This is a genomic window from Ensifer sp. LBL, assembly GCF_050435225.1.
GTDB lineage: Bacteria > Pseudomonadota > Alphaproteobacteria > Rhizobiales > Rhizobiaceae > Ensifer.
The window spans coordinates 171838-282582 of record NZ_JBNDJY010000006.1 but is presented as its reverse complement, the minus strand read 5'-3'; the positions used below and the strand labels follow the sequence as shown (position 1 = coordinate 282582).

The 110745-nt window shown below is 63.3% G+C and carries 112 protein-coding genes, 1 tRNA gene and 2 riboswitches (2 of these 115 cut by a window edge); of the genes, 58 read left to right on the top strand and 55 right to left on the bottom strand.

All coding sequences use genetic code 11. From position 1 onward, the window contains the following. From rlmH to OKW20_RS24400, 5 genes are all read left to right on the top strand, one after another. Positions 1-302, top strand: partial view of a 23S rRNA (pseudouridine(1915)-N(3))-methyltransferase RlmH gene (rlmH, locus tag OKW20_RS24420; protein WP_429176354.1) — the 3' portion only. 181 nt of this gene lie to the left of the window's left edge; 302 of the gene's 483 nt are visible here — the last part of the coding sequence; its start codon lies beyond the left edge, outside the window; the stop codon is at positions 300-302. A 159-nt stretch (positions 303-461) separates the two neighbouring features. Further along, positions 462-1859: a murein hydrolase activator EnvC family protein gene (locus tag OKW20_RS24415; RefSeq protein ID WP_246810891.1), complete on the top strand. Its 1398-nt coding sequence runs from the start codon at positions 462-464 to the stop codon at positions 1857-1859. Continuing rightward, positions 1849-3171, top strand: a complete 1323-nt coding sequence (locus tag OKW20_RS24410; RefSeq protein WP_043619997.1) for a S41 family peptidase — start codon at positions 1849-1851, stop codon at positions 3169-3171. Before OKW20_RS24415 ends, OKW20_RS24410 begins: the two co-directional genes overlap by 11 nt. Positions 3172-3416: 245 nt before the next feature. Beyond that, the gene (locus tag OKW20_RS24405) at positions 3417-4631 is read left to right on the top strand and encodes a divergent polysaccharide deacetylase family protein (RefSeq protein ID WP_429117085.1); all 1215 of its coding nucleotides are present in this window, start codon (positions 3417-3419) and stop codon (positions 4629-4631) included. A gap of 52 nt (positions 4632-4683) precedes the next feature. After that, on the top strand, positions 4684-5205 hold the full coding sequence (locus OKW20_RS24400) for an RNA pyrophosphohydrolase (protein WP_043620001.1): 522 nt from the start codon (positions 4684-4686) through the stop codon (positions 5203-5205). Positions 5206-5281: 76 nt separating this feature from the next. Here OKW20_RS24400 and bfr read toward each other — a convergent pair whose 3' ends face one another. From bfr to OKW20_RS24375, 5 genes are all read right to left on the bottom strand, one after another. Beyond that, complete coding sequence (bfr, locus tag OKW20_RS24395) at positions 5282-5773, bottom strand: bacterioferritin (protein ID WP_043620003.1); 492 nt, start codon at positions 5771-5773, stop codon at positions 5282-5284. Further along, positions 5739-6050: a (2Fe-2S)-binding protein gene (locus OKW20_RS24390; RefSeq protein ID WP_034803108.1), complete on the bottom strand. Its 312-nt coding sequence runs from the start codon at positions 6048-6050 to the stop codon at positions 5739-5741. The genes bfr and OKW20_RS24390 overlap by 35 nt, the downstream gene beginning before the upstream one ends. Before the next feature lie 358 nt (positions 6051-6408). Further along, positions 6409-9777 (bottom strand): error-prone DNA polymerase, encoded by a 3369-nt coding sequence (locus OKW20_RS24385; RefSeq protein ID WP_429176349.1) that lies wholly within the window; start codon positions 9775-9777, stop codon positions 6409-6411. Further along, entirely contained in the window at positions 9774-11327 is a 1554-nt protein-coding gene (locus OKW20_RS24380; RefSeq protein WP_429176566.1) for a DNA polymerase Y family protein, read from the bottom strand. Before OKW20_RS24380 ends, OKW20_RS24385 begins: the two co-directional genes overlap by 4 nt. Continuing rightward, on the bottom strand, positions 11242-12195 hold the full coding sequence (locus OKW20_RS24375) for an ImuA family protein (protein WP_429176346.1): 954 nt from the start codon (positions 12193-12195) through the stop codon (positions 11242-11244). The genes OKW20_RS24380 and OKW20_RS24375 overlap by 86 nt, the downstream gene beginning before the upstream one ends. Before the next feature lie 169 nt (positions 12196-12364). On the opposite strand from OKW20_RS24375, the gene OKW20_RS24370 reads away from it, so the two are divergent. Further along, positions 12365-12799, top strand: a complete 435-nt coding sequence (locus OKW20_RS24370; RefSeq protein WP_043620007.1) for a metallopeptidase family protein — start codon at positions 12365-12367, stop codon at positions 12797-12799. Between the two features lie 281 nt (positions 12800-13080). On the opposite strand, the gene OKW20_RS24365 is transcribed toward OKW20_RS24370, so the two are convergent. Both OKW20_RS24365 and OKW20_RS24360 read right to left on the bottom strand, forming a co-directional pair. Beyond that, a complete protein-coding gene (locus tag OKW20_RS24365) occupies positions 13081-13287 on the bottom strand; it encodes a DUF1737 domain-containing protein (RefSeq protein ID WP_043620008.1) in 207 nt (68 codons plus the stop codon). After that, positions 13284-14189, bottom strand: coding sequence for an HpcH/HpaI aldolase/citrate lyase family protein (locus OKW20_RS24360; RefSeq protein WP_429176344.1), 906 nt, complete (start codon positions 14187-14189; stop codon positions 13284-13286). Before OKW20_RS24360 ends, OKW20_RS24365 begins: the two co-directional genes overlap by 4 nt. A 125-nt stretch (positions 14190-14314) precedes the next feature. On the opposite strand from OKW20_RS24360, the gene OKW20_RS24355 reads away from it, so the two are divergent. From OKW20_RS24355 to OKW20_RS24315, 9 genes are all read left to right on the top strand, one after another. Further along, complete coding sequence (locus OKW20_RS24355; protein ID WP_043620010.1) at positions 14315-14569, top strand: hypothetical protein; 255 nt, start codon at positions 14315-14317, stop codon at positions 14567-14569. Between the two features lie 209 nt (positions 14570-14778). After that, positions 14779-15195 (top strand): VOC family protein, encoded by a 417-nt coding sequence (locus tag OKW20_RS24350; protein WP_429176341.1) that lies wholly within the window; start codon positions 14779-14781, stop codon positions 15193-15195. Positions 15196-15350: 155 nt separating this feature from the next. Then, positions 15351-15956, top strand: a complete 606-nt coding sequence (leuD, locus tag OKW20_RS24345; protein WP_291160301.1) for a 3-isopropylmalate dehydratase small subunit — start codon at positions 15351-15353, stop codon at positions 15954-15956. A gap of 9 nt (positions 15957-15965) precedes the next feature. Then, a complete protein-coding gene (locus OKW20_RS24340) occupies positions 15966-16346 on the top strand; it encodes a RidA family protein (RefSeq protein ID WP_429176338.1) in 381 nt (126 codons plus the stop codon). Positions 16347-16449: 103 nt separating this feature from the next. After that, positions 16450-17289 carry an AAA family ATPase gene (locus OKW20_RS24335; protein ID WP_034802731.1) on the top strand — a complete coding sequence of 280 codons (840 nt, stop codon included), beginning with the start codon at positions 16450-16452 and terminating at the stop codon, positions 17287-17289. Continuing rightward, the gene (locus OKW20_RS24330; protein WP_429176335.1) at positions 17286-17735 is read left to right on the top strand and encodes an NUDIX hydrolase; all 450 of its coding nucleotides are present in this window, start codon (positions 17286-17288) and stop codon (positions 17733-17735) included. The genes OKW20_RS24335 and OKW20_RS24330 overlap by 4 nt, the downstream gene beginning before the upstream one ends. A 251-nt stretch (positions 17736-17986) precedes the next feature. Beyond that, positions 17987-18064: riboswitch (SAM riboswitch) on the top strand. Between the two features lie 61 nt (positions 18065-18125). Beyond that, positions 18126-19052, top strand: a complete 927-nt coding sequence (gene metA / locus OKW20_RS24325) for a homoserine O-acetyltransferase MetA (RefSeq protein WP_043626110.1) — start codon at positions 18126-18128, stop codon at positions 19050-19052. Between the two features lie 6 nt (positions 19053-19058). Beyond that, complete coding sequence (locus OKW20_RS24320; RefSeq protein WP_429176331.1) at positions 19059-20243, top strand: vWA domain-containing protein; 1185 nt, start codon at positions 19059-19061, stop codon at positions 20241-20243. A 194-nt stretch (positions 20244-20437) separates the two neighbouring features. Continuing rightward, a complete protein-coding gene (locus tag OKW20_RS24315; protein WP_429176564.1) occupies positions 20438-21454 on the top strand; it encodes an aldose epimerase family protein in 1017 nt (338 codons plus the stop codon). Between the two features lie 206 nt (positions 21455-21660). Here the strand turns inward: OKW20_RS24315 and OKW20_RS24310 are convergent. Continuing rightward, positions 21661-21735: transfer RNA gene (locus OKW20_RS24310), tRNA-Gly, on the bottom strand. Between the two features lie 251 nt (positions 21736-21986). Between OKW20_RS24310 and OKW20_RS24305 the strand changes: the two genes are divergently transcribed. From OKW20_RS24305 to OKW20_RS24290, 4 genes are all read left to right on the top strand, one after another. Next, complete coding sequence (locus OKW20_RS24305) at positions 21987-22496, top strand: prolyl-tRNA synthetase associated domain-containing protein (protein ID WP_429176329.1); 510 nt, start codon at positions 21987-21989, stop codon at positions 22494-22496. 58 nt (positions 22497-22554) lie between these two features. Next, entirely contained in the window at positions 22555-23529 is a 975-nt protein-coding gene (trxA, locus tag OKW20_RS24300) for a thioredoxin (RefSeq protein ID WP_429176326.1), read from the top strand. Between the two features lie 192 nt (positions 23530-23721). Then, a complete protein-coding gene (locus OKW20_RS24295) occupies positions 23722-24402 on the top strand; it encodes an LON peptidase substrate-binding domain-containing protein (protein ID WP_034802753.1) in 681 nt (226 codons plus the stop codon). 10 nt (positions 24403-24412) lie between these two features. Then, positions 24413-24601 (top strand): Trm112 family protein, encoded by a 189-nt coding sequence (locus OKW20_RS24290; protein WP_192451013.1) that lies wholly within the window; start codon positions 24413-24415, stop codon positions 24599-24601. A 242-nt stretch (positions 24602-24843) separates the two neighbouring features. On the opposite strand, the gene OKW20_RS24285 is transcribed toward OKW20_RS24290, so the two are convergent. Continuing rightward, positions 24844-26058 (bottom strand): ubiquinone biosynthesis hydroxylase, encoded by a 1215-nt coding sequence (locus OKW20_RS24285; protein ID WP_429176322.1) that lies wholly within the window; start codon positions 26056-26058, stop codon positions 24844-24846. 84 nt (positions 26059-26142) lie between these two features. Between OKW20_RS24285 and tesB the strand changes: the two genes are divergently transcribed. The 7 genes from tesB (at position 26143) to OKW20_RS24250 (ending at position 36157) form a co-directional block, all read left to right on the top strand. Next, positions 26143-27027: an acyl-CoA thioesterase II gene (gene tesB, locus OKW20_RS24280; RefSeq protein WP_043624878.1), complete on the top strand. Its 885-nt coding sequence runs from the start codon at positions 26143-26145 to the stop codon at positions 27025-27027. Between the two features lie 235 nt (positions 27028-27262). Further along, positions 27263-27601 carry a P-II family nitrogen regulator gene (locus OKW20_RS24275; protein WP_034802765.1) on the top strand — a complete coding sequence of 113 codons (339 nt, stop codon included), beginning with the start codon at positions 27263-27265 and terminating at the stop codon, positions 27599-27601. Between the two features lie 27 nt (positions 27602-27628). After that, positions 27629-28984 carry an ammonium transporter gene (locus OKW20_RS24270; protein ID WP_043624874.1) on the top strand — a complete coding sequence of 452 codons (1356 nt, stop codon included), beginning with the start codon at positions 27629-27631 and terminating at the stop codon, positions 28982-28984. Positions 28985-29219: 235 nt separating this feature from the next. Continuing rightward, the gene (locus OKW20_RS24265) at positions 29220-31877 is read left to right on the top strand and encodes a DNA translocase FtsK 4TM domain-containing protein (protein ID WP_429176319.1); all 2658 of its coding nucleotides are present in this window, start codon (positions 29220-29222) and stop codon (positions 31875-31877) included. A gap of 206 nt (positions 31878-32083) precedes the next feature. Next, positions 32084-32746 carry an outer membrane lipoprotein carrier protein LolA gene (locus tag OKW20_RS24260; RefSeq protein ID WP_043625657.1) on the top strand — a complete coding sequence of 221 codons (663 nt, stop codon included), beginning with the start codon at positions 32084-32086 and terminating at the stop codon, positions 32744-32746. Positions 32747-32932: 186 nt separating this feature from the next. Continuing rightward, entirely contained in the window at positions 32933-33739 is an 807-nt protein-coding gene (locus tag OKW20_RS24255) for an exodeoxyribonuclease III (RefSeq protein ID WP_429176316.1), read from the top strand. Positions 33740-33973: 234 nt separating this feature from the next. Further along, positions 33974-36157 (top strand): TonB-dependent siderophore receptor, encoded by a 2184-nt coding sequence (locus OKW20_RS24250; protein ID WP_429176313.1) that lies wholly within the window; start codon positions 33974-33976, stop codon positions 36155-36157. 19 nt (positions 36158-36176) lie between these two features. On the opposite strand, the gene OKW20_RS24245 is transcribed toward OKW20_RS24250, so the two are convergent. Together OKW20_RS24245 and OKW20_RS24240 are read right to left on the bottom strand one after the other, a co-directional pair. Further along, positions 36177-36632 carry a cyclic nucleotide-binding domain-containing protein gene (locus OKW20_RS24245; RefSeq protein ID WP_043625643.1) on the bottom strand — a complete coding sequence of 152 codons (456 nt, stop codon included), beginning with the start codon at positions 36630-36632 and terminating at the stop codon, positions 36177-36179. A gap of 119 nt (positions 36633-36751) precedes the next feature. Then, a complete protein-coding gene (locus OKW20_RS24240; protein ID WP_034802783.1) occupies positions 36752-37435 on the bottom strand; it encodes a response regulator transcription factor in 684 nt (227 codons plus the stop codon). A 143-nt stretch (positions 37436-37578) separates the two neighbouring features. Here OKW20_RS24240 and OKW20_RS24235 point away from each other — a divergent pair, with 143 nt between their 5' ends. Beyond that, positions 37579-38127 (top strand): L,D-transpeptidase family protein, encoded by a 549-nt coding sequence (locus tag OKW20_RS24235; protein WP_429176562.1) that lies wholly within the window; start codon positions 37579-37581, stop codon positions 38125-38127. Between the two features lie 18 nt (positions 38128-38145). Here the strand turns inward: OKW20_RS24235 and OKW20_RS24230 are convergent, their stop codons facing one another. The 5 genes from OKW20_RS24230 to rplS all read right to left on the bottom strand — a co-directional run bounded on the left by OKW20_RS24230 (position 38146) and on the right by rplS (position 42768). Then, a complete protein-coding gene (locus OKW20_RS24230) occupies positions 38146-38682 on the bottom strand; it encodes a SixA phosphatase family protein (RefSeq protein WP_429176310.1) in 537 nt (178 codons plus the stop codon). A 129-nt stretch (positions 38683-38811) separates the two neighbouring features. Next, the gene (gene leuC, locus OKW20_RS24225) at positions 38812-40221 is read right to left on the bottom strand and encodes a 3-isopropylmalate dehydratase large subunit (RefSeq protein ID WP_043625634.1); all 1410 of its coding nucleotides are present in this window, start codon (positions 40219-40221) and stop codon (positions 38812-38814) included. Positions 40222-40464: 243 nt separating this feature from the next. Beyond that, entirely contained in the window at positions 40465-41286 is an 822-nt protein-coding gene (locus tag OKW20_RS24220; protein WP_429176308.1) for an amino acid ABC transporter permease, read from the bottom strand. 9 nt (positions 41287-41295) lie between these two features. Next, the gene (locus tag OKW20_RS24215) at positions 41296-42105 is read right to left on the bottom strand and encodes a transporter substrate-binding domain-containing protein (protein ID WP_192451023.1); all 810 of its coding nucleotides are present in this window, start codon (positions 42103-42105) and stop codon (positions 41296-41298) included. A 126-nt stretch (positions 42106-42231) separates the two neighbouring features. Then, on the bottom strand, positions 42232-42768 hold the full coding sequence (rplS, locus tag OKW20_RS24210) for a 50S ribosomal protein L19 (protein ID WP_429176305.1): 537 nt from the start codon (positions 42766-42768) through the stop codon (positions 42232-42234). A gap of 327 nt (positions 42769-43095) precedes the next feature. Between rplS and OKW20_RS24205 the strand changes: the two genes are divergently transcribed. Then, on the top strand, positions 43096-43842 hold the full coding sequence (locus tag OKW20_RS24205) for a sulfite exporter TauE/SafE family protein (RefSeq protein ID WP_429176302.1): 747 nt from the start codon (positions 43096-43098) through the stop codon (positions 43840-43842). On the opposite strand, the gene trmD is transcribed toward OKW20_RS24205, so the two are convergent. From trmD to OKW20_RS24175, 6 genes are all read right to left on the bottom strand, one after another. Next, positions 43824-44516: a tRNA (guanosine(37)-N1)-methyltransferase TrmD gene (trmD, locus tag OKW20_RS24200; RefSeq protein ID WP_429176299.1), complete on the bottom strand. Its 693-nt coding sequence runs from the start codon at positions 44514-44516 to the stop codon at positions 43824-43826. The genes OKW20_RS24205 and trmD overlap by 19 nt on opposite strands. Positions 44517-44527: 11 nt before the next feature. Then, the gene (rimM, locus tag OKW20_RS24195) at positions 44528-45091 is read right to left on the bottom strand and encodes a ribosome maturation factor RimM (protein WP_043625617.1); all 564 of its coding nucleotides are present in this window, start codon (positions 45089-45091) and stop codon (positions 44528-44530) included. 145 nt (positions 45092-45236) lie between these two features. Continuing rightward, a complete protein-coding gene (gene rpsP / locus OKW20_RS24190; protein ID WP_043625614.1) occupies positions 45237-45599 on the bottom strand; it encodes a 30S ribosomal protein S16 in 363 nt (120 codons plus the stop codon). A 37-nt stretch (positions 45600-45636) separates the two neighbouring features. Continuing rightward, the gene (locus OKW20_RS24185; protein WP_429176296.1) at positions 45637-45972 is read right to left on the bottom strand and encodes a chorismate mutase; all 336 of its coding nucleotides are present in this window, start codon (positions 45970-45972) and stop codon (positions 45637-45639) included. 13 nt (positions 45973-45985) lie between these two features. After that, positions 45986-47551, bottom strand: a complete 1566-nt coding sequence (gene ffh, locus OKW20_RS24180) for a signal recognition particle protein (protein ID WP_429176293.1) — start codon at positions 47549-47551, stop codon at positions 45986-45988. A gap of 255 nt (positions 47552-47806) precedes the next feature. Next, positions 47807-48289, bottom strand: a complete 483-nt coding sequence (locus tag OKW20_RS24175; RefSeq protein ID WP_429176291.1) for a MarR family winged helix-turn-helix transcriptional regulator — start codon at positions 48287-48289, stop codon at positions 47807-47809. Positions 48290-48367: 78 nt separating this feature from the next. Between OKW20_RS24175 and OKW20_RS24170 the strand changes: the two genes are divergently transcribed. The 6 genes from OKW20_RS24170 (at position 48368) to OKW20_RS24145 (ending at position 54784) form a co-directional block, all read left to right on the top strand. Beyond that, positions 48368-49363: an MBL fold metallo-hydrolase gene (locus OKW20_RS24170; RefSeq protein WP_429176288.1), complete on the top strand. Its 996-nt coding sequence runs from the start codon at positions 48368-48370 to the stop codon at positions 49361-49363. A gap of 110 nt (positions 49364-49473) precedes the next feature. Then, entirely contained in the window at positions 49474-50385 is a 912-nt protein-coding gene (gene dapF / locus OKW20_RS24165) for a diaminopimelate epimerase (RefSeq protein WP_429176285.1), read from the top strand. Beyond that, complete coding sequence (gene mtaB, locus OKW20_RS24160) at positions 50382-51656, top strand: tRNA (N(6)-L-threonylcarbamoyladenosine(37)-C(2))-methylthiotransferase MtaB (protein WP_429176282.1); 1275 nt, start codon at positions 50382-50384, stop codon at positions 51654-51656. The genes dapF and mtaB overlap by 4 nt, the downstream gene beginning before the upstream one ends. Positions 51657-51674: 18 nt before the next feature. Next, a complete protein-coding gene (gene ftsY / locus OKW20_RS24155; protein WP_429176278.1) occupies positions 51675-53453 on the top strand; it encodes a signal recognition particle-docking protein FtsY in 1779 nt (592 codons plus the stop codon). A gap of 108 nt (positions 53454-53561) precedes the next feature. After that, complete coding sequence (locus OKW20_RS24150; RefSeq protein WP_156134322.1) at positions 53562-54194, top strand: septation protein A; 633 nt, start codon at positions 53562-53564, stop codon at positions 54192-54194. A 5-nt stretch (positions 54195-54199) separates the two neighbouring features. Further along, positions 54200-54784, top strand: a complete 585-nt coding sequence (locus OKW20_RS24145; protein ID WP_402326064.1) for a DUF2585 domain-containing protein — start codon at positions 54200-54202, stop codon at positions 54782-54784. A gap of 280 nt (positions 54785-55064) precedes the next feature. On the opposite strand, the gene OKW20_RS24140 is transcribed toward OKW20_RS24145, so the two are convergent. From OKW20_RS24140 to ccmA, 5 genes are all read right to left on the bottom strand, one after another. Continuing rightward, complete coding sequence (locus OKW20_RS24140; protein WP_043622321.1) at positions 55065-55673, bottom strand: DsbE family thiol:disulfide interchange protein; 609 nt, start codon at positions 55671-55673, stop codon at positions 55065-55067. Beyond that, positions 55670-55846 (bottom strand): heme exporter protein CcmD, encoded by a 177-nt coding sequence (gene ccmD / locus OKW20_RS24135; RefSeq protein ID WP_082006145.1) that lies wholly within the window; start codon positions 55844-55846, stop codon positions 55670-55672. The genes OKW20_RS24140 and ccmD overlap by 4 nt, the downstream gene beginning before the upstream one ends. After that, a complete protein-coding gene (locus OKW20_RS24130; RefSeq protein ID WP_429176275.1) occupies positions 55846-56613 on the bottom strand; it encodes a heme ABC transporter permease in 768 nt (255 codons plus the stop codon). Before OKW20_RS24130 ends, ccmD begins: the two co-directional genes overlap by 1 nt. A 164-nt stretch (positions 56614-56777) precedes the next feature. Beyond that, the gene (ccmB, locus tag OKW20_RS24125; RefSeq protein ID WP_192451037.1) at positions 56778-57437 is read right to left on the bottom strand and encodes a heme exporter protein CcmB; all 660 of its coding nucleotides are present in this window, start codon (positions 57435-57437) and stop codon (positions 56778-56780) included. 63 nt (positions 57438-57500) lie between these two features. Beyond that, the gene (gene ccmA, locus OKW20_RS24120; RefSeq protein ID WP_429176272.1) at positions 57501-58151 is read right to left on the bottom strand and encodes a heme ABC exporter ATP-binding protein CcmA; all 651 of its coding nucleotides are present in this window, start codon (positions 58149-58151) and stop codon (positions 57501-57503) included. A 270-nt stretch (positions 58152-58421) separates the two neighbouring features. Here ccmA and acnA point away from each other — a divergent pair, with 270 nt between their 5' ends. The 3 genes from acnA (at position 58422) to OKW20_RS24105 (ending at position 62810) form a co-directional block, all read left to right on the top strand. Beyond that, on the top strand, positions 58422-61112 hold the full coding sequence (acnA, locus tag OKW20_RS24115) for an aconitate hydratase AcnA (protein ID WP_043622309.1): 2691 nt from the start codon (positions 58422-58424) through the stop codon (positions 61110-61112). A gap of 205 nt (positions 61113-61317) precedes the next feature. Next, positions 61318-62091: a DUF1223 domain-containing protein gene (locus OKW20_RS24110; RefSeq protein ID WP_043622306.1), complete on the top strand. Its 774-nt coding sequence runs from the start codon at positions 61318-61320 to the stop codon at positions 62089-62091. 314 nt (positions 62092-62405) lie between these two features. Continuing rightward, entirely contained in the window at positions 62406-62810 is a 405-nt protein-coding gene (locus tag OKW20_RS24105) for a DUF2794 domain-containing protein (RefSeq protein ID WP_034802844.1), read from the top strand. A 117-nt stretch (positions 62811-62927) separates the two neighbouring features. Here OKW20_RS24105 and OKW20_RS24100 read toward each other — a convergent pair whose 3' ends face one another. The 4 genes from OKW20_RS24100 to OKW20_RS24085 form a co-directional block, all read right to left on the bottom strand. Next, complete coding sequence (locus OKW20_RS24100; RefSeq protein ID WP_192451042.1) at positions 62928-63482, bottom strand: GNAT family N-acetyltransferase; 555 nt, start codon at positions 63480-63482, stop codon at positions 62928-62930. Between the two features lie 122 nt (positions 63483-63604). Then, complete coding sequence (locus OKW20_RS24095) at positions 63605-64351, bottom strand: Bax inhibitor-1/YccA family protein (protein WP_402325893.1); 747 nt, start codon at positions 64349-64351, stop codon at positions 63605-63607. Between the two features lie 221 nt (positions 64352-64572). Next, positions 64573-67125, bottom strand: a complete 2553-nt coding sequence (locus tag OKW20_RS24090) for an ABC transporter permease (protein WP_429176269.1) — start codon at positions 67123-67125, stop codon at positions 64573-64575. Then, positions 67122-67847 (bottom strand): ABC transporter ATP-binding protein, encoded by a 726-nt coding sequence (locus OKW20_RS24085; protein WP_429176265.1) that lies wholly within the window; start codon positions 67845-67847, stop codon positions 67122-67124. The genes OKW20_RS24090 and OKW20_RS24085 overlap by 4 nt, the downstream gene beginning before the upstream one ends. 66 nt (positions 67848-67913) lie before the next feature. Here OKW20_RS24085 and OKW20_RS24080 point away from each other — a divergent pair, with 66 nt between their 5' ends. Together OKW20_RS24080 and thpR are read left to right on the top strand one after the other, a co-directional pair. Further along, complete coding sequence (locus OKW20_RS24080) at positions 67914-68555, top strand: arylesterase (RefSeq protein ID WP_429176262.1); 642 nt, start codon at positions 67914-67916, stop codon at positions 68553-68555. Between the two features lie 114 nt (positions 68556-68669). After that, positions 68670-69260, top strand: a complete 591-nt coding sequence (gene thpR / locus OKW20_RS24075) for an RNA 2',3'-cyclic phosphodiesterase (RefSeq protein WP_043622298.1) — start codon at positions 68670-68672, stop codon at positions 69258-69260. Here the strand turns inward: thpR and OKW20_RS24070 are convergent. Further along, positions 69197-69673, bottom strand: a complete 477-nt coding sequence (locus OKW20_RS24070) for a low molecular weight protein-tyrosine-phosphatase (RefSeq protein WP_429176251.1) — start codon at positions 69671-69673, stop codon at positions 69197-69199. The genes thpR and OKW20_RS24070 overlap by 64 nt on opposite strands. 85 nt (positions 69674-69758) lie before the next feature. Between OKW20_RS24070 and OKW20_RS24065 the strand changes: the two genes are divergently transcribed. From OKW20_RS24065 to OKW20_RS24035, 7 genes are all read left to right on the top strand, one after another. Next, positions 69759-70076: a 4a-hydroxytetrahydrobiopterin dehydratase gene (locus OKW20_RS24065; protein WP_043622291.1), complete on the top strand. Its 318-nt coding sequence runs from the start codon at positions 69759-69761 to the stop codon at positions 70074-70076. Between the two features lie 49 nt (positions 70077-70125). Continuing rightward, complete coding sequence (locus OKW20_RS24060) at positions 70126-70503, top strand: YkvA family protein (RefSeq protein ID WP_429176248.1); 378 nt, start codon at positions 70126-70128, stop codon at positions 70501-70503. A 399-nt stretch (positions 70504-70902) separates the two neighbouring features. Next, positions 70903-71406 (top strand): invasion associated locus B family protein, encoded by a 504-nt coding sequence (locus OKW20_RS24055; RefSeq protein ID WP_113535432.1) that lies wholly within the window; start codon positions 70903-70905, stop codon positions 71404-71406. Positions 71407-71640: 234 nt separating this feature from the next. After that, positions 71641-72876, top strand: a complete 1236-nt coding sequence (rlmN, locus tag OKW20_RS24050) for a 23S rRNA (adenine(2503)-C(2))-methyltransferase RlmN (protein WP_429176244.1) — start codon at positions 71641-71643, stop codon at positions 72874-72876. 140 nt (positions 72877-73016) lie between these two features. Further along, positions 73017-73970 carry an ABC transporter substrate-binding protein gene (locus OKW20_RS24045; protein WP_043622288.1) on the top strand — a complete coding sequence of 318 codons (954 nt, stop codon included), beginning with the start codon at positions 73017-73019 and terminating at the stop codon, positions 73968-73970. A gap of 214 nt (positions 73971-74184) precedes the next feature. After that, positions 74185-75063, top strand: coding sequence for an ABC transporter permease (locus OKW20_RS24040; protein ID WP_043622284.1), 879 nt, complete (start codon positions 74185-74187; stop codon positions 75061-75063). Next, positions 75060-75854 (top strand): ABC transporter ATP-binding protein, encoded by a 795-nt coding sequence (locus OKW20_RS24035; protein ID WP_043622281.1) that lies wholly within the window; start codon positions 75060-75062, stop codon positions 75852-75854. Before OKW20_RS24040 ends, OKW20_RS24035 begins: the two co-directional genes overlap by 4 nt. Before the next feature lie 261 nt (positions 75855-76115). On the opposite strand, the gene OKW20_RS24030 is transcribed toward OKW20_RS24035, so the two are convergent. Further along, positions 76116-76757 (bottom strand): LysE family translocator, encoded by a 642-nt coding sequence (locus OKW20_RS24030; RefSeq protein WP_043622278.1) that lies wholly within the window; start codon positions 76755-76757, stop codon positions 76116-76118. Between the two features lie 171 nt (positions 76758-76928). On the opposite strand from OKW20_RS24030, the gene OKW20_RS24025 reads away from it, so the two are divergent. Continuing rightward, on the top strand, positions 76929-78146 hold the full coding sequence (locus OKW20_RS24025) for an argininosuccinate synthase (protein WP_034802869.1): 1218 nt from the start codon (positions 76929-76931) through the stop codon (positions 78144-78146). 61 nt (positions 78147-78207) lie between these two features. Here the strand turns inward: OKW20_RS24025 and OKW20_RS24020 are convergent, their stop codons facing one another. From OKW20_RS24020 to OKW20_RS24000, 5 genes are all read right to left on the bottom strand, one after another. Beyond that, positions 78208-79446: a multidrug effflux MFS transporter gene (locus tag OKW20_RS24020; RefSeq protein WP_429176239.1), complete on the bottom strand. Its 1239-nt coding sequence runs from the start codon at positions 79444-79446 to the stop codon at positions 78208-78210. Next, entirely contained in the window at positions 79443-79946 is a 504-nt protein-coding gene (locus OKW20_RS24015; protein WP_043622328.1) for a MarR family winged helix-turn-helix transcriptional regulator, read from the bottom strand. Before OKW20_RS24015 ends, OKW20_RS24020 begins: the two co-directional genes overlap by 4 nt. A 159-nt stretch (positions 79947-80105) precedes the next feature. Continuing rightward, the gene (locus OKW20_RS24010; RefSeq protein WP_043622272.1) at positions 80106-81932 is read right to left on the bottom strand and encodes an ABC-F family ATP-binding cassette domain-containing protein; all 1827 of its coding nucleotides are present in this window, start codon (positions 81930-81932) and stop codon (positions 80106-80108) included. Positions 81933-81935: 3 nt separating this feature from the next. Further along, positions 81936-82586 carry a thiamine diphosphokinase gene (locus tag OKW20_RS24005; protein WP_043622326.1) on the bottom strand — a complete coding sequence of 217 codons (651 nt, stop codon included), beginning with the start codon at positions 82584-82586 and terminating at the stop codon, positions 81936-81938. A gap of 84 nt (positions 82587-82670) precedes the next feature. Beyond that, positions 82671-83156 (bottom strand): GNAT family N-acetyltransferase, encoded by a 486-nt coding sequence (locus OKW20_RS24000; RefSeq protein ID WP_429176235.1) that lies wholly within the window; start codon positions 83154-83156, stop codon positions 82671-82673. Between the two features lie 133 nt (positions 83157-83289). After that, a riboswitch (TPP riboswitch) is annotated at positions 83290-83408 on the top strand. Between the two features lie 51 nt (positions 83409-83459). On the opposite strand from OKW20_RS24000, the gene thiB reads away from it, so the two are divergent. The 4 genes from thiB to OKW20_RS23980 all read left to right on the top strand — a co-directional run bounded on the left by thiB (position 83460) and on the right by OKW20_RS23980 (position 88649). Further along, positions 83460-84488 carry a thiamine ABC transporter substrate binding subunit gene (gene thiB, locus OKW20_RS23995; protein ID WP_429176232.1) on the top strand — a complete coding sequence of 343 codons (1029 nt, stop codon included), beginning with the start codon at positions 83460-83462 and terminating at the stop codon, positions 84486-84488. A 7-nt stretch (positions 84489-84495) separates the two neighbouring features. Continuing rightward, positions 84496-86121: a thiamine/thiamine pyrophosphate ABC transporter permease ThiP gene (thiP, locus tag OKW20_RS23990; RefSeq protein WP_429176229.1), complete on the top strand. Its 1626-nt coding sequence runs from the start codon at positions 84496-84498 to the stop codon at positions 86119-86121. Next, positions 86118-86837 (top strand): thiamine ABC transporter ATP-binding protein, encoded by a 720-nt coding sequence (thiQ, locus tag OKW20_RS23985; RefSeq protein ID WP_429176223.1) that lies wholly within the window; start codon positions 86118-86120, stop codon positions 86835-86837. The genes thiP and thiQ overlap by 4 nt, the downstream gene beginning before the upstream one ends. Before the next feature lie 300 nt (positions 86838-87137). Beyond that, positions 87138-88649 carry a M48 family metalloprotease gene (locus OKW20_RS23980; RefSeq protein WP_192451061.1) on the top strand — a complete coding sequence of 504 codons (1512 nt, stop codon included), beginning with the start codon at positions 87138-87140 and terminating at the stop codon, positions 88647-88649. A 194-nt stretch (positions 88650-88843) separates the two neighbouring features. Here OKW20_RS23980 and OKW20_RS23975 read toward each other — a convergent pair whose 3' ends face one another. The 8 genes from OKW20_RS23975 to OKW20_RS23940 form a co-directional block, all read right to left on the bottom strand. Next, positions 88844-89710, bottom strand: coding sequence for an RNA polymerase factor sigma-32 (locus tag OKW20_RS23975; RefSeq protein ID WP_429176220.1), 867 nt, complete (start codon positions 89708-89710; stop codon positions 88844-88846). A gap of 308 nt (positions 89711-90018) precedes the next feature. After that, entirely contained in the window at positions 90019-90588 is a 570-nt protein-coding gene (locus OKW20_RS23970; RefSeq protein ID WP_034802893.1) for a CarD family transcriptional regulator, read from the bottom strand. 410 nt (positions 90589-90998) lie between these two features. Beyond that, positions 90999-91337, bottom strand: coding sequence for a ferredoxin FdxA (gene fdxA / locus OKW20_RS23965; RefSeq protein WP_034802896.1), 339 nt, complete (start codon positions 91335-91337; stop codon positions 90999-91001). 270 nt (positions 91338-91607) lie between these two features. Continuing rightward, complete coding sequence (locus tag OKW20_RS23960) at positions 91608-92021, bottom strand: RNA-binding S4 domain-containing protein (RefSeq protein ID WP_429176204.1); 414 nt, start codon at positions 92019-92021, stop codon at positions 91608-91610. Positions 92022-92029: 8 nt separating this feature from the next. Then, positions 92030-95086 carry a helicase-related protein gene (locus OKW20_RS23955; protein ID WP_429176202.1) on the bottom strand — a complete coding sequence of 1019 codons (3057 nt, stop codon included), beginning with the start codon at positions 95084-95086 and terminating at the stop codon, positions 92030-92032. Positions 95087-95740: 654 nt separating this feature from the next. Continuing rightward, a complete protein-coding gene (locus tag OKW20_RS23950) occupies positions 95741-96466 on the bottom strand; it encodes a beta-ketoacyl-ACP reductase (protein WP_192451064.1) in 726 nt (241 codons plus the stop codon). Positions 96467-96483: 17 nt separating this feature from the next. Continuing rightward, positions 96484-96843 carry a hypothetical protein gene (locus tag OKW20_RS23945; protein WP_429176199.1) on the bottom strand — a complete coding sequence of 120 codons (360 nt, stop codon included), beginning with the start codon at positions 96841-96843 and terminating at the stop codon, positions 96484-96486. Between the two features lie 13 nt (positions 96844-96856). Continuing rightward, positions 96857-98038, bottom strand: coding sequence for an acetyl-CoA C-acetyltransferase (locus OKW20_RS23940; RefSeq protein ID WP_429176196.1), 1182 nt, complete (start codon positions 98036-98038; stop codon positions 96857-96859). A gap of 223 nt (positions 98039-98261) precedes the next feature. Here OKW20_RS23940 and phaR point away from each other — a divergent pair, with 223 nt between their 5' ends. Next, positions 98262-98840: a polyhydroxyalkanoate synthesis repressor PhaR gene (gene phaR / locus OKW20_RS23935; RefSeq protein ID WP_043622245.1), complete on the top strand. Its 579-nt coding sequence runs from the start codon at positions 98262-98264 to the stop codon at positions 98838-98840. A 93-nt stretch (positions 98841-98933) separates the two neighbouring features. Here phaR and OKW20_RS23930 read toward each other — a convergent pair whose 3' ends face one another. The 5 genes from OKW20_RS23930 to mtgA form a co-directional block, all read right to left on the bottom strand. Then, positions 98934-99335 carry a hypothetical protein gene (locus OKW20_RS23930; RefSeq protein ID WP_429176193.1) on the bottom strand — a complete coding sequence of 134 codons (402 nt, stop codon included), beginning with the start codon at positions 99333-99335 and terminating at the stop codon, positions 98934-98936. Positions 99336-99492: 157 nt separating this feature from the next. Next, complete coding sequence (gene rpmF, locus OKW20_RS23925) at positions 99493-99678, bottom strand: 50S ribosomal protein L32 (RefSeq protein ID WP_034802928.1); 186 nt, start codon at positions 99676-99678, stop codon at positions 99493-99495. 145 nt (positions 99679-99823) lie between these two features. Further along, complete coding sequence (locus OKW20_RS23920; RefSeq protein ID WP_429176191.1) at positions 99824-100471, bottom strand: glutathione S-transferase family protein; 648 nt, start codon at positions 100469-100471, stop codon at positions 99824-99826. Continuing rightward, positions 100468-101202 carry a DUF1868 domain-containing protein gene (locus OKW20_RS23915; RefSeq protein WP_429176188.1) on the bottom strand — a complete coding sequence of 245 codons (735 nt, stop codon included), beginning with the start codon at positions 101200-101202 and terminating at the stop codon, positions 100468-100470. The genes OKW20_RS23920 and OKW20_RS23915 overlap by 4 nt, the downstream gene beginning before the upstream one ends. Before the next feature lie 102 nt (positions 101203-101304). Continuing rightward, positions 101305-102078: a monofunctional biosynthetic peptidoglycan transglycosylase gene (gene mtgA / locus OKW20_RS23910; protein ID WP_192451069.1), complete on the bottom strand. Its 774-nt coding sequence runs from the start codon at positions 102076-102078 to the stop codon at positions 101305-101307. Positions 102079-102223: 145 nt separating this feature from the next. On the opposite strand from mtgA, the gene OKW20_RS23905 reads away from it, so the two are divergent. The 3 genes from OKW20_RS23905 to OKW20_RS23895 all read left to right on the top strand — a co-directional run bounded on the left by OKW20_RS23905 (position 102224) and on the right by OKW20_RS23895 (position 104925). Beyond that, positions 102224-103138, top strand: a complete 915-nt coding sequence (locus OKW20_RS23905; protein ID WP_429176185.1) for a polyprenyl synthetase family protein — start codon at positions 102224-102226, stop codon at positions 103136-103138. Positions 103139-103142: 4 nt separating this feature from the next. After that, positions 103143-104198 (top strand): histidinol-phosphate transaminase, encoded by a 1056-nt coding sequence (gene hisC / locus OKW20_RS23900; protein WP_429176183.1) that lies wholly within the window; start codon positions 103143-103145, stop codon positions 104196-104198. 85 nt (positions 104199-104283) lie between these two features. Beyond that, positions 104284-104925, top strand: a complete 642-nt coding sequence (locus OKW20_RS23895) for a LysE family translocator (protein ID WP_192451072.1) — start codon at positions 104284-104286, stop codon at positions 104923-104925. A 31-nt stretch (positions 104926-104956) separates the two neighbouring features. On the opposite strand, the gene ispG is transcribed toward OKW20_RS23895, so the two are convergent. The 4 genes from ispG to OKW20_RS23875 all read right to left on the bottom strand — a co-directional run bounded on the left by ispG (position 104957) and on the right by OKW20_RS23875 (position 108753). Beyond that, positions 104957-106210, bottom strand: a complete 1254-nt coding sequence (gene ispG, locus OKW20_RS23890; protein ID WP_034803175.1) for a flavodoxin-dependent (E)-4-hydroxy-3-methylbut-2-enyl-diphosphate synthase — start codon at positions 106208-106210, stop codon at positions 104957-104959. A gap of 163 nt (positions 106211-106373) precedes the next feature. Further along, on the bottom strand, positions 106374-107558 hold the full coding sequence (locus OKW20_RS23885; protein ID WP_429176180.1) for an MFS transporter: 1185 nt from the start codon (positions 107556-107558) through the stop codon (positions 106374-106376). Between the two features lie 29 nt (positions 107559-107587). After that, positions 107588-107974, bottom strand: a complete 387-nt coding sequence (locus OKW20_RS23880) for a VOC family protein (protein ID WP_429176178.1) — start codon at positions 107972-107974, stop codon at positions 107588-107590. After that, on the bottom strand, positions 107971-108753 hold the full coding sequence (locus tag OKW20_RS23875; protein ID WP_429176175.1) for a DeoR/GlpR family DNA-binding transcription regulator: 783 nt from the start codon (positions 108751-108753) through the stop codon (positions 107971-107973). The genes OKW20_RS23880 and OKW20_RS23875 overlap by 4 nt, the downstream gene beginning before the upstream one ends. A 273-nt stretch (positions 108754-109026) precedes the next feature. On the opposite strand from OKW20_RS23875, the gene OKW20_RS23870 reads away from it, so the two are divergent. From OKW20_RS23870 to OKW20_RS23860, 3 genes are all read left to right on the top strand, one after another. Then, positions 109027-109800, top strand: a complete 774-nt coding sequence (locus OKW20_RS23870; RefSeq protein WP_429176173.1) for an amino acid ABC transporter substrate-binding protein — start codon at positions 109027-109029, stop codon at positions 109798-109800. A gap of 104 nt (positions 109801-109904) precedes the next feature. Beyond that, positions 109905-110585, top strand: a complete 681-nt coding sequence (locus tag OKW20_RS23865; protein ID WP_429176170.1) for an amino acid ABC transporter permease — start codon at positions 109905-109907, stop codon at positions 110583-110585. Beyond that, a protein-coding gene (locus OKW20_RS23860) for an amino acid ABC transporter ATP-binding protein (protein WP_429176168.1) crosses the window boundary here: on the top strand, positions 110582-110745 show its beginning. It continues 598 nt past the right edge of the window; 164 of the gene's 762 nt are visible here — the first part of the coding sequence; its start codon is at positions 110582-110584; the stop codon falls past the right edge of the window. The genes OKW20_RS23865 and OKW20_RS23860 overlap by 4 nt, the downstream gene beginning before the upstream one ends.

The following is a 110745-nucleotide window of genomic DNA, read 5'->3' as shown; positions in this document are numbered from 1 at the left end:
CACAGCTCGAAAAGGCGCTGGCCGAAGGCAGCCTGCTCGTGCTTTTGGACGAACGCGGCAAGGCGCTGGATTCGGAAGGCTTCGCATCGCTTCTCGGAACATTCCGCGACAGCGGCAAGCGTGACCTGATGGTCGCGATCGGTGGCGCCGATGGCCTCGATCCGAGCCTCCACGCCCGCGCCGATGCGGTGCTCAACCTTGGGAAGATGACATGGCCGCACCAGCTCGTGCGCATCCTGATCGCCGAACAGCTTTACCGCGCCGTCACCATTCTCTCCGGTCACCCCTATCATCGGGTCTGAAGCAACGGGACTACCGCGCCGGAAGCCGCAACCGCTACACGCCGCGATAACGAGAATATGCTTGGTCGTGCGCGCCAAATCAGATTAGGTTTTTTCCTCATATTTTCGGATGGACGCACGCAACGGATGACGCCCCGAGGCAGGACCAGCGTTTTCGGCATGGGAAGAGACGACGCAGGACGGCTTGCCCGTAAAGCGGCGGCCTTTGCGCTTGCGCTTGCAATCGGCCTGCCGGCGAGCGCCCAGGAGGCCACGCCGCCCGCCGCCGCCGCGACCGGTCAGGAACAGGGTCCGCCCGATCCCGCTGCCGACCTCACGCTTCGCCGCAACAGCACGCGCAGCGAACTGGATGCGCTGTCGAAGACGATTACGCTTTCCCAGGAGCGCGCCAATGCGCTGACGGAAACCATTGCCGAGATAGACAAGACCAACGAGGCGCTGCGCGCCGCGATCGTCGAGTCCGCGAAGAAGCGCCAGGATCTCGAGCAGCAGATCGTCGACGGCGAGAAGAAGCTGAGCGACCTGAGAACCAAGGAAGATACGGTCCGCCGCTCGCTGCGCTCCCGCCGTGGCGTGCTTGCCGAAGTGCTCGCCGCCCTGCAGCGGATGGGGCGCAACCCGCCGCCGGCGATCCTGGTGACGCCCGAGGATGCGCTCGGCTCCGTGCGCAGCGCCATCCTGCTTGGCGCCGTCGTGCCCGGCCTGCGCAAGGAAACCGAAAACCTGGTGGCCGACCTCAAGGCGCTCGCCGATATCCGCGCCGGCATCGACCGGCAGCGCGAAGACCTGACGGCGGCAATGACCGCCAATGTCGAGGAAGAGCGTCGCATGTCGATGCTGGTCGCCGAGAAGGAGAAGCTGCGTCAGTCGAGCGCCACCGAGCTTGCCGCCGAGCAGCGCAAGGCGCAGGAACTGGCCTCGCAGGCGACCAATCTACAGGGCCTGATCGGCTCGCTCGAGGATCAGATCTCCTCCGTTCGCGAGGCTGCAGAGGCGGCGCGCGCCCAGGAGGAAGAACGCCGGCGCATGAGCGAAGCCGAGCGCGAAGCGGCGCGGGAATTGGCCCGCAACGCGGTGCCTGACAAAAACCGCATTGCGCCCGCATATGTGTTTTCGGAGCTGAGGAACAAGCTTGCCTATCCGGCTGCGGGATCGCTGTTGCGCAAATTCGGCGATGCAGACGGCACGGGGCATTCCCTGCAAGGGATCATGTTGGAAACCAATCCCGGCGCGCTGGTGACCGCGCCGTCAGATGGCTGGATCGTCTATGCAGGCAATTTCCGCAGTTATGGACAGATGATCATTCTCAACCCGGGCGACGGCTATCACGTCGTGCTTTCGGGGATGGAGAAGGTGAGCGTGCAGACTGGGCAGTTCGTCGTGGCCGGAGAACCGCTGGCGACGATGGGCGCAAAAAGAGTGGCGAGCGCTGCGGCCTTGGCGCTGGAAACGGACCGGCCGACGCTTTACATTGAATTCCGAAAAGACGGAAAACCGGTTGATTCCCGACCTTGGTGGACCGCAGCAGAGGTTGGAAAGGCGCGAAATGATACGTAGGGCTTCACTTGTTCTGGTCGGGGCGCTGATGGGCGCGACCGCGATGGGCGTGGTTTATTCGGCTGTCGTTCCGGCCGTCGCTGCCAACACCTCGACCTACCGCGAACTGGCAATCTTCGGCGACGTTTTCGAACGCGTGCGGGCGCAATACGTGACGCCGCCGCAGGACGACAAGTTGATCGAGAACGCCATCAACGGCATGCTTTCCTCGCTCGACCCGCATTCGAGCTACATGAACTCGGCTGACGCCGAGGACATGCGCACCCAGACCCGCGGTGAATTCGGCGGCCTCGGCATCGAAGTGACGATGGAAGACGACCTCGTCAAGGTCACGAGCCCGATCGACGACACGCCCGCAGCGCGCGCCGGCGTGCTTGCCGGCGACTTCATTTCCAAGATCGACGGTGCGGACGTTCGCGGCCTGAAGCTCGAGGACGCGGTCGAAAAGATGCGCGGCGCCATCGGCACCCCGATCAAGCTGACGATCCTGCGCAAGGGCGCGGACAAGCCGATCGAACTGACGATCGTGCGCGACGTCATCGCCGTTCGCGCGGTCAAGTTCCGCACCGAAGGCGACGTCGGCTACCTGCGCGTCATATCCTTCACTGAAAAGACCTATGACGACCTGAAGAAGGGCATCGAGAAGATCAAGGCGGAAGTGCCGGCCGACAAGCTGAAGGGCTACGTGCTCGACCTGCGGCTCAACCCGGGCGGTCTGCTCGACCAGGCGATCAACGTCTCCGACGCCTTCCTGGAGCGCGGCGAGGTCGTTTCGACCCGCGGCCGCAACCCGGACGAGACCCGCCGCTTCAACGCCACGCCGGGCGACCTGACCGATGGCAAGCCGGTGATCGTGCTGGTCAACGGCGGCTCGGCCTCCGCTTCGGAAATCGTCGCCGGCGCCCTGCAGGACCTGAAGCGCGCAACGGTGCTCGGCACCCGCTCCTTCGGCAAGGGTTCGGTCCAGACGATCATCCCGCTCGGAGAAGCCGGTGCACTGCGTCTGACGACCGCGCTCTACTACACGCCGTCGGGCAAATCGATCCAGGGCACGGGCATCACGCCTGACATCAAGGTCGAACAGCCGCTTCCGCCGGAACTGCTCGGCAAGGTCGAGGCTCAGGGCGAGTCCGATCTGCGCGGCCACATCCAGGGCCAGAGCGAGACCGACGAAGGCTCCGGCTCGGTCGCCTATGTTCCGCCGGAAACCAAGGACGACCTGCAGCTGAACTACGCGCTCGACCTTCTGCGCGGCAAGAAGACGGACCCGTCCTTCCCGGCGAGCCCCGAACAGGCGCAGCTGAAGAAGTAAGCCTGACAGACACGAAACAAAGCGCCGCATGTTCACCCGAACATGCGGCGCTTTGCGTTTGGCCCATGGCTGGGCCGGCCGATGCACTGGTCAAGCCTTCGCCACTAAATTATAGGGTTAGCAAGCGCTGCCGCGGCCACTGATTCTTCGAAGGCATACGGCGTGCGACGGGAGAGGATCGGCACGCGTCCTGGCGCCGGCCTCGCTCCAGCGGCAACATCCCACAGCTCGACCGAGGCTCCGTTTTGGGAACTGATCTCAATGCACCGCTCGGCCAGAACCGGCGGGCCAAGCCAGCGTCGAAGCGCAATCCCCGACGGCTGCTCGGGTTTTCTCTTGCCGGCCTTTGCATCGCCGCGGTGATTGGCCTTTCCGCCTGGAACACGCTTTCGCCGGACGGTTTGCGGCGTGATCCCGCGTCGCCGGTCGCAACCGCCGAGAAGGCGAAGAGCGCGGGCGACAAGGCATCCAACCCGGAAAGCGGGCGGACGGGCGTCGGCTCCGGAACGATGACGCCGGGAACGGCCTATTCCGGCGCCGATGTCGAGCACACGCTCACCGATGACGGCTCCACCGTCACGACGTTCTCGCCACGCAGCCGCGACGGCAAGGGCCCCGCACTGATCAATGTCGGTCCGATCCGCGGCCAGGATCCGCGCATGGCGGCGATGCCCAATGACGACCTGCTGGAAGAAAGCCCCGCCGGGCGGCTGCCGATCATCGGCCCCGACGGTCTGCGTCCGCTCGATCAATATGCACGCCCCTGGTCGGGTGCGCGCGGCACGCGCATCGCACTTGTCGTCGGCGGTCTCGGCCTCAGCCAGACGGGAACCCAGAAGGCGATCCGCGACCTGCCGGGCGAGGTGACACTCGGCTTTGCCACGGCCGGAAACAGCCTGCAGCGCTGGATGCAGGAAGCGCGCCGGAGCGGCCACGAGATCCTGCTGCAATTGCCGATGGAGCCGTTCGACTATCCGGCCAACGATCCCGGCCCCAATGCGCTGCGCGTCGGCCTCAGCGAAAAGAAGAACCTCGCGGAACTGCACCGCAACCTCGCCGAGATCACCAACTATACCGGCGTCATGAATTATCTTGGCGGCCGCTTCCTGTCCGATGCCGATGCGCTGGAGCCGGTCATGCGCGATCTCGGCAAGCGCGGCCTGCTGTTCCTCGACGACGGGACTTCGGCGCAATCGCTTTCCGGCAAGGTTGCCGGCGCCTTCGACGTGCCGCACGGCTTTGCCGACTTGACGCTCGACAGCGAACTCAGCCGCGGCGCGATCCTGCGCAAGCTCGACGAACTCGAGCGCATCGCGCGCCGTAACGGGACGGCCATCGGCGTCGCTTCCGCCTTCGACGAAAGCGTCGGCGCGATTGCCTCCTGGGTCAGCGAGGCGCAGGCCCGCGGCATCGAGATCGTCGGCGTTTCCGCGCTCGTCAAGGATCCGCAACAGAACTAGCTTAAAGCCGTCCCGATGGGACCAATCGACGTTTGCAAAGAAGAGGCAGCCGATGAGCAAGGACAAGAAACTGAAGGCGGACGACCTTCCCTATCGCCCCTGTGTCGGCGTGATGGTGCTGAACCGGTCGGGCCTTGTCTGGGCCGGCCATCGCATCGCCGTCGGCAATTCCGAATATGACGGCTCGCCGCAGCAATGGCAGATGCCGCAGGGTGGCATCGACAAGAACGAAGATCCGCTGAAGGCGGCCTATCGCGAGCTTTACGAAGAGACCGGCATGAGCACTGTCTCGCTGCTTGCGGAAGCGCCCGGTTGGATCAACTACGATCTGCCCGAACACCTGATCGGCATCGGCCTCAAGGGCAAGTATCGCGGCCAGACGCAGCGCTGGTATGCCTTCCGCTTCGAAGGCGAGGAAAACGAGATCGCCATCAACCCGCCACCGGGCGGGCACGAACCGGAATTCGACGCCTGGGAATGGAAGCCGATGCGCGACCTGCCGGAGCTAATCGTGCCGTTCAAGCGCAAGGTCTACGAGGAAGTGGTCGCGGCTTTTACGCATCTGGCGCCGTGAACCGGCGCTGCCCGCGCCTGAAACGACAAAGGCCGGCGAGATCGCCGGCCTTTGTATTACTAGGCTTTCACCAGGCTCAGTCGGCTTCGGCCTCGTTGGCAGGCGACGCATTGAGCTGGCCGTATTTCTCTTCGCCGATCTTGTCGAGCAGCTCGAGCTGGGTTTCGAGGAAGTCGATATGGCCTTCCTCGTCAGCGAGCAGCTCTTCGAAGAGCTTCATGGAGACATAGTCTCCGGCGGCATGACAGATGTCGCGGGATTTCTTGTAGGCGGTGCGGGCGTCGTATTCGCCTGCGAGGTCCGCCTTCAGCACTTCCTTGACGTTCTGGCCGATGCGCAGCGGCGCAACCGTCTGCAGGTTGGGATGGCCTTCGAGGAAGATGATGCGCGCGACGAGTTTGTCGGCATGCTGCATCTCCTCGATGGATTCGGCCCGCTCCTTCTTGGCGAGAAGCGTATAGCCCCAGTCTTCGAGGAGGCGGTAATGCAGCCAATACTGGTTGACGGCACCGAGTTCGAGATAGAGCGCTTCGTTAAGCTGCTCGATGACTTTTTTGTCGCCTTTCAAGATCCGCCCTCCGGTTGTCGTCGTGGAATTGTCTGAGGCGGGTCATGAAATCAAATATCTCTGCGTCCGTCGAGTCGCGGTGCGCGTGATATTGCTCGGTGGTGCGGATGATGATGTCGACGACATTGGGGAAACAGCCGCAGCAACGGCCACGTTTTTCCATCGCGTGGTAGACTTTCGCCGGCACGATCAGCTGCCAACAGTCCTCGTCGAGGAGACCAATGATCGTGTCCTCGATCTCTTTTTCCGTGATGAAATTGCAGCTGCAAACCAGCATGTCGTCTCGCCTGTCGTACGCAACGCCCTGTATCAGCGCATAAAGCAAAACAGGACATTTAGTGTCAACTAAAAACTCCGCGAGCGGAAGTTGCGGGTGGATTAGAACGACTCTAAACTTGACAAAAAACTTCGCCTTTTCAGAATTTTAGAGATTCCTGAGCGACTGATCTTGCAAACCCTGAATGGGTCACGAGGCGCGCAGCCTGCGACATTTTTACACACCTTCTATCACGACCGCGGGAATCCTACCCGTGACCTGCGCCGGAAGCATTCCATGGAATCCTTCCGGCGACCCGGCAGCGCTTTACCAGACAGCCCCACTCACTTGAGAGGCGGCAAAGCCTAACCGGAGCCTTTCAATGGAAATTGCGCCCCTTCGGCATCACGTCGGCCACCTCGGCTGTTGCCCGATCCGGATCGCTGGAACTGCTGCCGGAGTGGCGGGGCATCGGCAGGCGCTGGTCGCCTTGTGCCCGCTTCATGCGCGCGTCACCGGTCGGTCTCAGCGCCTCGTCGGCACGCTCGCTTGCGCCGAACCGCCGCGCTTCCTTGCGCAGCAGCCCGAGCATCGGCGTGATGTCCTCGATGTGTTCGGCGACCACATGGATGACGCTGCTTTCGCGCTGCAGCCGGCCGCGAATCTTGACCAGACGCGCACCCATGACCACCGGCCGATAGGTCGCAAACACCTTCGGCCAGACGATCGCATTGGCAACACCGGTCTCGTCCTCGATCGTCATGAAGATGACGCCCTTGGCCGAACCCGGGCGCTGGCGAACGAGCACCAGCCCGGCAACGGTCACCCGCCGCCCGACCGGGGCGGTCGCAAGCATGCGGCTCTGGACGATCCCCTGCGCGGCAAGCGTATCTCTGAGGAAGGAAACCGGATGCGCCTTCAGCGAGAAGGAGAGATAGCGATAGTCGTTGATCACCTGCTCACCCGCCAGCATCTCCGGCAGGATCATGGCCGGTTCCGGCCGCAACTCCTCTCTCGCAGCCCCCTCGAAGAGCGGCAGCCGCTCGGCAGCGCTTTTTTCATCGAGCGCCTTCACCGCCCAGAGCGCCTTGCGACGATCGAGCCCGATCGAGCGGAAGGCATCCGCGTCGGCAAGCCTTTCGAGCGCGGAGCGGGAGAGGCCGGAGCGCAGCCAGAGATCGCGCACCGTTGCGTAACCGGCGCCCCGGTTGGCGACGAGCTTATCCTCGATCTCCTCCTGCTTCAGCCCTTTGATCGAGCCGAAGCCGAGACGCATCGCCTTCTTCGTCCTGATCACATCCTGCATCTCGCGATGGCGCGGCTCGATGGCTCTCTTGTCGAAGCCCCCCTCTTCAAGGTCCGCATCCCAGACCGAGTGGTTGATGTCGACGGGCAGCACCCGGACCCCATGCTCGCGCGCATCGCGCACCAGTTGCCCCGGCGCGTAAAAGCCCATCGGCTGGGAGTTCAGGAGCGCCGCGCAGAAGACATCGGGATAATAGGTCTTGAGCCAGGAGGAGACATAAACGAGCAGCGCGAAGGACGCGGCATGGCTCTCGGGAAAACCATATTCGCCGAAGCCTTCGATCTGCTTGAAGCAGCGCTCGGCAAAATCGCGCGGATAGTTGTTGCTGACCATGCCCTCGATCATCTTTTCATGGAAGGTATGAATGGTGCCGGTGCGTTTGAAGGTCGCCATCGCCCGCCGCAACTGATCGGCCTCGCTGGGCGAGAAACCGGCAGCGGTGATGGCAATCTGCATCGCCTGCTCCTGGAACAGCGGCACGCCAAGCGTCCGCTTCAAAACGACCTCTAATTCAGGGCTCGGATACTCGATGGGAATCCTGCGATCCCGCTGCTCCCGGCGTTTCAGATAGGGATGCACCATGTTTCCCTGGATCGGTCCGGGCCGGACGATCGCCACCTCGATGACGAGGTCATAGAAGATACGCGGTTTCAGCCGCGGCAACATGCTCATCTGCGCCCGGCTTTCGATCTGGAAGACACCGATCGTATCGGCGCGGCAGATCATGTCGTAGACGGCGTCCTGATGATCCTTGAAGAGCTGATGCAGGTTCTTCTGCTCATTGTAATGCCGATCGAGCAGGCCAAATGCCCGGGCAATGCAGGTCAGCATGCCGAGCGCCAGAACATCGATCTTCAGGATCTTCAGCGTGTCGAGGTCGTCCTTGTCCCACTCGATCATGAAGCGGTCGGGCATCGCCGTGTTCATGATCGGCACCACCTCGTCGAGCCGGTCGCGGGTCATGACAAAGCCGCCGACATGCTGGGAGAGATGGCGCGGGAAACTCATCAGCTCGGTGGCGTAGTCGAGCACCTTCACCGTCGTCGGGTCTTTCGTATCGAGACCGGCAGCCTGCGCCTCGCGCTCCGAGAGATCCGCGACGGACCAGCCCCAGACAGAACCGGCGAGCGCCGATTGCACATCCTCGGAAAAGCCGAAGGCCTTGGCGGTCTCGCGACCGGCCGAGCGCGCCCGGTAGCTGATGACCGCGGCCGTCAGCCCGGCATGTTCCTTGCCGTAGGTGCGGTAGATATGCTGGATCACCTCTTCCCGCTTCTCGTGCTCGAAATCGACGTCGATGTCCGGAGGCTCGTCGCGCTCGGTCGAGAGGAAGCGATCGAAGAGCAGGGTGGTCTCACACGGGTCGACCTCGGTGATGCCCAGGCAGTAGCAGACGGTGGAATTCGCCGCCGACCCGCGGCCCTGACACAGGATATGAACGCTGCGCGCAAACTGCATGATGTTGCGCACCGTCAGGAAGTAGGGCTCGTAACGCTTGCTGGCGATCAGTTCGAGCTCGTACTCGATCTGCGTCGACACCTTCTTGGGGATCTCACCGGGATACCGCTCGCGTGCGCCTTCCATGGTCAACCGCCGCAGGGTCTGCGTCGGCGTCTCGCCCGGAATGCTCTCATCCGGATATTGATATTCGAGGTCCGACAGCGAAAACTTCAGCCGTCCGAAGAAGTGTCCGGTATTGGCGATCGCTTCCGGATAGTCGCGAAAAATGCGCGCCATTTCGGCGGGCGTCTTCAGATGCCGCTCGGCATTGGCGTGCAGCCGATAGCCTGCCGAGGCGATCGTCACATGCTCGCGGATGGCGGTGACGACATCGGCAAGCGGCCGTCGATCGGCGGCATGGAACAGCGGACTGTTGGTGGCGACGAGCTTGACGGACGCATGGCGGGCAATGGTCGCGAGCCCGGCAAAGGCAAGCTGGTCGAAGCCGTCATAACGCGGCACCAGCGCCAGATAGAGCCGGTCGCCCAAATGCGGTTTCAGCCGCTTGAGGAAATCGGCAAGCAGGGTTGCCTCCGGCGCACCGATGACAGGACCCGGCAGCACCGCGAGAAGCAAATCCTCGCCCCATTCGATGAGATCGGTCTCGTAGAGCGTACAGGTACCCTTCTTGGCGCGCAGGTTTCCAGCACTCAGCATCCTGCAGAGATTGCCCCAGCCGCGGCGGTTTAGGGGGTAGGCGAGCACGTCGGGCAGGTCTTCGGCAAAGGAGAGCCGCGCACCGGGCTGGAAGGCCGACTTCTCCACCTTGGCCTGCGCATGGGCGCGCACCACGCCGGCGACCGTGTTGCGATCGGCAATGCCAAGGCCGCCAATACCGAGGCGGCTCGCCGCAACGACCATCTCACCCGGATGGGAGGCACCTTCGAGGAAGGAGAAATTCGACCAGGCGCCGATCTCGAAATAGGGAGCAACGTCGCTCATGCGAAGACTCCATGCATGAACCAGCGCGGCGGGGCGCTCGCGCCATAATGACCCTCGCGAAACAGCCAGAACCGCCGGCCGCTATCGTCCTCCACCCGGAAATAGTCGCGTTCCAGCGCCGGCTCGCCATCGAGCCACCATTCGCCGGCGATCCGCTCCGGCCCTTCGGCCCGCGCGATGCGGTGCAGCGTGCGCCGCCAGCGAAAGCTTCTCGGCGGCCCCTCCGGCACCTCGGCCACCGCCTCCACCGGCTCGGGACTTGGAAAGAGCCGCTGCGGCCGGGCGGCAGCCGCAAGCAGGGTCACCGGAATGTTTTGCGCCGGTTCCTCAGCCCTGCCGATCAGCGCCAGGTCCGTGAGCGGCCGGAAGCTTGCCGCCCGCTCCGGCACATGGCTTTCCGAGAGCGCCGGCACCATCAGGCTTTCTGCGCCGAACCGCGCCATGACCCGATCGGCGAAGGCGGCAAGCGGACGCGCGCGATCCGGCGTGCCGGAGAAATCCTCCTGCATCACCTCGTATTTTTCGCTCTTCGGCACCGAAAGCCGGAGGATTTCAAAGCCGAAGCCGGCATCGAGATCGTCGTGCACCGCCTGCAGGCGCTCGCGGAAAAGACCGGCGACACGCCGCGGATCGTTGAGCGGCGAGGAGGTACCGGCGGCGATGCGGAAGACCGCACCGTCAACGCGGAAAAGCAGAAGCTCGAACAAGCGTCCGCCCTCGCCGCGCTTCTCCAGCTCCGGTTTCAGCCGCAGTGCCAGTTCTTCCGTCAGGCCCAATATATCGTCTTCACCCTGGACCGGCTCGCCGAGCCGCCGCTCTGCCGAAAGGGCTGCGACCGGCAGCCGTGGCGACAGCGGCTCGTCCTCGCGCCCGAGCGCCTGGTCGAGACGCAGAAGCAGGGTTGCGCCGAACCGGCGAGCAAGCGGCGCACGCGGCGCCTCGATCAGGTCGCCGATCTGCTTGAGTCCGACCCGGCCCAGTGTTTCGATCGTTTCCCGCGGCAGCCGGAGTGCTGCCATCGGCAACGGCGCCAGCGCCCGCGCCGCCTCGTCCTCGGCAAGGATAGCGTCGGAGCCGAAACGCGCCACCGCCCAGGAGAGCCCGGCGGACGAGGAGATCGCCGCCCGGGCCTCGACGCCCAGATGGAAAAGGCGAGCGAGCAGATCGTCGAGCAGCGCCTTTTCCCCGCCGAGAAGATGGGCGCAGCCGGTGATGTCGAGAAAGAGACCGCTGTCGCCATCAAGCGCGACGAGCGGCGTGTAGCGGCTGCACCAGTCCGCCAGCCCTGCAAGCAGCGCCCGGTCGGCGGCGGGATCGGCCGGCAGCACGTCGATCTCGGGACACATGGCCCGCGCTTCGGCGACACCCTGGCCGATATGAAACCCACGCCTTTCAGCAAAACCATCGAGCGCAACGAGACGCATCGCGCTCTTCACCTTGTCGGCGAAGACGACGGGCGGGTGTTCAGGACGCCCGCGGGAAAGCCACGAGTTCCCCCAGCGCTTGCGCGCGACCCGATCGGCCGGAAGATGCGGAAAGGCGAGCGACAGAATGCGCTGGTTGTGGATCTGCCGCAGCAGCGGCTGGTAGGGGCTCGACGGGGTAAAGGCGGCGGTCATGGGGGTTCCACTCCAGGAAGAAGCCGAGCGGCGCAGGAGCCCTGCTCTTCTCGGCAATGACGTGAAAGACGGGATGGCCGATGCTGCCGCGAAGCATCGATCCATCCGGTAGCGGTCGCTCGCGCGCCGGCGCCGGCTCGACGAGGAAGCGGAAGAAGGCGCTGCTCGCCTCCTCGTGTCCGGATTGGCGCAAAAGCAGAAGCGGGACGTGGCCGGCGCGCGAGCGCACATGCAGGCGCCGGCTCTCGCTGAGTGCCAGGGCAGCCGGGTTGCCGCGAATTTCGAGGATGACGGCACAGAAGCTCGGCACGGAAAGTGCAGCCTCGGCGATCCAGAGCGCGTCCTTTATCGTGCGCGGCAGGCTGAAGACGAGGCCGCGGACATCGAGGCCAAAGGCCTTCAGACCCAGCCCATAGGGCATGCCCGCCTCGGTGGAAGCCATCGACTGGCTGATCCAGAGAACGGGGGCGGACGGCTCGCCCTTTTCAAGCCGCGCCCGTTGGCAGAGCACGCCGAGTGCTGCGGCAAAACCGGCGGCAGCACCCGCATCGCGCGTCTCGGCATTGCGGATTTCCGTCATGCCTTCGAGCGGCAGGCCGCCTTCGAGAAGATCGTCCAGATCGGGAACGCCAAGCGCCAGCGCCTTGCGGCCAGGCTCGTCTTCTTCCCGCTGACGGAAGCCGCCGGGATCGGCCGCCTTGGCGGTGCGCACGACGCCCGGAAGCCGACGGTTTTCGATCCTGGCTATGGTTTCTCGGAGCGAAAGTACCGTCTCCCGCTGCACGGCTGTGTCGGCCATGACGGTCAACTCCCATCAGTATGTTCATGTTATGTTCTATTAGATTCCAGAGCTTCATAAATGAGTCAACAGCCAATTCTAAGAATTTATTCCTGTCCCTGTGGTCAAAGAATTCAACACTCGAAAAACAAAGGCAAAATCGCTATATGGAGGGCAACAAGGAGTGCCTATGGCCCGCATTGACCAGACCGATGATTGGCGGGAACGCCACGCACCGACGCTTACCACATTCGAGCAGCTTGCGCTGGAGGCCTATGGCCACCTGCCGCAGGAATTCCGCCAACTGACGACCGACCTTGTCATCGAAGTTGCCGACTTCCCGAGCGACGACGTTTTCGAGGACATGGCACTGGAAACGCCCTTCGACCTGCTCGGCCTCTTCGAAGGCAGCGGCATCAGCGAACGCTTCACCATGGAAACCGGCCAGTTTCCGAACCGCATCACCCTCTATCGCCGCCCGATCATCGACTACTGGGCGGAGAACGAGGAGACGCTCGGCGACATCATCACCCACGTTCTGATCCACGAGATCGGCCACCATTTCGGCCTCTCCGACGACGACATGGAACGGATCGAGGCCAGCGTCGAGCACGTCGGCGGCTAAGCAATTCCAGGAAAGTTGAAGCGGTTTTCCGTCCGGGATTGCGTGACTTAAAGAGCAGGGCTTACCGTTTCGCTTTGCCCCTCATCCGGCCTGCCGGCCACCTTCTCCCCGCAAGCGGGGCGAAGGAGACTCGCGGCACCCACTCGCCTCAACAATACGCCCCCGACATCCCGCCGACGGCAACTCCGTTCCGCGACATCGTGAGCTGGCACGTCCCCTCTCCCCGCCTGCGGGGAGAGGGCTAGGGTGAGGGGCAGCCGCCGATACTGACGGCAGCGCCACTACTGTTCCGACAGCTTGATATCCGGGGTGTAATCCTTGCCCTCGACCTCCTTGACCACCGCCTGGCCGCACTGCATGTGCTGCGTATCGGCATTGAAGGCGTAGGTGGGCGAGCCGTGCAGGCTCCAGCCCTGGTTCAGCGCCGCCGTCACCTTGTGGCAGAAGGTGGCGTCGTCGGGACCGGTCAGGAAGCGGTAGAGTTTCAAGATCTTGTCTTTCGTTGTTCGATGAGGTCCGCCTTGGCGGCAAGCGTTACGGCCTGGTCGAGATGCAGCCGCTCGACCATGCGTCCGCTCAAATTGATGACGCCCTTGCCGGCATTTTCCGAGAGCGCAAAGGCGGCGATGATCGCGCGGGCCTCGTCAACGGCGACCTGCTCGACGCCGAAGCGCTCGTTCGCCGGGCCGATCTGCGCCGGATGGATCAGCATCTTGCCGTCATAGCCCATGTCGCGGCCCTGCCGGCATTCTTCGTCAAAGGTGGCAGCGTCACGAAAATCGTTGAACACGGCATCGATGACATCGAGCCCGCCGCCACGCGCGGCAAGCAGGATCTGCATCAGCCAGGGGATGAGATAGGGCCGGCCCGGACGATCCGGAACGCCGGTCTCCTTGCGCAGGTCGTTGAGGCCGACGACGAAACAATCGAGCCTGCCGCTGAAGGTGCGGCCGGCCTCGGCGATAAGAGGCGCGTTGATGACCCCGCGCGGCGTCTCGATCATCGCCCAGAGGCGCAACGTCTCCGGCGCATCGTTCTCGTCGAGCCAGTCGGCCGCCGCCTGGATATCCGCCGGGCTTTCGACCTTCGGCAACAGGATGGCGTCGGGATTGGCCGCAAGCGCTGCAGCAAGATCGCCCTGGCCATAGTCCGAGCCGATCGCATTGATGCGGATGACGATCTCGCAATCCGGCCGGCTTGTCGTCAGATAATGCACCAGCGCCGCACGCGCTTCCACCTTGCACTCGGGCGCTACCGCATCCTCGAGATCGAAGATCGCAGCATCCGTCGCAAGTTCCGCGACCTTGGCAAGCGCGCGGGCATTGTCGGCCGGCACGCAAAGCACCGAGCGGCGCAGGCGTACCGGGTGATGTTCGCTCGATTTGTTCATGCTTCAGTTGTGCCCGCCTTTGCTGCGTTCCGCAAGACGAGGCGAACCGCCGCACCCCTTTCGAGGGCCCGCCTCTTGCAAGTCCGAAGGCGAGCCCCCACATCGCCATCAGAAAGGTGACGATTATGCAAAGCATTCGCTCTGTTCTCTTTACGGCCGCAGCCCTGACCATCACGTTCGCGGCCTTTGTACTTACCGCCTCGCTGGCGCTCGCCCTTGCCGGCATCGCCGCCGTTGTCGTGGTCGGCAGCGCCATTGCCACCCGGCTGAACTTCAGGCCAGCCCGCGCCACGGTGCGCCCGGCTGCCGCGGGCCCCGCCCAGGGCCAGCGCGAGATGCGCATCTGGAACGACGGTCGCGGCACGATCATCGACCTCTAATTCCCGGCGGTCGGAATCGATTTCCAGCGATCTTGGTACCCCGCAATCGGGCCGATCGACGATCGGCTCGAACCCTGTTTGCGTCCCTTGAAAACCGTCTTTCAGCCGGCTGCAATTTTTTTTCGACCCCATGTCGGATCGACCATTCCATGTCCGTCCTTGAGGCAGGCCAGCACGGTCCTGGCTCTTTAAACAGGATGGAGAACGATATGGATACCCAGACGCAGCAGCCGGCACCGGTCCTGAACGGCCTTCTGCCCTATCTTCAGGTCGATGGCGCCGCCAAGGCCTCCGAGTTCTACCAGCGCGCCTTCGGCGGCAAGGAAGTCAACCGGCATCCGCTCGACGAGCAGGGCCGCACGATGCACATCCATCTCTATATCAACGGCAGCTCGCTGATGCTGGCTGACGCCTATCCGGAATACGGCCATCCGCTGGAAAAGCCGCAGGCCTTCACCCTGACGCTGACTGTCGACGACATCGATGCCTGGTGGGATCGCGCCGTTGCTGCCGGCGCCGAGGTGGTGATGCCGATCGAACTGATGTTCTGGGGCGATCGCTACGGCCAGCTCCGCGATCCCTTCGGTGTTCTCTGGGCCATGAACAGCCCGGTGAAGGCAGGCTAAGTCCCTGCAGACAATCGAAATCCGGACGAAGCTCTCGCCGGGCGGGCATTTTCACCCACCCGGCGACGCCTATTTGAACAGATTTTCCTTCATTTCGGCGCAAAACTCATCTAAACGCTAGCGCAACATTCTTCTGAAATCGAAGGCCTGAAGTTATGGAAAAATTCGTCAAGCTCACCGGTGTCGCCGCCCCCCTCCCCGTCGTCAACATCGACACGGACATGATCATTCCGAAGGATTACCTGAAGACGATCAAGCGCACCGGCCTTGGCAAGGGCCTCTTCGCCGAAGCCCGCTACAACGAAGACGGCTCGGTCAACCCGGATTTCGTCCTCAACAAGCCGGCCTACCAGAACGCCAGCATTCTCGTTGCCGGCGACAACTTCGGCTGTGGCTCCTCGCGCGAGCATGCTCCGTGGGCGCTGCTCGACTTCGGCATCCGTTGCGTGATCTCCACGTCCTTTGCCGACATCTTCTACAACAACTGTTTCAAGAACGGTATCCTGCCGATCGTCGTCAGCCAGGCTGACCTCGACAAGCTGATGGACGACGCCTCGCGCGGCTCCAACGCCATCCTCTCGATCGACCTGGAGTCCCAGGAAATCACCGGCCCGGACGGCGGCTCGGTCAAGTTCGAGGTCGATGCTTTCAAGCGTCACTGCCTGCTGAACGGCCTCGACGACATCGGCCTGACGCTGGAAAAGGCAACCGCCATCGACAGCTTCGAAAAGACCGTCGGCGCCGCGCGCCCCTGGGCTTAAAACGAAGATATGGCGCGCAAGCTCATCTCCTCGGGTTCGCCCTTCGAAAAGACGGCAGGCTATTCGCGTGCCGTCGCGATGGGCGACTGGTGCTTCGTCTCCGGCACGACCGGCTATGACTACGCCACCATGACCATGCCCGAGACAGTGGAGGAGCAGGCGCGCAATTGCCTGAAGACGATCGAGGGCGCGCTGAAGGAAGCGGGCTTCTCGATGAAGGACGTTGTCCGCAATCATTACTACGTCACCGATGCCAGCTTCGCCGACCGGGTGTTCTCGATCTTCGGCGAAGTTTTTGGCGAGATCCGCCCGGCCGCAACCATGATTGTCTGCGACCTGATCCGCCCGGAAATGCTGATCGAGATCGAGGTCACTGCCCTTCGCGGCTGACCCCTTGATCGCACCTACCCTCAAAACGATTCCGATTTAAGCCATTATGCGATAGTCCATAGGGCATGACTTCGCCTGACTTACGCTGAACCGGAAGACGCCCATGCAATTTCAAGGCACCGCCGACTATATCGCCGACAAGGACCTGATGATCGCCGTCAACGCTGCGATCCGGCTGGAGCGGCCGCTGCTTGTCAAGGGCGAGCCCGGCACCGGCAAGACCGAGCTTGCCCGCCAGATCGCCGCCGCCCTTGGCCTGGAACTGATCGAATGGAGCGTCAAGTCGACAACGAAGGCGCAGCAGGGCCTTTACGAATATGACGCCGTGTCGCGGCTTCGCGACAGCCAGCTCGGCGACGAGCGCGTCAACGAGGTCCGGAACTATATCCGCAAAGGCAAGCTCTGGCAGGCCTTCGAAGCCGATCGCCGCGTGGTGCTTCTGATCGACGAGATCGACAAGGCCGACATCGAGTTTCCGAACGACCTCTTGCAGGAACTCGACCGCATGGAATTCCATGTCTACGAGACCGGCGAGATGATCGGCGCCCGTCACCGCCCGATCGTCATCATCACTTCCAACAACGAGAAGGAACTGCCGGACGCTTTCCTGCGTCGCTGCTTCTTCCACTATATCCGCTTTCCCGACGCGGACACGCTCGCCCGTATCGTCGAGGTGCACTATCCCGGCATCCGCAAGACGCTGCTCTCGGCCGCGCTTGCTGCCTTCTACGACATCCGCCAGGTGCCGGGCCTGAAGAAGAAGCCTTCCACGTCCGAGGCGCTCGACTGGATCCGCCTGCTCGTCGCCGACGAGGTCGATCCGGCAGACCTCAGGGCCGACGCCAAGACCATGCTGCCGAAGCTGCACGGCGCACTTTTGAAGAACGAGCAGGACGTGCATCTCTTCGAACGCCTGGCCTTCATGGCGCGCCGCGACGGATGAACCCAGATGCCCACAAGGTCCTGATCTACGCCACCTGGCAGGACCGCCTGCTGGTCTTCGACGAGCCGGATTTCCCCGACATCGCGCTGCAGGTACCCGGCGGCACGATGGAGCCGGGCGAAAGCCCGCAGACATCGGCCTTGCGAGAGTTCGTCGAGGAAACCGGGCTGACGCCGACGGAGGCGCTCACCCATCTCGTCACGCAGGACTACCACTACCCGAAAGACGGCAGGACAATCTGTCATCGGCGACACTTTTTTCACGTCGCGCTTACCGGAGAGCAGCAGCAGACGTGGATACATCAGGAAATGACGCCTTTTGGCGGCGGTGACCCGATCCGCTTTCGTTTCTTCTGGCTGGGTATCGATGAGGCGAGGAACCGGCTCGGGTATGGAATGCGGGACGCACTACACCTGCTGCAAAGTAGCCCCTCTCCTCGGGTTTAACCCGAGGACTAACCCTCTCCCCGCAGGCGGGGAGAGGGGACGCGGACGACGGCTGGCTCCAAGCCGAGACGTGCGGATAGCGAACCCGGCTACCAAGCCAAACGACCGGCTGAGCTTGACTTGTGGAACGATCGGGTGCGGCAAGGCCCCTTCTCCCCGCCAGCGGGGAGAAGGTCGCGGCAGCGGGATGAGGGGCCGTCTCCGCCCCGCCCGAATCGTTTTCCTTGACCCCCGCGCCCCTGTCGCGCTATCAAATTCTTCGTGGTGATTTGGCCGGCCGGCTTGCAGCCACGTTAAACAAGTCGCTAAAGGGCCGAGGAAAGTTGGATTTCCGAGGACCGGTCGCGATCAATCGCCGCCGGTTTTTTTGTATTGATCGAGTGGAAGCCCATGCCCATCAAGATTCCCGATACGCTGCCCGCCTTCGAAACCCTCGTGCATGAGGGCGTGCGGGTGATGACCGAGACCGTGGCGATCCGTCAGGATATCCGCCCGCTCCAGATCGGGCTCCTGAACCTCATGCCGAACAAGATCAAGACGGAGATCCAGATGGCGCGCCTGATCGGCGCCTCGCCGCTGCAGGTGGAATTGTCGCTGGTGCGCATCGGCGCTCACCGGGCCAAGAACACCTCGGAAGATCACCTGCTCTCCTTCTACGAGACCTGGGAAGAAGTGCAGGGCCGCAAGTTCGACGGCTTTATCATCACCGGCGCGCCGGTCGAGACGCTCGAATACGAGGACGTCACCTATTGGGACGAGCTGAAGCGCATCCTCGACTGGACCGAGACCAACGTGCATTCGACGCTCAACGTCTGCTGGGGCGCAATGGCGGCGATCTATCACTTCCACGACGTGCCCAAGTATGCGCTGAAGGAAAAGGCCTTCGGCGTCTACCGCCACCAGAACCTCAATCGTTCCTCCGTCTACCTCAACGGCTTCTCCGACGATTTCGCCGTCCCGGTCTCGCGCTGGACCGAGGTCCGCCGCGCCGACATCGACAAGGTGCCGAGCCTCGAAATCCTGATGGAATCGAAGGAGATGGGCGTCTGCCTGGTGCACGAGAAGAAGGGCAACCGGCTCTACATGTTCAACCACGTGGAGTATGATTCGACCTCGCTGTCGGACGAATACTTCCGCGACGTGGATGCGGGCGTGCCGATCAAGATGCCGCACGACTACTTCCCGCACAACGATTCGACCCTGCCGCCGCAGAACCGCTGGCGCAGTCATGCGCATCTCTTCTTCGGCAACTGGATCAACGAGATGTACCAGACGACGCCGTATGATGTCGCGGAGATCGGCGCCGGGAAAAGCTGAGGTCAGATGTTCATTCCCTTCTTCCTCGAACTCAAGGCGGCGAAGGTCCCGGTCACGCTCCGGGAATTCCTGTCCTTGATCGAGGGGATGGAGGCGGGCATCGCCACCTTCGACGTCGAGGCCTTCTACTATCTGGCGCGCACGGCACTGGTGAAGGACGAGCGCCATATCGACCGCTTCGACCGCGTGTTCCAGCATTGCTTTTCCGGTCTTGAAGCCGTCAACCCGATGGAGGCGGGCGAAGAGGCCGTCATCCCCGAGGACTGGCTGCGCAAGCTCGCAGAGAAGCATCTGAGCGAGGAAGAAAAACGCCTGGTCGAGGCGCTCGGTGGCTTCGATAAGCTGATGGAGACCTTGCGCCAGCGGCTGCAGGAACAAAAGGGCCGGCACCAGGGCGGCTCGAAATGGATCGGCACCGCCGGCACCTCGCCCTTCGGCGCCCATGGCTACAATCCCGAGGGTGTGCGGATCGGCCAGGATCAGTCGCGCCACCGCCGCGCCGTCAAGGTCTGGGACCGGCGCGAGTTCAAGGACTACGACGACACGGTCGAACTCGGCACGCGCAACATCAAGGTGGCGCTGAAGCGCCTCCGGCGCTGGGTGCGCCAGGGTGCTGCCGACGAGCTTGATCTCGGTGGCACGATCCGCGCCACCGCCGAACACGGCTATCTCGACGTGGTGACAAGGCCCGAGCGTCGCAATGCCGTGAAGCTCCTGATGTTCTTCGACATCGGCGGCTCGATGGACGATCATATTCGTATCGTCGAGGAACTGTTTTCAGCGGCTCGCAGCGAGTTCCGCCACATGGAGCATTTCTACTTCCACAACTGCGTCTACGAGGGCCTGTGGAAGGACAATCGCCGCCGGCGCGTCGACATTACCCGTACGACCGAAGTGCTGCGCACCTATGGCGGCGACTACCGCGCGATCTTCGTCGGCGACGCCTCGATGAGCCCCTATGAGATCAGCCACCCCGGCGGCTCAGTCGAGCATTGGAACGACGAGGCAGGCGCCCTCTGGCTCTCGCGTCTGACGGCGCATTTTCCGCGCTCGATCTGGATCAACCCCGTGCCCGAACAGCACTGGAGTTACACCCAGTCGATCGGCATGGTGAAGAGCCTGTTCGAGGGGCGGATGTTTCCTTTGACGCTTGCCGGCCTTCAGGATGCGACCAAGCAGCTGTCGCGTTGAACGCGCCACGAAAATCTTGAGCGCCGTGTGCCCTTGAACAGCCGCCAGGGTCGCCGTAGCGCTTTGAATGGCTTGCATGTTTTCGTACCGCAGCGGAGACGATTTAACGGCACATGCAGTGAGAATTCCAGTTGCCGCGCTCTTTGAAATGACGCAGGTTGCTGCGATCGCGAAGAGGGGAGTAAGCGGTGAACATGCATCAGAACACGGAAATCTTCGGCCACCTGCCATCCGGCGAGCCGGTCCATCGTGTGGTGCTTTCCGGTGGCGGCCTCACCGCCCATGTGCTCACCTGGGGTTCGGTGATCCAGGACCTGCGCCTGGAAGGCCACGAGCCGCCGCTGGTGCTCGGCTTTACCGACCTCGAAAGCTATCTGGCCCACTCGCCCTATCTCGGCGCTACGCCCGGCCGCTGCGCCAATCGCATCGGCAACGGCCGCTTCACCCTCGATGGCGAGGCCTACCAGCTCGAATTGAACGAGAAGGGCGTCACGCATCTGCACGGCGGCAGCGACAATATCGGCAAGCGCAACTGGACGATCGTTCGGCACACGCCCGACAGCGTCACGCTCGCCATTACCGACCCGGATGGCCGCGCCGGCTATCCCGGCAATTGCAAGGTCACCTGCACCTACCAGCTGAAGCCCGGCGGCGTCCTGAGCGTCGTCTACGAGAGCGAAACCGACCGAGCGACGCTCGCCAATGTCTGCCAGCACAGCTATTTCAATCTCGACGGCAGCGCCGACGCCCTCGGTCACGACATCATGATCGCCGCCGACCACTATCTGCCGACCACCGAACGCCAGGTGCCGACGGGTGAGATCCTTGCCGTCGAAGGCACCGCCTTCGATCTCAGGGAGATGACGCGGCTCAGCCGCCAGACCGAAGGCGAGCGCGTCGCCTACGATCATAATTTCTGCCTTTCGAACGAACGCATGGCGAAACATTCGGTGGCGCTTGCCCGCAGCATCGATTCGGGCGTTACGATGGAAGTGCTGACGACCGAGCCCGGGGTCCAGCTCTATACCGGCGCCAAACTGAACATTCCCGTCCCCGGCCTCGAAGGCCGCCGCTACGGCCCCTTCGCCGGTTTCTGCCTGGAAACCCAGATCTGGCCGGATGCGGCCAACCATCCCGGCTTCCCGAACGCGGTGCTGCGCCCCGGCGAGATCCGCCGGCAGGAGACGGACTACGTGTTCATGAAGAGCTGAGCGCGCTCGCGCGCACGTGTTGACAATCTGCAATGAATGAAAGGCGGGGAAGCGGCCGAAAGGACTGCCTCTCCAAATACCGGCGTTGTGTTCGGCAGAGCGCGCGTATTCGCACGGCACAGTGTCCGGTCGCGAAGCGCTGGGCGCCTGACGGCAAATGCCGTTCATTTCGAAAACAACTGTGAAATGAAGTGGTTGGGAGAAATTGGAGCGGGTGAGGCGATTCGAACGCCCGACCCCAACCTTGGCAAGGTTGTGCTCTACCCCTGAGCTACACCCGCTCATCATCCAAGGTCCGGGGGTAGTCGGTGGACCGTGGCGTCGGCGCTGTCTTGCGGCGACGGGCGGTATATGGCCTAAGCGATTTTGGAATGCAACAGGGAAATGACGAGAAATCGAATATTTTTTGGGAGACCCCTCGCAAAGCCCGGAAATGCCGCGTTTTCGGCTGGCCTCGCCGCCTGTGAGATTGCGTCCTGACGGGCTTCTCCCCTAAAGCTGAGACGAAACGAGTGCCCAAGGGATGAGAATCATGCGTGAATCACAGCCGAAAACCGCCGAAGACCTCTTCAATTTTCTCGATGGACTTGGAATCGAGCATAAGACGAAGACCCACGCGCCGGTTTTCACCGTGGCCGAATCGGTTGCGCTTCGCGACGAGACGCCCGGCGGCCACACGAAGAACCTCTTCGTGAAGGACAAGAAGGACAACTATTTCCTGCTGACCGTCGAGGAGCACGCGACGGTGGACCTGAAGACCGTGCACCAGGTGATCGGCGCGGCAAGCAAGGTGTCCTTCGGCAAGCCGGAGAAGCTGATGGAATATCTCGGCGTCATTCCAGGTGCGGTGACCGCCTTCGGCGCGATCAACGACACCGGGGGCAACGTCAAGGTCATCCTCGACGAAGCGCTGATGACGTTCGATATCGTCAACTGCCATCCGCTTTCCAACGACGCCACGACCGCGATCGCTTCGAAGGATCTTCTGCGCTTCATGGAAGCGACCGGACACGAACCGCTTGTCTTGAAAGTCACGGCCTGACATACGATCTTTGGCGCGAATGCAGTAAGCTGGCGGACGAGCCGGCGAGGAGAGAAGAATGACGGGCAGCGACAATCCCTATGCAGGGTCTTTCGGCACTCAGATGACGGCCTCGGCCTCCTTCGGCCAGCCGGCGCCGGCGGCCGCGTCGGGCGGCGACCTGATCAAGGAAACCACCACTGCCAACTTCACCAAGGACGTGCTCGAAGCCTCCAGGCAGCAGCCGGTTCTCGTCGATTTCTGGGCGCCCTGGTGCGGTCCCTGCAAGCAGCTGACCCCCGTCATCGAAAAGGTGGTCACGGAAGCCGCAGGCCGCGTCAAGCTCGTCAAGATGAACATCGACGATCATCCTTCGATCGCCGGCCAGCTCGGCATCCAGTCGATCCCGGCCGTCATCGCCTTCGTCGGCGGCCGCCCGGTCGACGGCTTCATGGGCGCGGTACCTGAAAGCCAGATCAAGCAGTTCATCGAAAAGATCGCCGGCCCCGCCGTTGACGACAGCAAGGCCGAGATCGAAGCGGTTCTCGCCGACGCCAAGGCGCTGATCGATGCGGGCGATGCCGAGAACGCCGCCGGCCTCTATGGCGCCGTGCTGCAGGCCGATCCCGAAAACGTCGTTGCGATTGCCGGCATGGTCGATTGCATGATCGCGCTCGGCCAGCTCGCCGAGGCCCGCGAGGCGCTGTCCAGCCTGCCGGAAGACCTTGCCAAGGACGCCGGCATTGCCGCCCTCGGCAAGAAGCTCGACCAGATCGAGGAAGCCCGCAAGCTCGGCGATCCGAACGAATTCGAACGGCGTCTCGCCGCAAACCCCGATGATCACGAGGCGCGCGTGCTGCTCGCCAAGATCCGCAACGTCGAGGGCGACCGGATGGCTGCGGCCGACCATCTGCTCACGATCATGAAGCGCGACCGGGCTTACGACGACGACGGCGCGCGGCGCGAGCTGCTTTCCTTCTTCGAGGTCTGGGGCCCGAAGGATCCGGCAACCATCGCTGCCCGGCGCAAGCTCTCGTCGATCCTGTTCTCCTGAGCCGTCAGACATGTTTTTGAAAGGGGCGCTATCTGCGCCCCTTTTCGTAAGCGGATCCGATCACGATCCATCTTCACCTGTGAAGATCGACAGGCTCGTCCCTTGAGATTTTCAGGCAGCGCACCATCTTTTGATCTGGTTGATCACGCTTCCTTGGCGGGGCAAAGCGAATACCGGCAGGGTCTATCGGAAATGCACGTCGGAAATGCACGCTATCTTGGTCCGAAGGACTTGCCGGAGATCATTCCGGTGTTTCCGCTGACCGGTGCATTGCTGCTTCCCGGCGCCCAGCTTCCCCTCAACATCTTCGAGCCGCGCTACCTCGCCATGCTCGATGACGCCCTTTCCGGCAACCGCCTGATCGGCATCGTACAGCCGTCCTTCTGCGAGGGCCGCAACGACACCGCCACCGGACCGATGCAGGCGCTCTGCGAGGTCGGCTGCATTGGCCGCATCACTTCCTTTGCCGAGACCGGCGACGGCCGCTACATCACCTCGCTCACAGGCGTGTGCCGCTACCGGCTGTTTTCGGAAGTCGGCGGTACGCGTGGCTACCGTCGCTTCCGCATCGGCCCCTTTGCCGCCGATCTCGAAAATCGCGACGACGAGACCCTCGTCGACCGGGCAGCGCTTCTGGCCGCCTTCAAGGCCTATCTCGAAGCCAACAAGCTGAAAGCCGACTGGGAAAGCGTCGAGCGGGCGAGCAACCGCACGCTCGTGAACTCCATGGCGATGATGTCACCCTATGGCCCGGCGGAGAAACAGGCGCTGCTCGAGGCCCCCGATCTCAAGACCCGAGCCGAAACCCTGATCGCCATCACCGAAATCGTGCTTGCGCGCGACTTCGGCGATATGGACAGCATTTTGCAGTGAGCGACGGACAATGGATATCAATGCCAGCAAGGTCGACCCGAAACTGCTCGAACTGCTCGTCTGCCCGCTGACCAAGGGCCGTCTCAGCTATCATGCGGAAGCCGGCGAGCTGATCTCGGAAAAGGCGCGCCTCGCCTATCCGATCCGCGACGGCGTGCCGATCATGCTGATCTCCGAGGCGCGCAAGATCGAGGATTGAGGCCGGCAGCGATTTCAATCGGCGCATGGCCCCTCATCCGCCTGCCGGCACCTTCTCCCCGCAGGCGGGGAGAAGGACATGTGCGGCTCTGCTCACACGTCAGCAGCAAAGGTTGTTTTATCCGCTTGTTCCGCGATGGCCTACACCAAGCGATGGTGTGTCAGTAGCTCTCGTCCCCTCGCCCCGCCTGCGGGGAGAGGGTTAGGGTGAGGGGCGAATTTCTTGCGGGACGTGGTGGACCCTCAGATCGGCTGACCCGACAACAGCCGCGGATCGGTCTCGCCGGCAATACCGGCCGCCTGCCGGATAAAGAAGCTCTTCAGAGAAGGCATGCGGTCGACGAGGCCAAGGCCGAAATCGCGGGCGATCCTGACCGGAGTGATGTCGTTGGAAAACAGTCGGTTGAGCACGTCGGTCGTCACACCCATGCGGAACGTGTCGAAGCGTCGCCAGCTCTGGTAGCGCTCGAGCACCGCGAGCGAGCCGATATCGAGCCCGAGACGATCCGCCTCGACGATGGTCTCGGCCAACGCGGCCACATCCTTGAAGCCGAGATTGAGCCCCTGCCCAGAGATCGGGTGGATGCCATGGGCCGCGTCGCCGGCAAGCGCGAAGCGCGGCTTGACGAAATCACGGGCAAGCGTCAGCCCGAGCGGGAATGCCCGCCTGCCGCCGACCACCTTCAGGTGCCCGAGCTTGTGGCCGAAGCGACGCTCCAGTTCTTCCTCGAACAGGAAATCGTCGCCCTTGACCAGGCGTTCGGCGTCCTCGGTGCGCTCGGTCCAGACGAGCGACGAACGGTTGTTCTTGAGCGGCAGGGTGGCAAACGGCCCGGCCGGCAGGAAATGCTCCTCCGCCGTGCCCTCATGCGGCCGCTCGTGCTCGACGGTCGTGACGATGCCGGATTGGCCATAATCGAACTCGACGGTCTTGATGCCTGCGGCATCGCGCAGCTTCGAGCGCACGCCGTCGCAGGCGACCAGAAGACGGGCCTGCAGCTCTTCACCACCGGCAAGCGTCACGGCCACCGCATGGTCGCCGCTCTTGAAGCTCTCGACCATGGTCGACTGGCGATTGACGACGCCGAGCGCCTCGCAGGCGCGGCGCAGCGCGCCGACCATCGCCGTGTTCGGCACCATATGGGCGAAGGGACGTCCCTCGCCGCCATCGCCGTCGAAGGTCAGGAACACGGGGCGCACCGGATCAGCCGCCTTCGAATCGGTGATCACCATGCGGCGGATCGGCTCGGCCTCCGGCGCGATCTCATCCCAGACGCCAAGCACGTCGAGCATGCGCTCGGCCGCGGACGCAACGGCGGAAGCGCGCTGGTCCTTTTTCCAGGCATCTTCCGGCGCGCCGTCGATCAGCATGACGTCGAGATGCGGCGCCGCCTTCTTCAAGGACACCGCGAGCGAAAGGCCGACATAGCCGCCACCGGCAATCAAGACATCGAGCATCGGCTTTCTCCGTCGCACTTGAGCATCGTTTTATGTCTATATAGATCAATGCCATCGACGTTCCTACCATCGGAGAAAGCCGAAATGTCGCGCCCCACCGAGACCGCCACCCCCATGGATGCGCTGCTGGCCATTCTCGATCTCGAAAAACTCGAGGAAAATCTGTTCCGGGGCTTGAGCCCACAGGTCGGCTGGCAGCGGGTCTTCGGCGGCCAGGTGATCGGCCAGGCGCTGGTTGCCGCCCAGCGCACCGTGGATGCGGACCGCTTCGTCCACTCGCTGCACGCCTATTTCATGCGGCCGGGCGACCCGTCGGTGCCGATCATCTACGAGGTCGACCGCATCCGCGACGGTACGAGCTTCGCCACCCGCCGGGTCGTCGCCATCCAGCATGGCAAGGCGATCTTCTCCATGTCCGCCTCTTTCCAGTACGACGAGGACGGTTTCGACCACCAGATCGACATGCCTGATCTCGCCATGCCCGAGACGCTGCCGGGCGAGCAGGAGCTGAAGGAAAAGTTCCTCGTGCATGCGCCCGAAGCGATCCGGCGCTACTGGGAACGGCCACGGCCGATCGAGATCCGCCCGGCTTCGTTTCACCACTATTTCACCCGCGACGACGGCAAACCGATCCAGGATGTCTGGGTCAAGGCGGTCGGCACCGTTCCGGACGAGCGCCATATCCAGGCGGCGATCCTTGCCTATCTCTCCGACATGACGTTGCTCGACACCTCGCTTTATGCCCACGGCACTTCGGTCTTCGACCGCAACCTGCAGGTCGCAAGCCTCGACCATGCCATGTGGTTCCACCGCCCCTGCAAGATGGACGACTGGCTGCTCTATACCCAGGACAGTCCGAGTGCACATGGTGCCCGCGGGATGACCAGAGGCAGCCTTTTTACGCGTTCCGGCGTGCTGATCGCCTCCGTCGCCCAGGAAGGGCTGATCCGGAAAAAGGCATCTGAATAGGAAATAAGCAGAAGCTTCATTCTGCCTATTTTTTAATCTTCTAAAGTGCCGATTTTTTGATGCGCCGCAGCATTCGTGCTGCGGCTTTCTTTTTTTCTATTTGTTTTCATCCACTTAAGACAGCCGTTCGAATCTGGCACGCCCCTTGAATGTCATAGTTCGGTTGCACGGCGCTTGGGGCGCTCCGCAGCAAGGAGAGACGGCCTCCGCCGGAGGCGAACAAGGATGAAACCAGATGAAAATTGTGATGGCCATTATCAAGCCGTTCAAGCTCGATGAGGTTCGCGAAGCCCTCACTGCTGTCGGCATCCAGGGCCTGACCGTGACCGAAGTCAAAGGCTACGGCCGCCAGAAGGGACATACCGAAATCTACCGCGGCACCGAATATGCCGTGAGCTTCCTGCCGAAACTGAAGGTCGAGATCGCCGTTCCTTCGGAGCTCGTCGACAAGGCCGTTGAAGCGATCGCCGCAGCCGCCAAGACCGGCCAGATCGGCGACGGCAAGATCTTCGTCTACGCCATTGACCATGCCGTGCGCATCCGCACCGGCGAAACCGATTCAGAAGCGTTGTAAATCACGCCGTTCAGGGAGCACTTCTCGATGTCATCCAGCAAACTTACCACCTCTCTTGGACGCCTCGGCGCACTCGGCGCCGCCTTGCTTGCGCCGGCCATCGCCTTCGCACAGGAAGCAGCTCCGGCCGCAGCCGCCGCAGCGCCGGTCCCCGACAAGGCCGATACCGCCTTCATGTTCTTCTCGACGCTTCTCGTCTTCTTCATGCTGATCCCCGGCCTCGCACTTTTCTACGGCGGCCTCGTACGCGCCAAGAACATGCTGTCGGTGCTGATGCAGTGCACCGTGATCGGCGCGGCGATGATGATCGTCTGGGTCGTCTACGGCTACTCCTTCGCCTTCGGCGGCTCGACCAGCCCCTACTTCGGCGGCTTCGCCAAGATGTTCCTTGCCGGTGTCACCGGTGAGAGCACGGCGGCAACCTTCTCGGAAGGCGTCGTCATTCCGGAATACATCTTCATGCTGTTCCAGATGACCTTCGCGGCGCTGACGCCGGCGCTCATCGTCGGCGCGTTTGCCGAACGCATCAAGTTCTCGGCCGCGGTGCTCTTCTCCATCCTCTGGGCCACCTTCGTCTACTTCCCGATCGCCCACATGGTCTGGGACAGCAACGGCCTGCTCTTCGGCATGGGTGCCCTCGACTTTGCCGGCGGCACCGTCGTTCACATCAATGCCGGCGTTGCGGGCCTGATCGGCGCGATCATGGTCGGCAAGCGCACCGGCTACGGCCGTGACATGATGGCACCGCACTCGATGACGCTGACGCTGGTCGGTGCTGCCATGCTCTGGTTCGGCTGGTTCGGCTTCAACGCCGGCTCCAACCTCGAGGCCTCGGGCGGCGCGGTTCTCGCAACCGTCAACACCTTCCTCGCAACCGCAGCCGCAGTCCTCTCCTGGTCGGTCGTCGAAACCATCACCCGCGGCAAGGCCTCGATGCTGGGTGCAGCCTCAGGCATGATCGCCGGCCTCGTCGCCATCACGCCGGCCGCCGGCATTGCCGGCCCGATGGGCGCGATCGTCATGGGCGTACTCGTCTCGCCGCTTTGCTACTTCTTCGTCTCGGTCGTGAAGAACAAGTTCCACTATGACGACACCGCAGACGTCTTCGGCGTCCACGGCGTCGGCGGCTTCTTCGGTGCGCTTGCGACCGGCATCTTCGCCTCCTCGTCGCTCGGCGGCATCGGTTATGCCGACGGCGTAACCATGGGTGGCCAGTTCATGACCCAGCTGACCGCGGTCGCCATCACCATCGTCTGGTGCGGCGTCGTCTCGGTCATCCTCTACAAGCTGGTGGACTCGATCGTCGGCCTGCGCGTCTCCGTCGAAGCCGAACGCGAGGGCCTCGATCTCTCGTCGCACGGCGAAGCCGCCTACCACAGCTAAGCGGATCGCGGCGCCGGCAGTCCGGCGCCGTCTACAGTCCCGTCGCGATCCGCCCCACGCGGCTCGCTCTTGGCCCGGATCGGAAGCTCCGGGCCTTTTTCGTGCCGATCGATCCGGCTGCGACTGCTATTTTAGCGCCAACTACGCATGGTTAATGTCGCATTAACCGTACACCGCTTAGGTTGATTCCATGGCGCGCAATGCGCCGTGAAGATCGAGACGGGCAGCAGGCAACATGAGCAGAAGCAATCCGGCAGCGCTTGACAGCCGTTCCAACCGGTTCGTGCTAACCACCTTCGTTTGGCGACAGATCGCGTCGCTGGCGGGCTTTGCGCTGTTCGGCGCATTGGCGCTGGCCGTCGCAGCGCTCTCAACGTGGAATGTCGCCGATCCAAGCTTCTCCTACGCCACCTCACAAGCGCCGACCAACGTGCTCGGTTACACCGGTGCTGCCTTTGCCGACATCTTCATGCAGTTCTTCGGCCTGGCCAGCGTGGTCGCCCTCCTGCCGGCCGTCGCCTGGGCCCTGGTGCTGATCGGCGGCAAACGTTTCGACAAGGTCTTCAAGCGCCTCGGTCTCTGGTTCGTCGGTTCCGTGCTTGCCGGCGCAGCACTCAGCTGCGTTCCCGCCCCCATCACCTGGCCGCTGCCCAACGGCCTCGGCGGCGTCTTCGGCGACATGATCCTGCGTTTCCCGGCGCTCTTTACCGGCGCCTTCCCGACCGGCACGCTTGCGACCATTCTTGCCTGTATCTTCGCCGTCCCCGCCGCCTGGTGCCTGGTCTATAGCGCCGGCCTGATCGGCGTTAGCGACGAGGAGGACGAAGAGGAAATCGCCGAGCCGACGCCGAGCAAGGCGCGCACCGTGCGCGACGAACTGGATGAGGACGACAGCGAAGGCCCCTTCACCCTGCTGATGGGCTCCTTTGCCCATATGCGCTACACCATGCACGCGCGCATGCGCCGCATCTTCGGCATGAGCGGCACCCGCGCCACGCCCAAGCGCCAGTACGACGAGCCCTACGATTTCAACAACGACGAGTTCGGCACGCTGAACGAGCCCGCCCGGCCGAAGCCGATGGCCGCCGGCGACCGCATCGAGCCCTCGCTCGACCGCTCCGAGCGCCGCATCCTCACCCCGCCGCCGATCATGGCCGACGACGAGGATGACGACATGCCCTTCGACATCGACGAGCGCCGCCCCGCCGGCATTCTGCCCGACGACGAAGACTACGATCCGGCTGCCGACTGGGCGCCGAAGGCGGCACCGCCGAAGCAGGGCCTGCCCAAAGGCGGCTCGCGCGTCGTCACGCCGGGTCCTCGCCCGAAGACCGGCCAGCGGATCGAACGCGAAGCCCAGCGCTCCTTCGTCGAAGACAACGACGGCAACTTCACGCTGCCGCCGATGCATTTCCTCGCCGAGCCGAAGAACGTCAGCCGCGACGCCTCGCTCTCGCCCGATGCGCTGGAGCAGAACGCCCGCATGCTCGAAGGCGTGCTCGAAGACTTCGGCGTCAAGGGCGAGATCATCCATGTTCGCCCCGGCCCGGTCGTTACGCTTTACGAACTGGAACCGGCGCCCGGCATTAAGTCCTCCCGCGTCATCGGCCTTGCCGACGATATCGCCCGCTCGATGAGCGCGATCGCGGCCCGCGTCGCCGTCGTCCCCGGCCGCAATGCCATTGGCATCGAACTGCCGAACCAGAGGCGCGAAACCGTCTATCTGCGCGAACTCATCGGCTCGCGCGACTTCGAAACCTCCAAGGCCCGTCTTGCCATGGCGCTCGGCAAGACGATCGGCGGCGAGCCCGTCGTTGCCGATCTCGCCAAGATGCCGCATCTGCTCGTCGCCGGTACCACCGGCTCGGGCAAATCGGTCGCGATCAACACCATGATCCTGTCGCTGCTCTATCGGCTGAGCCCGGATCAGTGCCGCCTGATCATGATCGACCCGAAGATGCTCGAACTCTCCGTCTATGACGGCATCCCGCACCTGCTTTCGCCTGTCGTGACCGACCCCAAGAAGGCGGTCGTCGCACTGAAGTGGACGGTGCGCGAGATGGAAGAGCGCTACAAGAAGATGTCGAAGATCGGCGTGCGCAACATCGACGGCTTCAACAGCCGCGTCGAGCAGGCGCTTGCCAAGGGCGAACAGATCACCCGCACGGTGCAGACAGGCTTCGACCGCCAGACCGGCGAAGCCATGTACGAGACGGAAGAATTCGATCTGGCGCCGATGCCCTACATCGTCGTCATCATCGACGAAATGGCCGACCTGATGATGGTCGCCGGCAAGGACATCGAAGGCGCCGTGCAGCGACTCGCGCAGATGGCTCGCGCCGCCGGCATCCACGTCATCATGGCGACCCAGCGCCCCTCGGTCGACGTCATCACCGGCACGATCAAGGCGAACTTCCCGACGCGCATCTCGTTCCAGGTGACCTCGAAGATCGACAGCCGCACGATCCTCGGCGAACAGGGTGCCGAACAGCTGCTCGGCATGGGCGACATGCTCTACATGGCCGGTGGCGGCCGCATCCAGCGCGTCCACGGCCCCTTCGTCTCCGACACTGAGGTCGAAGAGGTTGTCGCCTATCTGAAGACGCAAGGCGTGCCGCAATATCTCGATGCCATCACTGAGGATGACGACGAGGATGGCGAGGGCGGCGGCCCGGCCGGCACCTCCAATCTCGCCGATTCCGACGATCCCTACGACCAGGCGGTCGCCGTCGTTCTGCGCGACGGCAAGGCCTCCACGTCCTACGTGCAGCGTCGCCTCGGCATCGGTTACAATCGTGCCGCATCGCTGATCGAGCGCATGGAGCAGGAAGGCATCATCGGCCCGGCGAACCACGCCGGCAAGCGCGAGATTCTCGTTCCGACCGAAGAGTAAGCCAGCGGACGGCAAGGCGATTCCAGCAGATTCGCGTCAAGCGAAGGCATTGAAAGAAAAGACGCCCGGCGGACGCGGGCAGAGGCCCCACACAAACGGCCAAACCGGTAACAGTCATGTGAGAGCGCGAGCGAAAAAGCTCGAAAATGGCGCCTTGAAGGCGCCGCACTTGCGCTCCAGATGATTCGTAAATGAAGGAGACCGAGATGACAGAGACTAAGACTGGCGAGCGCAACCACCCGGTGATGTCGCGCCGCCTCTTCGTGTGCGGGCTTGCAGCACTTGGCGGCATCGGCGGCACCGGTCTCAACCTCGGCCAGGCCTTCGCGCAGGCCCCGAGCGCAGCCCAGAAGATCGCCGACCATTTCTCCTCGGTGAAGACCATGGCTGGCGAATTCGTGCAGTTCGGCCCGCGCGGCGAGCAAACCGGCGGCAAGTTCTATATCCGCCGTCCCGGCCGCATCCGCTTCAACTATGAGGCCCCCTCGCCGATGCGCGTCATCGCCGACGGCAAGTCCGTCGTCATCGGCAACATGAAGCTGAAGACCTGGGACATCTATCCGCTGTCGAAGACACCGCTCAATCTGCTGCTGAGCGAGCGGATCGACCTGACCGGTAAGATGGTGCGTGGCGTCAAGGAAGAGTCCGACCTCATCACCATCGTGCTCGGCGACCGCTCGATCTTCGGCGATTCGACCATCACCATGATGTTCGACCCGAAGACCTACGACCTGCGCCAATGGACAATCACCGACGCCCAGAAGAAGGACACCTCGGTGATGATCTTCAACGTCCAGACCGGCATGGCGCTGGACGACAAGGTCTTCCAGATCCCCTATGACGAGGTCCGCAACAAGAAGGGCGGCTGAGCAACCTCAATCGCTGGATTGTCGATACGAGGCCGCCCTCCAGTGGTGCGGCCTTTTTTCATGCCATGCCTCCCCTCCATTCCTTGTCCCGGCGCGCCGGACCTGCTTAAAGCTCGGGTCAAACATCCATCCCGAGCCGGCCTTCCCTTCGCAAGCGTCCGGCCCCAGCCGATCAGGGAATGACGCATGGCCCTTTCCGTCGCCACTTGGAACATCAACTCCGTTCGCCTGCGCATGCCGCTGGTCGAGCATCTCTTGAAGACCTGGCAGCCCGATATCCTCTGCCTGCAGGAAACCAAGTGCCCGAACGACCAGTTTCCCTCCAAACCCTTGAAGGCGCTCGGCTACAATCATATCGAGATGCACGGCCAGAAGGGCTATCACGGCGTGGCGACGATCTCGCGCCTACCGCTACATGAGCTTAGCGACCGGCGCGACTATTGCGGCGTCGGCGACGCCCGCCACCTCTCGGTCGTATTCGAGGCCGGCGGCAAGAAGATCCGGCTGCATAATTTCTACGTGCCGGCCGGCGGCGACGAGCCGGACCGCAGCATCAACCCGAAATTCGGCCACAAGCTCGATTTCGTCGAGGAGATGAAGCTGCTGCACGCGGAAGCCGAAGCCGGCATTTCCTCGATCCTCGTCGGCGATCTCAACATCGCGCCGCTGGAAGACGACGTCTGGTCGCACAAGCAGCTCCTGAAGATCGTCAGCCACACGCCGATTGAGACCGAGGGGCTGACCACGGTCATGAACGGCGGACGCTGGGTCGATCTGATGCGCCAGCACACGCCTTCCCCGACCAAGCTCTACACCTGGTGGAGCTACCGCGCGAAGGACTGGGAAGCCGCCGACCGCGGCCGCCGGCTCGACCATATCTGGTCGTCCGCCGACCTCGCGCCGGTGCTTAAGAACGTCGACATCCTGAGGGAAGCGCGCGGCTGGGAGCGCCCCTCCGACCACGTGCCCGTCATCGCGTACTTCGACATCTAGGACATCATTTTCCGGGCGGCGGCACGCGCCTCCGGTGGCCACCGCTCCATCAAGAAAAACATGACTAAAAGAATCATATTTTTCTTGATGCGCATTTCCAAACGGACTATCCCTCTTGTCGGGCGGCGGGGACACCGCCTCCGGCAGCCACTTGGCTGCCATTTTCACTGATATTCGGGTGCTTTGCTCTGGCTTTTGCCGGAAGGTTTTCGTGCGCCCGCAAGAGGGCCAGACATGTCGAAGACCTTGCCGATCACCTTCCTGCGCGCCTCGCGCCGCACGCTCTCCGCAACCACAGTTCTGGCCGCGGGCGTCGTCGCCGTGATCCTTTCGCCGACAGCGACCCATGCGCAATCGGCCGAAAGCCAGAAGACCACCCGGCTGGAAAAGATCGAAGCGACGGCCGGCAAGGTGGCTGCGACGATCGCCGAGGACAACGACACGATCGTGCCGACACGCAACGTCTCGGCGCTGAAGACCGACACGCCGCTGATCGAAACGCCCCGCTCCGTCTCGGTCGTCACGCGCAAGGAGCTCGAAGAGCGCGGCGTGCAGGACATGATCCAGGCAACGCGCTATGCCGCCGGCGTCACCACCGGCGCCTTCGGCTTCGATCCGCGTTTCGACCAGATCTATCTCCGCGGCTTCGAGACGACGACGACCGGCGATTTCCGTGACGGCCTGCGCCAGCCCTACATGAACTACGGCACCTTCCCGACGGAGGTCTACGGCCTCGAGCGGATCGAGATCCTGAAAGGTCCGGTCTCGGTCATGTATGGTGCTGCCGGCGTCGGTGGTATCGTCAACCGCATCTCGAAGATGCCCGATGAGGAGACCCACCGCGAGGTCGAGCTGCAATACGGCACGATCGGCCGCGCCCAGGCCGCCTTCGATGTCGGTGGGCCGGTAACGGCCGAGGGCGACGTCCTCTACCGCATCGTCGGGCTTCTGCGAAACGGCGAGACCAATTACGACGTTGCCGACGACCGTTACCTGCTGCAGCCCTCCCTCACCTGGAAGCCGGACGAAGGCACGTCGCTGACCGTCTACGGCCTCGGGCAGAAAGGCGAAAGCGACGCCAGCCCGCGTGTGCTCGAGCATGACGGCCGGTTGCTGCGCTACAGCGACCCGGACTACGACTACCAGAAGGTCGGCCAGGTCCAGGCGGGTTACAAGTTCGAGCACGAATTCGACAACGGCCTGACCTTTCGCCAGCACGGGCGCCTCAGCGATCTGGATTTGAAGGCCCGTTACCTGCAATTCGGGACAGAGGTGGCGCCCGGCGTGTTCGACCGTTCGCCCGTCGCCATCAAGGACGACCAGCGCGCCTACCAGATCGACAACCAGCTCGAAGCCGCCTTCGACACGGGTGCGGTCTCGCACACGCTGCTGACCGGCCTCGACTACACCTGGATCACCTCCGACTTCGGCCTCGGCTTCGGCGCCGTCGATCCGGCCTATCGCTTCGATCTCAACAACCCGACCTTCGGCGTCGGCGGTCCGACGCCGGCGCTTACCAGCTTCAGCGGGCGGGACCTGCGTCAGACCGGCATCTATGTCCAGGATCAGCTGGAATTCGGCAACTGGCGCGCCGTCGGCGGTCTTCGCTACGACTGGGTCGACCAGACCAGCACCGACAAGAACACCGGCGCTGTCGACCGCAAGGACGATGGCGAACTCACCGGACAGGCGGGCCTGCTCTACCTCTTCGACAACGGCATTGCGCCCTATGCCAGCTACAGCACCTCCTTCGTGCCGCGCACCGAGCTTTCGGCCGATGGCCGCGTGCTCGATCCGACGACCGGCAAGCAGGTCGAACTGGGCGTGAAGTACCAGCCGGAAGGCGAAGCCTATTCTCTGAGCGCGGCCTATTACCGGATCGTCGAAAGCGGCGCGCCACAATATGTGTCCGACCCGTCCCTTCCCGTCGGCTACTACTACAAGTCGGCCGGCGAGGTGACGACCAACGGTTTCGAGGTGGAAGGACGCCGGGAGTTCGACAACGGCCTGAGCTTCATCGCCGCCTATAACTATAACGACGCCGAAATCACCGGAAACGTCGATCCGTCGCTGATCGGCAACGTGCCGTCGACGAAGCCGCGCCATGTCGCATCGCTGTGGGTGAACTATCTCCTGCCCGAAGACACACAGCTTGCGGGCCTGAGCCTCGGCGGCGGCGTACGGCTGGCGTCAAGCTCCTACACATCCGATGCCAACACCGCCAAGAACGGTGGCGCCGTCTACTTCGACGCCTCGATCGCCTATGACTTCGGCGTCAACAACCCCGAACTCGACGGATTGTCGCTCGCCGTCAGTGCCACCAATCTCGGCGACCGCCGCGAAGAGGTCTGCACCGATGGTTATTGCTATTTCGGCCAGGGTCGCACGGTGCTCGGTTCGCTGAAGTATCGGTGGTAACGGGGAACCGGAGCGCGGTTCAGGCAAAACGGCCGGCGAGCGCGCCGGCCCGGCGGATCATCGCCTGCAGGTTTTCGCGGATACGCGCTTCGACGAGCTCGGCCACTTCGGGATATTCCTCCAGCATGCGGCGGAAGAGCGGCCGATTGATGCGAATGACTTCGCTGTCTTCCTCGGCCGTCGCCGTGAACTTGCGCTCGACCATCGAGATCAGCGCCAGCTCCGACAGAAGCGCCCCGCGGCTGACCGTCGACACCGCCGTCTCGGCACCGTCGACACCGACCTTCGACAGGGACAGGCTGCCGCTGGCGATCGCATAGGCGCAATCGGCCGGCGCGCCCTCTCGAAACAGCTCCTGTCCCTTGAAGATGCGGCGTCGTTCCGCGCCGAAGGCGATCAGCCTCAGCTTGTCCTCGCTGATATCGGCAAACAGCGGCACGTTGGACAGAAGCACGATATCGTCGTTGAGCGCCAAGCGGCTAACCTCCCACAGTCACGTTGGTGCCGGCCTAGACCGGATCGCGCACGCAACCCATGCAAACAGCAGTCTACGGAGAACGCGCGAGAAGCGGTTTTCCACCCTGCGCACCCCGGCTACGGAACGATCTTGTAGCCGCCGTTCTCTGTCACCAAAATCTCGGCATTGGAAGGGTCCCGCTCGATTTTCTGGCGCAGACGATAGACGTGGGTTTCGAGCGTGTGGGTGGTCACGCCGGAATTGTAGCCCCAGACTTCTTCCAAGAGCACGTCGCGCGTCACTACCTTCTGGTCGGCGCGGTAGAGATAGCGGATGATCGCCGCTTCCTTCTCGGTCAGCCGGATCTTCTGGCCGTTTTCGAGCGTCAGCAGCTTCTGGCTGGGCTTGAACGTATAGGGCCCGACGCTGAAGGTCGCGTCCTCGCTCTGCTCGTGCTGGCGCAGCTGCGCGCGGATGCGGGCGAGCAGCACGGCGAAACGGAATGGCTTCGTCACATAATCGTTGGCGCCGGCCTCAAGCCCGAGGATCGTATCGGAATCGGTATCGTGGCCGGTCAGCATGATGATCGGCGCCTTGAAGCCGCCCTTGCGCAGCAGCTTCACCGCTTCGCGGCCGTCCATATCCGGCAGGCCGACATCCATGATCAACAGATCCACCTGCTGCGCCCGCGCCGTCTGGATGCCCTTGCCGGCAGTCGCTTCCTGGATGAGGTCGAATTCCTCGTAGAGCGAGAGCTGCTCGACCAGGGTCTCGCGCAGGTCATTGTCGTCATCGACAAGAAGAATGGTACGGGTCGCCATGGGACAATTCCTGTTTGCTTCCGTTTTCAAACTAGCTCAAATGCCTGTGTTGGCAAGCGAACCAGCGTTGCCACGTCTTTATATCCGTAACCGTGCTTATGGTGCCCCCCAAATCACGGGCAAAGCAAAAATCCGTGAGAATGATGCGCAAGAAAACGTCGGGAAGAAGACCAGCCAAATCTGTCATCACCGTGCGCGCCGCACCGCGCGATCGCAAGCGGGCGCTCGTTTCGTTCGACGGCCGCGTCGAGCACGCCGCCATCGGGCGAAGCGGCATCACCAGCCTGAAGCGTGAGGGCGACGGCGCCACGCCACGCGCCGCGATGAAGCTGATCGGCGGCTATGTCAGGCGCGACCGGCTCCTCCTGCCGCCGACGCCGCTGCCGACCCGGACGACGCGCACGGGCATGCTGTGGTGCGACGCGACGCGCCACGCGCTCTACAATCGCCCGGTCAAGGCGCCCTTCACGCCGAGCCATGAGGAGATGATGCGTGACGACGGGCTCTACGACATCTGCCTGGTGATGGACTGGAACCTTCTCGCGCGCCGGCGAAATGCCGGTTCGGCGATCTTCTTCCACCTGATCCGGCCGGGCTACGAGCCGACGCAGGGCTGCGTCGCCGTCAGCCTGCCGGCGATGCGCCGGCTGATCCCGCATATGCGCCGCGGCACCGTCGTGAAGGTAATCTGACCTCGACGTCCGGTCGGCTCAATCGAGCGAACGCGGCGTCACGAAGCGCGCGAGCCTGGCGCCGCCGGACAAAAGTTCGCGCCAACCCGCCGCTTCGAATTCTAGGACGGCAAGGGCGGCCGTTGGAAACTTGTCCGCCATGCGCATGCGCAGATCCGCATCGCCGGAGCCGACGAGCTCGTGCGCCAGGTCCTCCATGCCGGGATTATGGCCGACGATCAGCAGCGTCCTGATGGCCGGGTCGGTTGCGCGCAGGACACTGAGGATCTGGGCGGCGTCCACCTCGTAGATCGCCCGGGTGTTTTCGACCGCGATGCCGGGCGTGAGGGCGGCAGATACCAGCTTCCAGGTCTCCTGCGCCCGTTTCGCCGTCGAGACGAGGGCGAGATCCGGCACGAGCGCATGCCGCGCCATGTAGCCCCCCATCAGTGGTGCCGCCTTGCGGCCGAGCTCGCCGAGCGGCCGGTTGATGTCGGCGACGCCATCCGGCCAAGCGGACTTGGCATGGCGCAACAGCAGCAGACGGTAGCGTTGAACAGGCAGATCGTCGCTCATCCCATCCTTCTCCCAAGATGCCTCCGCCAGATAGCTTAGCGTATTTCCGGCGCACGCGTGGGAAGAGCGCCAAATAAAAAAGGCCGCCCCGAAGGGCGGCCATCAACGCCGGACAAGCTCAAGTCCGGCTTATTTCCATTCGCGGATATCGACGAAATGACCGGCCACCGCAGCCGCTGCCGCCATGGCCGGCGAGACCAGATGCGTGCGACCCTTGAAGCCCTGACGGCCTTCGAAGTTGCGGTTCGAGGTGGAGGCGCAGCGCTCGCCCGGCTTCAGCCGGTCGTCGTTCATCGCCAGGCACATGGAGCAGCCCGGCTCGCGCCAGTCGAAACCGGCTTCCTTGAAGATCTTGTCGAGACCTTCGGCCTCGGCCTGTTCCTTCACGAGGCCGGAGCCCGGAACGATCATCGCCGAAACGGTCGAGGCGACCTTGCGGCCTTCGACGACCTCGGCCACGGCCCGGAGATCCTCGATTCGGCCGTTGGTGCACGACCCGATGAAGACGCGGTCGACGGCGATGTCGGTGATCTTCGTGCCCGGCTTCAGGCCCATATAGTCGAGCGCGCGCCACTTGGAGGCCCGCTTGTTCTCTTCCTGGATCTCGTCCGGATTGGGAACGATGCCCTGAACCGAGATGACGTCTTCCGGCGACGAGCCCCAGGAGACGATCGGCGGCAGGTTGGCGGCATCGAGCACGACGACGCGATCGTAGTGCGCGCCCTCGTCCGTGTGCAGCGTCTTCCAGTAGTCGAGCGCCATGTCCCAGGCCTTGCCCTTCGGAGCGCGCGGCTTGTCCTTGATGTAGTCGAACGTCGTTTCGTCAGGCGCGATCAGGCCGGCGCGGGCGCCACCTTCGATCGTCATGTTGCAGATGGTCATGCGGCCTTCCATCGACAGCGAGCGGATCGCTTCGCCGGCAAATTCGATGACGTGGCCGGTGCCGCCGGCAGTGCCGATCTCGCCGATGATGGCGAGAATGATGTCCTTGGCCGTAACGCCCGGCGGCAGCTGGCCGTCGACGCGCACCAGCATGTTCTTCGCCTTCTTCTGGATCAGCGTCTGGGTGGCGAGCACGTGCTCGACTTCCGACGTGCCGATGCCGTGGGCCAGCGAACCGAAGGCGCCGTGCGTCGAGGTGTGGCTGTCGCCGCAGACGATCGTCATGCCCGGCAGGGTGAAGCCCTGCTCCGGGCCGACGATGTGCACGATGCCCTGGCGCTTGTCGTTTTCCGAGTAGTACTCGACGCCGAAGTCGGCGGCGTTCCTGGCGAGCGCCTCGACCTGGATGCGGCTTTCCTCGTTCTTGATGCCGAGGTGGCGGTCGGCCGAGGTCGGAACGTTATGGTCGACGACAGCGAGCGTCTTTTCCGGCGCGCGAACCTGGCGGCCGGCCATGCGCAGACCTTCGAAGGCCTGCGGACTCGTCACTTCGTGAACGAGGTGACGGTCGATGTAGAGAAGACAGGTGCCGTCGTCCTGTTCGTTGACCAGGTGATCGTCCCAGATCTTGTCATAGAGGGTACGCGGTGCGCTCATGGCGGTATATCCATCGAGTTTTCAAAAAAGGTAGGAAAGCCGGCGGCAAGGCGGCCGGAAGCACTGATCAGGAGATCAGGATAGGCGGCTTGTAAGCGCCCCGTGGACGCGCGCAAAGAAGCGTGCCGGCAGGCGCTTGTGGTCCTGCAGCACGACGATTTTCTGCTCGCTACATCCGAATTTGGATTCCATGGCCGTGTTCATATCAATTTTCTGACAGGTCGGCAATTGCTGGAAACGGACTCAGCGTTGCTCTGCGCGCCTGAGCCGCCGCTCCAGCCCGCGCAATCCCAGCGACAGACCGATGGTCAGCACGAGATAGACATAGGCAACGATCGAATAGGTCTCGAAGAAGCGGAAGGAGCCGGAGGCATAGACCTTGCCCATCTGCGTGATGTCGGCAACGCCGAGCACCGAGACGAGCGATGAGTCCTTGACCATGGCGATAAAGTCGTTGCCGAGTGGCGGCAGGATCACGCGGATTGCCTGCGGAAAGACGACGAGACGAAAGCGCTGGTAGCGTGAAAGCCCGAGTGCCTTGGCGGCTTCGATCTGCCCCTTGTCGACCGAGAGGATGCCGGCCCGGAACACTTCGGCAATAAAGGCCGAATAGCCGATCATCAGCGCCAGGATGGCCCGCCACATCAAGGAGATGTCGCGCACGACGACCGGCTCCATCCAGCCGGCGCTGATCAGCGGTGCTGAGATGAAGTTGGCCGCGACGACGAGCCCCGGCGCGCCGACGAAGGCAATGTAGAACAGAAGCACCAGGATCGGCACGCCGCGGATCACTTCCGTATAGAAGCGGGCGATCTGCCGAAGCGGCGAATGTTCGGAGAGCGCCATCAGCGCGATGCCGAGGCCGAGCGTCGTCGCCAGCACGAAGCCCATGAGGGTCACGAAGACCGTGACGCCAAGGCCCTTGAAGACGACGGTGAAGACTTCCGAGAAGATGTCATTGCTGATGATCACGGCGGCGAGCGCCACTGCGATCACGACAAGGGCGACCAACCACCAGGGATAGTCGCCCTTGCCGGACATGTCTGAAGATTGTGGAGCGGCCATAGCCTGCTATCAGCCGCCCATCTTGTATTCGAGGAACCACTTCTTATCGAGGGCGTCGAAGGTACCGTCTTCCTTCAGCGCCTTGATCGCGGCGTTGACCGGAGCCACGAGATCCGAGCCCTTCGGGAAGATGAAGCCGAAATCCTCGGTGCCGAGCGGCCCACCGACGACCTTCAGCTTGCCTTCGGAGGAATCGACATAGCCCTTGGCGGCGACGCTGTCGGTCAGGACCACGTCGACGTCGCCGGCCTTCAGCGCCTGTACGGTCGCGCCGAACGTCTCGAACAGCTTGATGCGCGGGTTCTGCTCGTTGCCGTCGAGCATTTCGTAGACGGCGGTATAGAACGGCGAGGTGCCCGGCTGCGCGCCGACGAGACCGTCGGCAAAGGCGCCGAAGCTCTTACCATCGTTGAAGCGGGCCTCGTCGCTGCGCACCAGCATGAACTGCTGCGAACGCATGTAGGGGTCCGAGAAGTCGACCTTTTCCTTGCGGTCGTCCTTGATGGTGATGCCGGTCATGCCGATCTGGTACTGGCCGTCATGCACCGCCTGGATCATCGCGTCCCAGCTGGTGTTCTGGTATTCGACCTTGAAATTCAACCGCTTGGCGATCTCGTTCATCGCGTCGTATTCCCAGCCCTTGGCTTCGCCCGACTTCGGATCGACGAACTGCAGCGGCGGGTAGGCGTTCTCCGTGACGACGACAACCGTCTTGCCGCCGAGGTCCGGCAGGTCGCTGGCAACAGCCGGTGCAGAAAATGCGAAAGGTACGGCAAGTGCGGCTGCGATGCCCGCAAGCACATGGCGACGGATTGTCATTGGAGGGCTCCCGAAAATTGTGGCAGCGGAAAATGTCACAAATTCAGACGGAAAGACAAGCGCTTCGTACCAAAAAAGAAAGGCGGCCCGAGGCCGCCTTCCCAACAATCCGATAGGATTGAAAACTTATTCCGCTGCGGCTTCAGCTGCCTTGGCGGCCTCTGCTGCTGCCTTGGCTTCAGCGGCTTCGGCTGCTGCCTTTTCGGCGGCCAGCGCCTGAGCTGCTGCAACCTTTTCAGCCTCGATGCGTGCCTTTTCCTCGGCAATCGCCTGACGCTCGGCTTCGTTCAGCTTGCGGGCGCGCGTGCCGGTGTTCTCGACGATACGAGCCGACTTGCCGCGACGATCGCGCAGGTAGTAGAGCTTGGCGCGACGGACCTTACCGCGGCGAACAACTTCGACGCTCTCGACGAGCGGCGAGTAAACCGGGAATACGCGCTCGACGCCTTCGCCGTAGGAGATCTTGCGAACGGTGAAGCTTTCGTTGATGCCGCCGCCCGAACGAGCGATGCAGACGCCTTCATAGGCCTGAACGCGGGTACGGTTGCCTTCGACAACGCGGACGTTGACGCGCAGCGTGTCGCCTGCGGAGAATTCCGGGAGCGTGCGCTTGGCGGCAATCTTGGCGGCCTGTTCGGCTTCCAGCTGCTGGATGATGTTCATCGGTCTAACCTTTCAAGTTCTTCTGAAACAGCCAGAGCGCTCTCGATGAACCTGTCGGGCCAGCCTTCAGGTCTTGCCGGATACCGGCAGGAGCGGATTCGCCATTCTTTGTTTTGGTCGACGGGCGTGAAACCCGAACCGGGGCGGCACATACACCAATCACACTGCCTTGTCATCCCTGAAGGCCGTAATTTCTAAGGCATCCGCGCCAAGGAAGGCGAATTTATCAGAAAATGCGCAAACACACCCGGTGCGATTGTCCGATGCAACGGACTTGCGGCCGTCACAACCACCAGCTATCCCGAGCATGAGGGGTCGGGGGAGACCATGAACATCTTCGAAATACTCATGCTGTTTGCGGCCGGCTTCCTGTCCGGCGTCGTCAATGCCATCGCCGGCGGCGGAACGTTCCTGACCTTCGGGGCGATGACGCTTGGCGGGCTCTCGCCGATCGTCGCCAACGCGACCTCGTCGATCATCCAGTTCCCGGGCTATATCACCTCGGCGCTTGCCTATGCCAAGGAAATCCGGGCCGACAAACGCTATGCGATCCTACTCGGGGTGATCTCGGCAATCGGCGGTCTTGCCGGCGCGCTGTTGCTCATCTCGCTCTCCAACGCCTCCTTCCGCGCGCTTGTGCCCTGGCTGCTGCTGGCGGCAACGGCGATCTTCGCTGCCGGACCGCTCCTGAAACCCAAAGCCCGCGTCGACGAGCATGCGATCAATCCGGTCGGCATCGGCGCCCAGTTCGTCACCTCCATCTATGGCGGCTTCTTCGGCGCCGGCATGGGCATCATGATGCTGGCGGTGCTTGGGCTTGCGACCGGCGGTGGCTATCACCGGCTGAATGCGCTGAAGAACTTCATCTCGATCGTGATTGCCGCGATTGCCATCGTCGTCTTTGCCGCCGGTGGGGTCGTCTCCTGGCTGCATGCGGCGATCATGGTGCCGGGAGCCGCCCTTGGCGGCTACAGCGGCGTCTGGGCGGCAAGGCGCGTGCCGCAAGCGGTCATCCGCGCGCTGGTCGTCGCCGTCGGCCTGCTGCTGGCCGCCTATTATTTCTTCACGGGCTGATCAAGAAGATCGGGCCGACGCTCGGCGGTCAGCCGACGCGCCTCCGCTTCACGCCACTTGGCAATGGCGCCGTGATTGCCCGAGGTCAGCACCGCCGGGATTTCGCGGCCTTCGAAGACCTGCGGGCGGGTATAATGCGGGTGCTCCAGCAGCCCGCCTTCGAAGCTCTCGTGCACGCCGGAAAGCTCATTGCCCATGACACCCGGCAGGATGCGCACAACAGCATCGAGCACCGTCAGAGCCGCCGGCTCGCCGCCCGAAAGAATATAGTCGCCTATGGAAACTTCCTCGAGGCCGCGGGCATCGATCACCCGCTGGTCGACGCCTTCGAAGCGGCCGCAGACGATGACGACGCCGGAGCCGGCGGCGAGTTCACGTACCCGCGCCTGTGTCAGCGGTCGGCCGCGCGGGCTCATCAGCAATCGCGGCCGGTCGTCGTTCTCCGAGACACGATCGATCGCGCGCGCGAGCACATCGGCTTTGAGCACCATGCCGGCGCCACCGCCGGCCGGCGTGTCGTCGACGGTGCGGTGTTTGTCCTCGGCGAAATCGCGGATCTGCACCGGCTCGATCGACCATTGGCCACGCTCCAGCGCCTTGCCGGAAAGCGAGGCGCCGAGATGGCCCGGAAACATTTCAGGATAGAGCGTCAGGATGGTGGCACGAAACGTCATTGCCGCAGTGCTCACTTGCGCTTTGCGGAAAACGGGCTGCCCGGATCCTGGTCCTTGTCGTCCGAAAGGCCGGCGGCCACCGGATCGACCAGCAGACGCCCGGCTTCCAGGTCGATCTCCAACACCGACCATTCGGTAAAGGGGATCAACACCGGACGTCGGCCCGGCCCCTTCAGCTCGAGCAGGTCGCCAGCGCCGAAATCGAAGACGCCACTGACCTTGCCGTAGCTCGTGCCATTGCCGTCGATCGCTTCCAGACCTTCGAGATCGGCATAGAAGAACTCGTCCTCGTCAAGATCGTCATCGTGCAGGTTGTCGCGCTCGATGAACAGATCGAGGCCGTTAAGCGCCTCGGCAGCGTTGCGATCGTTGACGCCGCGAAAACGCACGATAACGACGTTCTTCGCCTCGCGGATTTCCAACACCTCGAACACACGGCCGTCGGCGCTGTGCAGATTGCCATACTCTCCGAGCGCGGTCGGATCATCGGTAAAGGACTTGACCCTGACCTCGCCGCGCAGGCCCTGCGCCGCGCCGATCGTCGCCATCAGAACCGGGTTTTCGAGTTTGCTCATCGTCCGCGTCCGTTTCGGTATATCTCGGTGCACATAACGGAAAACGGGCGGCATGGAAATGCCACCCGTTTCCTTAAGTCACGGCCAGCCGGAAAGGTGCGTCGGCAGATGTCCGCCGATCACTCTCCAGACCGTTCGCAGGCTCTTATTCAGCAGCAGCAGCAGCGGCGTCTTCAGCCTTCTGCTTGGCTTCAGCAGCGCGCTCCTGGGCCTTCTTGCCCGGGACGCCCTTGGTCGGGTTGCTGCGAGCCGGACGCTTTGCGAGGCCAGCCTGGTCGAGGAAGCGCAGAACGCGGTCGGTCGGCTGGGCGCCCTGGGCGATCCAGTGGTTGACGCGCTCGGCGTCGAGCTCGACGCGCTTTTCGTCGTCCTTGCCGAGCATCGGGTTCCACGAGCCGATCTTCTCGAGGAAGCGGCCGTCACGCGGGCTGCGGGCGTCGGCAACGACGATCTGGTAGTAAGGACGCTTCTTGGAACCGCCACGGGCGAGACGAATTTTCAGTGCCATTTGAGTAACTCCTTGCAGGCTTTCTTGACCGCTTCGTTCAAGCGGAATGGTTTGTGCCGACGGTGCCCGCGGAATGCGAGCGATCGGCGGCGATGGCTTCATGATGCCGGATGACTTCCTTGATGATGAAGTTCAGGAACTTCTCGGCGAAATCCGGATCCAGATTGGCATCCTTGGCCAGGCGGCGCAGGCGTTCGATCTGGTATTCTTCGCGCGCCGGGTCGGCCGGCGGCAGTTCGTGCTTGGCTTTCAGAACGCCGACTGCCTGGGTGCAGCGGAAGCGTTCAGCCAGCATGTGGACGAGCGCGGCATCGATGTTGTCGATCGACTGCCGGTAACCCGCCAATTCCTTTTTGATTTCGGGATCAATCATGTCTTAGCGATCCTCACTTCTTCTTCGGCAGGCCGGGAAGGCCGGGGAAGCCGCCACCGAGCCCCGGAAGCTTGGCGCCGCCGAGGCCAGGCAAACCACCACCGCCAAGGCCAGGCATGCCGCCCGGCTTCAGACCGGCCGCTTCCGCCTGCTTCTGCAGGGCTTCGAGCTGCTTCGGGTCGAGCTTCGACAGATCGGGCATGCCGCCGCCACCAAGGCCGCCAAGGCCCATCTTGTTGGCAAGGCCGCCCATCATCTGCTTCATCATGCCGCCTTTGCCCTTGCCGCCCATCATCTTCATCATGTCCGCCATCTGGCGGTGCATCTTCAGAAGCTTGTTGATGTCGGCGGCATCGGTGCCGGAGCCGCTAGCGATGCGCTTCTTGCGCGAATGCTTGAGCAGGTCCGGGTTGGCGCGCTCGGCCTTGGTCATCGACGAGATGATGGCGAGCTGGCGCTTGAACAGGCTGTCGTCGAGGCCGGCGGCGGCCATCTTGTCCTTCATGCCGGCCATGCCGGGCATCAGGCCCATGATACCGCCCATGCCACCCATCTTCTGCATCTGGCCGAGCTGGTCGGCGAGGTCGTTCAGGTCGAACTTGCCCTTGGCCATCTTGGCGGCCATGGCGGCCGCCTTCTCGGCGTCGATGTTCTCGGCCGCCTTCTCGACGAGCGAGACGATGTCGCCCATGCCGAGAATACGGTCGGCGACGCGGCGGGGATGGAACTCTTCGAGTTCGCCCATCTTTTCGCCGACACCGATGAGCTTGATCGGCTTGCCGGTGACCGCGCGCATCGACAGCGCTGCACCGCCACGGCCGTCGCCGTCCATACGGGTAAGCACCAGGCCGGTGATGCCGACGCGTTCGTCGAAGTTGCGGGCGAGGTTGACGGCGTCCTGACCGGTCAGCGCATCGGCGACGAGCAGAATCTCATGCGGATTGGACTTCCGCTTGATCTCCGCCATCTCGATCATCAGCGGCTCGTCGATATGGGTACGGCCGGCGGTGTCGAGGATAACGACGTCATGACCGCCGAGCTTGGCAGCCTGGACGGCGCGCGCGGCGATATCGGTCGGCGACTGGCCGGCGATAACAGGCAGCGTGTCGACGCCGGTCTGTACGCCGAGCTGGCGAAGCTGTTCCTGGGCTGCCGGACGACGCGTGTCGAGCGAAGCCATCAGGACCTTCTTCTTGTCCCTGGTCTTCATCCGGCTGGCGATCTTGCCGGTGGTCGTCGTCTTACCCGAGCCCTGCAGACCGACCATCATGATGACGACGGGCGCCGGCGCATTGAGGTCGATGGTGACGCCCTCGGAGCCGAGCATCTCGACGAGCTGGTCATGGACGATCTTGACGACCATCTGGCCGGGCTTGATCGACTTCAGGATCTCGGCGCCGACGGCCTTTTCACGAACCTTTTCGGTGAAGGAGCGCACGACGTCGAGCGCGACGTCGGCTTCGAGCAGCGCACGGCGAACCTCGCGGAGCGCAGCGGAAACATCGGCTTCCGACAATGCGCCGCGGCCGGTCAGTCCATTCAATATGGAACCAAGGCGGTCCTGGAGGCTCTCGAACATTCTCACTTCCTTCTGGTTTCCGGTGGCGATCAACTCGCCGGAAACGTGGGTTCCTTCGCGCAGAAAACAAGGCGCAAAGCCAAAAACCACCCGAGGGCGCCACGCGCTGTCGGGTGTTGACCTCCGGGTTCTCTTTATACCTTTACGGGACCCGGTCGGTGGCTTCGAAGACTTGAGCTTGCGAAGGAATTGGCGCGGATAAACAGGAAAGCGCGGCAAAAGTCAAGGACCGCAGGCAAATGAGGCACTTTCGCCTCAGAGCGCCTCGCCCTCGTCGGCCTCGTCCAGTTCGCCGGCCAACTGCTCGAAGGCGGTCGACACCCGCGTCATCACCCGAAGCGCGGCCACCACTTCGGTCTGGTTGATATCGCCGAGCAGGGCATGCAGCAACTCCACCTCGCGGCGATGGATTTCCTCGAACAGGTCGCGCCCGGCGGCGGTCGGCGCGCAAAGATAGGCGCGGCGATGCTCCGGATTCGGCCGTCTTTCCAGCAACGCCTTGTCCGTCAGCCCATTGACGACCCGCAGGACGAACTGCCGTTTCATCGACAGGCGACGCGCCGCCTCCGGCACCGTCAGCGGCGTTTCGTAAAAAAGTTCGAGAACCGCCCGCTCCGCCACTGATATGCCGGCACCATCGAGCATATGTTCTGCCGAGCGCTGCATGTTGAGATGGATGGAGCGGACCAGCTTCAGGGTCTTGTAGAGACGTTCTTGCGGGTCGAATCGAACGAGCATGGAAACACGATAGCAATCCAGTTGCTGTCTTCAAGAATTTATTAAACCTTGACCTTTCAACCAAGGCGAACCGCCCGGATGAAGACACGCAATCCTTATTACCAAGGTCCCGTCTCCGATCATTTCGACGGCACCCACTTCTTCAACCCCGACGGCAAGCCGCCCAAAGGCGCCGCCGACCTATTGCGCTGGCAGTTCGGCGGCGGCAAGGTCCGCTGGCCGGCACACAATCCGAGCCCGTTTGCGCAAGTGAAGCCCGAGGCGAGCGTCGAAGGCGAGCGCCTGCGCGTGACGATGGTCGGCCATGCGACGCTGCTCATCCAGGTGCATGGGTTCAACATTCTCACCGACCCCGTCTGGTCGCGCCGCGCCAGCCCCCTCACCTTCGCCGGCCCACAGCGCCACAATGCGCCCGGCATCGACCTCGACGACCTGCCGCCGATCGACATCGTGCTCGTCACCCACAATCACTACGATCACCTCGACGTCGAGACGCTGGCAGCCCTTCACGAGGAACATGCTCCCCGCATCATCACCCCGCTCGGCAACGACACGATCATCCGCCGCGTCGTTCCCGAGGCAGAAATCGACGTCGTCGACTGGGGCAACCGGCTGGACTGCGGCGATGACATCATCATCCATACCGAGCCCTGCCATCACTGGTCGGCCCGCGGCTCGCGCGACCGACGCATGGCGCTGTGGGCTGCCTTCGTGCTGGAGACGCCGGCCGGCAAGATCTACCACGTCGGCGACACCGGCTTTCACGACGGCATCAATTATCGCGCCGCCCGCGAGAAACACGGCGCCTTCCGCCTCGCCAATCTGCCCTTCGGGGCCTACGAGCCGCGCTGGTTCATGCAGGACCAGCACCAGAACCCGGAGGAAGCGGTGCGCGGCATGGTCGACTGCGCCGCCGCCCACGTCGCCGGCCACCACTGGGGCACGTTTCGCCTGACCGACGAAGGGGTCGAGGAGCCACGGCAGGCGCTGGAGCGGGCGCTCGATGCGGCCGGCATCCATCGCAGCCGCTTCCGGCCAATGCGCCCCGGCGAAATCTTCGACGTTCCGGCTTGAGCCATGGCCGGCGAATGAAGGCGGCACTGGTATTTTCCGGGCTTTTCCGCCATATACAGCCCGAATGAAGGATGGCCCGCCCGGAGCGGGCCCGTTTGGACAATCGCGACATGACCGACAACGTGCAATTTGCCAGGATGAACGGGCTTGGAAACAAGATCCTCGTCGTTGACATGCGCGGTCGGAAGGATCGGGTGACGCCGGCCGCTGCGATCGCGCTCAATGCCGACCCGGCAACCGCCTTCGACCAGATCATGGCGATCCACGACCCCAAGGCTTCTGGTACCGACGCCTGGATCGACATCGTCAATTGCGACGGCTCGATGGCGCAAGCCTGCGGCAACGGTACTCGCTGTGTTGTCCAGGCGCTCGCCGCCGAGACCGGCAAGAAGGCCTTCACCTTCCACACCATAGCCGGCATCCTGAATGCAACGGAGCATGAAGACGGCACGATCTCGGTCGACATGGGCAAGCCGGTCTTTGCCTGGGACAAGATCCCGCTTGCCGAAGAGTTTGCCGATACGAGCCGCATCGAACTGCAGATCGGCCCCATCGACAATCCCGTCCTGCATTCGCCCTCGGCAATGTCGATGGGCAATCCGCACGCGATCTTCTGGGTCGACAAGGACCCGATGTCCTTCGACCTCGATCGTTTTGGCCCGCTGCTTGAAAACCACCCGATGTTTCCCGAGCGCGCCAACATCACGCTGGCACAGGTGCTTTCGCCCTCGTCGCTGCGCACCCGCACCTGGGAACGCGGCGCCGGGTTGACGCTTGCCTGCGGCTCGGCGGCTTGCGCGGCAGCCGTCAGCGCTGCGCGCACCGGTCGCACCGGCCGCAAGGTGACGATCGACGTCGCCTCAGCCCCTGCCCCGGCCAAGCTGACCATCGAATGGCTGGACAGCAACGACCATGTCGTCATGACGGGACCGGCCGAATGGGAATGGTCCGGCACGCTGAACCCGACGACCGGCATCTGGCAGCGCGACGCGGCCGAAGCCGGCGGAGCCCGGGCGCTTTGAGCGGCGTCGAGGTCATAACCTTCGGCTGCCGTCTCAATACCTACGAATCCGAAGTGATGCGGGCGGAAGCCGAAAAGGCGGGGCTGAACAATGCCATCCTCGTCAACACCTGCGCCGTCACCGGCGAGGCCGTGCGCCAGGCGCGCCAGGCGATCCGCCGTGCCCGGCGCGACAATCCGCATGCCCGCATCATCGTCACCGGCTGCGCCGCGCAGACAGAGAAGCAGACCTTCGCCGAAATGGCCGAGGTCGACGCCGTGCTCGGCAACGAGGAGAAGCTAAAGAGCGCCTCCTATCGTTCGCTGCCGGATTTCGGCGTCTCGGCGGAAGAAAAGCTGCGGGTCAACGACATCATGAGCGTGCGCGCCACCGCGCCGCAGATGGTCAAGCACATCGACGGCCACGTGCGCGCCTTCATCCAGGTGCAGAACGGCTGCGACCATCGCTGCACCTTCTGCATCATCCCCTATGGCCGCGGCAATTCCCGCTCCGTGCCGATGGGCGCCGTGGTCGATCAGGCCCGCAAGCTCGCCGAAACCGGCTATTGCGAGATTGTGCTGACCGGCGTCGACGCGACGAGCTACGGCGCCGACCTGCCGGGCACGCCGACCCTCGGGATGCTCGCCAAGACGCTCCTGAAGCAGGTACCGGAAATTCGCCGCCTACGCCTTTCCTCGATCGACGGCATCGAGGCCGACAAGCACCTCTTCGACCTCATCGCCGACGAGGCGCGCTTCATGCCGCACCTGCACCTGTCGCTGCAGCATGGCGACGATTTGATCCTGAAGCGCATGAAGCGTCGCCATTCGAGCGCCGACGCTCGCGCTTTTGCCGATCAGGTCCGCCGCCTGCGCCCGGAGATCAGCCTCGGCGCCGACATGATTGCCGGCTTCCCCACCGAAACCGAAGGCATGTTCGAAAATGCCGCGAGGCTGGCCGACGACTGCGGCATCGCGCATCTGCACGTCTTTCCCTATAGCCCGCGTCCCGGCGCGCCGGCGGCACGCATGCCGCAGCTCGACCGCGGTCTCGTCAAGGATCGCGCAGCCCGCCTCCGCGCCGTCGGCGCGACACTCTACGCCCGCCATCTCGACGGCATGGTCGGCAGCGAGCAGACGATCCTGGTCGAGAACAACGGGCTTGCCCACACACAAAACTTCACGCTCGTCGACGCGGCTGGCCTGACGCCCCGTGCGCTTGTCCCGGTCTTAATCACCGGCCACAATGGCAAGCATCTGACGATGCAGGTAAAACAGATGGCTGCGGCCTGATTTATGCGGAATTCCTGAATGGCAATGGGTTTCATCAAGAGGATCTTCACCTTCGGCAAGGGCGCGGTGGAGGAAACGAAGCCGCCGGAAGGTGTGCCGGAGGAGACCATCGTCTCTGCGCCCGAAGCGGAACAGCCGTCTCGGCCGTCCACGGAAAGTCCCGAAGCGGCCGCCCCCGTCGTTCAGGCAGAGGTCATCGAAGAAGCGGGTTTCGAGCCGCCCGTCGAGATCGAAACCTTGCCACTCTCCGACAGCGATCCTGTGCTGGAAGCCGAGATCGAGACCGCCGGCGGCCCGGCTTCGGATGATGCCGAGGAACTGGCGCGTGACGATGCCGCCCCGGTCAAGGCTGAGGTAGCGCCGGCCGAGACCGACACCGCGATACCCCCCTCTGTCCCTACGGAACATCTCCCCCACAAGGAGGGAGAGCCGACGGAGGCCGAGGCTGCGGCAGAAGAGGCGGTAGCAGCTACCGAGACTGCGGAACCAGTTTCCAGCGAAAGCCCGGCGACCGAGGAAGACACGCTCGCAGGCGCTCACGCGGAGATCATCGAAAACACCGCGGACACGTTGCCAGTCGACGCCAACGATGTCGAAGTGGAAGCAACGACCGAAACGCATGCTTCCGAACTCGAGAGCGAGCCCAGCGCAATCTCTCCCCTTGTGGAGGAGATGCCCGGCAAGGCAGAGAGGGATGAAGCCGCAGCCGCAGCCGCAGCGCTCCGCGAGAGCGTCGCGACCGACACGGCAGGAGCTGTCGAAACCCCATCGACCGAGACAACCGAGGCCGAGCCCACTGCCGCCCCCGCTCTCCCCAAAGGCTTCTCCACCAGCGAGCGCAAGCCCAAGGAAGAACCCGTCGCCGCGCCGAAGGAAAAGCTCAGCTGGTACCAGCGCCTGCGCCGCGGCCTTGCGCGCACCTCGTCGCAACTGACCGGCCAGATCGCCAGCCTGTTCACCAAGCGCAAGCTCGACGAAGCGACGTTGCAGGACCTCGAAGACCTGTTGATCCAGGCCGACCTCGGGGTCGAAACCGCGATGCGCATCACCGATACGCTCGCCTCGGAACGCTACGGCAAGGATGTCTCGGGCGAGGACGTTTCGCGTATCATGGCCGGCGAGATCACCAAGGTGCTTTCGCCCGTCGCCAAGCCGCTGGAACTCGATCTCAGCCACAAGCCGCACGTCATCCTTGTGGTCGGCGTCAACGGCACCGGCAAGACCACGACGATCGGCAAGCTCGCCGCCAAGCTTTCCGGCGCGGGCCTGAAGGTCATGCTCGCCGCCGGCGACACCTTCCGGGCCGCGGCGATCGAGCAGCTGAAGATCTGGGCCGAGCGCACCAACTCCGAGATCGTTTCCTCCAAACTCGGCGCCGATGCGGCAGGCCTTGCCTATGAGGCCTTCCAGCAGGCGCGCGAGAAGAAATCCGACGTGCTGATCATCGACACCGCCGGCCGCCTGCAGAACAAGGCAGAACTGATGGCCGAACTCGAAAAGATCGTGCGCGTGCTCGGCAAGCTCGATCCTGATGCGCCACACACGGTTCTCCAGACGCTGGACGCCACCACCGGCCAGAACGCGCTGCAGCAGGTCGAGATTTTCCGCAACGTCGCGGGCGTCAGTGGACTGATCATGACCAAGCTGGACGGCACGGCGCGCGGCGGCATCCTCGTGGCGATCTCCGCCAAGCACAAGCTGCCGGTCTATTTCATCGGTGTCGGCGAAGGCATCGACGATCTCGAACCCTTCGAAGCCAAGGATTTTGCCGAGGCGATCGCCGGCGTTGCCGCCTGACGGGGCGATCGGGCCCGCGCACAGTTGCGCCGGCCCGTTGCCTTGATATGGTTTTGCCGCAAAGCTGGTGTTATGAGCAGCAGGTACATGCAGAAACAGGACCCCCAGATGTCGTCGATCGAGGCTTCCAAGCCGCAGAAGGAAGTCAGCCCCTTGCTCAAGATGGTGCTGGAGCTTGGGCCGCTGATGGTCTTCTTCTTTGCCAACTCGCGCGGCGAATGGCTGGCCGGGCATTTTCCGGCGCTCGCCGAGCTCGGTGGTCCGATCTTCATCGCCACCGGCCTCTTCATGGCTGCGACCGCGATCGCGCTTGCCGTGTCCTGGGTGCTGACCCGCACCCTGCCGATGATGCCGCTGATTTCGGGCATCGTCGTCTTCGTCTTCGGCGCGCTGACGCTCTGGCTGCAGAACGACACCTTCATCAAGATGAAGCCGACGATCGTCAACACGCTGTTCGGCGCGATCCTGCTCGGCGGCCTGCTCTTCGGCAAGTCGCTGCTCGGCTACGTCTTCCACTCCGCCTTCAAGCTCGACGAGGCCGGCTGGCGTAAGCTGACGCTGCGCTGGGGCGTGTTCTTCCTGTTCCTGGCGGTGCTCAACGAAGTGGTCTGGCGCTCGTTCTCGACCGATTTCTGGGTCGCTTTCAAGGTCTGGGGCACGATGCCGATCACCATTCTGTTCACGCTCGCCCAGATGCCGCTGATCATGAAGCACTCGCTTGACCAGGAGAACGCCGAGTGAGCACGATGCTCGAGGAGAATGACAGCCGCAACCGGCACGCACTCCTCTGGCTCGCCGCCTGTCTTGCTGTTCTCGTCATCCAGATCGTCACCCAGCATCTGATGGGTCGTCTCTGGATCTGCGAATGCGGCTACGTCAAACTGTTCGAGCCGGTCGCCAAATCCAGCGGCAACTCGCAGCACATCGCCGACTGGTACACACCGTCGCACATCATCCACGGCTTCCTGTTCTACGGCCTCGGCCATCTGCTCCTGCGCGGCAAGCCGCTGACGGCAAAACTCTTCCTTGGGACAGTGATCGAATCCGCCTGGGAGATCGCCGAAAACACGCCGATGGTGATCAACCGCTACCGCTCGGCAACGATCTCGCTCGACTATTTCGGCGACAGCATCCTCAATTCGACGATGGATACGCTGGCCATGGCGGCCGGCTTCCTGTTTGCCGCACGCATGCCTGTCTGGCTGACCGTGACGGTCGCCATCGTCTTCGAGCTCTTCACCGGCTGGCTGATCCGCGACAACCTCACGCTCAACGTGCTGATGCTCGTCTGGCCGCTGGATGCGGTCCGGGATTGGCAGGCAGGGATCTAGCGGACCTTCGGCATTTGCTTCGGCGCCTTATCCGCGCGGTGAGGGCTTGCCCTCATCCGGCTGCCGCCACCTTCTCCCCGCTCGCGGGGAGAAGGGAGTTGTGCCAACCCGACTGCGCTACATTCCCACGCCCTCAAGGGCGAGATCAGTCACGCCCACGACATGCAATCCCGATGATTTGGACGGTCGATCGCCACACGTCTCCTTCTCCCCGCGAGCGGGGAGAAGGTGGCCGGCAGGCCGGATGAGGGGGCAGTTTCCGACGACAGCGCCCAAGCGCTCACGAGCCCGCAGCCGCCTTCTCGATCGCCGGCAGCAGACCGGTTTTCACGCTATTTTCGTCGAACGGGCCGACGCGCTTGTAGAGGATCGTGCCGTCAGCGCCGACGAGATAGGATTCTGGGATACCGTAGACGCCCCAGTCGATCGCTGCCTTGCCGCGCGGATCGACGCCGATGGCGGAGAAGGGATTGCCGAGTTCGCCGAGGAACCTGAGCGCGTTTTCGTTCTGGTCCTTGTAGTTGATGCCGACGACGGTCAGCCGCGGATCCTTCGACAGTTCCAGGATGAAGGGATGCTCCTGCCGGCAGGGCACGCACCAGGAGGCCCAGACGTTGACGAGCGTCAGCTTGCCCTTGATCGCCGCATCGGTCAAAGCCGGCATCGGCTGGCCGTCACGGGTGGCGCCTTCGAGCACCGGCATGTCGAGCTTCGGGGCCTTGGTGCCGATCAGCGCCGAGGGGATTTCGCTCACATCCTTGCCGGAATTGAGCTGGCTCCAGAAGATCGCGGCAAGCGCAGCGAAGATGATCAGCGGCAGCGCCGCCAAAATGTAGCGCATCGGCCCAGGCTTACGCTCCTCGCCGCGCGGGGCGGGGATGTTTCTCATGGCGTTTCTCCCGGGGCGTGACCGGCGGAGCGCCGGCGGATGCCGGAAGCCTCAAGTTCGGCCAGTTCGCGACGGCGGGCGCGACCGTCGAAAACGACCCAGGCGATCAGCCCGAGCACCGTCACCGTCGCGATGCCGTAGCTTGTGAAAACATAGGCGGCGTGGCTCATCATTACGCGCGGGCTCCCCGTCCGGCAGCACGGGCCGCGAGACGCCTGAGTGCTGTGACGCGCCGACGCAGGATTTCATTGCGCATGGCGGCGATGTGCAGCGTGAAGAACAGCAGCGTAAACGCGATCGCCATCACGATCAGCGGCCGCAGGAATTCCGGATCGATCGTCGGCCCGTCGAGCCGCATGACGCTCGCCGGCTGGTGCAGCGTGTTCCACCATTCGACCGAGAACTTGATGATCGGGATGTTGACGAAGCCGACCAGGACCAGAATGGCCGAAACCTTGGAGGACCGGGCGGGATCGTCGATCGCGCGGTTGAGCGCCATCAGCCCGAGATACATGAGAAACAGCACGAAGACCGAGGTCAGCCGCGCGTCCCAGACCCACCAGGTGCCCCACATCGGCTTGCCCCAGAGCGAGCCGGTGACGAGCGCCAGGAAGGTGAAACAGGCACCGATCGGCGCTGCAGCGCGCGAGGAGACGTCGGCAAGCGGATGGCGCCAGACGAGCGTACCGAGGGCGGCGAGGGCCATCACCGAATAACACATCATCGACAGCCAGGCGGCCGGCACGTGCACATACATGATGCGCACCGTCTCGCCCTGCTGGTAGTCGCCTTCCGTCGTGAAGGAAAGCCAGATGCCGGCAACGAAGAACAGCGCCGTCAACCCGGCAAGCCAGGGCAGCAGACGGTCGGCCAACGCCAGGAACCGCGTCGGGTTGGCGAGATCGCTGAATTTGCGGATGGCCAGGCTGTTTTCGCTCATGTTGGCTCTTTAACGCTTAAGGCGCCCGGCTGCAATTGATCCGCGTCAATAGCCCGATCACGATCGAGTTGGAGCGCGGACCATAAATATGTTCGATCTGAACAGTTTAGCGCCAAATCCATGGGAACGCCGCAAACACTTTCGCCCGTTCTGGCGCGATTGCGTCAATCGGACGCGTGCCGAAGGGCGGCAGCGGCGGCGACCGGGCCGATGACGGCAAAGAACAGGGTGATCGCCGCAAGGATCATCAAAGGCGGCAGGAACGGAGCCGGATCCTCGATCGCCGCATAGACGGCGCTGACGCCGAAGATCAGCACCGGGATCGCCAGCGGCAGCACCAGGATCGATACCAGCAGCCCCCCACGCGGCAAAGACACGGCAACGGCCGCACCCACTGCACCGATGAAGGTGATCGCCGGCGTGCCGATCAGAAGCGTCAGCATGGTGGCGCCGATGGCGATCTCGCTCATGTTCATGAAGAGCCCGAGCAGTGGCGAGGCAATCACGAGCGGCAGGCCGGTCGCCGCCCAATGGGCCGCGCATTTGACGAAGACGGTGGCAAGCAGCGGCGTTTCCTGCATCAGCATCAGGTCGAGCGAGCCATCGTCGCGCTCGGCCTGGAACAGCCGATCGAGACCGAGCAGCGAGGCGAGCAGCGCCCCAATCCAGAGAATGGCGGGTCCGATGCGCGAAAGCAGGTTCAGGTCCGGACCGACGCCGAAGGGAATGACCGCCACCACCGTCATGAAAAAGAGCACGCCGATCATCGCCCCGCCACCGGCGCGGATCGACAATTTGAGATCGCGGAAGAAGAGCGCGATCATAGCGGCAGTGTCCGGTTGGGCACGGGCGCGTTTTCCGGCAATGGGCGTCCAGGCATCGCGTCCCTATGCATCATGCCAGTGGTCTCCCGCCAGATGCTCAAACCCCGTCATGTGCAGTTCCTTCGTGCGGTCGAGCCCGAGCGGCTGGTGGGTCGCCGCAATGACGATGCCGCCCTTGCCAAGATGTGCCTTCACCAGGTCGGCAAACAGCCGGTCAGCGCCGGCGTCAAGGGCTGCTGTCGGCTCGTCGAGGATCCAGATCGGCCGATAGGCAATGAGCAGCTTCGCCATCGCCATGCGCCGCTGCTGTCCGGCCGAGAGATAGCCGAAGGGCAGATGGGCGATATCCGGCAGGCCGACCGCTTCGACGGCCTCGGTGAGCGTCGCGCCCTTCCCCTCTGGTGAATCACCCATGAAGTCCCGCCAAAAGGAGAGATTTTCCGCGACGGTCAGTTCGCGCTTCATCGCGTTGCGGTGTCCGAGATAGTGGCTGAGCTCGGATGGATGGGCTATTTCCGGGGGGGCATTCTCAAGTTTCAGATGCCCGCTTTCGGGCCTCAACAACCCTGCCAGAACCCGCAGCAAAGTCGATTTTCCTGACCCGTTGGGGCCTGTCACGACAAGGGCTTCCGAGGCGTCGAGAACAAAGGAAATATCGTTAAAAATCAGATCCTCACCGCGCTTCGCGCTCAACCCTTCAGCCATGAGGCGCATGAATTTTCAGCTTCCCTTCACTCTCTTTGTCGCAGGGCAAAAAAAGTCCCCTTTCGACCTTCGTTGCTCTGGCACGTTTTGGAGAAATTATCTATAAGGCGGCCAACACGCCAGCGGTCGGCGTGAATTTCATCCAAGCGCCGAACATGGAATGAATTTCCACGTACGGACAGCGGAAATGGCCGCACCCGCATCCCAATTCGCGCTTCACAGGCGCTCGGGCGTTCGTACGTCAGTTTTTGGCGATCAGACGGAACGGGGTATTATCCAGTGTCCAAGTCCCTAGATAGCTTCAATTGTCGCTCCACGCTCACCGTCAACGGTGTGGACTACGTCTATTACAGCCTGCCCAAGGCTGAGGCGAACGGTCTCGCCGGCGTATCCAAGCTTCCCTACTCGATGAAGGTTCTGCTCGAGAACCTGCTGCGCAACGAAGATGGCCGCTCCGTCACCAAGAAGGACATCGAGAACATTGCCGCCTGGCTCAACGACAAGGGCACGGCTGAAAACGAGATCGCCTACCGTCCGGCCCGCGTGCTGATGCAGGACTTCACCGGCGTTCCCGCCGTCGTCGACCTCGCAGCGATGCGCGACGCCATGGTCTCGCTCGGCGGCGACCCGGAGAAGATCAACCCGCTCGTTCCCGTCGACCTCGTCATCGACCACTCCGTCATCGTCGACGAATTCGGCACGCCGAACGCCTTCGCCCGCAACGTCGAACTCGAATACGAGCGCAACGGCGAGCGCTACCGCTTCCTGAAGTGGGGCCAGCAGGCATTCAAGAACTTCCGCGTCGTGCCTCCGGGCACCGGCATCTGTCACCAGGTCAATCTGGAGTATCTGGGCCAGACCGTCTGGACCCGTGAAGAAGATGGCGAAATCACCGCCTACCCGGATACCTGCGTCGGCACCGACAGCCACACCACCATGATCAACGGTCTCGGCGTTCTCGGCTGGGGCGTCGGCGGTATCGAGGCGGAAGCCGCGATGCTCGGCCAGCCGGTCTCCATGCTCCTGCCCGAGGTCATCGGCTTCAAGCTGACCGGCAAGCTCAAGGAAGGCGTTACCGCGACCGACCTCGTGCTCATGGTCGTCCAGATGCTGCGTAAGAAGGGCGTTGTCTCGAAGTTCGTCGAATTCTTCGGCCCGGGCCTCGACAACATGACGCTCGCCGACCGCGCCACCATCGGCAACATGGGCCCGGAATACGGCGCGACCTGCGGCTTCTTCCCGGTCGACAGCGAAACCATCAACTACCTCACCATGTCCGGCCGCGAAGAGAGCCGCATCGCTCTCGTCGAAGCCTATTCGAAGGCGCAGGGCATGTGGCGCGACGGTGACGGTTCCGAGCTCGTCTTCACCGACACGCTCGCACTCGACCTCGGCGACGTCGTTCCGGCCATGGCTGGTCCGAAGCGTCCGGAAGGCCGCATCCCGCTCGAAAACATCGCCTCGGGCTTCGCAACCGCACTTGAAGGCGACTACAAGAAGCCGGGCCAGCTTTCGAACCGCTACGCCGTCGAAGGCACCGATTTCGATCTCGGCCATGGCGACGTTGCCATCGCCGCGATCACGTCGTGCACCAACACCTCCAACCCGTCGGTCCTGATCGCTGCCGGCCTTCTTGCCCGCAATGCGGTCGCCAAGGGCCTGAAGTCCAAGCCGTGGGTCAAGACCTCGCTCGCACCGGGATCGCAGGTCGTCGGCGAATACCTCGCCAAGTCCGGCCTGCAGAAGGACCTCGACGCGCTCGGCTTCAACCTCGTCGGCTTCGGCTGCACGACCTGCATCGGCAACTCCGGCCCGTTGCCGGCGCCGATCTCGAAGACGATCAACGACAAGGGCCTGATCGCCGCCGGCGTTCTCTCGGGCAACCGCAACTTCGAAGGCCGTATCTCGCCGGACGTCCAGGCGAACTACCTCGCCTCGCCGCCGCTCGTCGTCGCCTACGCGCTTGCAGGTTCCGTCCAGAAGGACCTCACCAGCGAGCCGCTCGGCGAAGACAAGGACGGCAAGCCGGTCTTCCTCAAGGACATCTGGCCGACCTCCAAGGAAATCCAGGAGTTCATCTTCAAGTACGTCACCCGCGAACTCTACGCGACCAAGTACGCCGACGTGTTCAAGGGCGACGAAAACTGGCAGGCCGTCCAGGTTCCTCCGGGCCAGACCTACGCCTGGGACGACGGTTCGACCTACGTGCAGAACCCGCCCTACTTCGTCGGCATGGGCAAGTCCGGTTCGGGCATCTCCGACATCAAGGGCGCCCGCGTGCTTGGTCTCTTCGGCGACAAGATCACCACCGACCACATCTCGCCGGCCGGTTCGATCAAGGCTGCCTCGCCGGCTGGTGCCTACCTCATCGGTCATGGCGTCGGCGTTGCCGACTTCAACCAGTACGGTACGCGTCGCGGCAACCATGAGGTGATGATGCGCGGCACGTTTGCCAACATCCGCATCCGCAACCACATGCTCGGCCCGAACGGCAAGGAAGGTGGCTACACCATCCACTATCCGTCGAAGGAAGAGATGTCGATCTACGACGCTGCCATGCAGTACAAGGAAGAGGGCGTTCCGCTCGTCATCTTCGCCGGCGTCGAATACGGCAACGGCTCGTCGCGCGACTGGGCTGCCAAGGGCACCAACCTGCTCGGCGTCAAGGCCGTCATCGCGCAGTCCTTCGAGCGTATCCACCGCTCGAACCTCGTCGGCATGGGCGTCATTCCCTTCGTCTTCGAAGAAGGCACGACTTGGGAATCGCTGGGCCTCAAGGGCGATGAGATCGTCACGATCGAAAACCTCGCCAACGTCCAGCCGCGCGAAAAGCGCGTTGCCAAGGTCACCTATGGCGACGGCAGCGTGAAGGACGTGCCGCTGGTCTGCCGTATCGATACGCTGGATGAAGTGACCTACGTCAACAACGGCGGCATCCTGCAGACGGTTCTGCGCGACCTCGCTGCTTAATCGCGCGAGCGCAAACAAGGCTCTGGAGCCGGGACGCCGAAAGGCGCCCCGGCTCTTTCTTTGAGGTGCAACTGCCACGATCCGGGTGCTGGATCACACTCACTTGCCACCTCACTCCAACGTGACTTCCCGTTGATGCAGGGGCGTCGTATGTAGTGAACTCCCCCACAAGGAGTAGGCCGACGGCCGGTAACGAAGTGACGCCATGACATCCGCAGACCGTTCTTTCATTCGTCCTGTTGCACTGGCTCTCGGGCTGCTCGCAGCCGCCAGTACCCCCGTCGGGGCGCAGGAGAAACAGGCGGTCAAGGGCGTTGTCGAGCTGTTCACCAGCCAGGGCTGTTCGTCCTGTCCGCCGGCGGATGCGGCGCTGAAGTCGCTGGTCGACGAAGGCGATGTGGTGGCGCTCGCCTATCACGTCGACTACTGGAACTATCTCGGCTGGGCCGACACGCTGGCATCGAAGGAAAACACCGAGCGGCAATATGCCTATGCGCGCATGCTCGGTCGCAACGGCGTCTACACGCCGCAGGCGATCCTGAATGGCCGCGACCATTTGAATGGCGGCAACCTGCAGGCAATCAAGACGCGGCTGGAAACGATGAAGGCGGAAGGCAAGGGGCTTGCCGTTCCCGTCGACGCCAAGATCCTCGGTGAAGAAATCCAGATCACCGTCGGCAGCGGTATCGGCAAGGCCAATGTCGTCGTCGTCTATTTCGATCGCGCCAAGATCGTGAAGATGGAAAAGGGGGAAAACAGCGGCAAGGAAGTCCCCTATTGGCATGCGGTGCGTGACATTCAGACGATCGGCATGTGGGACGGCCAGCCTGCGACCTTTACGCTGCCGGCAACGGTGCTGACCGAGCGCCCCGGAAACAGCGGCTGCGCGATCCTGCTGCAATCGATGAAGGACAAGGAAACGCCGGGCGCCATCATCGGCGCTGCGGCCGTGCTCGCCGGCCCTCAGGGCAAATTGTAGGGACGGCGAAGCGCAAGGGGTTGGTTCGGCCCGGCAGCATCGAGGGGCTGGGGCTGAGGGTTCGAAGTTACCGGACCGAACCGGCCATAACTGCGTTCGGTGAACTCCCGCAGCATGACGATCTGACCGGACATACGGTGGCAACGACTCTGTCCGTCAGCGCCCGCGAGTTTTGCGATGAATTGGGGCGCCGGTTTGACTGAAATGGGGCAGAGGCAAGAAATGACCTCACCGTCCCATGGCTTCCGGCTTGCTTTTCGGCTCGTGTCAGGCACACTGTAATCGTTCTGTCACAACAGAAGGCCGGATTGCCGATGACCGATGAGCCGGATTTGCCGCAAGGCGAGGCGCGCCATCAGCGCGAGACCACTTCCGAAGTGGTCGTCGATCTTCACGAATACAAGAACGCCAAGAACGCTCCCCCCATCACTTTCCATCGCCGCGAATTGGACCAGATCCTATGGGTTTACGGCCGCATGGTCGGCGAAGGCGAATGGCGGGACTACGCCATCGACCACCTGAGGGACCGCGCGGTCTTCTCGGTGTTCAAGCGTTCGGGCGAAATGCCGCTCTACCGGATCGAGAAGAACCCGAAACTGGCCGCGAAACAGGGCGCCTATAGCGTGCTGAACATTCACGGCACGATCCTGAAACGCGGCCACGAGCTCGCCCAGGTGCTCAAGGTATTCGACAAGGTGCTGAGGCTGGTGGAAACCTGACCACCCGGGAAAGGGTGCGATCAGGGCGCACGCCGACGTCACAGGCGGCAACGGCACGATTTGCCTATACGCGCTGCGAGCGCGCTTCGCCGACCGAGATCCTTCAGCAAGCGACGATCACTGGTAGAGCGTGTCCGGATAGACGTCTTCCGGCGGGTCGGTCGCCTGGCCTTCGCCGAGCGCGAGCTGCATGATCGTCGTGTCGAGCCAGCGGCCGTGCTTGAAGCCGGTTGCTTTCATCGTGCCCTGGAGTTCGAAGCCGAGCGACCGGTGTACGGCGATCGAGGCCGGATGGGCACCGCCGATCACCGCGACCATCTGGCGGAAGCCGAGCTCCGTGCAACGCCGGACGAGTTCGACCAGCAGCGCCTTGCCGGCGCCCTTGCCGCGGGCTTCCGGCGCCAGGTAGATGGAATCCTCGACCAGGAAACGATAGGCCGTGCGCGTGCGGAAACCGGATGCGTAGGCATAGCCTATGATCGTCCCGCCCTCGTCTACCGCGACCATGTAAGGGTAGCCGTTGCCGATGATCGTTTCGAACCGGGCCCGCATCTCCTTTTCGGATGGCGGGTTGATCTCGTAGGTCGCAACGCCGTGCAACACGGATTCGCGATAGATCTCGGTGATGACGGGAAGATCGGCCAGGGTGGCGTCGCGCAGGGTCAGGGACATGGCTTTAGACTTGATCCCAAGGTTTCGTCGTCCTTTCACTCCCACGGAGCCCGGACGCTTTCAAGCTGCTTCAAGAAACAAAAAAGGCGGCCGAAGCCGCCTTTTCCGTCTGCTGTTCAGACTTAGTTGTTCCGGTTCCCCATGAACTGGAGCAGGAACATGAACAGGTTGATGAAGTCGAGGTAGAGCGTCAGCGCGCCCATGATCGCCTTGCGGCCGGCAACGGTGCTGTCATCGGCTTCAAAGTACATTTCCTTGATCTTCTGCGTGTCGTAGGCGGTGAGGCCTGCGAAGATCAGCACGCCGATCACGTTGATCGCGAAGGCGAGCGCCGAAGAGCCGAGGAAAATGTTGACGATCGACGCGATGATGACGCCGAACAGACCCATGATCAGGAACGAGCCCATGCCGGACAGGTCCTTCTTCGTGGTGTAGCCGTAAAGCGACAGGGCGCCGAACGAAGCGGCGGTCACGAAGAACGTCTGAACGATGCTCTGGCCGGTGTAGATCACGAAGATCGACGACAGCGACAGGCCCATCAGGGCGGCATAGATCCAGAACGTCGTCTGCGCGGCAGAAACGCTCATGCTATTGATGCGGAAGCTCATGAAGAACACGAGTCCCAGCGGCGCCAGCATCACCACCCACTTCAGCGGGCTCGTGTAGATCGCAGCACCGAAGGCAGTCAGCTGGCCATCCGAAAACGCCATCTGGAAGGCCAGGTAGGCCGCGACGCCAGTGATCGCCAGACCAAGCGCCATCAGGTTGTAGACCTTCAGCATGTATGCGCGAAGGCCTTCGTCAATCACGGCACCCGCCTGAGCGCCGGCGGGCGACATTCGGGTTTGGTAATTTCTCAGATCAGCCATTGTTTCCTCATTCAAGCTCCGGTGGATGTTACGGTGTCGGGCGGCGAGTATCGCCCTGGAAGATGATCTTCCACGCCCAGGCGCCGCTGCGGAGCTCCAGCATGCCTGTGGACAAATATGATGCCGAAACCCGCTGCACACAAGACCCGGCACTCCCGGATTCCGTTGCACCGGACCGATTCAGTCCGGTGCAATAGGGATTTACGGTTAACTCGGCACGGTCAAAGTTCGCGCAGGACCGGCGCCGCCTTCTGCCCGAGAATGCGCCATGTACCGGCAAGTCCGATGCCGACCGTCATCACCAGCGCCGCTACAACCGTCACGATCGCCACGTCGGGCAGGAAGCTCGAGGGTAGCGTCATGATGCGGTTGACGACGAACCAGGCGGCGATACCGCCGGCAAACAGCGCAAAAACGGCGGTTGCAAGACCGAGGATTGCGTATTCGTAGCTGAAGGCCTTGATGAGCGTCACCCGCGTTGCCCCCAGCGTCTTCAGGACGACCGCGTCATGGACGCGCGCCCGGTTGCCGGCAGCAAGCGCGCCGGCCAGCACCAGCACGGAAGCGACCAGCGCCACGGCCGCCGCCGCCCGGATCGCCGTTGCCAGCTGTCCGAGCAGACCATTCACAATGTCGAGAGCGTCCTTCACCCGCACGCTGGTGATCGTTGGATAGGCATTGGTGACGGCCTTCAGGACCGCCGCCTCCTCTTCCGGCGTCGCCGACGGATCGATCACCGTCGCCAGCCAGGCATGCGGTGCGCCGGCAAAGGTATTCGGCGAGAACACCATGACGAAGTTGATCGACAGCGATTCCCACTCGACATTGCGGAAGTTGGCGATCTTGGCCGTGATGTTGCGGCCGAGCACGTTGACGGTGACCGTATCGCCGATTTTCAGGCCGAGTTCGCCGGCCTCCTCGGACGAGAAGGAAACCAGGGGTTCGCCACTGTAGTCGGCCGGCCACCAGCTGCCCTCGGACAAGGTCGAGTTCTCCGGCTTGTTCTTGGCGTACGTGATGCCGCGGTCGCCGCGCAGCACCCATTGGCCTGCGGGCGGCACGTTGCGGCTGTTCACGTCCTCGCCATTGAAGGCGGTGATGCGGCCGCGCAGCATCGGCACCTCGATGACCTTGCCCTTCGGGATCGCCTGGTTCAGCACCGAACGGAAACCTTCGATCTCGCTGCCCTGGATATCGACGAAGAAGAAGTTCGGCGCGCGCTCCGCCATGCTGCCGGTGAGTTCGCGGCGCAGGTTGCCGTCGATCAAAGCCAGCGTCACGAGCAGCGCAAGCCCGAGGCCGAGCGACAGCACCACCGAGGAGGTCAGCGCACCCGGACGGTGAATGTTGCCGATCGCCAGCCTGAGAGCCGGCGAATTGACCCGCGGGCTGCGGCGCGCGAGCCAGGCGATCGCAAGCGCAACGGCCCTCAGCACGATGAAGGCGAAGGCGATCGCGCCGAGGAAGACGAGCGAAATGTAGCGGTCGTAGGCCGTAAAGATCGCCAAGCCGGCGAGCGCGGCAAGGCACGCAACGGCACCGAGCAGATAGGGCCATGCCGGAAAGCCCGAGGGGTCGAAGCCCTGCTGGCGGAAGAGCGCCGTCGCCGGAATGGCGCGCGCCCGGCCGAGCGGCAGGATGGCGAAGGTCAGCGCCGTCAGCACACCGAACAGCGCGGCAAGCCCGAGTGCCCCCGGATAGAGATGGAAAGCGGTCGAAATCGGCAGCAGGTCGGCCAGGAATTGCGCCGCGACAAAGGGGATCAGTGCGCCGAGCACAAGCCCGATGACGATGCCGATCAGGGCGATCATCAGGATCTGCGCGAGATAGATCATCGCCACCAAGGCGGCAGGCGCCCCCAGACATTTGAAGGTCGCGATCACGCTGCGCTTGGCATCGAGATAGGCGCGCACCGCATTGGCGACGCCGACGCCGCCGACGATCAGCGCCGTCAGGCCGACAAGCGTCAGGAACTGCGAGAAGCGGGTGATGTTGGCCGTCAGCGCCGGTGCGGCGTTGCCGCTGGTGCGGATCGACCAGCCGGCGGCCGGCTGGCTTTTCTCCGCCTCGGTGCGAATGGCGGCGACCCCTGCCGGGTCGGCAAGCTTCACCTTGTATGTGTGCTCGACGAGGCTTCCGGTCTGCACCAGTCCCGTCGCCGCCAGGGCTTCTTCCGAAACCATCAGGCGCGGCGCGAAGCCAAAACCGTCGGAAAGCGCGTCCGGCTCGCGTGTGATCGTGCCGGCGATCCGGACACGGGCGTTGCCGAGAAGGATTTCGTCTCCGACCTTGACGTCCAGGCGATCGAGCAGCAGAGGCGCCACGACCGCACCGAAGACGTCGCCGTCACGGGCGATGAGGTCGTGCAACGGCCGGTCGGGTTCGCTTTCCAGCGTGCCGTAGAGCGGATAGGCCGCATCGACGGCCTTCAGTTCCACCAGTGCCTGGTTGGAACCATCGGGCAACCGCGCCATCGATCTGAGGCCGGCGGAAACCGCAACGGTTCCAAGGCCATCGAGATAGGCGCGCTCTTCGGCCGTTGCGACACGATTGTTGAGCTCGAAGCGGATATCGCCTGCGAGCAGTTCCTGCCCTTGCGAGGCGATCGTCGCGGTGATCGATTGCGACAGCGAGTTGACGCCGGCAATCGCCGCGGTCCCGAGCGCAATGCAGGCGAGGAAGATGTAGAAGCCCTTGAGCCCGCCGCGCATTTCACGCAGCGCCAGCCTGAGGGCAAGCAGCGGCCTCAGCCGTACCGAAGGCGCGCCGATCATGCGGAGGCCGCCTGCTGGACCGGCGCCACCGCCATGGGGTCCGCCGCACCGCCGGCAACGATCTCGCCCGAGCGCACCCGCACCTGCCGCGCGCAACGGTCGGCAAGGGCGGCGTCATGGGTCACGAGCACGAGTGTCATGCCACGGTCACGCTGTTCGGCGAAAAGCAGATCGGCGATCTGCCGTCCGGTTTCGGCGTCGAGGTTACCGGTCGGTTCGTCGGCGATCAGAAGCTTCGGCGAGGGCGCAAGCGCCCGTGCGATCGCAACGCGCTGCTGCTCGCCGCCCGAGAGCTGGCCGGGATAGTGGCTGAGCCGCTCGCCGAGGCCGACGGCGACAAGCTCCTTGCGCGCAATCTCGAAGGCGCCGGGGACATTGGCAAGCTCAAGCGGCACGGCGACGTTTTCGAGCGCCGTCATGTTGGGAATGAGGTGGAAGGACTGGAAGACGATGCCGATATTGCGTCCGCGAAAGTCCGCGACCCGGTCCTCGTCGAGCCGGTGCAGCGGCGTGCCGTCGATAACGATCTCGCCGCGATCCAGCCGCTCGAGCCCGGCAAGCACCATCAGCAATGTCGACTTGCCCGAACCGGACGGGCCGACGATGCCGACGGATTCTCCGGCATCGATCGTCAGGCTCATACCCTTCAGCACATGCACCGAGGCGGCCGCCTCGCCCAGCGTCAGATCCGCGTTTTTAAGTTCGATGATGGTGCTGGCCAAGCGAAACAACCCTATATGAAACGAAGTGGGGAACAGAAACGGCATTCGGGATTTAGGAACAGGCCCATGGCATTAAAAGGATTTCAACGGGTTTTCTTGGCACTGATGATGACATTTGCGTTATCATGCACGGCACGCGCCGAGACGATCAGCCTCATCGGCTTCGGCGACAGCCTGATGGCGGGTTATCAGCTTCCGCCGGAGGACGCCTTCCCGGCCCGGCTGGAAAAGGCGCTGAAGGAAAAGGGCTTCGACGTGACGATCGCGAACGCCGGCGTTTCCGGCGACACGAGTTCCGGCGGTCTTGCCCGCATCGACTGGTCGGTGCCGGATGGTACCAAGGGCGTGATCCTTGAGCTCGGCGCCAACGACGCGCTGCGTGGCATCGCGCCTGAAGAGACCCGTAAGAACATCGAGGCGATGATTACCCGATTGAAGGACCGCGGCATCGCCGTGCTGCTGGCCGGCATGATGGCGCCGCCGAACATGGGCTCAGACTACGCCGCCCGCTTCAACCCGATCTATCCGGAACTCGCCGAAAAATACGGGCTGGAACTCTATCCGTTCTTTCTCGATGGCGTGGTGACCGAGGCCAAGCTCAAGCTCGAAGACGGCATGCATCCCAATGGCGACGGCGTCGGCGTCATGGTCGAGAAGGCCTTGCCCGTCGTCGAGCGGTTTCTGGCAACGCTGAATAAGACGGAGTGATGACATCGTCCACAGTTAAGACAACGTTAATATTCTGAAGCGTCAAATACCAGTTGCGTGCAGATGCGATGCGTGATTCGCTAAGACATCTGCAAGAGATTCGGGGAGCTCGCCATGCCGAGACTATTCACCGCCCTCGAAATTCCGCGCAATGCTGCAATGAGTCTTTCATTGCTGCGCGGAGGTCTTCCCGGAGCTCGCTGGATCGATGTGGAGAACTACCACATCACCCTGCGCTTCATCGGTGACGTCGACTGGCGCACCGCCGACGAGATCATCGACAAGCTCGATCGGATCGAACGCCCCGAATTCCAGCTGCAGTTGACCGGCACCGGCGCCTTCGGCTCGAAGAAGCCGCATTCGGTCTGGGCCGGCGTCACCAATCATCCGGAAATGTATGCGCTGCAGGCCGAAATCGAGCGCATCTGCCAGCGGCTCGGACTGGGGCCGGACCCGCGCAAGTTCACCCCGCACGTGACGCTCGCCCGGCTGCGCTCCAGCCGTGTCGAAGACGTGGTCGAGTACCTCTCCGGGCGCGGCAACTTCATGACCTCGCTCTTCAACGTTTCCCGCTTCGTGCTGCTCTCGTCGCGCGATTCGGTCGGCGGCGGACCCTACCTGACGGAAGAGGTCTTCCCGCTTCATGAGGTGCGTTCGCCGAACCTTTCGAGCAACGACGAACATCCGGCCTCAAGCATCTGGTAAAGCGCCTCGAAGGCTTCCGGCCCGTCATAGTAGGGATCCGGCACGTCCCGGCTCTTGCCTGACGCATAGTCGAGAAAGAGATGCACCTTCTGTGCCGTGCCCGCAGGCGCGAGCCTTCTCAGCGTACGAACATTGTTCTCGTCCATGCCGATGATGATGTCGAAATCGTCGAAATCTGCCGCCGCCACCTGGCGGCCGCGCAACGCAGAAATATCGATGCCGTGCTGCCGCGCCGCCTGGATTGATCGCCGGTCCGGCGGATCGCCGATATGCCAGGCGCCAGTTCCCGCCGAATCGACCTCCAGCGCGAAAGCCAATCCCTTTTGCTCCGCCAAGGCGCGCAACACGCCCTCGGCAAGCGGCGACCGGCAGATGTTGCCGAGACAAACGAAAAGAACTCTGACCGGTTTCATGCTATTCAGATTCGAAGGCTGGAGACAGTGGACGCTTATACGCGACAGCTCGGCCTTCGAACAGACGGATGGGAGGAAGAGAGCAATGGCAGCGGAGAAACTGGACGAGGCGGCGATTGCCGACAACCTGCACAAGATGGAAGGTTGGGTGCGGGCCGAAGACGGCAACTCGATCTGGAAGGCATTCCGCTTCAAGAACTTCGTCGAGGCCTTCGGCTTCATGACCGAATGCGCGATCGTCGCCGAGAAACTCAACCATCACCCGGAATGGTTCAACGTCTACAATCGCGTCGACGTGACGCTCACAACCCATGACGCCGGCGGATTGAGCGAACTCGACTTCAAACTGGCTGCGCGCATGGACAAGGCAGCGGCCGGCCGCATGCCCGATCATTTGAAATAGAACAGCCAATCCCCATATTGTGAAGCGCTGCAACAGCGGAAGCGGGACGATGGACGACATCAAGATCGGTGAAATTCTCTTGCCGGGGGAAGAATCCGAGCAGGAGCGGCGGGAAAAGCGCGTGAAGCGCCGCTTCTGGCCCACCTTTCGAAGGGCTGCCCGGCAGATCCCCTTCAGCCGCGACCTGGTCGCCGCCTACTACTGCGCCATCGATCCGAAGACGCCGACGCGCACCCGCGGCATCCTGCTTGCCGCCCTCGCCTACTTCGTGCTGCCGATCGATATCATCCCCGACGTGCTGGCCGTCGTCGGCTTCTCCGACGACGTGGCCGTCTTGACCGCGGCCTTTGCTGCGATCAGCGGGCAGATCAAGGAAACGCACTATACCAGGGCCGACGAGACACTGGCCGATACACCAGAGAGCTGACGTCGGACGCACGGCTGTCCGGTTGTGGCGCCCCATTCCCGCCCAAAAGTCAAACTCTTGCCCAATTCTTTGTGGCATACACATGCAAATGACGCCGGCCGCGCGATTTGGCGTGGCTGACGTCAAAGATTGGCTTGGGGCAGGAAACCTTCCGGAACGGCATTCCGAGGCAAGGCGCATCCGGCATCGGACCCGGTTCGGCGAAGATGCGAAGCGGCGGTCGGAAAGCATTGCGCAACGGGGCGAACCGCTCCGTTTCGGGGCTAAAAGCCGAGGTTTTCGGCCATCGTTGACGGTTTGGTAACCTGAATTAAGTCAAAACAAATTCAAATGATGACTACGCGTCGCCCGTCTAACCTGTTTCGGGTGATCGAAGAGCAAGAAAAGCGGCAGGACCTCATGTTTGTAAGAAAGATCGCAACCGCAATCGCACTCGTTCTGGCGACCGCCAGCATGGCTGCCGCCCAGTCTCCGACGCGCATCCAGCAGTTCAACGCCTGGGGCGCCTATTCCTACAACGCCGGCGGCGGCAAGGTCTGCTACGTCCTCTCGGTTCCCAAGGACAAGAGCCCGGCCGGCGTCGACCACGGCGACATCTTCTTCCTCGTTTCCCAGCGCCCCGGCCAGAACATCAGCTACGAGCCGCAGGCGATGATGGGCTACCCCCTCCAGGAGAACTCCAAGGTCAACGTCGTCATCGACGGCCGCACCTTCGTGATGTTCACCAAGGGCAACTCCGCCTGGGTCGAAAACGCTGCCGAAGAACCGGCCCTCGTCGCCGCGATGAAGAACGGCAAGGCCATGTCGGTCAACGCCAAGTCGCGCAAGGGCACGGCAACCTCCTACTCCTACTCGCTCTCGGGCATCTCCGCTGCGCTGAAGCAGATCGAGGCCTGCAAGTAATCACGGGACGACACGTCACGCGCAAAGGGCCGGCTGCAAAGCCGGCCTTTTGCGTTCACGGCCCCTGCCGCGTGACTCCGGGCCAAAACAATGCTAAAGCCCGGCCCAACTTGAGAGCCTCCGCGCCCCGATTGGCCGCTTTCGATGGCTCGACCGATTTCAATTCGCGCATCAGGACGATTTCCGGACCCGCTCTCCGGACGGCCTCACGCCGTATGACAGGACATCATGAGCATGGCAGCCACTGAAATTCTGAACCGGGTGGAAATCGCCAAGGCGCCCCAAGTGCGCGCAGCCATAGAGGCGGAAAAGCCGTCGCTGATCGGTCTTCTGCGCGAGGACATGGCCAAGGCGCTGGTCGAAAAGGGCGTGCCGGAGCGCCAGGTCAAGATGCGCGTCAGCCAGCTCTGGCATTGGCTCTATGTGCGCGGCGTCTCCGACTTCGACCATATGACGAACGTATCCAAGGACATGCGCGAGATGCTGAAGCAGCATTTCACCATCGCACGCCCGGAGATCGTCGAAGAGCAGATTTCCGGTGACGGCACCCGCAAGTGGCTGCTGCGCTTCCCGGCGCGCGGCGCCGGCCGTCCAGTCGAGATCGAGACCGTCTACATTCCCGAAGAAGGCCGCGGCACGCTCTGCATTTCGAGCCAGGTCGGCTGCACCCTTACCTGCTCGTTCTGTCACACCGGCACGCAGAAGCTGGTGCGCAACCTGACGGCCGAGGAAATACTCGCCCAGCTCCTGCTCGCCCGCGACCGGCTCGGCGATTTCCCCGAGCGCGACACGCCGCAGGGTGCGATTGTGCCGGCGGAAGGCCGCAAGATCACCAACATCGTGATGATGGGCATGGGCGAACCGCTCTACAATTTCGAGCATGTGAAGACCGCCCTCCTGATCGCCTCTGACGGCGAAGGCCTGTCGCTCTCCAAGCGCCGCATCACGCTGTCGACCTCCGGCATCGTGCCGGAAATCTATCGCACCGGCGAGGAAATCGGCGTCATGCTGGCGATCTCGCTGCATGCCGTGCGCGACGACCTGCGCGACATGCTGGTGCCGATCAACAAGAAGTACCCGCTGAAGGAGCTGATGGACGCCTGCCGCGCCTATCCGGGCCTTTCCAACGCTCGCCGTATCACCTTCGAATATGTGATGTTGAAGGACGTCAACGACAGCCTGGAAGACGCCAAGCAACTGGTGAAGCTGCTGAAGGGCGTGCCGGCGAAGATCAACCTCATCCCCTTCAACCCCTGGCCGGGCACCAACTACCAGTGTTCCGACTGGGAGCACATCGAGAAGTTCGCCGACTTCATCAACCAGGCCGGCTACGCATCGCCGATCCGCACGCCCCGCGGCCGCGACATTCTCGCCGCCTGCGGCCAGCTGAAGTCGGAATCGGAACGCATGCGCAAGGTCGATCGCCTCGCCTTCGAGGCGATGATGATCGCCAACCACGGCGAAGATTGAGCCGTAGCGCCTGCTTGCGGTTCCTCCGCACTGCCATCACCCATCGATGAAGAACTTTGATGGGTGATGCAGATCCTATCGATTGATTTCATGTCCCCGGTTTCCTAAGAAAGCGGGAAATCAATTCAGGAGGACAACCCATGCGCTCACTTCTCATCGCCCTTGCCGCCACGGTGGCATTCACTCTGCCCGCCCGTGCCGATGAGGTGACCGTCGCTGTGACCGCGATCGTCGAGCACCCGGCGCTCGACGCCGCCCGCGACGGCGTGAAGGATGCGCTGGCCGCCGCCGGCTACAAGGAAGGCGAGAACCTCAAGTTCCTCTACGAGTCGGCCCAGGGCAACCCGGCGACCGCCGCCCAGATCGCCCGTCAGTTCGCCGGCGAAGCCCCGAACGTGATCGTTCCGATCTCCACGCCGTCGGCCCAGGCGGTCGTCTCCTCGACCCGTGATATCCCGGTCGTCTTCACAGCCGTGTCCGACCCGGTCGGCGCGCAGCTGGTCAAGGACATGGACAAGCCCGGCGGCAACGTCACCGGCCTCTCCGACATGTCACCGGTTGCCGAGCACGTCGCCCTGATTAAGGAAATCCTGCCGAACGCCAAGTCGATCGGCTACCTCTACAATTCCGGCGAGGCCAACTCCGTTTCGCTGCTCGCGGTGCTGAAGACCGAAGCCGAAAAGGCCGGCCTGACCGTCGTCGAGTCCGCCGCGACCAAGTCGGCTGAAGTCCAGGGTGCTGCCCGCGCTCTCGTCGGCCGCGCCGACGCGATCTACGTGCCGACCGACAACACGATCATCTCCGCGCTCGAAGGTGCCGTCGCCGTCGCCGAGGAAGCCAAGCTGCCGCTCTTCACCGCCGACACGGATTCCGTTGCCCGCGGCTCGCTCGCAGCCCTCGGCTTCAACTACTACGATGTCGGCAAGCAGACCGGCGAAATCGTCGTTCGCATCCTCAAGGGCGAAAACCCGGGTGACATCGGCGTCAAGGTTGCTGCCGGTTCCGACCTGGTGATCAACAAGAAGGCCGCCGAGAAAATGGGCGTCACCCTTCCGGAAAGTGTCGTAAAGCGCGCAACCCGCGTCGTTGAATAACGCTTTCGACCTTTTCAGGTTCAAGTTTGTTGCGTTTTGCCCGCCTCCGTTCCATACGGGGGCGGTTCGCTATGAGGGGCCTGATCCTTTGGATCGCGGGGCCGCTCCGAAAGTTCTGAGCCGCACATGCGCCGGCCTTGGGCCCCATGTGCCAAGCGGGAGCGTCGCGCCCATAACGACAACCACGCGCGACACGTAAAAAGAGGGTCTGGGGTTGAGTCTAATCGCTTTCTGGGGAGCCGTGGAACTGGGGCTGGTCTACGCCTTCGTCGCCCTTGGCGTCTTTCTCGCATTCCGGGTGCTCGATTTCCCCGACCTGACCGTCGATGGATCCTTTCCGCTGGGGGCAGCCGTTACCGCCGTGCTGATCATCGCCGGCGTCAACCCGTGGCTTGCGGCCTGTGTCGCCATGGTGGCGGGTGCCGCCGCCGGCATCGTCACGGCGATGCTCAACGTGCGCTTCAAGATCCTCAACCTGCTCGCCTCGATCCTGACGATGATCGCGCTGTTCTCGGTGAACCTGCGCGTCATGGGCAAGCCGAACGTCGCGCTGATCAATGCCGACACGATGCTATCGCCCTTCTACGGCCTCGGCTTGCGCGATTTCTACGTCCGGCCGCTGTTCATCGGCGTGCTCGTCGTCGTCGCCGTCATCATCGTCTGGCGCTTCCTTGAGAGCGATGCCGGCCTTGCGATGCGCGCCACCGGCGCCAATGCCCGCATGGCCCGCGCACAGGGCGTCGACACCAACCGCCAGATCTATCTCGGCATGGCAATATCCAACGCGCTCGTCGCCTTCGGCGGCGCGCTCTTTGCCCAGACCAACGGTTTCGCCGACGTCACCTCGGGCGTCGGCACGATCGTCGTCGGCCTCGCAGCCGTCATCATCGGCGAGACGCTGCTCGGCGCCCGCGGCATCCTGATTGCGCTCATCGGCTGCGTGCTCGGCTCTATCCTCTACCGCATCGCCATCCAGCTGGCGCTCTCGACCGACATGCTCGGGCTGCAGGCTTCCGACCTCAATTTCGTCACCGCAGCTCTCGTCACCTTCGCCCTCGTCCTTCCCCGCCTGCGTCGTGGAGGTGCGGCATGATCAGCGTCAACAATATCCAGGTCATCTTCGGCAAGGGAACGCCGCTGCAGAAGCAGGCGCTGAACGGCGTCAGCCTGACGATCGAGCAGGGCTCGTTCGTCACCGTCATCGGCTCCAACGGTGCCGGCAAGTCGACGCTCCTCGGCGTGCTCGCCGGCGACGTGCTGCCGAGTGCCGGCCAGGTGACGATCGGCAAGACCGACGTCAGCCGTAAGGGCACCGCCGCCCGCGCCGGCCTCGTCGCCCGCGTCTTCCAGGATCCGCTGACCGGAAGCTGCGGCGCGCTCTCGATCGAGGAAAACCTGGCGCTCGCCGCCAAGCGTGGCGAGGCACGCGGCCTCGCGGCCGCCCTCGGCCCGAAGCGCCGCGAGCATTTCCGCGAGCGCATCGCCGAGCTCAACCTCGGCCTTGAAAACCGCATGGGCGACCGCATGGATCTTCTGTCCGGCGGCCAACGTCAGGCGGTCTCGCTGGTCATGGCGACGCTTGCCGGCTCCGAAGTGCTGCTGCTCGACGAACACACGGCAGCGCTCGACCCGGGCATGGCCGAATTCGTGATGAACCTGACGCAGAAGATCGTTTCCGAGCGAAAGCTGACGACGATGATGGTGACCCACTCGATGCGCCAGGCGCTCGACTACGGCCACCGCACCATCATGCTGCACGGTGGCGAGATCGTGCTCGACGTCGCCGGCGACAGCCGCAAGGAACTGCAGGTAGAAGACCTTATCGCCATGTTCCGCCGCATCCGCGGCCAGACGCTCGACGACGACGCGCTGCTCATCGGCTGATCCGGCCTGCTCGACAACTGTTGCTGCCCCTCATCTGCCTGCCGGCATCTTCTCCCCGCAGACACGGGGAGAAGAAAACCCGCGGCGATCGCTCGGTCCCCATCAGGCTTTTGCATAGGCCGCAATCGGCCAGTCCTCCAAGCTTGCCTGCATCACCAACGGTCCCGTTTCCCGCCGAACAGTGCGGCATGCGCTCTTCTCCCCGTCAGAACGGGGAGAAGATGCCGGTAGGCAGATGAGGGGCAAAGCTTCCGGTAAAAATTACCGCGCCGTCGTCATGAAAATCTTCACCGCGAACACCGAAAAGACGCCGGCGAAGCTGAAGTCCAGTGCCCGCATCACGCCCCTGTTGCGCTGCAGCCAGGAGGCAAGCCAGTCGGCAGTGAAGACGACCAGCATGTTCACCGGCATGCCGATGGTGATGAAGAACGCGCCGAGGAACAGAAGCTTGCCGGTGACCGAGGGATCGTCGGCGCTGACGAACTGCGGCAGGAAGGTCATGAAGAAAATGATGACCTTGGGGTTCAAGAGGTTCACCCAGAATCCAGCCGAGATGTTGGCAAGCGCCTTGCCTTCCGTCGGCTCGACCTTCTGCACCGAGATGCTGGAGCCGAAGCGGATCGCCTGGATGGCAAGCCACAGCAGATAGGCGGCACCGCCGGTCTTGAGGATGGCAAAGGCGGTCGGCGAAGCGGTGATCAGCGCCGAGATGCCGAAGGCGACGAGCAGCGTATGCACGACGATGCCGAAGCTGGTACCGAGCACGACGAAAAGGGCTGCCTTCTTGCCCTGGGCGAGCGCCCGGCTGATCGAAAGCGTCATGTCCGGGCCGGGCGTGGCTGCCAGAAGCAGCGTCGCAGCCGCGAAGGTCAGGAGGGTCGGCAGGCTGGGAATGAAGTCCATCATCGTTTCCTCGGCGCGGGGGTCGCCTCCAGTAATCATGCGCCTGCGCTTTTGCCAGCGGATTCGCATCGTCAGGCGTTCTAGCGCTTGTATCGCCGCAGGTTCTGGCTAAAGTGCCGCAGATTTGCACGCGGCATCGCCGCCCTCCCCAAGACCAGACGGACGGAAACCATGGCATCGCATAAAGACGTGAAAAAGGTCGTTCTCGCCTATTCGGGCGGTCTCGACACCTCGATCATCCTGAAGTGGCTGCAGACCGAACTCGGCGCGGAAGTCGTCACCTTCACCGCCGACCTCGGCCAGGGCGAAGAGCTCGAGCCGGCCCGCAAGAAGGCCGAGATGCTCGGCATCAAGGAGATCTACATCGAGGACGTCCGCGAGGAGTTCGTCAAGGATTTCGTCTTCCCGATGTTCCGCGCCAACGCCGTCTATGAAGGCGTTTACCTGCTCGGCACCTCGATCGCCCGCCCGCTGATCTCCAAGCACCTGATCGATATCGCCAAGAAGACCGGCGCCGACGCGATCGCCCATGGCGCGACCGGCAAGGGCAACGACCAGGTTCGCTTCGAGCTTTCGGCCTATGCGCTGAACCCGGACATCAAGATCATCGCGCCGTGGCGCGACTGGTCGTTCAAGAGCCGCACCGACCTGCTCGAATTCGCCGAGAAGCATCAGATCCCGGTTGCCAAGGACAAGAAGGGCGAAGCGCCGTTCTCCGTCGACGCCAACCTCTTGCACTCCTCCTCCGAGGGCAAGGTTCTCGAAGACCCGGCACTGGAAGCCCCTGAATACGTGCACATGCGCACGATCTCGCCGGAAGCCGCTCCGGATCAGGCGACCGTCATCAAGATCGGCTTCGAGCGCGGTGACGCCGTCTCGATCAACGGCGTACGCCTGTCGCCGGCAACCCTGCTTGCCAAGCTCAACGAGTACGGCCGCGACAACGGCATCGGCCGTCTCGACCTCGTCGAGAACCGCTTCGTCGGCATGAAGTCGCGCGGCGTCTACGAGACCCCCGGCGGCACCATCCTGCTTTCGGCGCACCGCGCGATCGAGAGCATCACGCTCGACCGCGGCGCTGCCCACCTCAAGGACGAGCTGATGCCGCGCTACGCCGAGCTGATCTACTACGGCTTCTGGTTCTCGCCGGAGCGCGAGATGCTGCAGGCGGCGATCGACAAGAGCCAGGAACATGTGGAAGGCGAAGTGACGCTCAAGCTCTACAAGGGCAACGTCATGGTCATCGGCCGCGAGAGCGACAAGTCGCTCTACTCCGACAAGCTCGTCACCTTCGAGGACGACCAGGGCGCCTACGACCAGAAGGATGCCGCCGGCTTCATCAAGCTCAACGCGCTGCGTCTGCGCACGCTGGCCGCGCGCAACCGCTAAGCCGCTTTCCAGTGAAGAAAAAAGCCTCCGCGATCCTTTCGCGGAGGCTTTTTCGTGCCCATTACTCTGCCGCTTGCTGCAACGGATCCTTGCGCTCGACCGGCGCGTCCAGCGGACGCAGCCGAATGGTACGGCGATACCAGACATAGCTCACGATACAGACGAGGCCGAAGCATGGAATGATCGTGCCGAGCGCCGTCACCGGAACGCCGACTACAGCGGCGATCGCGCCTCCGAGCAGCCCCGATCCCATCTGCACGAAACCCATCATCGCCGAGGCCGTACCGGCGATCGCGGGAAATGGCGCCATCGCCGCCGTCATCATGTAGGGCATGACGAAGGCGATGCCGAAGGAATAGATACCGATCGGCAGCATGACCGAGAGGAAGCTCGGCACGATCAGGTGCATGCTGTAGCCAAGCGCGAGGCTGGCCGCACCGATGAAGAAAAGGCCGGCCGGCACCAGCGCCTGCGGCGTAAACCGGCGCAGCAGAAACCGCACCGTCACCGCACCCGAAAAGAACAGGCCGGACTGCATCAGCATGCCCACGCCGAACTCGGTCGGCGTCAGACCCACTTCGTTGATGAGCACGAAGGGCAGCATCGTCGCCCAGGCATAGAGCGCGCCGACGGCGCCGGCGATGACGAGGGTGGAGGAAATGAAGCGGCTGTCGGAAAGAAGCGAGCGATAGGCGTCAAGGATCGGCTTCAGATGCCCCTTGCTCGGATCGGGTGTCGCGGTCTCGGCCATGAAGAACTGCACGGTGAGGCAGGCCATGGCCGCAAAGCCGACCATCAGGAAGAAGATCGACTGCCAGCCGAAGAGCCCGAGCGCCAGACCGCCGAGCGTCGGCGAAAAGGCCGGCCCCAGCGCCAGCATCATGCCGATCATGTTCATGATGCGGGCGGCTTCGACCCCGGTGAACTGGTCGCGCACGATCGCGCGCGCCACGGTCATCCCGACGGAGGCGCCGATGCCCTGCACCAGGCGGCCGGCCAAAAGCACCGCGACGGAAGGCGCAAAGGCCGCCATCAGGCTGCCGACGAGGTAGATGGCCATGAAAATCAGCGTCGCGCGCCGGCGTCCGATCACGTCGGAAAGCGTGCCGGAGACAAGCTGGGCGAAGGCGAAACCCGCAAAATAGAGCGACAGCGTCATCTTGATCGCCGCTTCGCTTGAGGAGAAGGCACGCACCAGTTCCGGCATCGCCGGCGTGTAGAGCGCCATGGAAACGGGGCCGAGCGCCACCAGGAAGGCGCCGATGATGCTTGTGCGCCGCTCGCTCATGCGACGCGTCATTGCGCGGCTCCGACCCGAACCTCGGCCTTCTCCGCTGTATCCTTGCCCGCAAGGCACGGATCGAGCTGACGCAGATTGTCACGCAGGATGCGTAGGTTGGAACAGAGAAGCGCGCGCGCTTCCGCATCCAGCCCCTCGGTATAGGCATCCATCATTTCGCGAAGCCCGGTCATCAGCTCGTTGAGCAGCGGACCCGCCTTTTCGGTGATGATGACATTCTTGGCGCGACGATCCGCCGGATCGGGAACACGGGCGACGAGCCCGTTCGTCTCCAGCCGGTCGAGATAGGCCGACAGCGTCATCGGCTCGATGCCCATGCGCGTTGCGATTTCGGCCTGTTTGATGCCCTCGGTAAGCGCCGCCTGGATCAGCGTGCGCGCCTCGCCGGGCGTGATGCCCAGGTCCATGGCATTGACCTTACGGTCGAAGGCCCCGCGCAAGAGGCGCGAGACATCGGTCAGAAGCATTCCAATGGTTTCGGATTCTAGCTTGAAGGGCATCATGATCGTTCACAGGTGATATAATAAGTTTTACTTATCATAGCATCTGATAACGTTCAACGCGGCAAGCCATCTTTCCCTTACCAGTTTAACGGTAAAACCCGCAAGGATTCAACGTATTACCTTCGCATTCACGCATGAAGCCGTCGTGGTTGCGCGTCAGCCCTCGAGCTCCTCGCGCAGCATCTCGAGCTCCAGCCATTCCTCTTCCATGCGAGCGAGGTCGGCACGCAGCTTTTCCAGTTCCTGTGCCAGTTTCGCAAAAGCATTTGGATCTTTTGTGAAGAGGTTGGGATCCGCCATCTTTTCTTCGCGCTTGGCAGCCTCGGCCTCCGCCTTGGCGATCTCCTTCGGCAGGTTTTCGAGCGCGAACTTCTGCTTGTAGGAAAGCTTGCCCTTGGCAGCCTTCGGCGCTTCGGCCGTGGGTGCGGCTGCATCGGCCTTGGCCTTCTCCGCCTTCTCGGCCTTGCGCTTCTCCTCGATCGCGCCCTTGCGCTGCGCCATCATGTCGGAATAGCCGCCGGCATACTCGATCCAGCGCCCATCCGGCGCCTCCGGATTGGCTGGTGCGATCGTCGAGGTGACGGTGCGGTCGAGGAAGTCGCGGTCGTGGCTGACGAGGATCACCGTTCCGGCAAAGCCGGCAACGATCTCCTGCAGCAGGTCGAGCGTCTCGATGTCGAGATCGTTGGTCGGCTCGTCGAGGATCAGAAGGTTCGTCGCCCGCGCGAGAATGCGCGCCAGCATCAGCCTTGCGCGCTCGCCGCCCGAAAGCTCACGGATCGGGGTGCGCGCCTGCTCCGGCTGGAACAAGAAGTCCTTCATGTAGCCGGTAACGTGGCGCTGCTCGCCATTGACCAGCAGGTTGTCGCCGCGCCCGTCCGTCAGGTAGTGCGCCAGCGTATCGTCGAGATTGAGGTCTTCGCGCTTCTGGTCGAGCGTCGCGATTTCCAGATTTGTGCCGAGCTTGACCGTGCCCGTGTCCGGCTCGATCTGTCCGGTCAGTATCTTCAGGAGCGTCGTCTTGCCGGCACCGTTCGGGCCGACGAGACCGATGCGGTCGCCGCGGTGCACGCGGATCGAGAACGGCGCGACGATTGTGCGCTCGCCATAGGCCTTGGTGATCTTCTCGGCCTCGATCACCAGCTTGCCGGATTCCTTGGCGTCGGCGGCAGTCGCCTGCACGGTGCCCTGCGGCCCCTTGTGGCCGCGATAGGTCGCCCGCATGGTCTGCAGCTCGCCGAGGCGGCGCATGTTGCGCTTGCGCCGCGCGGTCACGCCGTAGCGCAGCCAATGTTCCTCGCGCTCAATCGCCTTGCCGAGCTTGTGCTGCTCCAGCTCCTCGGCCTCCAGCACCTCGTCGCGCCAGGCCTCGAAATGGGCAAAGCCACGGTCGAGGCGACGGGACTGACCACGGTCGAGCCAGACGGTGGCGGTCGAGACCTTTTCCAGGAAGCGCCGGTCGTGCGAGATCAGCACCAGCGCCGAGCGGCTGCGGATCAGTTCGTCTTCCAGCCATTCGATCGTCGGCAGATCGAGATGGTTGGTCGGCTCGTCGAGCAAAAGGATGTCCGGCTCCGGCGCCATGACGCGGGCAAGTGCTGCGCGACGCGCTTCGCCGCCGGAAAGGCGCTTGGGATCCTCTTCGCCGGTCAGCCCCAGATGCTGCAGCAGATAGGCGACGCGATAGGGATCGTCGCTCGGGCCGAGGCCCGCCTCGGCATAGGCCTGCACCGTGTCGTAACCGTCGAAATCCGGCGCCTGGTGCAGATAGCGGATGGTTGCCGAGGGATGGCGGAACACTTCGCCCGACTGCGCCTCTGCAAGGCCCGCGGCGATCTTCATCAGCGTCGATTTGCCCGAGCCGTTGCGGCCGACCAGGCAGATCTTGTCGCCCGGCTCCACTTGAAAATTGGCGCCGGCAAGCAGCGGCGTGCCGCCAAAGGTGAGGAAGATATCGTCGAGTTTCAGAATGGGAGGCGCCAAGGCTCAGGCTCCGGAAAGGTCATAGGGGCGGGCAAGCACGAGGGCACGGCCGCTCTTGAGAGTGAAGCGAAGGTGACCCTCCGCAACGTTGGAAACGGTTCGGGACGAGCCGAACGGCAGGGTGAAATCGTCGAGCGGATAACGCGCATTGACGATCGAAAGACCGGTCAGCTCGGTCAACCCGAGGACCGAGAAGAGGCAGCCCTTGGGCAGGTCGACTTCGAGCGAGCCGGCCAGCAGCGGATAGGCCTCTTCCTCGCCCGACGTCATCAACACCGAAAGCCCACGCTCGGCAAGGGCGACGGCATGAAGCAGATGCATGAACGCATGATCACTGCGGGTGCCGCCGAGCGCGCCGGCGAAGATCAGGCGATCGGCCCCGCGCGACAGCGCCGCCTCGACCGCGATCTCACCGTCCGTCGCGGCCTTTGCCGCCGGATAGGGCTCGCGCGGAACCGAGGCGTAGTCCGCAAGAAGGGCTTCCTCGGTCGAGTCGAAATCACCGACCCAGACATCGGGCACGATGCCGAGCAGCCGCGCATGGCGCATGCCGCCATCAGCCGCGATGAAGCGACTTGCGGCCAGCTGGTGAGCCAGCCGGTCGGTCAGCGAAAGGGCGCCGCCAAGCAGAATGGTGAAGGTCGATCGAGCCATGGCAAAGCCCATAGCGCAAAGGACCGCCGAAGGAAAACGAAGAAAACCGTCGGGCGACCGGTTCTTAAGATTTTGGTCAGACCGTCAATGCCCCTCGGGCACCGGATCGGGGAACAGCATGCCGGCATAAACGCCGGGGGTCGAATCCGGAATCTCGACGGCCCCGGCCACCCGCTCGTAGAACTTCGCCGGCCCGACACCGCCGATAATCGCGTAGCCGTAGCCGGCCTCGCGCATGGCCGTCAGGCTTGCAAGCAGCAGCGCCTCGCCGATCCCCTGTCCGCGCATGCCTTCGTCGACACCGGTCGGACCGAAGAAGCCGAGCGCCGTCACGTCGTGGCAGGAAAAGCCGACGATCTTTTCCTCATGGACTGCGACATGCATACGCGTCGGGGTCGAGGAAAAGGCGGCTTCCGCCTCGCCAGCCCATCCGGCGCCAAAGGTCTTTTCGATCCAGGACACGACAAGGCGGCGCTCCGGCGCCATGGCGCGGCGAATGCTGATGTCAGGACCAAGCTTCGACTGAGGCTCAGCCGGCAGGGCATAAAGTCGAACGAGCATATCGGGCATGACATTTCCTCCTCGCTGCCGTTGTGTAGCGCAGTTGGCGGCTTACGCAAACACGCGCCGTCGTGCCGGCCAGCCGCCCTTGCTTCCCCGCAAACATCGCTTGCCTTGGGGCCTTGGCAGCGGTAAATCTCTTGCCGCTCTAACGGGGTGCCTCCCGACCGCACAGCGGCCGGAGGCTGAGAGGCGTCAAAACGCCAACCCGCGGAACCTGATCCGGCTCATACCGGCGGAGGGATTAGACGCGATCGGATCGATACGCCCTTTTCCCATGCAACAACGAACTTTGGGAGAGAGGTCCTCGCCATGTCCAATTCATCGCAGCTCACATTCTTTAGCCGGCTAGCCCTTGCGGCCACCGCAAGCCTCGTTTTTTCCGGCGTCGCGATCGCCGCCGACAAGACGCTGACGGTCTATACCTATGAGAGTTTCATCACCGAATGGGGACCGGGCGCCAAGGTTGCAGAAGCCTTCGAGAAGACCTGCGAGTGCAAGGTCAACTATGTCGGCGTCGCCGACGGCGTCGAGCTGCTCACCCGCCTGAAGCTCGAAGGCGAGGCTTCCAAGGCCGACATCGTGCTCGGCCTCGACACCAACCTGGTTGCGGAAGCCAAGGAAACGGGCTTCTTCGCGCCGCACGGCATCGAGGCAACCGGCGTCACCGTGCCCGGGAACTTCTCCGACGACACCTTCCTGCCCTATGACTACGGCCACTTTGCCGTCGTCTACGACACCGAGACGCTGAAGACGCCACCGAAGAGCCTGAAGGAACTGGTCGAAGGCGACCCGTCGCAGAAGATCGTCGTCGAGGACCCGCGCACCTCGACGCCGGGCCTCGGCCTCCTGCTCTGGGTCAAGGCCGTCTATGGCGACGAGGCGGGTGCTGCCTGGGCGAAGCTGAAGGACCGCGTCCTGACCGTCACTCCCGGCTGGTCGGAAGCCTATGGCCTCTTCACCAAGGGCGAGGCGCCGATGGTGCTCTCCTACACCACGTCGCCGGCCTACCACATGGTCGCGGAAAACACCGAGCGCTATCAGGCGGCTGCCTTCTCCGAAGGCCACTACATCCAGATCGAAGTCGCCGGCATGACCAAGAACGCCAAGGAGCCGGAACTGGCAAAGCAGTTCCTCGCCTTCATGACCGGTCCGGACTTCCAGTCGATCATCCCGACGACCAACTGGATGATGCCGGTCGCAGCCACCAAGGAGCCTCTGCCGGACGCCTTCAACAAGCTGGTCAAGCCGGATAACACCTTCCTCCTGCCCTCGGAGGAAGTCGCCAAGAACCGCAAGGCCTGGATCGACGAATGGCTCGCCGCCATGAGCAAGAACTGAGGCCGGATTGTTCGCACTGCGCGAAAATCGCATGACAGTGGTCGCCGGGGCAGCCTGCCTCGGCGCCTTCGTCCTTTTCGTCGGCCTCGCGATCGTCGCCTTGCTGAGCCAGACGGGCGGCGCGAGCGACGATGCGCTGTTCGACGCCTACATCTGGCGCGTCACCCGCTTCACCCTGCTGCAGGCGACACTCTCGACGCTGCTGTCGGTGCTCTTTGCCATCCCCGTCGCCCGGGCGCTGGCGCGACGGCCGCAGTTTCCCGGCCGCATCTGGCTCTTGCGCCTGATGGCGCTGCCGCTCGGACTGCCAGTTCTCGTCGGCGCACTCGGGCTGATCGAGATCTGGGGGCGCCAGGGCTTCCTCAATTCCGGCCTGCGCTGGCTCGGCCTCGCGCAGCCCGTGAGCATTTACGGCCTGTTCGGCATCCTGCTCGCCCACGTCTTCTTCAACATGCCGCTTGCGGCGCGCCTGTTCCTGGCCGGGCTCGAGCGCATCCCCGCCGAATACTGGCGCAGCGCCGCCAATCTCGGCATGCCGTCGCGCGCGCTCTTCCGCTTCATCGAATGGCCCGTCCTGCGCGGCCTGCTTCCGGGTGCCGCCGGCCTTGTCTTCATGCTCTGCGCCACCAGCTTCACCCTCGTGTTGACGCTCGGCGGCGGGCCTGCGGCCAGCACAATCGAAGTGGCAATCTACCAGGCGCTGCGCTTCGATTTCGATCCGCCCCGCGCGATCGCGCTATCGGCCCTGCAGATCGCCATGACCGGCCTGCTGCTGTTCCTGGTTCGTTATCTGGCGACCGAGCCGGAAGAGGGCATGACCGGTGGCCGCACCGTGCGCCGCTTCGATGGCGCATCCAGGATCGCGCACCTGAGCGATGCCGCCTGGATCGCCCTTGCCTTTCTGTTTCTCGGCGCACCGCTGGTCGCCGTCCTCATCTCCGGCCTCGAAGCCGATCTGCTGAAGCTCGCGCGCGACCCGGCGGTGCACCGGGCGCTACTGACCAGCGCGGCAATCGCGCTCGCCTCGGCCCTCGCCTCCGTCACCATGGCGGCCGTGATGATCCGTGCAGCCGCGACCGTCACCGCGCCGCGTCACGCGACGTCGCTCGCCCGCGGTTTCGCCGGCGCCATCGGCGCCAGCACCTCGCTGATCCTGCTGGTGCCGCCCGTGGTACTTGGCGCCGGCTGGTTCCTTCTGCTGCGTCCCTTCGGCGATGTCGCGCGTTTTGCGCCCGTTATCGTCGTGGCGATCAATGCGCTGATGGCGCTTCCCTTCATCCATCGCATCCTCGCGCCGGCAATGGCGACCCATGCGGCGCGGTCGGAACGGCTGACGGCAAGCCTTGGCATCCGTGGTTTTAATCGCCTGCGATGGATCGACTTTCCAGCGCTGCGCAAGCCGCTGCTGATGGCACTTTCCTTCGCCATGGCGCTGTCGCTCGGCGACCTCGGCGCCGTCGCCCTCTTCGGCAGCCAGGACATGGTGACGCTGCCCTGGCTGCTCTACAGCCGCATGGGCAGCTACCGCACCGCCGACGCTGCCGGTCTCGCCCTTTTCCTCGGGCTTCTGTGCCTGATCTTCACCATCCTCGGCACGGCGAATGACAGCCGGCCGGAAAGACGCAAAGCATGACCCACCCCGTCCCCGCGATAGAGCTGCGCGATGTCGAGGTCCGTTTCGAAACGGCCGCGCTCACCTTCGATTGCACGATTGCCACCGGTGGCATCGTCGCCGTCGCCGGTGCGTCGGGCTCCGGCAAGTCGACGCTGCTCCACCTTATTGCCGGGTTCGAGGATCCCGATCGCGGCGAGGTCCGCATTCTCGGCGAGAACGTGGCCAACCGGGCGCCGTCGGAACGGCCGGTCTCGATGATCTTCCAGGACAACAACCTTTTCGCCCATCTCGACGTCGCGACCAATATCGGCCTCGGCATCGACCCGGCGCTTCGATTGACCGCGACCGACCGCGAGAAGATTGAAGACGCGCTCCGCCGCGTCGGGCTCGAAGGCTTCGGGAAAAGGCTGCCGCCGACGCTTTCCGGCGGCGAACGCCAGCGTGTCGCTCTTGCCCGGGCGCTTGTGCGAAAGCGCCCGCTGCTGCTGCTCGACGAACCCTTCGCGGCGCTTGATCCCGGCATGCGCGCCGGTATGCGCACGCTCCTGCGGGAACTGCACGCGGAGGAAGGCAACACGATCCTGATGATCACGCACCAGCCCGAAGACGTGAAAGCCCTGGCCGACAGCGTGCTTTTTCTCGACCAGGGGCGTATCATCGCAAACGATACCCTCGACCGTTTCCTGGAGCGGCGGGATAATGCGGCGATCGACCGCTTTCTCGGCAATACTTGAAGGACGGATCGGATTCACCGCGCCCTTGGCCGGTTGCCACAATTTGACCGCGGCGCCATGCGACGCGCGAAATATCCGGCAAGGCGCGAATATTCCCGCATCCGTTGCCGTGATACCACGGGGCAACTATTTCTACCGAGACAAACTAGGCAGGTGGCGCTGAAATCAGATACAGCAAGACCAGGACTGAAAGGTCGCGGCAGGGCAACGCTGCCGGGCTGAAAAAGTAGGACTTTCAACGCTGTCGTTCCACGTTTCCGCAGGATGCGGGCGGAGCGACGGACGGAAACGGGCTGAGGCATGGAGAGGCATACAGTCACACACGACCGCATCCCGCCGACGGGCGGACGGCTGCGTGGACGCGCCGTGGTTGCATTGCTTGCGACCACGCTCCTTTCCGCATGCCAATCCGTGATCGAGCAGACTTATCAGCCGACGGTTTCGCCTTCCTCCAATCCGCAGATCGTCGAGGAAGTCCAGAAGAACGATCCGCGGGCACAGTTGGGCGCGCGCGAACATCCGCGTATCGTCGCAAGCTACGGCGGCGAGTACAAGGACGCCAAGACCGAGCGCCTGGTGGCGCGCATCACCGGCGCGCTGACGGCGGTCTCCGAGAATCCGCAGCAGTCCTATCGCATCACCATCCTGAATTCGCCGGCGATCAACGCCTTCGCGCTGCCTGGCGGCTATCTCTACGTCACCCGCGGCCTGCTGGCGCTTGCCAATGACGCCTCCGAGGTCGCAGCCGTGCTGTCGCACGAAATGGCCCACGTCACCGCCAATCATGGCATCGAGAGGCAGCAACGCGAGGAAGCGGAAGTGATCGCCAGCCGGGTGGTCTCCGAGGTGCTGTCCTCCGATATCGCCGGCAAGCAGGCACTCGCCCGCGGCAAGCTCCGGCTCGCGGCCTTCTCGCGCAACCAGGAACTCCAGGCCGACGTGATCGGCGTGCGCATGCTCGGCGAGGCCGGCTACGACCCCTATGCCGCCGCGCGCTTCCTCGACTCGATGGCCGCCTATAGCCGCTTCACAGCGGTCGATCCGGAATCCGACCAGAGCCTCGACTTCCTGTCGAGCCACCCGAACGCGCCCCAGCGTGTCGACCTCGCGCGCCGGCATGCCCGTGCCTTCGGTCCGGAAGGCACCAGCGGCGACCGCGGGCGCGACTACTATCTCGCCGGCATCGACGGCCTGCTCTATGGCGACAGCCCGCAAGAAGGCTATGTGCGCGGGCAGACCTTCCTGCACGGCCAACTCGGCATCCGCTTCGACGTGCCCGCCGGATTCCAGATCGACAACAAGGCCGAGGCGGTGCTGGCGACCGGCGCCGGCGACATCGCCGTGCGCTTCGACGGCGTCGCCGACACGGGCGGCCGAAGCCTGACCGATTATATCGCCAGCGGTTGGGTAACGGGCCTGAAGCCCGATACGATCCGGCAGATCAGCGTCAACGGCCTGGAAGCCGCAACCGCGCGCGCCTCCGCCGACCGTTGGGATTTCGACGTGACGGTCATTCGTATCGATACGCGGATCTACCGCTTCCTGACCGCCGTGCCCAAGGGATCGAACGCGCTCGAGCCGACCGCAAACCAGTTGCGCACCTCGTTCCGCCGCATGACGGCCGCTGAGACGCAGTCGCTGAAGCCGCTGCGGATCCGGGTCGTGACCGTCCGGCCCGGCGATACGATCACCACGTTGTCGGCCCGCATGATGGGAACCGACCGCAAGCTCGACCTCTTCCGGGTGATCAATGCGATGCAGGTCAGCTCGACGATAAAGCCGGGCGACAAGGTGAAGATCGTTTCCGAGTAGCGTGAGGCAGTCGCGGCGGCAGCGCGTTGGTGCGCGCGTGATTGCCTGCCGTCTGTAAGGCAAGCACGCCGCTGGGTGCCTCTACGATTGCCCAAAAAGCCCAGCACCAATCGTCTCATTGCCAAACCATCAACGGGCAGCCCGGCTCAGTGCCGGGTCGCCGAGCACAGCACTGGCGTGGCGGCATCAGGCGGTCAATGAATACCCGCGGTCAACGCCGGCGCTCTCGTCGCGAGCGCCGCCCGCAGCTTTTCCAGAGCCCGGGTTTCGATCTGCCGCACGCGTTCCTTGGAAATGCCGAGATCGATGCCGAGCTCTTCGAGCGTCGCCCCTTCTTCCGTCAGCCGCCGGGCGCGGATGATGCGCATCTCGCGCTCCGTCAGCGCTCCCAGCGCATCGCGCAACCAGACGCGGGCCCGTTCGCCATCGATCATCTCGCTCACCTGCTCGTCCGGCAACGGCGCGTCGCTGGCGAGGAAATCGAGCCGTTCACCGCCATCGGAATCGCTGCCGCCGACCGGCGCCTGCAGCGAGGTGTCGCTGCCGGAAAGCCGCGCATCCATCGTCTGCACGTCAGCGATGCTGACACCGAGGGCGACGGCGATCTCCTCATGCATAGCCTGCGATGTAAGCTGCCTGTCACCCTGGGCAAGCCGGGCACGAAGGCGCCGAAGGTTGAAGAACAGGGCCTTCTGCGCAGAGCTGGTGCCACCGCGGACGATAGACCAGTTGCGCAGGACGTAGTCCTGCATCGACGCCCGGATCCACCAGGTGGCATAGGTCGAGAAGCGGACCTCGCGGCTCGGCTCGAAACGGGCTGCCGCCTCCAGGAGACCGATATGGCCCTCCTGGACGAGGTCACCCATCGGCAGGCCGAAATTGCGAAACTTCGCGGCCATCGAGATCACCAGGCGCATATGCGACATGGCGATCTTGTTGCGGGCTTCCTGATCGTTGTCGTTTCGCCAGGCTTGCGCCAGCTTATGCTCCTCGTCGCGCTCGAGATAGGGCGCCTCCATTGCGATCTTGATCATCCGCCGGTCTGCAGTGAGAGTCTTCATCGATCACTCCGTGACTGGCGCCGGGCGCCATTGCGTGTGAAGTCCAAAAGGCCGGACGGAGAAGATGTCCGGCAGCAGGGGCGTCTCGCGCCGCGATGTCGAAACTTGAAGAAACGACGCGGCGCCCTAACTTCCAAGTCACGAACCTGAACGGTGACGAAGCACAGAACCAAGATCGCCCGGCGCGCAAGCGGCGCGTTTCTGCCGGCTTTTATAAATGCGCGCAGGCGGCAAAAGTTCCACGCGATCAAAGAAAAAGCCCGGCGCGATGGCCGGGCTTTTTGGTAGTCTCGGTGCAGTCGGACGGCTTATGCAGCTTCGTCCTGAGCGTCGTCTTCGTCGATAGCCTTGCCGCGCTTCGGACCCTTGCTGAGATTGGCCTCGACGAGGCGAACAGCTTCGGTTTCCGACATCTTGTTGACGGCAGCGATTTCGCGCGCCATGCGGTCGAGGGCAGCTTCATAGAGCTGGCGTTCGGAATAGGACTGTTCCGGCTGGTTTTCGGCGCGGTAGAGGTCGCGCACGACTTCCGCGATGGAAATCAGGTCGCCGGAATTGATCTTGGCATCGTATTCCTGGGCGCGGCGCGACCACATGGTGCGCTTCACGCGAGCCTTGCCCTGCACAACCTTCAACGCGCGGTCGACGAAATCGGTTTCGGAGAGCTTGCGCATACCGATGCTGACGGCCTTGGCCACCGGCACTTTCAGGCGCATCTTGTCCTTCTCGAAATCGATGACAAAAAGCTCAAGCTTCATGCCGGCGACTTCCTGCTCTTCGATCGCCACGATCTGGCCAACACCGTGGGCCGGATAGACGATCGATTCACCGGTCTTGAAGCCCTGGCGTGTCGAAGATTTTTTCTGCTGGGTCGTCATTCGTTTCAAAAACTCCCTGTTTCGCGCCGGCCATTCTGGCCGGGGCCGGGTCAGTGAGGCCCGGGATAGACGGGGATACCGCCGGGTGGGTACATCCTGGTCCGTCCAAGGAATGCAAACAGCCTCATAAAATGCGGTCACAACAGAGCAACGCCATGTTGCGTACTAGGGAGAAACCGCGTTTTGGAGATCGTTTGCTTTCGTGATGGTTTTCGGGCGCGCAAAAACACCCTCTGTGGATCAGTAGAAGGAACCTATCACAAAAAAGTGCCGAAATCAATAATTTGCTGCATGGCAGCCATCAAGCCACCATTCTCGCAACTGCGAGCGCGGCTCGTGTTTTCCCCAGCTTTGCGCCCGGGAGCAGTTCTGCTTCGTCAGGCTCGGCGAACGGTGGCGACCGTTTCGTCTCAGTCGCCCTGGCCCGGCTCGGTCGAGAAGAACTTCTCGTACTTGCCTTCGACGCCGTCCATTTCCTTCGCTTCCGGCATCGGATCGCGCTTGACGGTGATGTTCGGCCACTTCGAAGCGAAATCCGCGTTCAGTTTCAGCCACATATCAAGGCCCGGCTCGGTATCCGGCTTGATCGCCTCGGCAGGACATTCCGGTTCGCAAACGCCACAGTCGATGCACTCGTCAGGATGAATGACGAGGAAATTCTCACCCTCGTAGAAGCAATCCACGGGGCAGACTTCGACACAGTCGGTATACTTGCAGCGAATGCAATTGTCGGTCACGACATACGTCATGAGGTACTCCAGCCGATGCTCACGTTTGATGGCAGACGGCAATCAATGGTGATGCTCGTCGTCCGCGCATGCTAGGAATGTCCGGCGCGCATAGCTGCCGAAGCAAACCCGATGCACCCAACGTGGGTCTGTCAGGTAAAGGCTTTATGGACCCTTTGCAAGAATATTCAATGCGCGAAACGCCACGGCAAAGGCAGAGTTTTCTAAAGGCTGTCGCGCAAAAGCGCTTAGTGTTTTGCAGCCAGGGGCCGGTAGGGAATGAGACGCCCTTCAGTCGTCGCGGCGATCGAAATCGGGCTTCAGCCGGTCGGTTTCCCGCCGCTCCTTCTTCGTCGGCCGGCCTGCGCCACGTTCACGCGTGGCAAGCTCGTAGGCCGACAATTTCTCCTTCGGCTGCTCCGGCGTCAGATCGTCGTAAAGCAGGCGCGCTTCCTCATAGGGACCGCGCCGCTCGCCCGGGCCAAGGACCCGGACGATCAGGCTGCGCCGGTCGAGCGCGAGTTCGAGCATATCGCCCGTCTTCAATTGAAACGAAGACTGCGTCACGCGCTCGTCGTTGACGGCGACGCGGCCATCCTCGATCGCCTTTTGCGCAAGCGATCGGGATTTGATCAGCCGCGTGAAAAACAGCCACTTGTCGAGACGCTGGCGCGAGGCCGGGTTGGACGCAGGCTGTTTTTCCATGGTCTACCTTACTTCTTCATCTGCTCCTTGAGAGCAGCAAGCTTGGCGAAGGGCGAATCCGGATCCACCGGCTTTTCGCGACGCGGCGGACGCGACTCGAACTTGCCCTGGCCCGGCTTGCCGCCGCGGTCGTGACGATCATGACGATCGCCGCGTTCCTGACGCGGCCCGCCTTCCGGCTTGCCACCGTCATGACGCTTACCACGCGCCTGCTGACCACCCTTGCGGCCGCCTTCACGTCCTTCGCCCTGGCCCTGGCCTTGACCACGCCCGTGGCGCTGACCGCCGCGACGCTGTTCACCCTCGTGGCGGCCACCGCCCTGGCGCTGGTTGTCCTGGCGGGTGCCGGGACGCCAGAGCAGAACGGGCTTGGCTTCTACCGGCTCACCGGTGTCCGTAACTTGGGTCTCCGTCGCCTGCGCCTCAGCAGGCTGAGCTTCGACGGCCACGTCCGCTTCGGGCTTCTCGCCTTCCGCGGCAGGCGCCTCGACGACTGCAGTCTCGGCTTCAGCCGCACTGTCGCCGGCATCGGCATCATCGACGGCGGAAGCCGGCTCGGAAGCGGCGGCAGCAACGGCAGCACCACCATCCTGGCCAGCGAGGAAGGCCTGAGCCTCCTCGGCCTTGACGCTGTCTGCGCGGTAGCCGAGGCCCTTCAGGATCTCTTCCATGTCGTCGGGCGTCGCGCCGAGGATCGAGAGCATCGAGGTGGTCGCGGTAAAGCGACGGCCGTCATAGGCGCCTTCCGGACGCGGCTGCGTGCCCGGCTTCCACTGCAGGAGCGGCCGGATGAGATCGGCGAGGCGCTCGAGGATATCGATGCGCACCGCGCGCTTTCCGAGGAAGCGGAAACCGGCCAGCTTGTAGAAGGTCCGCTCGAAGGACGGATCGGTAACAACAGACGTACGACCGGCTGCGAGCATCGGGATGAGGTCGCCATAGCCCGGCTTGTCGAGGCCGTCGTTCTTCAGCGCCCAGAGGAGCGTGATGAGTTCGGCCGGAGCCGGCTTCAGCAGCGCCGGCAGGAAGATGTGGTAGGCGCCGAAGCGAACGCCGTATTTGCGGATCGAAGCGCGGCCGTCCTGGTCGAGCGACTTGACGTCGTCGGCGACATCGCGGCGGAAGAGCACGCCGAGGTTCTCGACGAGCTGGAAAGCGAGGCCCTTGGCGAGACCTTCGAGATCCTCGGCGCGCGAGATATCGTCGAGCGGCTTCAAGACCGTGCCGATGTGATGGTTCACGAAACGCTCGATGCGCGCCAGAACATGCTCGCGGGCGTTCGCCTGCAGCTGATCGTCAGCCAGAAGGATGACGCGCGGGCGCATGACGTGGTCGCTTGCCGTCAGACGGGCGACGGGATCGCCGAGCCAGCGCACCAGACCATCCGACGAAAGCGCCAGGTCGTTGTTGCCGGAAGCATGCAGCCGCGCGGCGCGTGCTTCGAACTCGAGCGCCAGCGCCTTCTGGGCAGCACCCTGCACAGCCTTGGCATCCGGGCCATCGCCGCCGGTCGCCAGCGTAAACCGGAAACCGGTTAGTTGTCCTACGTGGTGTCCTTCGACGAAGACATCACCATTCACACTGATTTCAGCTTCCAGCATAGCATTCTCTCTCAGGCGCTTCATGAGCACAGATGTCCTGCGATCAACAAAGCGTTTCGTCAACCGTTCATGTAGTGCGTCGGATAATCGATCTTCAATTTCCCGCGTCTTTTCTTGCCAGTGTGTCGGATCGGCCAGCCATCCGGGCCGGTTCGACACATAAGTCCATGTCCTGATCTGCGCGATTCGCGCCGAAAGTGTGTCGATCTCACCGTCCGTATGATCGGCACGCCTGACCTGCTCGGCCATGAAATCTTCGTTTACGGTACCGCGGCGGACAAGATCCGCGTAGATCGTCGAGATCAAGTCGGCATGTTGAGCCGGTGTAATGCGCCGATAGTCCGGCAGCGCGCAGGCTTCCCACAGTTTTTCCACCCGCTCGGCATTGGTCGTGATGTCGACGACCTCGGGATAGCGGGCCAAATGCTCGAACGCCTGCTGGTCTACCGCAGGTAGCGCCCGGGCAAGGCCGGGAACCGTCGGCGCGGCCTCAAGACTCTTCTTCAGAGCGGCGATCGAAGCGTAGTCGAAAGCCTTCGAGCGCCACTGCAGCACCTTCACCGGATCGAACTCATGCGCTTCGATGCGATGGACGAGTTCGTTGTCGAAGGGATCGACACGGCCGGTCACACCGAACGTACCGTCGCGCAAATGCCGGCCGGCGCGGCCGGCGATCTGCGCAAGCTCCGCCGGATTGAGATTGCGGAACTGATAGCCGTCGAACTTCCGGTCCTGCGCAAAGGCGACATGGTCGACGTCGAGATTGAGCCCCATGCCGATCGCGTCGGTCGCGACCAGGTATTCGACGTCGCCTTCCTGGTAAAGCGCCACCTGGGCATTGCGCGTGCGCGGCGACAGTGCGCCGAGAACGACGGCGGCACCGCCGCGCTGGCGGCGGATCAGCTCGGCGATCGCATAGACTTCGTCGGCCGAGAAGGCGACGATTGCGGTGCGGTGCGGCAGGCGGGTGATCTTCTTCGAACCGGCATAGAGCAGCTGCGACATGCGCGGCCGCTCGACCACGGTGATGCCGGGCAGCAAATGCTCGAGGATCGGCCGCATCGTTCCGGCACCGAGCAGCAGCGTCTCGCCGCGGCCGCGCAGGTGCAGGATCCGGTCGGTGAAGATGTGGCCGCGCTCGAGATCTCCGGCAAGCTGCACTTCATCGATCGCCACGAAGGAGGCCGTCGTCTCGCGCGGCATCGCTTCGACGGTGCAGACCGAATAGCGCGCCCGGTGCGGCGTGATCTTTTCCTCGCCGGTGATCAGCGCGACGTTGTGATGGCCGACCCTTTCGACCAGGCGCGTATAGACCTCGCGCGCCAAGAGGCGCAGCGGCAGACCGATGACGCCGCTGTCGTGCGCAATCATGCGCTCGATCGCGTAATGCGTCTTGCCGGTATTGGTGGGCCCGAGCACCGCGGTGACGCCGCGGCCGCTCAGGATCATGGGGTGAACGGACACGTCATCGATCCCGGGCATTCAGAAATTACGGCAGCGTCTTTTCACGCTGGCGGCAAACACATGCCCACGCACCGAGCCAAACGCAAGGGGCGCAGACAACTAAAACCATCGCTTGGCATCTCTCAGCCCATTGCACCACCTGTTGTGGTCGGCACAATCGACAATTGGAACAGCCGTGGAACGAATCGGCGACGAATCGACGACTCATTGTGATTCACTGTATGTTCACGACTACATATAGATTTCAACACCGAACGTTGCACCACATGCTGAATCTGGCAATGATTCCGCCCATCAGGCGCTTTGGCGTACAACAAACCCGGCTCTGCCATTGCCTGACAGGTCCAAGGATTCCGAATCCAAGACTCTGGAAAGCCTAGAAAATTTTTCACGAAATTCGTCAGGGATTCACCCAAGCGAGAGAATGAGAATCGCAGTTCGGAGTCGCGATCAGTGCGGGAACATTCGGCAGCGACTCGCAGACCGCGCGTCATTCCACCTTTGTTCTCCACAAGATATAGTGTCTACGCCCCGCCCCGGCAACGGAACTGCCGGCGCAACTTCAGGATTTCGAGCAGGATTCTCATGCGCCGCCACCACATGGAAACGGCGCCTCGAAAGGCGCCGTTCGCCGGTGTTCAGCTTGCCTGATGCTCAGACGAAAAACTGTCCGCCGTTCGCCGAAATCGTCGAGCCGGTGATGAAGCCGGCATCGTCGGAGGCGAGGAACACCACGCAGCGGGCGATTTCTTCCGGTTCGCCGAGGCGGCCGACCGGGATCTGCGGGATGATGCGCTCGTTGAGCACCTTCTCCGGCACCGCCAGCACCATCTCCGTACCGATATAGCCGGGGCAGATCGCGTTCACGGTAATGCCCTTGGCCGCCCCTTCCTGGGCGAGCGCCTTGGTGAAGCCGAGATCGCCGGCCTTGGCCGCCGAATAGTTGGCTTGGCCCATCTGGCCCTTCTGGCCGTTGATCGACGAAATGTTGATGACGCGACCGAAGCCGCGGTCGCGCATGGCCGACCAGAGCGGATGCGTCATGTTGAAGAGACCGGTGAGGTTGGTGCCGATCACCTCGCCCCACTGTTCCGGCGTCATCTTGTGGAACATGGCGTCGCGGGTGATGCCCGCATTGTTGACCAGCACGTCCACCGGACCGAGGTCGGCCTCGACCTTGGCGATGCCTTCGGCGCAGGCCTGATAGTTGGAGACGTCCCACTTGTAGACCGGGATGCCGGTTTCCTGCTTGAAGGCCTGGGCCTTCTCGTCATTGCCGGCATAGTTGGCAGCCACCCTGTAGCCGGCATTCTTGAGTGCGATGGAAATTGCCGCACCAATGCCGCGCGACCCACCCGTGACCAATGCTACCCTGCTCATATGTGCCTCCCACTTGATCAGTTCAGTTTTTCGAATGCCTTCTTCATCAGCTTTTCGCCGACCTGTTGCCCGTAGAGCCCGGCAGCCGCTTGAAACTGCGGCGTAGCCAGCGCGGACAGAGCCACCTCGCACTTTTCCAGCGCGAGACCCATCATCAACTCGGAGAGCTGCCCCAGCGACACCTTCAGCGCACCGCTGTCATCGTTCAAGGCCGCGACCATCACGTCCTTGAAAACGCTCTCCTCGTCGGAAGTCGTGTGTTGCAGCATGCACTGTACCAGCCGCGCCTCGTCGAGAGGCGCGGGATTGGCATGTGCAGAAACGATCGGCGAACCGGCCAGAAGCAGGGAAAATGCAACCCACCTGGCGCTGTTCATGCCGCCAGACCGATCAGAGCCGCTCGACGCACATGGCGACGCCCATGCCGCCGCCGATGCAGAGCGTTGCAAGCCCCTTGGAAACGCCTCGGCGCTTCATTTCAAACAGCAGCGTGTTGAGCACGCGTGCGCCGGAAGCGCCGATCGGGTGACCGATGGCGATCGCGCCGCCATTGACGTTGACGATCGACGGATCCCAACCGAGATCCTTGTTGACCGCGCAGGCCTGGGCCGCGAAGGCTTCGTTGGCCTCCACCAGTTCGACATCGCCGATCGCCCAGCCGGCCCTGGCCAGCGCCTTGCGCGAGGCCGGGATCGGGCCGGTGCCCATGACCTGCGGATCGACGCCGGCGGTTGCCCAGGAAACAATGCGGGCAAGCGGCTGGATGCCGCGCTTGGAGGCCTGCGCCTCGGTCATCAGTAGCGCGGCTGCAGCGCCGTCATTGAGGCCCGAGGCGTTGCCGGCGGTGACCGTGCCTTCCTTGTCGAAGGCGGGGCGCAGCTTCGTCATCTGGTCGAGCGTTGCACCGTGGCGGATATATTCGTCCTGGTCGACGGTCACGTCGCCCTTGCGGCCCTTGACGATGAAGGGAATGATCTCGTCCACAAAGCGCCCGGCTTTCTGGGCGGCTTCGGCCTTGTTCTGCGAGGCGAGCGCGAACGCATCCTGCTCCTCGCGGCTGAGCTGCCACTGGCGAGCGACGTTCTCGGCGGTAATGCCCATGTGATAACCGTAGAAGGCGTCGGTCAGGCCGTCCTTGATCATCGTGTCGATCATCTTGAAGTCGCCCATCTTCACGCCGCCGCGAAGATGCGAGCAGTGCGGCGCCATCGACATGGATTCCATGCCGCCGGCGACGATGATCTCAGCATCACCGGTTGCAATCTGCTGCATGCCGAGAGCCACGGCACGAAGCCCCGAGCCGCAGAGCTGGTTCATGCCCCAGGCGGTCTTTTCCTGCGGAACGCCCGCCTTCATCGCAGCCTGGCGCGCAGGGTTCTGGCCTTCGCCGGCCTGCAGCACCTGGCCGAGGATAACCTCGTCGACCTCACCGGCATCGACGCCTGCGCGCTCGAGCACGCCCTTGATGACGGCTGCGCCAAGCTCGTGCGCCGGCGTGTTGCCGAAGGCGCCATTGAAGGATCCGACCGCGGTGCGGCCGGCGCTGGCGATCACGATGGAGGGATTGCTCATGGGACGTTTCCTCAGATCTTCTGGCCTAATACGGGCAGACTGGCAAAGCGCGCGACGCAAGTCAAACGCCTTGATGCAGTGCCATAAAAGCGTCACCTAAAACGCAACCGCAAGATTTTGCACTTGCGTCGCCGCAACGCACAAAGACATTGTCAGCGGCGCGCTTTTGCGGATACTCTGAAAAACGCAATAAAGACGGGATGATGGGGGAGAGGAGACCCTGATGGCGAAGCACGAAGGCCAGATCGTTATCAAAAAATATGCGAACCGGCGGCTCTACAACACCGGGACCAGCACCTATGTCACGCTCGACGACCTGGCTGTGATGGTGAAGAAGGGTGAGGACTTCATCGTTCAGGATGCAAAATCCGGCGAGGACATCACCCATTCCGTGCTGACGCAGATCATCTTCGAGCAGGAGTCCAAGACCGGCAACACGCTGCTGCCGATCTCCTTCCTGCGCCAGCTGATCTCGTTCTACGGCGACCAGATGCAGATGGTGGTGCCGAGCTATCTCGAACATTCGATGCAGGCTTTCACCGAGCAGCAGTCGCAGATGCGCGAGCAGATCAACAAGGCCTTCGGCGACACGCCGCTCAGCAAGAACCTGCAGGTTCCGCTGCAACTTGTCGAAGAACAGGTGCGTCGCAACACCGAGATGTTCCATCAGGCCATGCAGATGTTTTCGCCCTTCATCACCGCGCCGCCGGTGAAGGAAACGAAGAAGGCCGAAGCCAAGGATATCGACGAACTGAAGGAGCAGCTGCGCGCGCTCCAGACCAAGCTCGACAATCTCGGCTGAAGGACGATCAGGCAGGGAAAACACTTCCTGCCTTCCCTTCACCTGGAACAGCGATCGCGGAAATCGGGGCGGCGTCGCCCCGAACAGTCAGGCCTAGAGGCCGATCGACACGTCCCGGCCGGCCGAGCGCATCGAAACGGCAAAGCCGGCGATGACATCGATGAAGCTGATGGTCATCAGGATGAAGAAGAGCTGCGTTGCCGCCGGTGCGAGCAGCAGAAATTCGATCAAGAAGACGATGAACAGGATCATCGACAGCAGATGATCCATCAGTGCGCGGCTGCTCGTGCGCGTCGCTTTCAGCAGCTCGACGAAGAGCAGCAGCAGGGCGCCGACGATCAGGAGGTCGCCGAAGCGCATCGTCCAGATCGCACCTGAAAGCATGGAGAGCGACACCATGTCGGCATTCAGGCCGGCGAGGCCGCCGAACATACCGATCATCGCGAGATTGTAGATTGCAAAAGGCAGGATCAGCAGCGGTATGGCAGCAAGCATCAGAACTCCTTGACCGCGTTTATGGGGGACCATGTTCGTGCGGCGTTGTCACGCAAGGCGCCAGCGATACCACGGCGTCCAAGCAAGATCATGTCAGATGCAAAACAAAAGGGCCGGCAGAGCCAGCCCTTTGAACCTAATCCGCGAACGGAAACGCTTATGCGCTTTCCTTCGGGGTCAGAACCTGACGGCCACGGTACATGCCGGTCTTCAGGTCGATGTGGTGCGGGCGACGCAGTTCGCCGGAGTTCTTGTCTTCGACGTAGGTCGGGGTCTTCAGAGCGTCAGCCGAACGGCGCATGCCACGCTTGGACGGGCTCGTTTTTCTTTTAGGTACAGCCATTTCATTCTCCACTTATCGGGCAAACACTGTTCAGCAGCCGAAATGGCCGTGTAAAACAGATGTTAATCACGGAAATTTGGCGCGCTTATACATGGCCAGCTGCTGTTTGACCAGTCCCCACGGGCAATTTTTCGACTCGACCTTTTCAGACCTCGTCTTCGATGACGACCCAAGGCTCTGCGCGGGCAGCTTCTTCCCATTTCAGGAACGCCGGATGTGCCTTTACGCGGTTCATGTAGCCGAGCGTTTCTGGATCCGCAACGAGATCATAGACATCGAAGCGGTTGACCACAGGTGCGTACATCGCATCGGCCGCGGTGAAGGCGCCAAAGAGGAACGGACCGCCGGATTGGGCGAGCGCCTGCCGCCAGATCGTCTCGATGCGGGCGACATCCGCGCGGACGTCCTCGGCAACGTCCAGCGCCTTCTTCGCCCGGCGGACATTCATCGGGCAGGCGCCGCGCAACGCCCTGAAACCGGAGAGCATTTCCATCGAATAGCTGCGCGCCCGGGCGCGCGCCTGACGGTCGGCCGGCCATAGCCCTGCATCGGGAAAAAGCTCGGCGACGTAGTCGATGATCGCCAGCGATTCCCAGACAAGGAAATCGCCATGCCTAAGCAACGGCACCTTTCCCGTCGGCGAGACCGCGCGAATGTCCGGGTTACCCGCGGCGAAGTCGAAGGGGATGACCACCTCGTCGAAGGCGATGCCTGCCGCCGTCATCGCGATCCATGGCCGCATCGACCAGGACGAATAGTTCTTGTTGCCGACAAAAAGCGTAAGTCCGGTCATTTCCGTTCCTTGGTTGCTGGTCTCTCCGAGAAAACGATCAGTTCCTCGAAATGGTTCATGTCCTCGAACGAGCAGAAGGCGGGTGGATCGAGCGCGATCACCGGCACCTGCTCGCGCAGAAAAGCGAGCTGTTCGTCCAGCATCATCTGCCAGCGCGGTAGCGCAGAATCGTCGAGCCAATCGACGGGGTAGGCATAGGTGATGTGGAATTCGTAATCGTCATGATCAGGATGGCGGTAGCCGAAGGCGTCTGCGAAGGCGTCGCGCCAGGCCTTGAGACAGGCGCGATCGGCGGCACTGTCGCCTTCGAGCGCAAGGCCCGTCGGGGTGATCTCGGTCACGCGGGCGCGGAACGGCTCCAGCGGCACAAAATTCGCGAGCTGTTCGCGGTAATGCGCGGTCATCACCTCGATCGGCGTATCGAGCGACATGTCAGCCGGCCAGTAAGGAAGCTTCCGGCGGTGTTCGATGATGCCCTGGAAGACCGTCATGTGCAGGCTGGAGGGCGCGGTAAAGGCGAACTGCCGCGCCTCGGGCATCGCCATCAACCGGTCGCGCACGCCAAGCACGGCGGCCTCGGACGGCGACCCGGCAGTGACGTGGGAGACGACGGTGTTGCCCGGTTCCGAAAGGAAGCGGCCTTCGGTGTCGTAGCGCGTTCCGAGATGTCTCGGCGGGGCATGATTGGCGTTGCGGCCAAAGGCGAGAAGCGAGGGGGAAATCATGGTCATGGAGCGATCGGGCCTTTCAAGGGGAGAGAGGCCGAGATGGCAGAACTCTACAACGCGAGCATGACATCGCCCAGTGAGCCCATCCAATGAAAAGGTCTGATCCTAATTATAAAGGCAGGTGATGTAACCGCCGGAGCGGCTGGCGCGGCGCTCGATCAGATTCGCCAGGCGCTTCAGCCCGCGGCCCGGCTTGCCGGCGTTGCGCTCCTTCGGATTGGGCAGCGAGACAGCAAGCAGCGCCGCCTGCCGTCGCGAAAGCTTCGACGCCGAAACCCCGAAATGGTGGCGGGCAGCCGCCTCGATACCATAGATCCCGTCGCCCCATTCGGCGATATTGAGATAGATCTCCATCATCCGCCGCTTGCTCCAGACGAAGTCGGCGGCGACCGCCAGCGGCAGTTCCATGCCCTTGCGCAGGAAGGAGCGACCGTTCCAGAGATAGAGGTTCTTGACCGTCTGCATCGGAATGGTGCTGGCGCCACGGGTGGATTCCCCTTCGAGCGCATCCTCGACCACGCCCCGCATCTGGCCCCAGTCGACGCCGTCATGCGCGCAAAACTGCCCGTCCTCCGACATCATCACCGACTGCACCAGAACCGGGGCGATATCATCGAACTCGACCCATTGCCGATCGTAGCCGCGCAGCAGCACGAGATCGCGCAGCATCAGCGTCGAGACGGGATGGATGAACTCCACCAGATAGAGAACGATCAGTGCGTAAGGAAGGACGAGCAGGCCAAGCACGGCGAGCACGATCTGGCGGCGGCGCGTGCGCAACGTCCGGCGAAGCGAAGACCAGCGACTGGAAGGCACTTCGCCCTCCTCGCGCGCTTCCGGAACGACGTTCGCGGCCTGACTGTTCACCTCGCTGTCCATCCGCTTCTCTTAGTGCATGCGCAGGCAGAGTTGAACGGGCTTTCTGGCAAAAGGCAAGGCGTGCAGGCGGCTGTCCCAGGGAAAGCGCGCGGCTGCGACACGAATCCCCGTTGAAAGCCCTCTTCGCCCATGTCAAAGAGCGCGCATGAGCCAGGAACCATCGCCTTTTACCCGTCGCCTCGCCGCCAATGCCCGCACCGTCGAGGCGCTGCTGGAACGTCTGCTCGGCCAGACGACGGAAGCCGACGAAATCGCCCGGCCGGCAAACCTGTTGGGTGCCATGCGCCACGGCGTGCTGAACGGCGGCAAGCGCCTGCGCCCCTTCCTGGTGATCGAATGCGCCGATCTGCTCGGCGGCAACCGTGATGCGGCGCTGCGCGTCGGCGCTGCACTCGAATGCGTGCACTGCTATTCGCTGGTCCATGACGACCTGCCGGCGATGGACGATGACGACATGCGCCGCGGCCAGCCGACCGTGCACAAGGCCTTCGACGAGGCGACGGCGATCCTTGCCGGCGACAGCCTTTTGACCTTCGCCTTCGATATCATCGCTGCGCCCGAGACCTCGCTTTCGGATGCGCAGAAGGTGGCACTGGTTCTGGCCCTCGGTCGCGCCGCCGGCCACGGCGGCATGGCCGGTGGACAGGCACTCGACCTGGCCGCGGAAAAATCGCCGCCGGACGAGGCCGGGATCGTCACATTGCAGGCGATGAAGACGGGGGCCCTCATTCGTTTTGCCTGTGAGGCTGGAGCCATTGTCGCCGACGCCTCCAGGGACGATCGCGCGCGGCTTCGCGCCTTTGGCGAGAAGATCGGCCTCGCCTTCCAGCTCGCCGACGACCTTCTGGACCTCACCGCCGATGCGGAGACCATGGGCAAGGCAACCGGCAAGGACGCCGCCCGCGGCAAGGGCACGCTGCTGGCGCTACACGGCCAGGCCTGGGCGGAAGAGCGGCTGGAGCAACTGGTCGCAGAAGCCGAAGCGCTGCTTGCGCCCTATGGCGAGCGCTCCGCCATTCTCGTTGAAGCCGCCCGTTTCATCGCCAACCGCAGGAGCTAGATCCATGAGCAAATACTGGTCGCCGATCGTCTCCAAGCTGAAACCCTACGTGCCGGGCGAACAGCCGCGCATCGAAAACCTGGTGAAGCTCAACACCAACGAATGCCCCTACGGCCCGTCGGAAAAGGTGCTCGAAGCGATCGCCGCGGCAGCGAGCAGCGATCTTCGCCTCTACCCCGACCCGCTGGCGCTGAAGCTGCGCCAGGCGATTGCCACGCGCTATGGCGTGACCACCGAAGAAGTGTTCGTCGGCAACGGCTCCGACGAGGTGCTGGCGCATATCTTCGCCGGCCTGTTGAAACATGACGCGCCGCTGCTGTATCCGGATATTTCCTACAGCTTCTATTCGACCTATGCGCGCCTCTTCGAGATCGACACGGTCGAGGTGCCGCTCAACGATCGCTTCGAGATCGATCTCGTCGACTATGACCGGCCCTCAGGCGCGATCATCCTGCCGAACCCCAACGCCCCGACCGGGATAGCCTTGCCGCTCGCCGACATCGAACGGCTGGTCGCAAGCCATCCGGACCAGCCCGTCGTCATCGACGAGGCCTATGTCGACTTCGGCGGAGAGTCCGCCGCAACGCTGGTTTCGAAATACGAGAACCTCTTGGTCGTCCAGACCTTCTCCAAGTCGCGTGCGCTTGCCGGCCTGCGCGTCGGCTTTGCCATCGGCCAGCGACCGCTGATCGAGGCGCTGGAGCGGGTGAAGGACAGCTTCAATTCCTATCCGCTCGGCCGTCCGGCCCAGGCTGGCGCAATTGCCGCAATCGAGGACGAAGCCTGGTTCGAGGAGACCCGCAGCAGGATCATCGCATCGCGCGAGCGCCTTGCGGCCGAACTGACCGCACGCGGCTTCGAGGTGTTGCCGTCATCGGCAAACTTCGTTTTCGCCCGCCATCCCGGCCATAGCGGCGAAACGCTGATGAAGGCGCTGCGTGAACGCGCCGTGCTGGTGCGCCATTTCGCCAAGCCGCGCATCGGCGATTTCCTGCGCATCACCATCGGCACCGATCAGGAATGCGCCCGTCTGATCGAGGCGCTCGACGAGATCGTCTGACATCTTGTCTCGGTGACATTTCGCCGTTTCAAACCAGCGACGAACTGATCTAGCCTCCGGCGACCTCGCCGGAGCTTTGTCTGACATGTTCGACCTGACGCCCTATCTGCCGCAGTTGCTCATCGCCTGGACCGCCTATCTGATCGCGACCGCTTCACCCGGGCCTGCGATCCTCGCGATCATCACCACCTCGGTCAGTCAGGGACGCAAGGCCGGACTGGCGCTTGCCCTCGGCGTTCTCACGGGAAGCTACACCTGGGCGATGCTGACGGCCTCCGGTCTATCGGCGCTGATCCGCGCCTACGGCCATGCGATCATCGTCCTGAAGATCGCCGGCGCCTGCTATCTCTTCTGGCTCGCCTATAACGCACTGCGCGCTGCCATGCGCAGCGACAAAAGCGCGATCGTGCCGATGGCGAAGGCGCAGACGTCGCTGAAGCGGCTCTATCTCAAGGGGCTTGGCATTCACCTGACCAACCCGAAGGCGATCTTCTCCTGGATCATGCTGGTTTCGCTGGGGATGCCCGAGGGTGCGCCCGTCGGCGTCACCGCCACCTTCATCGGCGGCTGCATGGTGCTCGGCCTGATGACCTTCTGCGGCTTTGCGATCGTCTTCTCGCTGTCGCCGGTCCACCGTGCTTATCTGAAGTCCAAGCGGCTGATCGAGAGCCTGATGGCCGGCTTCTTCGCCTTTGCCGGCTTCAAGCTGCTGACGTCACGGCTCTGAGACCATCGCGCTCAGACCAAGCGCAGGCTGCTTACTCGGCAGCCGCCTGGCCGCGGCCGTAGCGCTTCTCGATATAGTCGGAAACCAGCGTCTCGAAATCGCCGGCAATGTTGGGGCCGCGTAGCGTCATCGCCTTCTCGCCGTCGATGAACACGGGGGCAGCCGGCATTTCGCCGGTGCCCGGCAGCGAGATGCCGATATCGGCATGTTTGCTTTCACCCGGGCCGTTGACGATGCAGCCCATGACCGCGACCTTCAGGCCCTCGACGCCCGGATATTTCTCGCGCCAGACCGGCATATTGCGGCGAATGTCATCCTGGATTTTCTGGGCAAGCTCCTGGAACACGGTCGACGTGGTGCGGCCACAGCCGGGACAGGCGGCAACGACGGGAATGAACTGGCGGAAGCCCATGACCTGCAGCAGTTCCTGCGCCACCTGCACCTCGCGGGTGCGGTCGCCGCCGGGCTCCGGCGTCAGCGAAATGCGGATAGTATCGCCGATACCCTGCTGCATCAGGATGCCGAGCGAAGCCGACGAGGCGACGATGCCCTTGGTGCCCATGCCGGCCTCGGTGAGGCCGAGATGCAGCGCATGGTCGGAACGGGCCGACAGCATGGCGTAGACGGCGATCAGGTCCTGCACGCCGGAAACCTTGGCCGACAGGATGATGCGGTTGCGCGGCAGGCCGATCTCTTCGGCAAGTTCCGCCGAGAGCAGCGCCGACTGCACGATCGTTTCGCGCGTCACTTCCTGGGCCGTCAGCGGAAAGCCGTTCGCCTTGTTCTCGTCCATCAGCCGCGTCAGCAGCTCCTGGTCAAGCGAGCCCCAGTTGACGCCGATGCGCACCGGTTTGTCGTAGCGGATCGCCATCTCGACGATTTCGGCGAACTGCTTGTCCTTCTTGTCCTTGAAGCCGACATTGCCCGGATTGATACGGTATTTCGCCAGCGCCTCGGCGCAGGCCGGATGATCGGCAAGCAGCTTGTGGCCGATATAGTGGAAGTCGCCAACGAGTGGGACATCAAGGCCGAGCCGCTCGAGCCGCTCGCGGATCTTCGGCACCGCCGCCGCACTCTCGTCGCGGTCGACGGTAATGCGCACCAGTTCCGAACCGGCTTTGTGCAGCGCGGCCACCTGGGCCACGGTGCCATCGATATCGGCCGTATCGGTGTTGGTCATCGACTGGACCACGACCGGTGCGCCACCCCCGACGATGACGCCGCCGACATCGACGGCGACGGAGGCGCGGCGGGGCTGCGGATCGAAATCGAAGGCGGAAGACATGAAGGCCTCTTCGTGGGTCACTGAGCCGGGCGAGGATGCGGGCAGAACCCACATGGACTTTCCTCAACTCGCCCTGGCCATTGGCCCATCAGGTGGATGAGGAAAGTCTGATTGTCAACGGCGACATCATGCCCTGACGGCGATTTGATGGCGGCGCTGCGCCTCAGTGCCCCTTGGCGCCATCCGCATGATCGGCATGGTGCGACAAGAGAAGCACGACGATGAAGAGCAGCGGCACCGAGGCGAAGATGATGGCAAAGCCCGTATGCTCGGCGACGAAGCCGATCAGCGACGGTGCGAACAGCATGCCGGAATAGCCCATGAAGGTCGCGACCGACAAGCCGATGCCAGGCTGCAGGCCCGGCATGTTGCCGGCGGCCGAAAACGCGATCGGCACCATGTTGGAGATGCCGATGCCGGCGATGGCAAAGCCGAGGATGGCGATATAGGCATTGGGCGCCGTGCCCGCGATGATCATGCCGACGAGTGCCGTGACGGTGCAGATGCGCAGCGTCCGTTTGGCGCCGAAGCGATCCCGGACGAAATCACCGGCAAAACGCATGGTCGCCATGGTGGCGGAGAAGGCCGCAAAGCCGAAGCCGGAAAGCTCGACGGAGGCGCCAAGCTCGTTGCGCAGGTAAAGCGCACCCCAGTCGAGCACCGTGCCCTCCGGCACCATCGAGAACAGCGCCATGATGCCGATCAGCCAGGGAAGCGGCGTCATCGGCAGGCGAAGCTTTTCCTTGGCGGCACCCGGATGCGGCTTGTCGGCCAGGATCATCGGCCAGGCGGCGGCGATTAGGACCAAGCAGATCGCAGTGACGACGAGGACGTGCGGCAGCACACCGAAGCGAGCCATGAGGAAGCCGCCAATACCGGCACCGATCAGGCCGCCGAGGCTCCAATAGGCATGGCAGGACGACATGATCGCCCGGCGCATGGATTTTTCGACCTCGACCGCATTGGCGTTCATCGCGACGTCCATCGCGCCGGCAAAACCGCCAAGGAGGAACATGGCGACCGCCGCCGTCCAGACGTCAGGGACAAGCGTCAGAAGAAGAAGCAAGGGCGACAGGATGATGGCGGTGACCTTGACCACCTTCTGCGAGCCGACGCGGGCGATAAAGCCGCCGGCAATCGGCATCAGCACCAGCGAGCCGATGCCGAACATCAGGATCAACAGGCCGAGCACGCTTTCGCTGATGCCGAGCCGGTCCTTGAATTCGGGGATCTTCGGCGCCCAGCTGCCGATGACGAAGCCATTCAACAGGAAGAGCAGCGATACCGCCAGCCGATTGCGGGTCATGTAGCCCTGGCGGGCGATCGCGGTGGGAGAACGTTGGTCCATGGTCTTGCCTCTGTGCCGGATCGCCCGGCTCAAATTGTGATTTCGATCAGATTTCCATCGGGGTCGCGAACAACGGCCTCGTAGAAGCCGTCGCCGGTCCAGCGCGGTTTTGCGACCAGAATGCCCTCGGCCTCGGCGCGCGCCGCCATAGCCTCGACTGCCTGCTCGCTGCCGAGCGACAGCGCCACATGGGCAAGGCCGATGCGTTCTTCGGCGGGGTCGGCCGGCCCAACCCAGGGGCCTTCCATGATCTCGAATGCCGGCCCGTCGCCAAGCCTTAGGAACCGCGAACGAAAGCCGGGCCGCCGCCGGCTTTCATAGATCTCGCCGACTTCGGCGCCGAAGAAGGACGACCAGAACCGGGCGATCGCCTCGAGGTCCCGCGTCCAGAGCGCCACATGCGTGATCGTCGTCATTCCGTCTCTCCCGCCATCAGGACCTCTGCCCCTGCCGTCTCGAAGGCCGCCCGATGCTCCGCAGACGCATCCGCCTCGAGCAGCAGCGTCACCTTGTCATTGATATCGACGACACCGTGCGCGGCCGCCGTACCGAGCTTGTCGCTGGTGACGGCGACGACAAGACGCCGGCTGCGCTGGGCAACGAGCCGCTTGAATTCCGCATCCTCGAAATAGATCGCCGTCAGGCCCGCGACGGCATCGGCGCCGCAGGTGCCGAGGAAGCAAAGATCGGGCCGGAGCAGTTCCGCATCGCGTTGCGCCCGGGCGCTGATCGCAGCGCCGACGGCGCGGTTGAGCGGACCGCCGAGCAGGATGAGATCGACGCCCGGTTTCTCCATGAGCGCGACGGCAATCAGCGGCGTATTGGTGACGACGGTGACCGGCAGGTCCGGCTCGATCAGGTGCGCGATGGCGAGATTGGTGGAGCCGGCATCGAGAAACACGGTCATATCAGGCTTGATCAGGCCGATGGCCGCGCGCGCCAGCGCCGCCTTGCGTTCCGGCGCCATCGCCACCCGCTCCCGCAAGGTGCTGTGCGCTGCCGGCGCAACCGGAAGCGCGCCGCCATAGACGCGCTCGCACAGTCCCGCCGCCGCCATCTCCCTGAGGTCGCGGCGGATCGTATCCTCGGAAACGCTGAGCTCAGCCGCAAGGTCGGCAGCGAGCACCCGGCCGTTGGCCTTCAACCGCTCTTGAATCAGCGTCTTTCGCTCACGAAGAAGGAGTTCACCTGACATCGCCACCAACCGTGCATAAACGTGCATGAATCGCTATAAATGTGCATACCAACTTTTGAAACCGTTTTCAAGTCGATGCAGCGATCAAATCGGGGCCGCGCGTGATTTCCGATAAACCGTGGCTTTTGCGCCCGGCCGGTGCCATTTCGAGGAAAATTCTTCATCAAAACGCTCAGGAATTGGTGTTTTATACGCTCAGATCGCCGATTTTTTATGCGATTGTCCGCTCAATCCGGACGACGGGCCGGGCCAGAAAAAAGATGGAAAATCACGATGAAACTCCTCCCCACGCTGTTTACCGCCGCTCTGATGCAGGTTGCCGCGCTCGCCTCCGCTCAAGCCGGCGAGAACCTCAATGCGGTCAAATCCGCCGGCGTCCTGAAGATCGGCACCGAGGGCACCTATGCGCCCTTCACCTATCATGACACCTCCGGCGCCCTCGTCGGCTTCGACGTCGAGATCGGCCAGGCGGTCGCCGAGAAGCTCGGCGTCAAGGCGGAATTCCTCGAAGGCAAGTGGGATGGCCTGATCGCCGGCCTCGACGCCAACCGTTATGACACGGTCATCAACCAGGTCGGCATCACCGAGGAGCGCAAGAAGAAGTACGACTTCTCCGAGCCCTACATCGCCTCCAAGGCCGTGCTGATCGTGAAGTCCGACAACGAAGAGATCAAAGGCTTTGCCGATCTCAAGGGCAAGAAGTCGGCCCAGTCGCTGACCAGCAACTTCGGCAAGATCGCAACCGCATCCGGCGCCGAGCTCGTCGGCACCGACGGCTTCGACCAGTCGATCCAGCTGGTTCTCACCGGCCGCGCCGACGCGACGATCAACGACAGCCTCTCCTTCCTCGACTTCAAGAAGAAGAAGCCCGACGCACCGGTCAAGATCGCCGCTGAGCAGGCCGATGCCGACTTCTCCGGCATCATCATCCGCAAGGGCGAGCCGGAACTGCTCGAAGCGATCAACAAGGCGCTCGTCGACATCAAGGCCGACGGCACCTACGACAAGATCTCGCAGAAGTACTTCGGCGCCGACGTCTCGAAGTAACTCTGTCGGCAGCGTGGTCGGTTTCTCCGACTGACTTTCTCGGCTATGAAAAGCGATCCGTTCCGGCCCCCGGAGCGGATCGCGCTTTTTGAAAGGCCCGCCCCTTGCCCACCTGGCTCCAACTCATGCTGGATTCGGCGCCGTCCCTCCTTTGGGCCGGCCTCACCTTCACCATCCCGCTGACGCTGCTTTCCTTCATCTTCGGCCTGATCCTCGGGCTCGTTACCGCCGTGGCCCGCCTGTTCGGGCCGACGCCGGTCGCCGCGATCGCCAGGTTCTACGTCTGGGTGATCCGCGGCACGCCGCTGCTCGTACAGCTGTTCGTGATCTTCTATGGCCTGCCGAGCGCCAATATCCTGCTCGACGCCTTTACCGCAGCCCTCATCGGTTTCTCTCTCAACGTTGGCGCCTATACCTCCGAGATCATCCGCGCGGTCATCTCCTCGGTGCCGCGCGGGCAATGGGAAGCGGCCTACTCGATCGGCATGAGCTGGAGCCAGGCGATGCGCCGCACCATCCTGCCACAGGCGACCCGCGTCGCCGTGCCGCCGCTGTCGAATACCTTCATCTCGCTGGTGAAGGACACCTCGCTTGCCGCCGCCATCACCGTGCCGGAGATGTTCCAGACAGCGCAGCGTATCGTCGCCACCACCTATGAACCGCTGATCCTCTACATCCTCGCGGCGCTGATCTACCTTGCCATGAGTTCGGTTCTGTCAGCCCTGCAGGTCAGGCTGGAACGGCGCTTCGCCCGCTATGGTGGTTTCCTGGAGGCGCGCACATGATCGAGCTTTCTCACATCGAAAAGCGCTTCGGCGACAATCTCGTGCTGAAGGACATCTCCGTCAGCCTGCCCGAGGGCAGCGTGACGGCGCTTGTCGGCCCCTCCGGAGGCGGCAAGAGCACGCTGCTGCGCTGCATCAACCTTCTGGAGATACCCACCTC

Excerpts from the sequence above, each read along its gene's own strand:
- OKW20_RS24415 (WP_246810891.1), top strand. The coding sequence starts at position 462 with ATGGGAAGAGACGACGCAGGACGGCTTGCCCGTAAAGCGGCGGCCTTT.
- OKW20_RS24410 (WP_043619997.1), top strand. The coding sequence starts at position 1,849 with ATGATACGTAGGGCTTCACTTGTTCTGGTCGGGGCGCTGATGGGCGCG.
- OKW20_RS24400 (WP_043620001.1), top strand. The coding sequence starts at position 4,684 with ATGAGCAAGGACAAGAAACTGAAGGCGGACGACCTTCCCTATCGCCCC.
- OKW20_RS24390 (WP_034803108.1), bottom strand. The coding sequence starts at position 6,050 with ATGCTGGTTTGCAGCTGCAATTTCATCACGGAAAAAGAGATCGAGGAC.
- OKW20_RS24385 (WP_429176349.1), bottom strand. The coding sequence starts at position 9,777 with ATGAGCGACGTTGCTCCCTATTTCGAGATCGGCGCCTGGTCGAATTTC.
- OKW20_RS24375 (WP_429176346.1), bottom strand. The coding sequence starts at position 12,195 with ATGGCCGACACAGCCGTGCAGCGGGAGACGGTACTTTCGCTCCGAGAA.
- OKW20_RS24370 (WP_043620007.1), top strand. The coding sequence starts at position 12,365 with ATGGCCCGCATTGACCAGACCGATGATTGGCGGGAACGCCACGCACCG.
- OKW20_RS24360 (WP_429176344.1), bottom strand. The coding sequence starts at position 14,189 with ATGAACAAATCGAGCGAACATCACCCGGTACGCCTGCGCCGCTCGGTG.
- OKW20_RS24355 (WP_043620010.1), top strand. The coding sequence starts at position 14,315 with ATGCAAAGCATTCGCTCTGTTCTCTTTACGGCCGCAGCCCTGACCATC.
- OKW20_RS24350 (WP_429176341.1), top strand. The coding sequence starts at position 14,779 with ATGGATACCCAGACGCAGCAGCCGGCACCGGTCCTGAACGGCCTTCTG.
- leuD (WP_291160301.1), top strand. The coding sequence starts at position 15,351 with ATGGAAAAATTCGTCAAGCTCACCGGTGTCGCCGCCCCCCTCCCCGTC.
- OKW20_RS24340 (WP_429176338.1), top strand. The coding sequence starts at position 15,966 with ATGGCGCGCAAGCTCATCTCCTCGGGTTCGCCCTTCGAAAAGACGGCA.
- OKW20_RS24335 (WP_034802731.1), top strand. The coding sequence starts at position 16,450 with ATGCAATTTCAAGGCACCGCCGACTATATCGCCGACAAGGACCTGATG.
- OKW20_RS24330 (WP_429176335.1), top strand. The coding sequence starts at position 17,286 with ATGAACCCAGATGCCCACAAGGTCCTGATCTACGCCACCTGGCAGGAC.
- metA (WP_043626110.1), top strand. The coding sequence starts at position 18,126 with ATGCCCATCAAGATTCCCGATACGCTGCCCGCCTTCGAAACCCTCGTG.
- OKW20_RS24320 (WP_429176331.1), top strand. The coding sequence starts at position 19,059 with ATGTTCATTCCCTTCTTCCTCGAACTCAAGGCGGCGAAGGTCCCGGTC.
- OKW20_RS24315 (WP_429176564.1), top strand. The coding sequence starts at position 20,438 with ATGCATCAGAACACGGAAATCTTCGGCCACCTGCCATCCGGCGAGCCG.
- OKW20_RS24305 (WP_429176329.1), top strand. The coding sequence starts at position 21,987 with ATGCGTGAATCACAGCCGAAAACCGCCGAAGACCTCTTCAATTTTCTC.
- trxA (WP_429176326.1), top strand. The coding sequence starts at position 22,555 with ATGACGGGCAGCGACAATCCCTATGCAGGGTCTTTCGGCACTCAGATG.
- OKW20_RS24295 (WP_034802753.1), top strand. The coding sequence starts at position 23,722 with ATGCACGTCGGAAATGCACGCTATCTTGGTCCGAAGGACTTGCCGGAG.
- OKW20_RS24290 (WP_192451013.1), top strand. The coding sequence starts at position 24,413 with ATGGATATCAATGCCAGCAAGGTCGACCCGAAACTGCTCGAACTGCTC.
- OKW20_RS24285 (WP_429176322.1), bottom strand. The coding sequence starts at position 26,058 with ATGCTCGATGTCTTGATTGCCGGTGGCGGCTATGTCGGCCTTTCGCTC.
- tesB (WP_043624878.1), top strand. The coding sequence starts at position 26,143 with ATGTCGCGCCCCACCGAGACCGCCACCCCCATGGATGCGCTGCTGGCC.
- OKW20_RS24275 (WP_034802765.1), top strand. The coding sequence starts at position 27,263 with ATGAAAATTGTGATGGCCATTATCAAGCCGTTCAAGCTCGATGAGGTT.
- OKW20_RS24270 (WP_043624874.1), top strand. The coding sequence starts at position 27,629 with ATGTCATCCAGCAAACTTACCACCTCTCTTGGACGCCTCGGCGCACTC.
- OKW20_RS24265 (WP_429176319.1), top strand. The coding sequence starts at position 29,220 with ATGAGCAGAAGCAATCCGGCAGCGCTTGACAGCCGTTCCAACCGGTTC.
- OKW20_RS24260 (WP_043625657.1), top strand. The coding sequence starts at position 32,084 with ATGACAGAGACTAAGACTGGCGAGCGCAACCACCCGGTGATGTCGCGC.
- OKW20_RS24255 (WP_429176316.1), top strand. The coding sequence starts at position 32,933 with ATGGCCCTTTCCGTCGCCACTTGGAACATCAACTCCGTTCGCCTGCGC.
- OKW20_RS24250 (WP_429176313.1), top strand. The coding sequence starts at position 33,974 with ATGTCGAAGACCTTGCCGATCACCTTCCTGCGCGCCTCGCGCCGCACG.
- OKW20_RS24240 (WP_034802783.1), bottom strand. The coding sequence starts at position 37,435 with ATGGCGACCCGTACCATTCTTCTTGTCGATGACGACAATGACCTGCGC.
- OKW20_RS24235 (WP_429176562.1), top strand. The coding sequence starts at position 37,579 with ATGCGCAAGAAAACGTCGGGAAGAAGACCAGCCAAATCTGTCATCACC.
- OKW20_RS24230 (WP_429176310.1), bottom strand. The coding sequence starts at position 38,682 with ATGAGCGACGATCTGCCTGTTCAACGCTACCGTCTGCTGCTGTTGCGC.
- leuC (WP_043625634.1), bottom strand. The coding sequence starts at position 40,221 with ATGAGCGCACCGCGTACCCTCTATGACAAGATCTGGGACGATCACCTG.
- OKW20_RS24220 (WP_429176308.1), bottom strand. The coding sequence starts at position 41,286 with ATGGCCGCTCCACAATCTTCAGACATGTCCGGCAAGGGCGACTATCCC.
- OKW20_RS24215 (WP_192451023.1), bottom strand. The coding sequence starts at position 42,105 with ATGACAATCCGTCGCCATGTGCTTGCGGGCATCGCAGCCGCACTTGCC.
- rplS (WP_429176305.1), bottom strand. The coding sequence starts at position 42,768 with ATGAACATCATCCAGCAGCTGGAAGCCGAACAGGCCGCCAAGATTGCC.
- OKW20_RS24205 (WP_429176302.1), top strand. The coding sequence starts at position 43,096 with ATGAACATCTTCGAAATACTCATGCTGTTTGCGGCCGGCTTCCTGTCC.
- trmD (WP_429176299.1), bottom strand. The coding sequence starts at position 44,516 with ATGACGTTTCGTGCCACCATCCTGACGCTCTATCCTGAAATGTTTCCG.
- rimM (WP_043625617.1), bottom strand. The coding sequence starts at position 45,091 with ATGAGCAAACTCGAAAACCCGGTTCTGATGGCGACGATCGGCGCGGCG.
- rpsP (WP_043625614.1), bottom strand. The coding sequence starts at position 45,599 with ATGGCACTGAAAATTCGTCTCGCCCGTGGCGGTTCCAAGAAGCGTCCT.
- OKW20_RS24185 (WP_429176296.1), bottom strand. The coding sequence starts at position 45,972 with ATGATTGATCCCGAAATCAAAAAGGAATTGGCGGGTTACCGGCAGTCG.
- ffh (WP_429176293.1), bottom strand. The coding sequence starts at position 47,551 with ATGTTCGAGAGCCTCCAGGACCGCCTTGGTTCCATATTGAATGGACTG.
- OKW20_RS24175 (WP_429176291.1), bottom strand. The coding sequence starts at position 48,289 with ATGCTCGTTCGATTCGACCCGCAAGAACGTCTCTACAAGACCCTGAAG.
- OKW20_RS24170 (WP_429176288.1), top strand. The coding sequence starts at position 48,368 with ATGAAGACACGCAATCCTTATTACCAAGGTCCCGTCTCCGATCATTTC.
- dapF (WP_429176285.1), top strand. The coding sequence starts at position 49,474 with ATGACCGACAACGTGCAATTTGCCAGGATGAACGGGCTTGGAAACAAG.
- ftsY (WP_429176278.1), top strand. The coding sequence starts at position 51,675 with ATGGCAATGGGTTTCATCAAGAGGATCTTCACCTTCGGCAAGGGCGCG.
- OKW20_RS24150 (WP_156134322.1), top strand. The coding sequence starts at position 53,562 with ATGTCGTCGATCGAGGCTTCCAAGCCGCAGAAGGAAGTCAGCCCCTTG.
- OKW20_RS24145 (WP_402326064.1), top strand. The coding sequence starts at position 54,200 with ATGCTCGAGGAGAATGACAGCCGCAACCGGCACGCACTCCTCTGGCTC.
- OKW20_RS24140 (WP_043622321.1), bottom strand. The coding sequence starts at position 55,673 with ATGAGAAACATCCCCGCCCCGCGCGGCGAGGAGCGTAAGCCTGGGCCG.
- ccmD (WP_082006145.1), bottom strand. The coding sequence starts at position 55,846 with ATGATGAGCCACGCCGCCTATGTTTTCACAAGCTACGGCATCGCGACG.
- OKW20_RS24130 (WP_429176275.1), bottom strand. The coding sequence starts at position 56,613 with ATGAGCGAAAACAGCCTGGCCATCCGCAAATTCAGCGATCTCGCCAAC.
- ccmB (WP_192451037.1), bottom strand. The coding sequence starts at position 57,437 with ATGATCGCGCTCTTCTTCCGCGATCTCAAATTGTCGATCCGCGCCGGT.
- ccmA (WP_429176272.1), bottom strand. The coding sequence starts at position 58,151 with ATGCGCCTCATGGCTGAAGGGTTGAGCGCGAAGCGCGGTGAGGATCTG.
- OKW20_RS24110 (WP_043622306.1), top strand. The coding sequence starts at position 61,318 with ATGACATCCGCAGACCGTTCTTTCATTCGTCCTGTTGCACTGGCTCTC.
- OKW20_RS24105 (WP_034802844.1), top strand. The coding sequence starts at position 62,406 with ATGACCGATGAGCCGGATTTGCCGCAAGGCGAGGCGCGCCATCAGCGC.
- OKW20_RS24100 (WP_192451042.1), bottom strand. The coding sequence starts at position 63,482 with ATGTCCCTGACCCTGCGCGACGCCACCCTGGCCGATCTTCCCGTCATC.
- OKW20_RS24095 (WP_402325893.1), bottom strand. The coding sequence starts at position 64,351 with ATGGCTGATCTGAGAAATTACCAAACCCGAATGTCGCCCGCCGGCGCT.
- OKW20_RS24090 (WP_429176269.1), bottom strand. The coding sequence starts at position 67,125 with ATGATCGGCGCGCCTTCGGTACGGCTGAGGCCGCTGCTTGCCCTCAGG.
- OKW20_RS24080 (WP_429176262.1), top strand. The coding sequence starts at position 67,914 with ATGGCATTAAAAGGATTTCAACGGGTTTTCTTGGCACTGATGATGACA.
- thpR (WP_043622298.1), top strand. The coding sequence starts at position 68,670 with ATGCCGAGACTATTCACCGCCCTCGAAATTCCGCGCAATGCTGCAATG.
- OKW20_RS24070 (WP_429176251.1), bottom strand. The coding sequence starts at position 69,673 with ATGAAACCGGTCAGAGTTCTTTTCGTTTGTCTCGGCAACATCTGCCGG.
- OKW20_RS24065 (WP_043622291.1), top strand. The coding sequence starts at position 69,759 with ATGGCAGCGGAGAAACTGGACGAGGCGGCGATTGCCGACAACCTGCAC.
- OKW20_RS24060 (WP_429176248.1), top strand. The coding sequence starts at position 70,126 with ATGGACGACATCAAGATCGGTGAAATTCTCTTGCCGGGGGAAGAATCC.
- OKW20_RS24055 (WP_113535432.1), top strand. The coding sequence starts at position 70,903 with ATGTTTGTAAGAAAGATCGCAACCGCAATCGCACTCGTTCTGGCGACC.
- rlmN (WP_429176244.1), top strand. The coding sequence starts at position 71,641 with ATGGCAGCCACTGAAATTCTGAACCGGGTGGAAATCGCCAAGGCGCCC.
- OKW20_RS24045 (WP_043622288.1), top strand. The coding sequence starts at position 73,017 with ATGCGCTCACTTCTCATCGCCCTTGCCGCCACGGTGGCATTCACTCTG.
- OKW20_RS24035 (WP_043622281.1), top strand. The coding sequence starts at position 75,060 with ATGATCAGCGTCAACAATATCCAGGTCATCTTCGGCAAGGGAACGCCG.
- OKW20_RS24030 (WP_043622278.1), bottom strand. The coding sequence starts at position 76,757 with ATGGACTTCATTCCCAGCCTGCCGACCCTCCTGACCTTCGCGGCTGCG.
- OKW20_RS24025 (WP_034802869.1), top strand. The coding sequence starts at position 76,929 with ATGGCATCGCATAAAGACGTGAAAAAGGTCGTTCTCGCCTATTCGGGC.
- OKW20_RS24020 (WP_429176239.1), bottom strand. The coding sequence starts at position 79,446 with ATGACGCGTCGCATGAGCGAGCGGCGCACAAGCATCATCGGCGCCTTC.
- OKW20_RS24015 (WP_043622328.1), bottom strand. The coding sequence starts at position 79,946 with ATGCCCTTCAAGCTAGAATCCGAAACCATTGGAATGCTTCTGACCGAT.
- OKW20_RS24005 (WP_043622326.1), bottom strand. The coding sequence starts at position 82,586 with ATGGCTCGATCGACCTTCACCATTCTGCTTGGCGGCGCCCTTTCGCTG.
- OKW20_RS24000 (WP_429176235.1), bottom strand. The coding sequence starts at position 83,156 with ATGCCCGATATGCTCGTTCGACTTTATGCCCTGCCGGCTGAGCCTCAG.
- thiB (WP_429176232.1), top strand. The coding sequence starts at position 83,460 with ATGTCCAATTCATCGCAGCTCACATTCTTTAGCCGGCTAGCCCTTGCG.
- thiQ (WP_429176223.1), top strand. The coding sequence starts at position 86,118 with ATGACCCACCCCGTCCCCGCGATAGAGCTGCGCGATGTCGAGGTCCGT.
- OKW20_RS23980 (WP_192451061.1), top strand. The coding sequence starts at position 87,138 with ATGGAGAGGCATACAGTCACACACGACCGCATCCCGCCGACGGGCGGA.
- OKW20_RS23975 (WP_429176220.1), bottom strand. The coding sequence starts at position 89,710 with ATGAAGACTCTCACTGCAGACCGGCGGATGATCAAGATCGCAATGGAG.
- OKW20_RS23970 (WP_034802893.1), bottom strand. The coding sequence starts at position 90,588 with ATGACGACCCAGCAGAAAAAATCTTCGACACGCCAGGGCTTCAAGACC.
- fdxA (WP_034802896.1), bottom strand. The coding sequence starts at position 91,337 with ATGACGTATGTCGTGACCGACAATTGCATTCGCTGCAAGTATACCGAC.
- OKW20_RS23960 (WP_429176204.1), bottom strand. The coding sequence starts at position 92,021 with ATGGAAAAACAGCCTGCGTCCAACCCGGCCTCGCGCCAGCGTCTCGAC.
- OKW20_RS23950 (WP_192451064.1), bottom strand. The coding sequence starts at position 96,466 with ATGAGCAGGGTAGCATTGGTCACGGGTGGGTCGCGCGGCATTGGTGCG.
- OKW20_RS23945 (WP_429176199.1), bottom strand. The coding sequence starts at position 96,843 with ATGAACAGCGCCAGGTGGGTTGCATTTTCCCTGCTTCTGGCCGGTTCG.
- OKW20_RS23940 (WP_429176196.1), bottom strand. The coding sequence starts at position 98,038 with ATGAGCAATCCCTCCATCGTGATCGCCAGCGCCGGCCGCACCGCGGTC.
- phaR (WP_043622245.1), top strand. The coding sequence starts at position 98,262 with ATGGCGAAGCACGAAGGCCAGATCGTTATCAAAAAATATGCGAACCGG.
- OKW20_RS23930 (WP_429176193.1), bottom strand. The coding sequence starts at position 99,335 with ATGCTTGCTGCCATACCGCTGCTGATCCTGCCTTTTGCAATCTACAAT.
- rpmF (WP_034802928.1), bottom strand. The coding sequence starts at position 99,678 with ATGGCTGTACCTAAAAGAAAAACGAGCCCGTCCAAGCGTGGCATGCGC.
- OKW20_RS23920 (WP_429176191.1), bottom strand. The coding sequence starts at position 100,471 with ATGACCGGACTTACGCTTTTTGTCGGCAACAAGAACTATTCGTCCTGG.
- OKW20_RS23915 (WP_429176188.1), bottom strand. The coding sequence starts at position 101,202 with ATGACCATGATTTCCCCCTCGCTTCTCGCCTTTGGCCGCAACGCCAAT.
- mtgA (WP_192451069.1), bottom strand. The coding sequence starts at position 102,078 with ATGGACAGCGAGGTGAACAGTCAGGCCGCGAACGTCGTTCCGGAAGCG.
- OKW20_RS23905 (WP_429176185.1), top strand. The coding sequence starts at position 102,224 with ATGAGCCAGGAACCATCGCCTTTTACCCGTCGCCTCGCCGCCAATGCC.
- hisC (WP_429176183.1), top strand. The coding sequence starts at position 103,143 with ATGAGCAAATACTGGTCGCCGATCGTCTCCAAGCTGAAACCCTACGTG.
- OKW20_RS23895 (WP_192451072.1), top strand. The coding sequence starts at position 104,284 with ATGTTCGACCTGACGCCCTATCTGCCGCAGTTGCTCATCGCCTGGACC.
- ispG (WP_034803175.1), bottom strand. The coding sequence starts at position 106,210 with ATGTCTTCCGCCTTCGATTTCGATCCGCAGCCCCGCCGCGCCTCCGTC.
- OKW20_RS23885 (WP_429176180.1), bottom strand. The coding sequence starts at position 107,558 with ATGGACCAACGTTCTCCCACCGCGATCGCCCGCCAGGGCTACATGACC.
- OKW20_RS23880 (WP_429176178.1), bottom strand. The coding sequence starts at position 107,974 with ATGACGACGATCACGCATGTGGCGCTCTGGACGCGGGACCTCGAGGCG.
- OKW20_RS23875 (WP_429176175.1), bottom strand. The coding sequence starts at position 108,753 with ATGTCAGGTGAACTCCTTCTTCGTGAGCGAAAGACGCTGATTCAAGAG.
- OKW20_RS23870 (WP_429176173.1), top strand. The coding sequence starts at position 109,027 with ATGAAACTCCTCCCCACGCTGTTTACCGCCGCTCTGATGCAGGTTGCC.